The organism is Paludisphaera sp. (assembly GCF_037189885.1).
Lineage (GTDB): Bacteria > Planctomycetota > Planctomycetia > Isosphaerales > Isosphaeraceae > Paludisphaera.
The window spans coordinates 57,672-172,062 of record NZ_JBBCIR010000054.1; the positions used below are offsets into that span (position 1 = coordinate 57,672).

Below are 114,391 nucleotides of genomic sequence, written 5' to 3' on the forward strand. Positions count from 1 at the left end.
GCGCCGCCTGCCTCGGGTTGAGCCCCAGCCCGATCAGGATGTGGTGGACGTGCCGGCGGTCGGCCGCGCTCATCGGCAGGTTCCGCACCCAGCGCCGGAAGATCGCCATCGCCGTGTCGGAGATCGGCAGGCCCATCGCCAGGACCGGGAACAGGATCGAGATCGCCGATGGCCCCTTCAGCGACCCTTGCACGCCGATCACCCCGATCAGCAGCCCGATCAGCAGCGCCCCGCTGTCCCCCAGGAAGATGCAGGCGGGGTGCCAGTTGTAGAGCAGGAAGCCGGCCAGCGAGCCGGCCAGGGCGATCGACAGGATGGCCACCTCGACGTTCTGGTTGTGCAGGGCCACCAGCGTCAGCGTGCCGCTGACCAGCAGGCCCACGCCCGAGGCCAGCCCGTCCATGCCGTCGATCAGGTTCCAGACGTTCATGCAGCCCAGGAACCAGAACAGCGTCACCGCCAGGCTCCCCGGCGCGACGTCGAACGGCCGGCCCATGACGGCGAACTCGATCGCCCCCCGGCCCAGGCCCAGGTCCAGCCCCAGGACGTCGATCCGCTCGATGCGGATCCCCCCCAGGTACAGGGCCATCACCGCGGCGGCCTGCCCCAGCAGCTTCACCCGCGGGCCCAGCGACCGCGTGTCGTCGATGAACCCGACCGCCAGGATGATGAGCGCCGCGATCCCGATGGGCCACTCGCGGGTCAGGTCGGGGAGGTTGACGCTGAAGTTGGGCGACCACGCCGAGGCGTGCGGCAGCAGCACCCCCACCGCGACCCCCACGGCCAGGCCGAGCCCCCCCAGGCGGGGGATGCTCGCGGTGTGGATCCGCCGGTAGCCGTCGGGCTTGTCGATCGCGCCGACCCAGCCGGCGAACAGCGTCACCAGCGGCGTCGCCAGCACGCAGCCCATCATCGCGAACGCGAAGATCATCAGATAGCCGTTGCTGATCACCATCGCTCCGGGCCCTCCCCGCGTCCCGCGGCCCACTCGCCGTCCCTGGCCGATCGGCCCGGGACGATCATCGAAATCGAGGCCCGGCTCGCGACGGCGACGGGCGCGAGCAGGGTCGCCGGCCTTCGGAGGCCGGTCGCGAGGGCGAGCATTCGGGCGATCGCGTCGCCGGCGGCGAGCGCCGCGAGGGCGTCGAGGGCCGCCGCGAGGGGTCGTCGAGATCGACCCGGCGGGCCCGCGGCGCGACGGAAGGTCGGGGTGTAGCCAAGCACGGTGGGTCTCGTCTTCCTTGACTCGTGCGGGTGCATCTCCACCCCCAGGATTCCATCCCAGGTTTGGACACTCTCGGAGACCGAGGAGTATCACCGAAGCCCGCCACCCCGTCAAGCGCGAGCGCGAACGAATCGCGACCTCGCCGGCTCCGGATTCACGCGCGCTCGCGCCCCCCCGCCCCCCCTCCCGGGAGCGCGACGGCGATCGTCGCCGAGCCCAGGAGGATCGCCCCGGCGATCAGGAAAGGCCTGTCCGTCGGCCCCCCCACGCCGCCGATCAGCAGCGCGGGGATCGCCAGGAGGATGCACGCGAAGACGAGGAAGGCTCTCATGAAGGTCACCCCATGGCCGCCCGCGTCGCGGCGGGATGTCGACGCGTCCGCCCCATCTCATGGCCGGGCCCGCCCCGGGGCGTCTCCCGGCCGCGAGCCATCAACGGTCGGGGAGCGGCCCGCGTTCGCCGAACGCCGCGTCCAGCTCGGCGGACAAGGCCTCGCGGCCCCGCTCGTCCCAATGGAGCGCGGCGGGCGTGGCCTGGAAGAGTTCGATCCGCCATCGTCCGCCATCCGCCCTGGCCACCATGGACTGGCGGGCGTTGGCCGCCGGGTTGATCCGCGTGGCCCCGGGAGGGACCATGCCGACGTCGGCGAGCAGGATGCCGACCCCCTCGCCCATGCGTATCGCCCGAATGATCGCGACGAACGCGGCGGTCGGATGGTCGGCGAAGATGGGCGAGAGATGATCCCGGATCGCCTCCCGACCCTCGGCGACCGATCCGTCGAAGCCGATCATGATCCCGTCGCTCGCGAAGCACTCGGCCATGCCCCCCGCGTCGCGACCGTTCCAGGCCCGGAGGAGTTGCAGATAGAGCGAGCGGACCTCGTCCGTGTCGGGCAATTTGGAATCTCCGGTGTCGCGGCAAGTCGCGGCGCGGCACGCGCCCGCGACGCGGGCACGACGCAAGGTCCGCTCCCCATCCGAAGCCGAAAATAAACCGGGACGCCCCGCTTTTCCATGGATCCTCGCGCGAGGGCCGCGGAGTAAACGCAATCCCCCGTTTCATCGCCCTCGCGCCGGTCGTCGCCTCGCCCGGCCCTTTGCCGTCTTTCCTGGCGGAGAGCGGCCCGATCGCCCCGCCGACGAGCCGTCGCCGCGGCGCGCCCTCCCTGCTACACTGCCGACCTTTCGGTCTCCAACCATCGCGAGGAGGGATGAGCATGTCGGCCGAATCCGCGCGTCGACGCCTACGCTTCCACGACCTGGACGAAGCCGTCCGCGACGCCGAGGCGCTGCTCGCCGGCGGCTACCGCCGCCTCGGGCGCTGGGATCTCTCCCAGGCGTGCGGCCACCTGGCCGACTGGCTGACCTACCCGGTCGAGGGCTTCCCCCCCGCGCCCCTGGCGCTCCGGCCGGTGATGTTCCTCCTGCGGCATACCGTCGGCCCGCGCATGCTGCGGAAGACCCTGGCGGGGGGCGAGATGCCCGCGAACGCCCCGACGCTTCCCGCCTCCGTCCCCGCCCCCGGCGGCGACGACGCCGCGGCCGTCGACCGCCTCCGCCGCGCCGTCGCTCGATTCAAGGCGCACCAGGGGCCGTACCGCCCCTCCCCGATGTTCGGCGCGGTCTCGCGCGACGAATCGGCCCGGATGCAGCTCCTCCATTGCGCCCACCACCTGGGCTTCCTCGTCCCCGAATCCCCGGGGAAATAATGAGGGGCGGGGCCGCCGCGCCCGCCCGTCGATCGGTTCAATCCTCGTCGTCATCCTCGATCAGGCGGACCTCCACCGTGGTGTCCGGCAGGAAATCCCCCTCTCCGAAGCGATGACCCTCGGCGTCCTCGTCGCTGATGAACCCGGGGGTGACCACCGCGCACAGCGACATGAGCGACAGCGACTTGCGGTTGCACTCCGGGCACAGCTCGCAGGCCTTGGCGTCCTTCTTCTTCCAGATCCGCGTGATGAACGAGAACGGCTCCCCGTCCGGCCCGACGAACGTGTCGACGCGCGTCTGCCTCGGCCGTGGTTGGCTCGACATGACTGGACCTCCCCTGCCCGTGGCGTGTGGACTAATATTCAGTTTAGCGCCACGACGCCCCGAGGCAAGGGAGGCACGGGCGGTGCCCCCCGGCGCGAATCGGGGAACTATCCCGAAAACATGAAATCCCGCCGACCTCGCCGCGGATCATCCCCAAAGACCGTCGATCCTTGGCAATTCGGCAGCAGGACAGGTGAACCGCGACACGCTCGCCGAGCGTGCAAACGCGCGCCCCCTCTCCCGCCGGGAGAGGGTGGCCCGAAGGGCCGGGTGAGGGTCGTCGGACTGGTAGAGATAGCGGCGGCTTACGATCGCGCGATCAACGACGCCTCCCCGCGTGCCGCCCGCTCCCGAGGGTCATCGCTCGCGGACGTGCCTCCCCTTCTCCCCCTCGTGGGAGAAGGACGCTTGGCGGTGGCTCGCTCGAGTCGAAAAAGCGCAATCAATTTCGACGAACGAAGCCAACTTGGATTCGTTGCAAAAAACTCCTGTGTATTGGCTTGCGTCAAACATGGGCCGCGCCGCGATGACGAACGAAGCCAACCTTGGCCGTCGCGTCAGCGCGGGAGGATCTGGCCCGGGAGGAGTTCGGGGTAGCTCGGGATCGGCTCGGGGTCGGCCATCTGGCGGCGGACGTCGGCCAGGGCGGGCGAGACGCCGAAGTCGTCCAGGTTGAAGTTGTATCGCTGGACCAGGCCCGCGCCGCCGTAGCGGAAAAAGGTCACGTTCAGGATCACGTCGCGCTGGTCGCGCTGGGGCAGCAGCGGCGTCAGGGTGAACTGGAGCACCCCCGCCGCGGCCAGCATCACCATCGCCACGACGGCCCGACGCTCGCCCAGGAGCCGTCGGAAGCCGATCGCCGCGCCCAGGTAGAGCAGCGGCAGGAACGGGAAGATCAGCCCCGCGTTCCCGGCGAAGATCAGCAGCGAGAACGCCCACGACGGCCCGACCCATAGGGCCGCCAGCGCCAGCTCGCGCCAGTGCGACGGCCGCGCCGACCGGGCCAGCCCCACCAGGAACGGCGGCAGCGCCAGCGCCGCCCCCCACGCCAGGAACAGGCCGTACTTCACCCCGTTGCGGGCCAGCCCCTCGAACAGGCCCCGCGCCGCCACCGAGAAGCCCGCCTTGTCCCCCTCGTGCTTGGCGCGCACGCGGTCGAGGTAGGCGTCGACCCCCCCCAGGACCCAGGAGGTGCCGAAGAACCAGCAGCAGCAGGCCGCCGCCAGGATCGCCCCGCCGATCAGCCAGTGGCGGATCGGCGCCCGTCCCAGCAAGAGCGAGCCCCCCCACAGCGGCGTGCCGAAGGCGAGCAGATCGGGCCGGAGGACCATCCCCACCCCCAGCGCCAGGCTGGCGCCGACCATGTCGGCCGTCCGCCCGGATCGCTGGTAGCGCAGGCCGTAATAGCCGATCGCCGGCAACACCGCGAGCCAGACGGGGTAGCTGGCGATGACCCCGCCGTGCCACCAGACCATCGGGTTGCACGTCATCGCCAGGGCCGCCGCCGCCGCCATCGGCCGCGAGACGACCAGCGCGCCGAACAGGTACGCGAACGCCGCCCCCGCCATCGTCAGCCCGATGTTCACCATCAGGAACGCCGTCACCGGGTCGGCCCAGAAGGCATTCGCCAGCTTCCCCAGCAGCACGTAGCCGATGTTCCCCGGCATGGGGACGTCGAAGGTCGAATCGAGCCTCAGCGCGTTGACGTAGAGGGGCCCGTCCTTCCCCATGAAGTCGAACGTGTCCAGGTACGGCGCCCGGCTGGCGAGCACCCATAGCGAGAGGCCGACGATCGCGAGGGCGTCGGCGCGTCGTCCGGCCGCCGGCGCGGCGGGGGCGTGTCCGTCCGGTTCGGCCGTGGTGGTCGAGGGCATGCGGCGGATCCTTCCGGGTGTCTATCGCGTGGCGGGCGTGGGACCGTCGGGGAGCCGTCGGCGGGGCGGGGCTCGGCGGCCCGCGCGTGGCCGGTGTCTCATCCATGAAGTTGAATCCGTTCGGGCCGTCAGGGGCGATCCTATCGAATCGGCCGCGGTTCCGCAATCGATGTAGCCCGTGGTAGAATGCGCGTCGCGACCGAGGCCCCCGACACGACCGAGGCCCGCCCCATGCCCCCGACCTCCCGGCTCCCCCGGCCCCTCCAGGCCCTGGCCCTGGCCGTCGTCACGATCGTCCTCGCGTTCCTGGCGGTGGTCCTGGCGGCCTTCGCGGCCGCGGCCCTCCTGGTCGGCCTCGTCCTCCACAGGCTGGGCTGGGACCGGCGGCTGGTCGCCTACCTCATGCGCAAGCAGGGCGTCCACGTCTCGACCTTCCGCCACGCGAGGGAGCCCGAGGCCGGCGGCGCGGACGCGCCGATCGAGGCCCAGTGGACGCTGGTCGAGGAACGCCGGCCGGACTGACCGCCTCCACGATCATCCGCCGGCCGCCCCCTCCTCCTCCATCGCGGCCGCCTCGCGGACCAGCCGGGCCAGGTGCTTCCGCAAGTCCTTCGGCCATGCGGCGATGAGCTTCTCGAACCGCGCCAGGTCGGAGCCGAACAGGGCCCGCGACGCCTCCTCGAAGTTGGGCAGGTCGCCGGCCATGGCCCACATCACCTTGCTGGCGGCCTCGCGGGCCACGCGGGCCCGCTCGCGGCCCGGCTCGCGCCTGCGAGCCTCGTCGACCAGCCGCCGGAGCGCCGCCGACGCCCCGCTCGGCTGACGCTCCAGCCATTCCCAGTGCCGGGGGAGCAGCGTGATCTCGCGGGCCACCACCCCCAACTTCGGCCGCCCCGGCCCGGTCCTCGGCCCCCCCGGATCGGCCCGGTCCAGCACCTCCTGGGGCGTCCCCCGGAAGTCGAAGTCCACCTGCCGGCCGGTCTGGTCCTCGAAGATCAGGACCCGATCCTCCCCGCCGTCGTCCAGGTAGGCCTTCACCTTCCCCAGCATCGCCCGCAGCCCCCCCGTGCCCACCAGGTGCTCCCCCGCGAAGGCCGTATACGTCCGCTTGTCTTCCATCGCCCCCTCCCGTCGCGATAAGCCCCGGATGAATCGACGCCGCAATAATACCCGGGCGATTCTCGGTGTCAATAAGCCCGGGTGAAATTGTCGCTCCTTGCGTGTGGTAGGATTGGGAGGGACGGCGCGCGGCGACGGGGGGGCGGGCGATGGGCGGGGCGTTCTGCGAGTTCTTCGCGGGGATCGGCCTGGTGCGCGAGGCGCTCGGGGCCTCGGGCTGGTCGTGCGCCTACGCGAACGACCTGGACCCGAAGAAACGCGAACTGTACGTCGGCCGGTTCGGCGACGAGGGCCACTTCCACCTGGGGGACGTGTGGGGGACGGCCGACGTGGTCTCCCGCATCCCGGGCCGCCCGGCCCTCGCTACGGCATCGTTCCCGTGCGTGGACCTCTCTCTGGCCGGCCGGGGGCGGGGGTTCGAGGGCTCGCATTCGTCGAGCTTCTTCGGGTTCGTCCGGGCGCTGGAGGCGCTTGGGGGGCGTCGGCCGCCGCTCGTCTTGCTGGAGAACGTGGCGGGCTTCCTGACCTCGGCCGGGGGTCGCGACTTCGAGGCCGCCGCGCGGGCGCTGGCGGGGCTGGGGTATCGGCTGGACGCCTTCACGCTGGACGCGGCGATGTTCGTGCCGCAGAGCCGGCCGCGGGTGTTCGTCGTCGGCGTGGACGACCGGGGCGACCCCCCGAATGCCCCGCCCCGGTCGTCGGGCGGCTGGCTGGTCGACGCCTGGACGGAGCGGATGGATTCGGCCGACCGTCGGATCCGCCCGAGGCGGCTGGTCGAGCTGATGCGGTCGATCGACCTGCCGACGGGCTGGCTGGCCTTCGACGTCCCCGCGCCGACGGGCAATCCGCCGGGGGTGGACACGGCGATCGACCGCGACGACGGCCAGGACTGGTGGGACGAGGCGGCCGTGGCGAAGCATCGCGCGATGATGCACGACCGCCACCGCGAGCGAATCGACGCGATGGTCGCGGCCGGCGAGACGTTCGTCGGCACGATCTACCGCCGCAAGCGCGACGGCAAGACCCGCGCCGAGGTCCGCTTCGACGGCGTCGCCGGCTGCCTGCGGACCCCCCGCGGCGGCAGCGCCCGGCAGATCGTGATCGTCGTGGAGGGGGGCCGGCTCCGCATGCGCTGGATGTCCCCCCGGGAGTACGCCCGGTTGCAGGGGGCGCCCGACTTCCCGCTGACCGGGCGCGCCGGCCAGGACCTGTTCGGGTTCGGCGACGCCGTGTGCGTGCCGGTCGTACAATGGATCGACCGCCACGTCCTGTCCCCGGCCTCGGCGTCGATCGAGCGGCCGGCGCGGGCCGCCGGCGCGAGGAGCCTTCCACTCGGCCGACAACCTGACGCCCGAGCAGCGACGCCGGACGATGCGGGCGGTGAAAGGGACGAACACGTCGCTTGAGCGCAAGCTCTCCTCGGCCTTCCACCGCCGGGGCTGGCGATATCGCCGCAACTACAAGCCCTTGCCCGGCAAGCCCGACTTCGTGTTCACGAAGGCGCGCGTCGTTGTGTTCGTCGACGGCGACTTCTGGCACGGCTGGCGCTACCCCCTGTGGAAGCACAAGCTGTCGGACTACTGGCGGGCGAAGATCGAGCGCAACCGGGCCCGCGACCGCCGCAACTTCGCCACGCTCCGACGCCGGGGCTGGCTCGTCATCCGCATCTGGGGGCACGAGGTCGACCGCGACCTGGACGCCTGCGTCGCGCGGGTGGCCGCGCTGCTGGAGCGGGCGCGATAGGCCGGGAAATCGGAGGGGCCGCCGGATTCGTGAAACCGGCGGGGCCCCCCCCACGAGCGTATTCCTCGGATGCCGCGCGATGGTCGCGCCGCTCCGGAGGGGACGCCCGTGCCCAGCTACGCCGTCGTCGTCGGGATCAACGAGTATCGCGAGTCGGGCCGGTTCGGGCCGCTGACCCGGCCGGTCGGCGACGCGATCCGGATGATGGAATGGCTCCTCGACCCCGGCAACGCCCACGGGGTCGCCGAGGACGACCTGATCCTCCTGCTGGCCCCGAACGACGACGACGCGCTCGGGCCGATCCTCGACGCCATGGCGCTCCCCGCCGACCGTCGCGAGGCGATCGCCCGGCGGCTGGACCGGCTCTCGGCGCTCTCGAACCGGCGGGAGGCGGAGTTCGATCAGATCAACCGGGCCGTGCGCGAGGTCCACGAACGCGCGGGGGGCCGGGGCGAACGGCTGTACTTCTATTACTCCGGCCACGGCCTCTCCGCCGCGACCGACGCGCTCGGGAACGACGTCGAGGACGCCCTCGTCCCGGCCGATTACGACCCGGCGACCCCGAAGCCGGCCATCAGCATCCCGTCGATCACGCGGACGTTCCTGGCGACGAGCTGCCGCGAGCAGTTCTTCTTCCTCGACTGCTGCCGGAACCGGGTCGATCGCGAGGAGATCGCCCGCGTCGGCCGGCTGTCTCCCCATCGGGGACGAATCCCGACCGATCAATACATCTACAATGCCACCGCCCTCGGCCTGACCGCCCTGGAGGGCGAGGGCCTCTTCTCCGACCTCCTGCTGAAGGGCCTGGAAGGGGCGGGTTCGGCCAAGGTCTACTCGCCCCGGAGCGGGGCCTACGAGGTGAGGGCCGAGCGGCTTTTCCGCTACCTTCGCGAGGGCTTCGAGGGCCTGGCGCGCGAGGCGATCGTCGGCGGCGGGGACGGCGGCGCGCAAGCCCAGCGCCCGCGGCTGGGGGGCGACCACGGCGGCGACCCGGTGCTGAAGATGCTGGCCGTCGCCCCGGCGGTGAACTTTCGCGTCGAGCCGGAGACGCCCCCCGGCGTCGCGCCCGGGGCGAAGGTGGCCGATGTCCGCGTCTTCGGCGAGGGCCTGCCGCCGGAGCCCCCCCGCGACGTGCTGGCCGGGTCGCCGGTCGCCTTCTCGCTCGCGCCGCGGTTCTACCTGGTCCACGTCGTCCCCGGCCCCGGCCTCGAAGGGCCGCCGCCGGCGGTCCGCGAGGTCTACGACGACCCGACCGACCACCCGGTGAAGCTCGCCCCCGCGCCCGCCGCCACCGCGAGGTCCGCCCGCGCGGCCGCGGCGGTCGCCGCCCCGGACGCCCCGGGCCGGCTGGTGATCTCGGCCAATGACCCGCTGGCGGCGATCGAACTGCTGGACTCGGCGGGCTCCCCGATCCCCGACGCCGTCGGCCTGGGCCGGCTGGAGCTGGGGGGCCTCGCGCCGGGCGTCTACCGCGCCCGGACGCGGCCCGCCGAGGGCCCGGCCGTCGAACGGCTCATCGCCCTCGCGCCGGGGGACGACGTCTCGGAGCGGCTCGGCGAGGACTCCGCCGTCCCTCCCCTGCTCTACGCCTCCGGGCCCCCGTTCCAGGGGCTCCGGCTCGCGATCTCCGGCGAGGTGGTCGCGCCCGGCCTGGGCGGATCGATCGACGAGGTCCTCGCGCGACGGCTGGCCACGCCGGAGGGAGTGGCCGCGTATCTCGACGCGCTGGAGATCCGCGTCCGGCCGATGGACGGCCGGGACGACGGGCCGATCCGCCTGACCAGGGCCGGCGCGAGGTCCAGGCTCGAACGGCGGCTCGCGCCGGGGCCGTACTTCGTGACCGTCGCCGAGCCGGCCCGCCGGGCGACCACCTTCGCGACCGTCGTCCTCGAAGGCCGCGCGACGGAGCTGGCGATCCACCAGGGGGCCGACGCCCGCGTCGATGTCTTGCTCGCCATGCCCCCCGCGCGGGGGGAGGCGCCGGAGGCGACCCGGCTGGTCGGCATGCTCCAGCGGCTGGTCCGCCAGGGGGAGTCGCGGCTCGCCCTCGCGACGGGGGAACGATTGTTGAAGTCGTCGCCGTTCGATCCGACGGCCGGGATGATCGTCGGCCTGCTCCGGCTGCGGGAGGGGCGTCTCGACCGGCTCGCCGACGTCGCCGACCGGCTGGTCGAGCGCTTCCCCGCCCTGCCAGACGCCCACGCCCTGCTCGGCCTGCTCCGCCTGCGCGGGGGGGATCCGGCCGGCGCCCGCGAGGCGTTCCGCGACTCGCTGGCGCGCGGGCTCCCCGCGCTCGCCCCGCTCCTCTCGGCCTCGGCCGAGGCCGTCGCCGCGCTCGGCGTCGCCGCCGAGTCGCCCCGCGCCGGGATGCTCGACGAGGTCGCCGACGCCCTCGTCCCCGGCCTCCTCTGGTCCGCCCACGGGCCGCCGTCCGCCCGCTCCTCGTCCTGATCCCGATCCATCCCCGCCCCGTCGAAATCCAGGAGTCTCCGCATGGCCCACATGGATCCGCTCCCCGTCGACGCCTCCCCGTTCCTCGTCGATGGGGCCGACGCGACCGCGCCGAGCCCCGAAGCGCCCTCCGCGATGGGCCTCTGCGCGAACCAGATGGCCGGCGGGCCTATCGACCCGCGCAGGCCGGAGACGGAGGTCCGGCCCAGCCGCGCCGCGATCGATCTCTCGAAGCGCTGGCCGACCGGCTCGAAGCTCCACGTCGTCTTCCTCAACGGGACCGACGCCTGGGGCGCGCGGATCCGCCGGGCCGTCCGCGAGATCGCGCCGACCTGGAGCGAATACGCCGACGTGACGTTCGATTTCGACCAGCCGACCGCCCACATCACGGTGAATTTGCTGCCGCAGCCGCGCCTGGGGATCGGCTACGGGACGTACAGCGCGTACCTGGGGATGGACTGCATGAGCGTCGTGCGGCAGGGGGGCCAGCCGGCGATGAACCTGGTCTTCCACCCGTCGCTGGCGAACAACCCGGCGTGGCTCGCCCAGGAGTTCAGCCGGGTGATCCTCCACGAGTTCGGCCACGCCCTCGGGTTCGTCCACGAACATATGAGGCCGGACCGCCCCATCGTCTGGGACGAGGCGGCGGCGAACCGCGTCTTCGGCGCCCCCCCCAACAACTGGAGCCCGTCGACGGTCCGCGAGCAGATCATCAACGTCTACAAGGGGGGCCCGATCGAGTCCGGCGCGTTCGACCCCTCGTCCATCATGATGTACCAGTTCCCCGCCGGCCTGGCCCGCTACGCCGACGGCACCCCGTTCGAGTCGCCCAACAACACCGTGCTCTCGCCGATGGACAAGGTGCTGGCCAACCTCGCCTACCCCAAGGCGGGCGTCGACCAGCCCGCCGAGGCCGCGCTGGTGGCCGGGGACCCGCCGAGGGCCGGCGCGATCGCGACGCCCGGCCAGGTCGCGCGCTACCGCATGCGTCCCGCGAAGCCCGGCGTCTTCACGTTCCGCGCCGAGGGGTCCACCCCCCTGCTCCTCTCCGTCCAGCGCGACCGCGACTCCGCCGCCGGCCTCCTCTACGCCGAGGAGGGCGCGAACCCGTCCCTCACTATCCGCCTGACCCAGTCGCGCGACTATTTCGTCTCCGTCCGACACGCCAGGCCCACGTCCGGCACCGGCGCCTTCAAGGTCTCGGCGCGGGCGTCGGCGTGACGCTCTCCATGGCCTCCACCCCCGGGCCGCCGGCCTTCCGGCGCCGCCCGGGGCGGAGGCCCAGCAGGGCGGACGTCGCGAAGGCCGCGATCCCCGACGCGAACAGGGCGACGGCCCGCGCCCGCTCCGAGACGCTCGCCCGAAGGTCCGACATCAGGGTGACGTCCGCCCGCTCCTCCCGGCCGCTCGGCGAGGCGATCGCCTCGTCCCGCCTGGGGAAGTCGTCGAGGAAATGCTCGTCCTCGATCGACCCGCCGGCCGCGATCCTCGCCGCCTCGTAGTCCTGAAAGTCCTCCTGGTAGCCCTGCCCATGGGCCAACTCGGCGTCGAAAGCGGATCGCAGCCGATCGCCGATCGGCGAGTTGGGGTCGAGGCGCCGCTCGATCTCGGCCTGACGCTCGTAACAATGCGCGCGCAGGAATGCCTGGATCTCCGGAATTGTCGAGTAGCGTCCGGCGAGGCGCGACGCCCGCTCGAAGGCCGACCAGGCGATGGACCGCTGGCCGACGCGGAGCATGGTCTCCCCCAGGGCGAGCGCGAAGTGGGGATTCGCGCCTCCCCCCTGCCGCCACATGCCGATGATCCCCAGCGCCGGCTCGTCGAACGGCACCCGCGCGCGGTGGGAAGGGACGTCGACGCCCTCCCACCCCTCCTCGGCGCCGACCTTGGTGATCCACGCGCGTCCGAGGCCCTCCTCCGTCCGGTCGCGCTGGAACGTCGTATCTTCCGCGAACATCATGTCGTAGGGGCGGCCGTAGCCGGTGCTCCGGCGATCGCCCATGATCTCGTTGAGCGGGAGATCGAGGCGATTGCCGACGCAGTCGTATTTCTCCAGGAGCGTCGGGTCGTCCATGGCGGCGAGGAGGAATTCCGCGATCGCGGCCTGCCAGCGCTCGCGGCCGAAGTGGGCCGCCGGGTTGACCTCCACGGACTTCCGGATGAAGCCGACCCCCTCGCGGAGCCGCTCGCGGGCCGCGGGGTCGCCGGCCGCGGCCTGGGCGAAGCTCCCATGGATCAGGAACGTCCCGAGGTTGGCGTAGGACGTGTAAAGGTCACGGCCCCCGAGCCCCTTCGCCGTCTGGCGGGCCAGCTTGTCTCGGATGATCGAGGCCGCCTCGTCCGATCGGCCCAGCCGTTCCACGCCCACCGCCAGGTCGTCCAGGAGGGGGAAGGTTGCGGGGTCGTCGGGGGCGAGCGCGGCCAGCTTCTCGCGGACGACGCGGTCGCGCTCGCGGTAGTAGGCGAGGCCATGCTTGGCGAACCGCTCGTGGATCACGTCATGGGCCATGGCGAACCGGAACGGCACGCCCCCGGCGTGCTCCGGAACGTGGTGCGGCGGCCGGAACTGCCGGGCTAGCTCCGGATGCCGCCCCGGCTGATCGAAGAGATGGGCGACTTGCACCCCGACGTAGGCGACGCACCAGGCCGCCAACGCCGCGGCGGCCGTCCACGCGACGCGACCCCTGGCCGACATGGCTCAGGCCCCCGCCCGATCGCGCCGCGACGCGAGGGCGAACGCCCCCACCAGCAGCGCCGCGCCGCCGCCCAGCAGCACGTCATCCCGGGCGAACAGGGACCGGGGCCTCGGGGTTTCCGGGGCCTCCGAGGATTCCGCGAGTTGCGAGTATTGAGAGCGGAACTCCCGCTCATGCCCCTCCAACTCGATGTCGTTCAGGCACGCGTCCGACCGGCCGGCGAGACCGGCCAGCGCCAGGACCAGGAGCGAACTTCGAAGCCTCTCCATCGCACGACCCCCCGTCGAGTCGACCCGAGCGCGACCTCCGAGGCCATTATTACTACGGATGTCCGAGGGGTCAAGCGGGGACCGGCGGCGCGTCGAGCCTCCCAGGCCTGGCCGGCCGCCCCGGGTGGGGCGGCCGGCGCGGGGGTCACTTGGCCTTGTCGGGCGGGATGATGCTGGGGAGTTCCAGGCGGGGGCCGCCGGCCTTGCTGTTGAGGAGCTGGTGCTTGGCCTGGGTGGTCTGGCCGAGGCCGTGGATCTTGATGAAGCCCAGGGCGGCGGCGGCGTCGTACTGGTCGCCCTCCTCGTAGGTCGCCAGCTCGTGGCGGTAGAGGCTGTTGGGGCTCTTGCGGCCGACGACGATCATCCCCCCCTTGTACAGCCGCATGCGCGCCGTGCCGGTGACGTACTGCTGGTTGGAGACCGTGAACGCCATCAGGTCCTGGTGGAGCTGGCTGAACCAGAGGCCGTTGTAGATGAGGTCGGCGTAGGTCTGGCCGACGATGGCCTTGAAGCGGTCCGACTCCTTGGAGAGCGTGAGCGTCTCCAGCTCCTTGTGGGCCTGGTGGAGCAGGATGGCGCCGGGGGCCTCGTAGATCTCGCGCGACTTGATGCCGACGAGGCGGTTCTCGATGTGGTCGATCCGGCCGACGCCGTGCCGGCCGGCAATCCGATTGGCCGTCTCGATCAGCTCGACGCCGTCCATCTCCTTGCCGTCGATGGCGACCGGGCGGCCCTGCTCGAAGGTGATCTCCACCTCCTGGGCCTGGTCCGGGGCCTCCTCGGGGGCGACGGTCCACTGGAACGTCTCGGGCGGCGGGGCGACCCAGGGGTCTTCCAGGATGCCGGCCTCGATGGAGCGGCCCCAGATGTTCTGGTCGGTGCTGAAGATCGACTTCTTGGTCGCCTCGACCTCGATGCCGTGCTTGGCGGCGAACTCCAGCTCCTGGGTGCGGGTCCACTTCCACTCGCGCACCGGGGCGACGATCTTGAGGTCCGGCGCCAGCGTCTGGAACGTGACGTCGAACCGGACCTGGTCATTCCCCTTGCCGGTGCAGCCGTGGGCGACGGCCGTCGCGCCGTGCTCGCGGGCGACGCGCACCATGAGCTGCGCGATCAGGGGCCGCCCCAGCGCCGTGGCCAGCGGGTACTTCCCCTCGTACAGCGCGCCGGCCATCAGCGACGGCCAGACGAAGTAGTCGATGAACAGGTTGCGGGCGTCCTCGGCGATGGCCTCGATCGCCCCGGTCCGCAGCGCCTTGTCGCGGATCGCGTGGATGTCCTGCCCCTGCCCCAGGTCGCAGGTGTAGGCGATGACGTCCATGTTGTACGTTTCGTTGATCCACTTGACGGCCACCGACGTATCGAGGCCGCCGCTGTAGGCGAGGACGATCTTCTCACGCGCCACGGCTGTTCGTTCTTTCTTTGGAGGTTGCGGGGGGGATTGAAAGACGCGGCCTCGCCAGGGCGGGACGAGGCAGTCGAGGACGATTGCGGCGGGATGCCTGGCCGCGCGGCAAGGCCGGCCGCGGGGCGCGTCGCCACCGATCGCGATTGTCCTTCGATGGCTCCACGAAGCGCGCCGGGACGACGGCCCCGGCGCCGCTCCCATTATTCCTGGAACGCCCAGGTTCCGACAAGCGATTCCCGACCGCGCGACGCTCAGCCCTCGATCGCCGGGCCGAGGGCCGAGCGGAGGCGGTCGATCAGGTCGCGGGCGTCCAGGGCGCGGAGGCGCGGGTACGCCGCCCGGGCGTGGCGGAGGGCGGCGTCGGGCTCGCCGGCCGCGGCCAGGGCCACGGCCCACTCGGCCTCGAGCAGGTCGAGCGCCATGCCCACCAGCGGCGAGGCGTGCCGGAACGCCGACAGCCGGCGGTGGGCGTCCTCCAGCATCTCGACGGCCTCGCGCGGCCGGCCCTCCTCGCGGACGATCATCCCCTCGATGCCCCGCGCGAACACCGCGAGGAGGTCGCTGAGCGCGTGGGCCCGGGCCTCCTCCAGCAGCTCCCGCGCGCGGCCGGCGTCGCCACGGCGGCGGACCTCGAACATGGCGGCGTCGAGGAGCACCGTCGGGTTCTCCGGCGCCAGCTCGACGGCCCGCTCCATCGCGTCGCGGGCGTCGTCGAAGCGCCTGGCGCCGGAGTACACGTCGGAGAGCCGGGTCAGATAGATCCACTCCGGCATCGCCTGGCCGTCGCCGAAGGGCTCGACGACCGCCAGCCCCTCCTCCAGCCGGCCGAGCCGGGCGAGCGCCTGCGCCCGCTGGAACGCCAGCTCCTCGGGCGGGACGCTCGACCCCTCGAGCGCGTCGCAACGCTCCACGACCTCTTCCCAGCGCCCCCACGCGGCGGCCTCGACGAGCTGGTTGTAGCGGCCGGCCTGGCCCTGGAAGAGCTGGGCGACGGCCGCGAAGAAGGCCGGCTGCAGGAGGAAGGCGACCGCGAGCCAGTCCAGGAAGCTCCAGGGCAGCCCCATCCAGCGCCTCGCGACGATCAGCGCGAGGAGCAGCAGCGTCATCCGCCAGAAGCGGAGATAGACCCCCTTCGACACGATCAGGAAGCCCGCGATCGGCGCGGGAAGGTCGCGGAACCTGAGGAAGTCGCGCGGGGAGATCAGCTCCGCCACGTCCTTCTGCCGCTGGTAGAGGGCCCCCACGTCGTCGGTGTGGAGGACCACGTCGGACAGGCCCAACGCGTCGCGGGCGATCCGGACGGCGTCGTCGGCCGACCCCGCTTCCACCCGCTCGGTCATCGACTTCCCCGCCGCGTCGCGGCCGGTCAACAGGTACTCGGGCATGGCTCGACCGCGCCTCCTCGGGACGTCTTCGTCACGGCGACAATCATGCGGGCATTGTAACCCTCCGGTCGCTGGCTTCCTCGTCAATTCTCAACCGTCTCCCCGGATTCCGAACATAGGGGAGACGGCCCATCGGATTCCTCGCGTCCTTGAGGGAAAACGAACCACGCGAGCCGTGGCCGACGCTACCTTAAAAGGATGGGGCGACGCGCCCCGGCCGGGGTCCAGTCATCGGGGGGATCGAGATGCGACACGCGCAGGGGCTGGCCGTGGCGTTGGTGGGGGCCTGGGCCGCGACGGCCTCGGCGGGGACGCACGTGGTGACGTTCGGCGGCGGGCCGCCCTCGCACAACCAGATCTCCCTGGAGCGGAACGTCGAGTACTTCCGCCGGGTGCTGGACGGCGTCGGCCTGGGGGCGGCGCGGCACGACGTCTACTTCGGCGACGCCGGCGCGCGGAACTCGGTGCAGTACCGGCTGCCGGAGAGCGACGACCAGCGGCTGGCCCGCGCCCTGGGCATGATCCTCATGAACAACTCCGAGGCCGACGTCCGCTACGAGAAGGTCGGCCTGCCGGGCCTGGCCGGGCCTTCGAGCGTCGCCAACGTCGAGGCCTGGTTCGAGGTCGTCGGCCGGTCGCTGCCGCCGGGGGATCGCCTGGTGTTCTACTTCACCGGCCACGGCGGGCCCGACGCCGCGAACCGGGAAGCCCCCCGGAACACCACGCTCATCATGCCCGGCCACCCCGGCGCGCTGACGGTCCAGCAGTTCGCCGCCCAGCTCGACAAGCTCTCCCCCGGGGTCGACGCGACGCTGGTGATGGTCCAGTGCTACTCCGGCGGGTTCGCCAACGTCATCTACAACGAAGGGGATCCCGCGAAGGGGTTCGCCCCGCACCCCCGCGCCGGGTTCTTCTCGACGGTCGCCTCGCGGACGGCCGCCGGCTGCACGCCGGACGTCTCCGAGGAGGACTACCACGAGTTCTCCACGTCGTTCTTCGAGGCGATCCTGGGCGCGACTCGCACGGGCCGCCCCGTGGCGAGGCCCGATCACGACGGCGACGGCCGGACCTCCTTCGACGAGGCGTTCGCCCACGTCCTGCTCACCTCCGACACCATCGACATCCCGACGACCACCTCCGACCGCCTGCTCCGCGACAAGAGCCGGTTCGCCAGGGACGACGCCGACGGGGCGCGGGGGCTGCTCCCCCAGGACGCCCCGTGGTCGACGGTCCTGGACGCCGCCTCGCCCTCCCAGCGCGCGGCGCTCGAGGGGCTGTCCCAGGCGCTCGGCCTCGACGGCGAGGACCGCCTGGCGACGGCCCGCGCCAGGGCCGCGGAGATCGACCCGGGCCGCAACCGCGGGCGCGGCCGGGGGCCGGGCCAGCGTCGCGGGAACCAGGACCAGGGCCCGACCGCGCAGGCCCCTCCCCCCGGCGGCCGCGGCCCCGGCCAGGGCTTCAACGTCGGCCGCCTCCGCGCCGCGCTGGCCGACCGCTGGCCCGAGCTGACCGTCCCCTTCCACCCCGACGCCCCCCGGATCATCGCCGAGGAGCGCGACGAGATCCGTCGGGTGCTGGAGGCCCAGCCGGACTTCGCGGCGCTCTCGCGCCGAGTCGCCCGCCACGCGCCCGACCCGGAGGCCCTCGCCCGCACCCCCGAGCGGCGATGGGTGAAGCACCGTCGGCTGCTGGAGCGGGCCGACAGCGTGATCCTCGGCGCGAACCTCCCCAGGCTCGACGACCCCGAGGCGCTGGGGGTCTACCGACGCCTGCTGGAGCTGGAGCACCGCGTCCTCGCCCCCGACGCGCCGGCCCCCGTCGCCGAGGGCCGACCCGCCGGGGGGTCGTGAGCCGGCGCCCGATCCGGGCGCGTCGCGAAAGAATCGAGATTCCTGAAATCCCGCCGATGCCGGTGCTGACCATTCAGGTGTTCGATAACGGTGTTCCTTGACATCCCGACAGCAGTATACGATCGAGCGGACCGGGCGGTCGCCCGGCCGAATATGTCCCCTCTCCCGCCGGGAGAGGGCGGCCGCGCCAGCGGCGGGTGAGGGTCGCCGCGCTTCGAGAGTAGCGCCGGCCCCGCCATCCTGAACCATCGCCATCTCCGAAATCCGACATCCCTCACCCGGCCCTCCGGGCCACCCTCTCCCGGCGGGAGAGGGGACGCGTGTTCCGCGCTCACTGGCCCTGGCGTCGAGCAAAAAACCACTTCGAAAACGACGAACGAACCCAAGTTGATTCCGCTATAAGTCGATGCCGAGGAAAGCGATAATGTGATCCATGAGGTGGCGCCGGCGCGCGAACGAAGCCATCGCGCGAGGCCGTCATGAACGTGCCGCACGGCCGAGGACGATCAAGGCGGACCGGTCCCGTCCTCCCCCGCGCGGGGTTCCCAAGCCGCTCCGGATCGATCAGGATGGGGCGGTTGGTGGTCGCATCGGGAGCGGGGTCGTTCGTCCATGGCTCGTAGTCGCCCAGAACGTCGCCGGGATCGGCCGACGCCGAAGACGTCGGCCCGGCCGGCGGAGCCGCCTCGGCCTCGGGGCTCGCGTCGGGCCGTCGTCGCGGGGGCGGCGGCCGCGGCGCTGGCGTTGGCCCTGCTGGTCGCCTTCCTGGCGACCCGGCCGGAGGCGCCCGCGACGACGAGGCGTCGGGCCGAGGCCGCGGCGGCGCGGAAGGACTGGCGGGAGGCCCTGGAGCTGTGGCGGCGGGTGAACGCCTCGCCGGCCGCGACCGCCGCGACCCACCTGGAGGAAGGCCGCGCCTGCCTGGCCCTGGGGCGAGCCGCCCGGGGGGAGGACGCCCTTCGGCGCGCGACCGCCGTCGACCCGACCCTCGCCCGCGCGTGGCTCCTCCGCCTGGAGATCCTCCGGGTGGAGGACCGCTGGCTGGACGCCGCCGCCGTCGGACGGGAGGCGGTCGAGAAGGTCGCCCCCGCGGATCGCCCCGCGGTGCTCCGCGAGCTGACCCTCGCGGCGCTGGCCGAGGTCCCCGACGACCTCGCCCGCGACACGCTCAGGAAGTGGATCGCCGCCGACCCCGACGACGTGGAGGCCGAGGCCGCCCTGCTGCGCCGGATCGGCGCGGATCCCCGCCCCGACGACCCCGGCGGCGAGGAGCGGATCGCCCGGCTGGAGGCGCTGGTCGCCGCCCATCCCGACCTCCCGAACCCGCGCGAGGCGCTGGTCGCGGCGCTGGCCGACGACGGCGACGTGGAGCGCGGCCGCGCCGCCCTCGACGCCTGGCCGGAGCCGGCGCGCGACGCCCGCTACGACCGCTCGCGCGGCCGATGGGACCTGGAATACGACGGCCGCCCCGAGCGCGCCGTCGAGGCCTTCCGCCGAGCCCTGGAGGCCGCCCCCCACGACTGGCGCTGTCGCTATCGCCTGGCGCGGGCGCTGGCCGCGCTGGGGAGGCGCGACGAGGCCGAGCGCGAGGCGAGGGCCGTCGCCCGCGCCCGCGAGGCCCTCGACCCCGTGACGACGGGCCGGGCGCTGGACGACGCTTTCTCGAAGGTGGACCGCCCCGGCGCCCGCGCCACGATCGCCGACGCCTGCGCCCGCGTCGGCCTGGCCGACCTGGCGCGGGCGTGGCGCGAGCCGCCGCCGCCGGCGGCTCAGCCGGCGGCCGGGGCCTCGGGGACGAGCCGGCCGATCCCGTGGTAGGTGAAGCCCATCTCGACCATCCGCTCCGGGTCGAAGACGTTGCGGCCGTCGAAGACCACCGGGCGCTTCAGGAGCCGCTTGAGGACCTCGAAGTCCGGGTTGCGGAACTCGTTCCACTCGGTGGCGACCACCAGCGCGTCCGACCCGTCGGCCGCGCCGTAGGGGCGGTCGCAGAAGGTGACGCGGTCGCCGTAGATCGCCCGGACGTTGGGGATGGCCTCCGGGTCGTGGGCGCGGACGTGGGCGCCCTGGGCCAGCAGCGCGTCGATCAGCACCAGCGCCGGGGCCTCGCGGATGTCGTCGGTCCGGGGCTTGAAGGCCAGGCCCCAGACGCCGATCGTCTTGCCGGCCAGGTCGCCCCGGAAGTGCTCCGTCACCTTGCGGACGAGCACCTGCTTCTGGGCCTCGTTGACCTCGTCGACCGCCAGCATCATCCGGGAGGGGAGCCCGCGAGACTGGGCCATGTGGATGACGGCGCGGATGTCCTTGGGGAAGCAGCTCCCGCCGTAGCCGACGCCGGGGTGGAGGAAGTGGAAGCCGATGCGCTGGTCGTGGCCGATGCCGCGGCGGACGTCGTTGACGTCGGCCTGGTACTCCTCGCAGAGGTTGGCCATCTCGTTGATGAAGCTGATCTTGGTCGCCAGCAGGCAGTTGGCGACGTACTTGGTCATCTCGGCGCTCTCGGGCGACATGACCAGGAACGGGCGGTCGGTGCGGAGGAACGGGGCGTACAGCTCGTGGAGCTTCTCCGCGACCTCCGGTCGGCGGACGCCGACGACGACGCGGTCTGGCTTGTTGAAGTCCTCCAGCGCCGCCCCTTCCTTGAGGAACTCGGGGTTGTTGGCGACGTCGAAGGGGGCCTTGGCGACCTCGGCCATGCGGCGGGTCAGCTCGGCGTTGGTGCCGACCGGGACGGTGCTCTTGATGACGACGACCTTGGGCCCGTTGAGGGCCTCGGCGATCTGCCTGCCGACGCCGAAGACGCCCGAGAGGTCGGCCCCGCCGTCGTCCCCCTGGGGCGTGCCGACCGCGATGAAGACGATCTCGGCGTCGGCGATGCCGCCCGGGAGGTCGGTGCTGAACTTCAGCCGGCCGTCGCGGAAGTTGCGGTGGACCAGCTCGGCGAGGCCCGGCTCGTAGATCGGGATCTTGCCCCGCTTCAGCCCCTCGATCTTCTCCTCGATCTTGTCGATGCAGACGACGTCGTTGCCGCTCTCGGCCAGGCAGGTGCCCTGCACCAGCCCGACGTATCCCGTCCCGATCACCGCGATCTTCACGTCCTAGATCCTCGCGACAGCCCCCGGCTCGCGGCGCCCGCGCCGGCGACGTCCGGGCGGCCCGCGCGAGCCTGGGTGAATCGAATCCTCACGAATGCATGGGAGGGGCTTCCGAGCCGTCGGTCCCTCGTCGTCCCAGGGGCGTCGGCGGAGGATTTCCGCCGGGGGCGTATTATCAATACAGGCCGGGAGATCATCAAGCCCACCGCGCGGGGCGTCGGGCTCACGAGGCCGCCGCGCCGGCCTCCTGGAGGTCGGGCATGGGCATCGCGAAGTCGGGCTTGTCCGGCCTCTGGCCGAGCACCCATCGGTAGACTTCCAGGACCTGGCGGGCCTTGGCGTCCCAGGTGAAGAGGGACCGGGCGCGGCGGATCGCGGCGTCGCGCAGGCCGTCGATCGTGGAGGGCTCCCGGGCGATCCGCTCCAGGAGCTCGCGATAGCGCGCGACCAGCGCCGGCCGGTCGCCCAGCTCGACGAGGAAGCCGGTCCCTGGGGAGGCCAGCTCGCCCGGCCCGCCGTAGTCGACCACCATGGGCACGACGCCCATCGCCATCGCCTCCAGCACCACGGCCCCGCCGAACTCGTGGATGCTGGGGAAGGCCAGCACGTCGGAACGCTCCAGCACCCCGGCCAGCTGGGAATGGTCCAGCATCCCGTGGAAGGTGACGGCGCCCGCGATCCCCTCGCTCTCCGCCAGTTGCTCCAGCTCCTGGCGCTGGGGGCCGTCGCCCAGGATGTCGAAGGTCATGGCGCCCGACCGCAGGAAGGGGGCCGCTGCCTCCAGGACCACGTCGACGCACTTCAGCGGGACCAGCCGGCCCATGAACACCAGGCGGACCGGGGTCGACGCGCGGCGGGGCGTCGGCGTCGGGAACCGCTTCGGGTCGATGGCGTTCTCGGGGAGGTAGACCGCCTTGTCGCGATACTTCGCCGGCAGGTCGTCCCACGCCGCGCGCGAGCCGACGAGGATCGCCGCGGAGTTGCGCCGGGTCGAGCGGTAGGCGGGGAGCAGGCGGTGGGCGTCTCGGGCGCGCGACAGCCATTCCCGCTCCGCGGACCTGACCTGCCCCCACCCCTTCGGCCAGGGGAGCCCGCCGTTGAGGGGGCCCAGCACGAAGGGGGTGCCGGCGCGGCGGCAGAGCCCCGCCAGCTTGCTCTGCGAGGCCGGGCTGAGGGGCGTCAGCCGGTGGACCACGTCGAACTCGCCGGCCTTGATCCGCCTGCCGAATTGCTTCCAGACGAGATGTTCGAAGTAGTAGTAGGAGACCGAGCTGAGCGCCTGGACGATGGTCCAGCTCTTGCCCTTGCCCTTGCTCCCCCGCAGCATCTCGCCGACCCGCCAGGCCGTCCGCGCGACCGCCTCGGAGTCGATCGACGTGAAGTCCCGCCCCTCCTCCAGGCCCGCGGCGAGGATCGCCCGCCGGTTCCGCACCTGGGTCACCAGGTGGGCGTCGACGACCTTCGCCAGGGCCTCGGCGTGGGACCAGCCCACCAGCGGCACGCTCGACCACTCCGGGTTGGCCGCCTCGGCGATCAGGAGCACTCGGGGTCTCTCGCGCTGCGGCTGCATGGGGTTGATGCCCTCTCCTGGGTTGACCGGGCGACGTGGACGCCCTCGACGCGCCGCGCCGCGGGGGCCAAGCCCCCCAGTTTCCCGAGGGCCGCGTCGGCTGTCCACCGACGAATCGCCGCCCCGGGGATTTTCTAGGTCGCGGCGGCGCCGCCGGGCGACTCCTCGCGGAATCCGGCCGGCGTCGCTAGAATGGTCCCCGGGCTCGGGCCGCCGGCGGGCGTCCCCCCCTCTCCAGCGGCGAAGCGAGTGGCGAGACGAGACGGGAGTCGACCGTGGGATTGCTCGTGCAGAAGTTCGGCGGCACCAGCGTCGCCGATTCGAACAAGATCCTGGCCGCCGCGCGGCGGGCCATCCAGGCGCATCAGAGGGGGGACCAGGTCCTCGTCGTCGTCTCGGCCCGCGGCCACACCACCGACGAGCTGATCGAGCTGGCGCGCGAGATCAACGAGCGCCCCCCGGCGCGCGAGATGGACATGCTGCTCTCCACCGGCGAGCAGATCACCGTCGCGCTGATGGCCATGGCCGTCGAGGCGCTGGGCGTCCCGGCCATCAGCTTCACCGGCGCCCAGATCGGCCTGGTCACGGACAGCTTCCACACCAAGGCCCGGATCCGCAACATCTCCACCGACCGCGTGAAGGCGGCGCTGGGCCAGGGGCGGATCGTCATCGTCGCCGGGTTCCAGGGGGTCGACGAGGACTACAACATCACGACCCTGGGGCGCGGGGGCTCGGACACCACGGCCGTCGCCCTGGCCGCCGTGCTGGGCGCCTCGGCCTGCGAGATCTACACCGACGTCGACGGCGTCTACACCACCGACCCGCGCATCGTCCCCGAGGCCCGCAAGATCGACCGGATCAGCTACGACGAGATGCTGGAGCTGGCCAGCCTCGGCGCCGGCGTGATGCACTCCCGCTCGATCGAGTTCGCCAAGAAGTACGGCGTCCCGATCCACGTCCGCAGCAGCCTCTCCGACGCGCCGGGCACCTGGATCGTGGCCGAGGCCGACGCCCGACGCCTGGGCGTCCCCGTCAACGGCGCGGCGCTGGCGAGGGAGGAGGCCCGCATCACCATCCTGGGCGTGCCCGACCGCCCCGGGGCCGTCCACCGGATCTTCCACACCATCTCCAAGGCGGCGATCGTCGTGGACATGATCGTCCAGAACGTCGCCGTCGACGGGAAGGCCGAGGTCAGCTTCACCGTCGCCAAGGATGACCTCCCGGAGACCCTCTCCGCCGCCGAGGAGGCCGCCGGCGCCGTCGACGCCGACGGCGTCCGCCACGACGCCAACGTCTCCAAGGTGTCGGTCGTCGGCCTGGGGATGCGCACCCACACCGGCGTCGCCACCACCATGTTCGAGGCGCTCGCCGCGGAGGGGATCAACATCCAGATGATCACCACCAGCGAGATCAAGATCAGCGTCCTGATCGAGCGGACCCACGCCGCCGCGGCCCTCCGCGCCGTCCACAAGGCGTTCCTGCTGGACGAGATCCACGCCGAGGCCCCCCAGCCGTTCCGCCCCAGCCCGGCCGGCGAGCGCCCGCTGAAGCTGGTCCCGCTGGTCGCCTCCGACGCCGACGCCGACCTCCCCCGCGGCATGGAAGACCTGGTCATCGCCGGCGTCGACCTGGACGAGACCCAGGCCAACGTCGCCCTGTTCGGCGTCCCCGACGAGCCGGGCCACGCCGCCAGGGTCTTCCGCGCCATCGGCGACGCGGGCGTCATGGTCGACATGATCGTCCAGAACGTGAGCCTGGACGGCCTGACCGACCTGTCGTTCACCGTCCCCCGCGAGTCCGCCGAGCGCGCCGCCGAGGCCGTCCGCCCCTTCGGCGGCACCGTGGCCGTGGAGCCCGAGCTGGCCAAGCTGGCCGTCGCGGGCGTCGGCATGCGGACCCACACCGGCGTCGCCACCGCCATGTTCCGCGCCCTGGCCGACGCCTCCATCAACATCAAGCTCATCAACACCAGCGAGGTCCGCGTCAACGTCGGCGCAGACCGCGCCAACGGCCAGCTCGCCCTCGCCTGCCTCCGCAAGGCCTTCCGCCTGGACGAGGCGTGAGCAGGCGGCCCGTCGCTCGCCGATTCAAGCCCTCAAGATCGATCGACCCGCCGGGCCGTCCCCGCGTCTCGGCGACATCGGGGCGGCCTCGGAGCCATTCCGAGGCCCCCCGGACGACGCAACTCCGGGTTGCCGACACTTTCCCGGGCGCTACCTGCCCACGCGACGGCGGGATGATGGATTGAGACGACCCCCACGACGCCGTCGCAACATGCCTTCGGTGCCCTGGAGCACCCCCATCGGCGGTGAAGCTGGTCCGGGGATCACGCGTCCCCGCCCGCGTGGCCCGGTGTTCATGAAACCCCGGTCTTTGACAAGTCAAGTGAAATCGCTAAGATGTTGGGTTCCAGCCTCTGGGGGGCGGGCGTCGCGGCCCGTGCGCGCGGGGATGACTTGGGTTCGGCAGGCGGACGGCGAACGGAGAAGAATCGGCGATGACTGAGATAATGACCACGGACGTCCGCGCGATCATGGATCGCACGCCCTTCGACGCCTCGGCCGTGGCCGACCTGCGCGAAGTGCTCAACCGCGACCCCTCCCGATATCGGACCCTCCGCGACGCCGTCTCGACGATCCGCGACCGCGAGAAGAAGGAGCCCTCGGGCACCCCGGAGGCCCACCTCCGGCTGGGCGTCGGCGAGGTCCTGCTGGGCCGCTACCCCTCCGGGCTCGAGAATCTCAAGCGCGCCGGCGAGCTGGGCATGGCCCTCTACTTCCAGGGCCTGGCCAACGAGAACCTCCAGAAGTTCGCCGAGGCCGCCGAGGCGTTCGCCAAGTCGGCCAAGCTCGGCTACGACGCCAGGAACTCCGAACTCCGTCGCGCCGGCGCCCTGCGTCGCCTGGGCCGGATGGAGGAGGCCGACGGCAAGGTCGAGGCCGGCCGCGCCAAGGTCGAGGAGGCCAAGAAGATCCTCGACGGCCTGGAGTCGTCCGTCGGCTCGTCCGCCGAGTACCACTTCCAGCGCGGGGCCATCCTCGCCGCCGAGGGCGAGCTGGAACAGGCCGCCGTGGAGCTGGAAAAGGCCGTCGAGCTCGACCGCGACCACAACGGCGCCCTCTTCGAGCTGGCCTACATCAACGACCTCCACGGCAACGACGAGGCCGCCGTCGACTTCTACAAGCGCTGCACCGAGCGCCCCCCCGTCCCGCTGGCCGCCTGGATCAACCTGGGCGTCCTGTACGAGGACGAGATGAAGTTCCGCGAGGCCGAGCAGTGCTACCGGCAGGTCCTGGAGCACGACCCGAACCACCCCCGCGCCCGGCTCTTCCTGCGCGACTGCCAGGCCAGCAAGGGGATGTACTACGACGAGGAGGCCGAGAAGGGCTACACCGTCCTCAAACAGCTCCTCGAGATCCCCGTCACCGACTTCGAGCTCTCCGTGCGCAGCCGCAACTGCCTGCGGAAGATGAACATCCGGACGCTCGGCGACCTCACCCGCACCACCGAGGCGGCGCTGCTGGCCTCCAAGAACTTCGGCGAGACCTCGCTCGCGGAGATCAAGGAGATGATGCGCTCCAAGGGCGTCCGCCTGGGCATGGCCCTGGAAGGCGCCGAGCGCGGCGGCCCCGGCGTCGACCACCGCGCCGAGCCCGTCCAGGAGGTCTCCCCGGAGGTGCAGGCGCTGCTCAACAAGCCCATCAGCGAGCTGAGCCTCTCCGTCCGGGCCCGCAAGTGCATGAGCAAGCTCAACTTGCAGACCGTCGGCGACCTCGCCAGGCGATCCGGCGACGACCTGCTGGAATGCAAGAACTTCGGCGTCACCTCGCTCAACGAGGTCCGCGACAAGCTCGCGGCGCTGGGCCTGAAGCTCAAGAACGACTGACTTGAGCGCCACCCCCCGAGAGGCCACTCGCGCGACGGCCCCCGTCGGCGTCCGCCCCGTCCGCTTCGCCGCGACGGCGCGCGACGTCGGCTCGTCCGCCCGCGCGGGCGTCCTGGAGACGCCCCACGGATCGGTGGAGACCCCGATCTTCATGCCCGTCGGCACCCAGGCGACCGTCAAGGGGCTGACCCCGGGGCTCCTGCGCGAAGCCTGCGACGGCATGATCCTGGCCAACACCTACCACCTGGCGCTGCGGCCCGGCGAGGAGGTCGTCGCGGCCCTGGGGGGCCTGCACCGCTTCATGGCCTGGGACGGCCCCATCCTCACCGACTCCGGCGGCTTCCAGGTCTTCAGCATGGCCGACAAGGCCAAGGTCACCGACCGCGGCGTCGCGTTCCGATCCCACCTCGACGGCCGGCTGCTGGAGCTGACCCCCGAGCGCGCCGTGGCCATCCAGGAGGCGCTCGGCGCGGACGTCGCCATGTGCCTGGACCAGTGCCCCCCCCTCCCGGCCGAGAAGCGCCTGATCGAGCGGGCCGTCGACCGCACGATCGCCTGGGCGGCGCGGTGCAAGGCCGCCAGGTCCCGGCCCGACCAGGCGCTCTTCGGCATCGTCCAGGGGGGCGCGCACGAGGACCTGCGCGGCCGTTGCGCCGCCGAGCTGGTCGCGATGGACTTCGACGGCTACGCCGTCGGCGGGGTGAGCGTCGGGGAGAGCCGCGAGGAGGTCCGCAAGGCGCTGGACGTCTCCGTCCACCTCCTGCCGGAGGACCGCCCGCGCTACCTGATGGGCGTCGGCCGCCCGCAGGACCTGCTCGACGCGGTCGCGGCCGGGATCGACATGTTCGATTGCGTGATGCCGACCCGCAACGGCCGGAACGCCACCTGCTTCACCGACGCCGGCCTCATCAAGCTGCGGAACGCGGCGCACGCCCGCGACCCCCGGCCGCTGGAGGAGGGGTGCGACTGCCTGGCGTGCGTGAAATTCTCGCGCGCCTACCTCCGTCATCTGTTCATCGCCAAGGAGATGCTGGGGCCGATCCTAGCGTCGATCCACAACCTGGCGTACCTGCGCCGCCTCGTCCGCCGGATGCGCGAGGCGATCCGCGAGGGTCGATTCGTCCAGTTGCGGTTGGACGTCCTTGATGCCCTGGGGCCCTAGTCGTTAGAGTGCAAGGATTAGGCCCGCCGCCGGCCCCGACGGCGCGCGGCCCCGCGAGACGCAACGAGACCGAACGGATTTTCATGATGCCCGGATTGTTCGACGCGATCGCCCCCCTGCTCGCCCAGGACGCGGCGGCGCCCAGCAACTTCACCACGCTCCTGTTCCTGCTGCCGATCCCCCTGCTCTTCTACTTCATGATCTACCTGCCGCAGAAGGATCAGGAGAAGAAGCGCCGGGCGATGCTGGCCGCCCTGAAGAAGAACGACCGGGTGGTCACCGCCGGCGGGGCCTTCGGCGTCGTGGTGTCGATCGACGAGGGCGCCGACGCGGTCGTCCTGCGGATCGACGACGAGAAGGGCGTCCGGATGAAGTTCGCCCGGTCCAGCATCACGCGGGTCGTGGGGACGTCCGACTGACGAGGGGCGACGGAGGGAGCCGAGTACGATCCGGCGCCGGGCGGCTTTCTCGAGCCGGGTCGTCGCGCCGGGAGCATTCGAGGGCCCGCCAGCGTCCCCGACGCGGCGCCGGCCGCTGGCGCTCTCCCGAGCCCGCCGAGGCCTCGCCGGCCTCGACCCGACCGACCCGAACCGACTTGACGCGAATTGATCCGACCGAGACTCCCAACCGGGCCGACCACGGACCGAGGTCGGCCGCCGCCCGCGGGGCCTGAGGAACGCCGATGAAACGATTCTTGAACTGGAAAAGCGTCCTGATCGTGGGATCGACCCTGCTGGGGCTGATCGCCATGTATCCGCCGGAGAAGAAGCTGAAGCTCGGCATCGACCTCTCCGGGGGGACGATCCTCGTCTACGAGGTCACCAAGGAGAGCGCGTCGGCCCCGAACTTCGACATGCAGGAGCTGATCGCGGCCCTGAAGCAGCGGGCCGACCCCCAGGGGGTGAAGGAGACGCCGATCCGGAACATCGGCGGCAACCGGATCGAGATCATCCTGCCGAAGGCCAGCCCGGAGGAGGTCGAGGACGTCAAGGCGATGCTGACGGACGTCGGCTCGCTGGAGTTCCGGATCCTCGCCAACCGCAAGCACGACTCCGAGGCCATCGCCCGCGCGATGGGCCCCGGCGGCCTGGGCAAGCCCCCGGCGCGTTACAAGTGGGCGCGGCTGGGCGAGGTCTCCCGCGGGACCGACCCCCAGTTCACGGCCGACACGATCACCGACACGAGCCAGAACTGGAGGCGCGACCTCTACGCAGGCACCGAGGTGATCGTCGCGGGCAAGGACGCCGGCGGGGCCGAGAAGCGGCTGGCCATCCCGGTCCTCCGCAACACGACCGACACGCTGACCCTGGCCGAGCCCCACGGCCTGGCGACGGTCGAGTCGTACGAGATCGCGTACAACCCCAGCGGCATCCGCGGCGGCAACCCGGCCGACCCCCAGCCCTCCGACCCGATCATCCGCGAGGAGCCGGTCTCCGAGGGGCGGACCGAGACCTACATCCTGGTGGTCGAGGACCGCCAGAACGTCACCGGCGCCTACCTGTCGCGCGCCTACCAGCAGACCGACGAGAAGCTCCAGCCGGCGGTCGGCTTCCAGTTCAACCGCCAGGGGGCGCGGAAGTTCGGCCAGCTCACCCGCGAGCACCTGCCCGAGGAGGGGGGGCGGTTCCACTACCAGCTCGCCATCCTGCTGGACAACCTGGTGATGTCGGCCCCGGCGATCAACTCGGAGATCCGCGACTCGGGGATCATCGAGGGGGGGGGCCAGGGCTTCAAGGTGAAGGAGGTCCAGCACCTCGTCAACATCCTCCAGGCCGGCAGCCTGCCGGCGAGCCTGAACAAGACGCCGCTGCAGGAGGAGAACGTCGGCCCGACGCTGGGCGAGGACTCGATCACCAAGGGCTGGCGGGCCATCTGGGTGTCCATGCTGGCCGTGCCGATCTTCATGATCTGGTACTACCGCTTCGCCGGCGTGGTGGCGGTGATCGCCCTGATCGCGAACATGATCCTGCTGCTGGGCTCGATGGCCTTCATCCACGCCACGTTCTCGCTGCCGGGCCTCGCCGGGCTGGCGCTGACGATCGGCATGGCGGTCGACGCCAACGTGCTGGTCTTCGAGCGCATGCGCGAGGAGAAGGAGCGCGGGGCGACGCTGTCGCAGCAGATCCGCAACGGCTTCAACCGGGCGTGGGTGACGATCTTCGACTCGCACGTCACCAACCTGCTGGCCGCCGGCGTGCTGTACGCGGTGGGGACGGAGGAGGTCAAGGGCTTCGCGCTGACGATGATCCTGGGCATGCTCTGGAACCTGTTCACCGCCGTCTTCATGTCGCGGTACATCTTCGAGACGGCCTACGCCGAGGGCTGGCTGAAGGAGATGCACTTCCGCAAGATGTTCGACAGGACGAACATCGACTTCGTCGGCAAGCGCTACTACTGCATGGCGTTGTCGCTGGTGATCATCCTGCTGGGCCTGGGGGCGTTCTTCGCCCGGGGCCGGACGATGTACAACATCGACTTCACCGGCGGCACGCTGGTGACGATCCGGCTGAACGAGGAGGACGCCTCGGTCCAGAGCCTGTCGGACAGCCAGCGGACCGAGTTCGTCCGCGAGCAGGCCGGCGTGCTGCCCGACGTGACGATCGAGAGCCTCCGCGTCACCGGCCAGACGGGCCGGGCCGGCCGGTTCAACATCCGGACCACCGAGCAGGACGTCGACCAGGTCAAGGGCCAGATCATCGAGTCGTTCGGCCCGGCGCTGGCGAAGATCGACATGACGGTCGTCGGCGAGAAGCCGATCCCCGGCGCCCCGGCGCCGGCCGCGGGGGCCGAGCCCAAGGCGCCGACGGCCTCGGCGCGGTTCGCGGGCGGGCGGGAGTATGAGCTGGCGTTCAACACGACGGCGTTCAACAGCACCCAGCCCCCGGCCCAGGTCGTCTCGTCGGAGTTCGCCCGCGTCCTCTCGGCCGCCGGGATCGCCAACCCGACCTCGCGGTTCGAGGTCCTGGCGGAGGGGCCCAAGGCCGACAAGGCGGCCGTCGGCGGGACGAAGCTGACGCTCAGGACCGACCTGGAGCCCGAGATCGCCTCGGCCCAGCTCGCCGCCCTGAAGGATTCGCTGGCGAATAACCGCGACATGCTCTTCGAGCGGGTCGCGAACTTCGGCAGCACCGTCGCCGCCGAGACCAGCATGCTGGCCGTCATCGCCATCGTGGCGAGCTGGGTCATCATCATCGGCTTCCTGTGGTGGCGGTTCCACTCGTTCACCTACGGCCTGGCCGCGGTCATCGCGCTGGTCCACGACGTCCTGGTGACGCTGGGCGCCGTCGCCGCCAGCTACTGGCTGGCCCAGGTGCCGGGGCTGAACACGGCGCTGATGATCGACCAGTTCAAGATCGACCTGCCGATCGTCGCGGCGTTCCTGACGCTGGTCGGCTTCTCGGTCAACGACACGATCGTCATCTTCGACCGGATCCGGGAGATCAAGGGGCGGACCCACCACCTCACCGCCGACCTGGTCAACTCGGCCATCAACCAGACGCTCAGCCGGACGATCCTGACGACGCTGACGGCCTGGCTCGTCGTCGTGGTCCTGTACGTCATGGGGGGCGAGGGGCTGCACGGCTTCGCCTTCGCGCTGACGATCGGGTTCCTCGCCGGCACCTACAGCACCATCTACATCGCCACCCCGATCCTGATCGACTTCATCGGCCACGAGGAGGCCGTCCGCGACGCCGCCAAGCCCGGCGACAAGGCGTCGAGGGCCGTCGCCTCGCGCTGAGGCCTGGGGCCTCCGGATCGTCGTCGTACCTCCAGGCCCTCACCCGGCACCGCCCGGGCGAGGGCCTTTTTCGTCCGGGGCGCGCGAGCGACGCCCCGGGCCCGGGCCGTGGCCCGCACTCGGATTCGAGCGGCGTCCGCGTCGCGAGAGCTACAACAATCGCAACTGACCCGAGGACGCGACCCGATGGCTGAAATGTACCTGATCACGCCCGTGATCCTCCTCATGGTGGTCCTCGTGGCCGCCTTGCTGGACCGCTGGAGCGTCCCGGTTATCCTGATCGCGCTCGGGGCGGGCATCCTGTTCGGCAGCGACGTCCTGGGGTGGTGGGACTTCGGCGACGTGGACCTCGCCAACGAGGTCGCCAACCTCGCGCTGGTCTTCATCCTCTTCCAGGGCGGGTTCAGCACCCGTCGCGAGAACCTCCGCAGGGTGGCCCTGCCGGCGATCGGCCTGGCGACGTGGGGCGTGGTCCTGACGGCGGCCGTCACCTTCCTGGTGCTCTGGGGGGCGTTCGGGTGGCCGATGGAGCTGGCCCTGCTGCCGGCGGTGATCGTGTCGTCGACGGACGCCGCGGCCACCTTCTCGATCCTCCAGGGCCAGTCGCTGCCCGAGGAACTCTCCTCGACGGTCGAGATCGAGAGCGCGGCCAACGACCCGATGGCCATCCTGCTCACCCTGGCCGTCGTCCAGGCCTTGACCATCGGCGACGCCCGCTGGACCGTCGTCCTGGCGTCGTTCCTCTGGAAGTTCGCCGCCGGCATCGGCATCGGCTGGCTGCTCGGCCACGGGGTGGCCCGGATGTTCGACCGCCTGCGGCCCCGCGACCGCGGCCATTACTACATCCTGTCGTTCGCCGTCGTCCTGATGATCTACGGCCTGGCCGAGTCGGCCGGCGCCAGCGCCATGCTGGCCGTCTTCGTCGCCGGGTACGTGATGGGCAACGAGCCGTTCGTCCACAAGCAGGGCGTGACGAACTTCCTCTCGGCCCTCTCCACCCTGGCCGAGACCTCCATGTTCATCATGATGGGCCTGCTGGTCTACCCGCACCAGTGGGGGGGCCTGTTCCTGAAGGGGATCCTGGTGTTCCTGGTCCTGACCTTCGTGGCCCGGCCGGTGGCCGTCTGGCTCGGCACGCTGGGCATGGGGCTGACCAACCGGACCAAGGTGTTCGTCGCCTGGGCCGGCCTCCGCGGCGCGGTGCCGATCATCCTGGCGACCTACCCGCTGGCGGCCGGGATGGAGGTCGGCCAGGACGTCTTCAACATGGTCTTCTTCGTGGTGCTCCTGTCCATCGGCATCCAGGGGTCGACGCTGGTCAAGGTGGCCGACTGGCTGGGCTTCTCCACGCCCTCGCGGCCCAGGCCGCTCTACAACCTCGAACTCGTCACGATGGCCAAGAGCGACATGGACCTGATCGTCGTGGACATCCCGGGCGACCAGGGCGAGCCGGGACCCGTCATCTCCGAGCTGGACCTGCCGCCGGGATCGGTCATCACGCTGGTCACGCGCGGCGAGGACGTGGTGGTCCCCAAGGGGGGCACCCGCCTGCTGGGCTGGGACCAGGTCACGGTGCTGGCCCACGCCCGCGACGAGGACCGCATCCGGGAGGCGCTCTCGGGCCAGGGCGTGCCGGCGTGACGACCATCGCGCGATCCGCGAGGGGCGTCCGGCGCGGCGTCCCCGGCCTTGGCCTCGTCCTCGGCCTCGCTTCCGCCCTCGCGGCCGCCCCGGGCCTCGCCCTCGCCGAGGAGCCCCCCGGGCGGCCCCGCCTGCGCGACCTGGGCGCGGCGCCGGGGGTGTTCGAGCCGGGGCCGCTCGACGCGATCACGGACGTCGCCGGGGTGAGGGTCGGCCACGTCACGCTGATCGAGGGGGACTCGATCCGCACGGGCGTCACGGCGATCCTCCCGCACGGCGGCGACCTGTTCCGCGAGAAGGTCCCCGGCGCGGTGTTCGTGGGCAACGCCTTCGGCAAGCTCGCCGGCTCGACCCAGGTCCGCGAGCTGGGGACCATCGAGACGCCCGTCGTCCTGACCAACACGCTCTCCGTCGGCGAGGCCGTCGCGGCCGTCGTCGGCGAGGCGATCGACCGCCCCGGCAACGCCGACGTCCGCTCCGTCAACGCGCTGGTGGGTGAGACCAACGACGGCGGCCTGAACGACATCCGGGGCATGCATGTCCGCCGCGAGCACGTCCGGCGCGCGATCCGCGAGGCGTCCGCCGGCCCGGTCGCCGAGGGGAACGTCGGCGCGGGAACCGGCTGCGAGAGCTTCGGCTGGAAGGGGGGGATCGGCACGTCGTCGCGCCGGCTCCCCGACCGCCACGGCGGCTGGACCGTCGGCGTGCTGGTCCAGGCGAACTTCGGCGGCGTCCTGACGATCGCCGGCGCCCCCGTCGGCCGGGCGCTGGGGCGGCACGCCTTCCGGACCGCCATGGGCGACGACGATCGCGAGGGCCCCGAGGCGCGCGGCGACGGCTCGTGCATGATCGTCGTCGCGACCGACGCCCCGCTCGACGCCCGGGCGCTGGAGCGTCTGGCCGCGCGGGCGGTGTTCGGCCTGGCCCGGACCGGCTCGTCGTTCAGCAACGGCAGCGGCGACTACGCGATCGCCTTCTCCACCGCGCCGGGGCTCCGCGTCCCCCACGGCGACGAGTCCCCCCGGCCTCGCGCCGTCCTGCCGACCGACGCCCTCTCCCCCCTCTTCCAGGCCGCGCTCGAGGGGGTCGAGGAGGCCGTCGCCAACGCGCTGTTGAAGGCCGAGGACATGACCGGCCGCGACGGCCGCAAGGTGGAGGCGATCCCCGTCGACCGCGTCCGCGAGATCCTGCGAGAGCATCGCATGATCCCGTGAGGGCGCATCGAATCGAACTTACGCCGGGCCGGGATTTGAGGGGCCCGGCCGGCGGGGGGATCACGTCCGGGCGATGGCCCGGGGAGAGCCCTCGTTGATACGGCGCCAGCCGGCTGTGGGGCTCCATCGCCAGACCCCGTTGCCGCCGAAGTCGAGGATGACGTCGTCGCCAGACCCCGTGGCGATCGCCAGGGCGGAGGCGTCGTTCAGCTTGACCGCGCCCGTCGGCCAGTCCCAGAACCAGAGGCCGGCCGCGCCGTAGTCGACGTAGGCCGCGTGGGTGCCCGAATCGTTCGGGCCGATCGCGAACCGGGCGGCGGGCGTCGCGTCAAGGCGCTGGAACCCGTCGACGCGGTCCCATCGCCAGAGGCCGTCCGGGCCGAAGTCGACGTAGAGGGCGCCGCGATCCGGCTCGACCGCGATCGAGGTCGGGTCGGCGGGGCTGAGCCGCTCCCACTCCCATTGGCCGCTGGGATACGCGGGGTGGAAGCGCCAGAGCCCGTTGGCGCCGTAGTCGAAGTAGAAGTCGTTGACGAGGAACGTCATCCCTTCCGGGCTGTCGGGGCCGATCCGCAGATAGCCCCGCGCGTCGTCCCAGCTCCAGACGCCGTTGGGGCCGAAATCCACGAGGATCGCGGAGTCGTCGCCGACGACCTTCCTCGGGTCGGCCGGGCTGAGCTGGGCCCACCCGTCGAATTCGCCCAGCGACCAGAGGCCCTGGGAGCCGTAGTCGAGCACCAGCCGGCCGGTCCCGTGGGCCATCGCCTCGGGGGCGGCGTCGTTGAGCTTGCGCCAGTCCCGGACGGCGTCCCACGACCAGAGGCCGGCGCCCCCGTAGTCCGCGTAGAGCGTGCCTCCCGGGGTCGCGAGCATGGAACGGGGGGCAACGTCGTTGAGCTTGGTCCAGCCGGCGACCTCGTTGAACGACCAGAGGCCCGCCGCGCCATAGTCGAAGAACGACAGCGGCCGGAGCGCCTCCGGCTCGTCGTCGAGGACCGTCACGTCGAATAAGAGCACCCCGATCGCGGCGGCTTCCGTCGGATCCCAGGCCTCGACCGTGAACGTCTTGTCGCCGTCGGCCGCGTCGTCGTCCAGGATGTCCACCGAGATGGTCGCCTCCGAGCGGCCGGCCTCGAACGTGACCGTGCCGTCGGCGCGGACGAAATCGTATCCGGGCAACGCGTCGGTGGAGGACGTCTTGTATCGGAGCGTCAGGGGCCGCGAGAGGTCCCCGTTGCGGGCCAGCCGGATCGTCGTCCGGCCGTCGGCCTCGCCGACCGTCGCCGGCCCGTCCGGCGACGTCACGATCGGGGTGGCGTCGAAGAACCGTTGCGCGTTCAGGCCCCCCTCGGGGCCGTTCCACAGCAGCCAGACGTCGCCGCCGCCGGTCGGCAGGATCTGGACGGCGTCGAACGTCCCGGGCGCCAGCTCGGGCGTGGGGATCGGTTCCCCCGGACGCCAGTACCGATAGCCTCCGGCGGGGGACGGGATCGGGAGGAATTGGGGCGTCCAGACGCGGAAGTAGCTCTCCACGCCGCCGGGCGAGCCGGGCCGGACGTAGTGGACGTAGGCCAGGAAGTCGGCGTCGATGGCCGTCGGGACCCCGTCGGCTTGCTCCGCCGGCACATCCTCGTCGTACCGCGCGATATAAACGGGCTCCGACCCGAAGGCGTAGCTGGAGGTTTCGAACCAGCGCGTCGTGGGATTCTCCATCCAGGGGGCGTCGTCGGGGAGGTCCCCCCGCCAGGCGATCCGCGACGAGGACTCCAGGAGCCGCGGGTCCAGGTCCTCGGCGAAGCCGTGGAGCCTGGTGGTGTATAGCTTCACGACGTATTTGGAGATCAGGCTCCCGTCCGGGCCGAAATAGCCCATCATCACGCGCGAGTCGAGGAACGGGGGCCTCGCGCCGAACCGGACCTCCGACCACGTCAGGAGGGTCGTCCCGTCCTGGTAAGCCGCCCGGTCCCGGGCGTCCGACTCCACGGCCTCCCAGTGGGGCTCGGCCGGCGCGAGCGTCATCGAGGCCGTCTCGGACCCGTCGAGGCCGTACCGGCGCGCCCGGAAGCCGTCGTCGAGGATCGAGAGGCCGTCGGCCGTCGCGCCGAACAGCTCGAAGTCGCGCGACAGCCCGGCCGACCCGGCCAGCGCGACCGGCCCGCCGACGGCCGCGCCGTCAGGCTCGTAGCGACGGGTTTCGAGGCCCTCCTCGCTCCACCAGGCGAAGACGATTTCGCCGTCGGGGCTCAGCTCCACCCGCGGCGAGGCCTGGTCCCCGGCGGCGTCGACGTTGAGCCGGAAGGCGTCGCCGATCGGCGCTCCGCCGACGCCGTACCACCGCGCGTAGACGTCCAGCCCCGTCCCGCCGCCGACGTCCTCCTCCCAGGCGACGACCAGCCGATCGTCGCCGACGAGCACGGCACCGAACGACCCTTCTCCGGGAGACGCCCCCTCGGAGATCGTCATGACGTCGCCCGGCACGTGGGATGCCAGCAGCCGGCGATCCTCCAGGGCTTCCACGATCGGCGCGCGCCGTCGACGTCGCGTCCTGGCGAGGGGATTGCTCATGGCGGTCGCTCCCGGGCTGAAACCCGCCGTGGGGCCCGCGACGCGGCGGGGTTGGCGGAGGATGAGCGAGAGATTTCGGATCGGAACCGCCGTGATTTTACCGGCGCGCCCCCCCGCCCTGTTGGAAGATCCGGGAAGGGCATCGGCATGGGGTGGTCGGATGCTCGCGGGCGACGGCGCGACGCTGGCCGCCTCAGGAGATCTCCTTGAGCCCCGGCTTGGGGGCGGGGGGCGGGCCGTCGGCGAGGCCGAAGAGGTGGCGGACGGCGGTGAGGACGGGGTGGGGGGCGTCGGGGGGGATCGGCTCGGAGGCGGCGGAGCGGACGGCGGCGCGGGGGTGGTGGAGGAACTGGTTCTGGAGCCGCGCGGCCATGTGGGCGATCGCCGCGCGGTCGGACTCGGAGAGGTGGGGGAGGTTCTGGAAGAGGAACTCCAGCTCCCGCTCGCGGATCTGGTCGGCGCGGTCGCCGAGCTGCCGCAGGAGGGCGCCGGCGTCCTGCTGGCGGCGGAGCGCGGCGTAGCAGGCCGCCGTCTCGCGCTCGATGATCTGGAGCGCCGGCTCCACCCCCTGGCGGCGTCGCGAGAGGTTCTGGTCGGCCTGGGCGCGCAGGTCGTCCACGTGATAGAGAGTCACCTGGTCCAGGTCGCCGATGCGCGGGTCGAAGTCGCGCGGGATGGCGATGTCCAGGATCAACGCCAGGCGGTTGCGGCGGGCTCGCTGCACCCGGACGTACTGGTCGTACTCGACGACCGGCTCGGCGGCGGCGGTGGTGCTGATGACCAGGTCGGCCTCGATGAGCGCCTGGTTGAGGCGGTCGAACGGGACGGCCCGGCCGTCCCAGCGGGCGGCGGCGGCCTCGGCGCGCTCGGGGTTGCGGTTGGCGACGAGGATCCGGCCGGGCCTCAGCGACTTGAGGTGCTGGAGAGTCAGGTCCCCCATCTTGCCGGCGCCGATGACCAGCACGGTCTTGTCGGCGAAGGTGTCGAAGACCTCGCGGGCGAGGTCGACGGCCACGCTGGCGACCGAGAGCTTCCCCTGGTCCATCCCGGTCTTCTCGCGGACGAGCTTGCCGACGCGCAGGGCGTGCTGGAAGGCCGCGTGGAAGACCGGCCCGGCGGCCTTGCTGGCCACGGCCGCGCGGTACGCCTCGCGCACCTGGCCGAGGATCTGCCCCTCCCCCAGCACCAGGCTCTCCAGGCTGGCGGCCACGCGGAACAGGTGGCCGACCACCGCCTCGTCGTGATAGCCGACCAGGTGCCCGGCGAACGACTCGTGCCGCAGGCCGTGGAAGCCGGCGAGGAAGTCGCCGATCGCGTCGACGCCGGGCGCGACGTCGTCGGGGCCGGCGGCGTAGACCTCCACGCGGTTGCACGTCGAGAGGACGACGAACTCGTTGCCCGGGAACGCCTCGCGCAGGGCGCCGAGCGCCGGGCCCAGGCGGTCGTCGCCGAAGGCCAGGGCCTCGCGGATCGTCGCGGGGGCCGACCGGTGGTCGACCCCGAGCGCCAGCAGCCTCACGGCCCACCCCCCGCCCGCGCCGTCCGGGCCGGCCCGTGGGCCGTCGGCAGCCGCAGGGCCTCCACGCCGACCCAGGTGAAGACCAGGAAGGCGAACGCCGCGATCGTCAGCATCATCACCGACCGGCCTCGCATCGACGGCCGGAACCGGGCGTGCAGCAGCACCGCGAAGACCAGCCACATCCCCAGGGCGCTGAGGACCTTCGGGTCGTTCCAGGGGACGGCCAGCGACGCCCCCTTCCTCATCTCCGCCACGCTGAGCGCCGCGCCGATCAGCAGGCCCACCGTCAGGAGCGGGAAGGCCGCCACCACGGCGCCGCGGTTCACGCGCTCGGACTGCTCCAGGCTCGGCAGCGAGAAGCCGTGCCTCTTGATCGACTTCGACTTGAGCATCCGCATCTGGGCCATGTACATCAGCCCCGCCGCGAAGGCCAGCGACGCGCAGACCGCGCCGGCCAGCAGGAAGACGCCGTGGACGGTCCCCCAGAAGGCCGTCGCCCCGTCCCACTCCCGCCCCGCCTCGGCCCGCGGGACGAACCACGCCGCGCCGGCGATCAGCCCCAGCACCAGCGGCAGCGTGAAGAACCCGACGGCCACCTGGCGGGGCCACCGCGCCATCAGGTACAGCGCGATCAGCGCCACGACCCACGAGAGGACCATGACCGACTCGAACGGCGTCGTCACCGGCAGCGCGGTCCCCGACGTCCAGGCCCGGTTCACGAGGTAGGCCGTCTGCACCAGCCACGCCAGGGCCGTCAGCCCGACCCCCGCGTACCACCGGAGCGGGTTGCGCACCGCGACCCGGGCCAGCTCGACCGCGAGGGCCAATCCATACGTCCCGGCGAAGCAGAGGATCTCAAGCCGATCCATTCCCGGTGGGTTTCCTCGTCCATCTCAAGGAGGGTCGCGATGGCGGGGCGCGTGGCCCCTATTGTAGAGCGAACCGCCGCGGATTCCCAGGGGCGCCACGCCGGGGCAATATTCGGCGACCCTCGGCGAATACCACCCATGAAGGGCCGACGTCGGCCCCCGGAGGGATGTGATGAAGGACGAACGTCGGGCCGAACTCCCCTGCCCCGCCTGCGGCGGCCGGTCGTACTCCCGGGGAGAGATCCGCGCCCAGGGGCTCCGCTTCATCCCGAACGGCCTCCCATTCTGGAAGCGGTTCTTCTGGAAGGGCATGAAGCTCCCCGCCCGCCGCTGCGACGACTGCGGCCATCTCCAGGTCTTCTCGCGGCCCCACTGGGATCGGGTGAGCGGGCGGGGGCGGGACCATCGGCGGGACGCGGATTTCGAGTAGGGGCGGCGCGGTGGCGACGGCCCTATAATAGTTAAAGAGGAGCGGCCCGCCATCCTCGGCGGGCCCGTCGCCCCGATGCTTTGGGAGGAACGCCGACGATGATCGACCTCATCAAGCGGACCATGTTGGCCGGCGTGGGCCTGGCCGTGATGACCAAGGACAAGGTGGAGGAGCTGGGCCGCGACCTGGCCGCGCAGGCGAAGCTCGGGGAGGTCGAGGGCCGCGAGTTCGTCGACAACCTGATGAAGCAGTCCGAGGACGCCCGCAAGGACTTCGAGGACCGGGTCGGCTCCCTGGTCAAGAAGGCGATGGACGGCGTCAACGTCGTCCACAAGGAGGACCTGGACAAGCTCCAGGCCCGCGTCGACGCCCTGGAGGCCGAGCTGAGGAAGCACCAGGACGCCCCGGTCCACCACTCGCACTGACGCCGGCGCGCCCGCTCGCCGCCCGAGATCGACCCGCCGGCCGGCATGGCCTTTGCCCTCCACGGGCCGGAGAGATCAACGGCGACGAGAGGGGACGGCCGATGAGCACGCACCGGGGCACCGTCATCATCACCGGGGGGAGCGGCCTGATCGGCTCGGCCCTCGCGCTCGCCTTGCGCGACCGCTACCACGTCGTCGCCTTCGACAACGCCGGCCTGCCCCACCCTCCCCCGGGCGTCGACACGATGGACGTCGACCTCACCTCCGAGTCGAGCGTCGCCGGCGCGCTCGACCGGGTCGAGCGGGAACAGGGGAGTCGGATCGAGTCGGTCGTCCACCTGGCCGCCTATTACGACTTCTCGGGCAGGCCCAGCCCCAAGTACGGCGAGCTGACCGTGGGCGGCACCGAGCGCATGCTCCGCCTGCTCCGGGACCGCGACGTGGGCCAGTTCGTCTTCGCCAGCACGTCCCTCGTCTACGGCCCGACCGAACCCGGCCGCCCACAGGCCGAGGACGCCCCCCTCGCGCCGATGTGGGCGTATCCCGAGTCGAAGGCGGCCGCCGAGCTAGTCGTCCAGGAGACGCGCGGGTCGATCCCCACGGTGATCGTTCGAATTGCGGCCGTGTACGACGAGGAGGGCCACTCGCCGCCGCTGGCGAACCATCTCCAGCGCGTCGCCGAGCGCTGGTTCATCGGCCGCTTCTACCCGGGCGACCCCGCCCACGGCCAGTCGTTCGTCCACCGGGAGGATCTGATCGACGCCCTCGCCCGCGTCGTCGACCGCCGGGCGCAACTGCCGCCCGACCTCGTCCTGAACCTCTCCGCGGAGACGGTCGCCTACGGGGACATCCAGCACGCGCTGGGGCTGCTGCTGCACGCCGAGGACTGGAAGACCAGGCCCGTCCCCAAGGTGATCGCCAGGGCGGGCGCGCGGTTCCTGAACGCCCTGCCCGGCTCCGGGCATTTCATCCAGCCCTGGATGATCAACATCGCCGACGACCACATCGAGCTGGACGCCTCGCGCGCCCGCGAGCTGCTGGACTGGGACCCCCGGCGCACCGTGCGCGAGACCCTGCCCGCCATGGTCGCGAACTTCCGCGCCGACCCGGAGACGTTCTACCGCGTGAACAAGCTGACGCCCCCCTCCCGGCTCCCGAAGCCGGCCGGCTCCCCGACGCCCGCCTGACCGCATAGCGCGCACGCCGGGGCGGATTGACCCGCCGAAGCGGCACATAGGCGCCAACCAGCCCGTTCGCCGGGCCGCGCGCCTCGCGGATTCTTGAATTGGACGCGGGGGGATGCCTATACTTGGGCCTGGAGTGCTGAATCCGCGCGCAGCGACGGGGCGCGCACCACTCGGCGAGCGAAGGGGGTCGGGACGTGGCGAGCAAGCCCTGGGGCGGGCGGTTCGAGGCCGGGACGGATCGGCGGGTGGAAGAGTTCACGGAGTCGATCTCCTTCGACCGCCGCCTCTACCGCCACGACGTCCGGGGCTCCCAGGCGCACGCCCGGATGCTGGCCCACGTCGGCCTGCTGACCGAGGCCGAACGCGACGCCATCGTCGCCGGGCTGTCGGAGATTGAGGCGAGGATCGAGGCCGGCGACTTCCCGTTCGTGCTCGAGCGCGAAGACGTGCACATGCACATCGAGGCCGCCCTCACCGAGAAGCTGGGCGACCTCGGCCGCAAGCTCCACACCGGCCGCAGCCGCAACGACCAGGTCTCCACCGACGTCAAGCTCTGGGCCCGCGACGCCATCGACCGCGTCGACGCCGGCCTGCTCGAACTCCAACGCGCCTTCGTCCGCTCCGCCGACCGCCACCGGGGGATCATCCTCCCCGGCTACACCCACTTGCAGCGCGCCCAGCCCGTCCTGGCCCCGCACTACTTCCTGGCGTTCGTCGAGAAGCTCGAACGCGACCGCGGCCGGCTGGCCGACGCCCGCAAGCGGCTGAACGTCCTGCCGCTGGGCGCCGCGGCGCTCGCCGGGACGAGCATCCCCATCGACCGCGACTTCGCCGCCCGCGAGCTCGGCTTCGACGGCGTCGCCGCGAACAGCCTGGACGTCTCCAGCGACCGCGACTTCGCCATCGAGTCGGTCTTCGCCCTGACGCTGATCGCCGAGCACCTCTCGGGCTGGGCCGAGGAGTGGATCCTCTGGAGCACGCAGGAGTTCGGCTTCCTGGCCCTGCCGGACGCCATCTGCACCGGCTCCAGCATCATGCCCCAGAAGAAGAACCCGGACGTGCTGGAGCTGATCCGGGGCCGGTCGGCCCGCGTGGTCGGCTCGCTGACGACGCTCCTGGTCCTCATCAAGGGCCTGCCGCTGGCGTACAACCGCGACCTGCAAGAGGACAAGCTCCCCCTGTTCGACGCTTTCGACACCGTCGAGGCGTGCGTCGAGCTGGCCGCCGTGGTCGTCGAGGGGGCGAACCTCCGGCCCGACCGGATCAACGAGCGGCTGGACGAGGGCTATCTCGACGCCACGACGCTGATGGAGCACCTGATCCTGCAAGGCGTCCCCCAGCGCACCGCGCACGAGGTCATCGGCCGGCTGGTCGGCCTCTGCGAGCGTCGGGGCCTCAAGCGCCTGGCCGACCTCTCCGACGCCGACCTCGCCGAAGCCTCCCCCAAGCTGGGCCCCGAGGCCCGCGACATCCTGGGGGTCGAGAAGGCGGTCCAGGCGTTCAAGTCGTACGGCTCCACCGCCCCCGCCGAGGTGGATCGGCAGTTGGGGCGCTGGAAGTCGAAGCTGGAACTGGACTGACCGCGAGCCGAGGCCAGACGAGGGATGCACTCTCGGCGTCCCGTCGCGGAGGATCGCTCGGTCGCCTCACCCCCTTCTCCCCTCGTGGGAGAAGGTGCCCCAACGGGGCGGATGAGGGGGGCGCGACCGAAGGCCATCGTGATGACCCTCTCATCCGGCACTCGGCCACCTTCTCCCACGAGGGGAGAAGGGATGCTTGATTCGACCTCTCAAATGATTGATTGATCCCGGGAACGATCCTCCCGAAACACTCTTTCCCCGAGCGACCCCGTCCATGGAAGCGTTTCAGTACCGCGACAATCAGCTCTACTGCGAGGACGTCCCCGTCGCCCGGCTGGCGGAGGAGTACGGGACGCCGCTGTACGTCTACAGCGGGTCGGCGATCGTGGACACGCTGAAGACCTTGCAGGAGGTCTACGCCGAGGTGGACCCGCTGGTCTGCTACTCGGTGAAGGCGAACTCCAACCTGTCGATCCTGCGGCTGCTGAAGGCCCACGGCAGCGGGTTCGACGTCGTCTCCGGCGGCGAGCTGTTCCGCGTGCTGAGGGCCGGCGGCGACCCGGCGCGGACCGTCTTCGCCGGGGTCGGCAAGAGCGACCCGGAGATCGCCCAGGCGATCGAGGCCGGCGTCCTGATGTTCAACGTGGAGAGCGAGGCCGAGCTGGAGGCCATCGCCCGCGTCGCCTCGTCGATGGGCCGCGTCGCGCCGATCGCGCTGCGGGTCAACCCGGACGTCGACCCCAAGACGCACCGCTACACGTCGACCGGGCAGAAGCAGTCCAAGTTCGGCGTGGACATCGAGCGGGCCCTGCGGATCGCCGAGGGCGTCAAGGGCATGCCGAGCCTGACGATGATCGGCATGCACATGCACATCGGCTCGCAGATCACCACCGTCGAGCCCTACGCCAAGGCCGTCGAGAAGGGCGTGGAGCTGATCGGCAAGCTGCGCGCGATGGGCCACCCGGTCGCCTGGTACAACATGGGCGGGGGCTACGGCATCGGCTACAGGGGCCCGGAGGCCAGGCCGATCAAGGAATTCGCCGACGCCATCCTGCCGGGGATCAAGGCGGCCGGCTGCCGGCTGGCGATCGAGCCGGGGCGGGTGATCGCCGGGAACGCCGGCGTGCTCGTCAGCCGTGTGTTATATACCAAGCAGTCGGGCGACAAGCGGTTCCTCATCCAGGACGCCGCCATGAACGACCTGATCCGGCCGGCGCTCTACGAGTCGTTCCACCGGATCTGGCCCGTGGCGGTCCCGGAGGGGTTCCCCGCTCCGCCGGCCGACTACGAGGCCGAGATCCCCGGCACCGAGCCCCGCGACGTGGTCGGCCCGATCTGCGAGAGCGGCGACTTCCTCGCCAAGGACCGCGCGCTGCCGCCGCTGGACCGGGGCGACCTCCTGGCGACGTTCTCCGCCGGCGCGTACGGCATGGTCATGGCCTCCAACTACAACACCCGCCCCCGCGCCGCCGAGGTGCTCGTCGAGGGGGGCACCGCCCGGCTGGCCCGCCGTCGCGAGACCCTCGACGACCTGGTGGCCGCGGAGGAGGGGCTGTAAGCCGCGGCGGGGGAACGGCCCCCGGACCCATTCGACCCCATCGCTCGCATCGGACCAACCTCATGCCTCACCACAGAGTTCGCTCGATCGACCGATGCGGGGATTCCTCGGGCGCCCGGCGGCGGGCCGTCGCCGTCGGGGTGCTCGCCGCCCTGGGGCTGGCCTGGCCGGCCGCCGCGCCGCCGGCCCTCGCCCAGGCGCCCGGCCCCGACCTGTTCGCCGTCGAGCCCAGGTCGCCCGAGCAGCTCTGGGAGGCCGTCGACTACCTCTCGCGCACCGGCCAGGGGCGCCAGGCCGTCCCCTACATCGAGGCGTTCAACAAGCTGGAGGTCGACGACGCCGAGCTGCTGAAGCTCCGCGACCGCTTCGGCCCCGGCTCGTTCCTGCGCCTGGCCGACGACCCGGCCACCCGGCCCTACGCCGCCCCCCTGGCCGACCGCCTCGTCGCCGCCGCCCGCCGCCTCCAGGCCGACCCCGAGCGCATCAAGTCATACATCCCCGGCCTGCTCGCCTCCCGCGAGGAGCGCGATTACGCCGTCGACCGCCTCCGCGAGTCCGGCTCCTTCGCCGTGCCGGCGATCGTGGCCGAGATGGGCAAGTACAACGCGACCGACCCGCGGCGCGAGCGCCTGGTCGACGCCGCCGGCCGGCTCGACACCTCGTCGACCCCCGCCTGGATCGCCGCGCTCGACAGCCCCGACCCGATGATCGCCGCCGACGCCGCCCGGATCCTCGGCGACCTGGGCGACCCCCGCGCGATCCCGTTCCTGACCTACCCGGCCGCCTCGCCCGACTCCCCGCCGCCGGTCAAGGCGGCCGCGACGCTGGCGATCGAGCGGCTGACCGGCAGGCCGTTCGCCCAGCAGCCGAAGTCCCCCGTCCAGACCCTGAGCGACGCCGCCGACGCCTTCGTCCGCCGGCAGTACGAGATGCCCAGCGAGCAGGTCCTCCTCTGGCGATGGGACCCGGCGCGGAACGCCCCCGCCCCCACCCTGGCGAAGCGCGTGGACGTCGAGGGGATCTTCGGCGGCGCGTTCGCGGAGCAGGCCCTCCGGCTGGCGCCCGGCGACCGCCGCGCCCAGGTCGTCAGCCTCGGCTTCAAGCTGTCTCGGGCCGTCGACAAGGTCGGCTACGAGAACTTCCCGGGCGACGACCTGGAGACCTACGGCGAGGCGCTCGCCGCCGGGCCCGGCGTGCTCGGCGACCTCGTCCGCGAGGCGATCGCCACCGGCCGCCCCACGCTCGCCGCCGCCGCCGCCCGGGCGCTCGGGCGGGTGGCCGACCCCGCGCTGGCCGCCGAGGGGGGCCGCCAGCACCCGCTGGTCGAGGCCCTCTCGGCCCCCGGCCGCCGGCTCCAGCTCGCCGCGGCGAAGGCCATCGTCGACCTCGCGCCGCCGCGGCCGTTCCCCGGGTCGAGCCGCGTCGTCCCCACCCTCGCCCGGTTCCTGCTCAGCGGCGAGAGCCCCCGCGCCGTGATCGTCGACGGCAACCCCGGCCGGGCCTCCCAGATGGCCGGCTCGCTCCGCGCCATGGGCTACCAGGTCCAGGCCGAGCCCACCGGCGAGGCCGCCTTCGCCGCCGCGGTCGAGTCGGCCGACGTCGAGCTGATCCTCGCCGCGCACGACCAGGCGGGCGGCTCGTGGGACGTCCAGGACGTCCTCTCGATGTTCCGGGGCGACGCCCGCGTCGCGTCCCTCCCCCTGTTCATCTACGGGCCGCGCGACCTGGAATACCGCCGGCCCAACCTGCCCGCGAACTACCCCGGCGTGAAGTTCATCGTCCATACCGACGATCCCGAGGCGCTGGAGCGGCAGATCGGCCGCCCCTCCCTCCTGAGCGGCGAGGAGCGCGCCTCCCAGGCCAGGCGGGCGGCCGAGGCCCTGGCCAGGATCGCCGACAGCCCCCGGAGCCTGTTCGTCCCCGATCTGGCCGGCGTCGACGAGCTGCTCGTCGGCGCGATCGGCCTGCGCGACGTCCAGGGCCCCGTGGCCGCGACCCTGGCCGAGATCCCCAGCCCCCGGGCGCAGCGCGCCCTGGCCGACGCGATCCTCGACGCCTCCCGCGACCCCGAGCTGCGACGCGACGGTGCCAGGCTCCTGGCCCGTAGCCTCCAGCGCTTCGGCCCGATGCTGGCCCCGGACCAGGAGGCCAAGCTCGCCGACGCCTACGCCTCCGAGGGCGACGTCGAGCTGCGAGCCGGCCTGGGCGCGGCCCTCGGCGCCCTCCGCCGCGCCTCGCGCGACGCCGACCGGCCGGCCCCGCGCTGAATCATGGCCCCTCGCGTGAACGGTCTTCCCCCCTGGAGGGGGAAGACAGACTCCGAAGGAGTCAGATGAGGGGGGGCTGCCCAGGTAGCTTCGGATTTCGGAACCTTGGGCCGGGCCGGCGGCCGGGGAAGGCCCCTCCGAACTCCGACGGCCGCCTCGCTCTTCCCCCCCGCATCCGGCCCTCCGGGCCACCTTCCCCCTCCAGGGGGGAAGGACGTTAGGATGCCCGACCCGACCCGACCCGACCTTGCGACGGCCGCGACAACCGCACAGAGACCCATGCCGCTAAGGCCGGCCGGCCCGACCCGGCCGCATCAAGGACGCAGCGACACCAGGAACGGCCCGATCCATGCCCATCGAGACCCGGCCGAGTTACGGTCGACCGCTCAGGCCCTCGTTCCGGGGGCACGACCCGGCCCCCGCCCTCGACCCGAACGCCCCCCTCCCGGGGGTGATCGGCGCGGCGGCCGCGATGCGCGAGGTCTTCACGGCCGTCCGCCGCGTCGCGCCCTCGCGCGCCTGCGTCCTGATCGTGGGGGAGACCGGCACCGGCAAGGAACTCATCGCGCGGGCCGTCCACGACCTCAGCCCGCGCTCCACCGGCCCCTACGTCCGCGTCAACTGCGGCGCCCTGACGGAGAGCCTGCTGGAGTCCGAGCTGTTCGGCCACGTCAAGGGCGCGGTCACCGGCGCCGTCGACAACCGCACCGGCCGGTTCGAGGCCGCCCACGCCGGCACCATCTTCCTCGACGAGGTCAACAGCACCTCCCCCAAGCTCCAGGTGAAGCTCCTGCGCGTCCTGCAGGAGGGGGAGTTCGAGCGCGTCGGCGACAACAACACCAAGAAGGTCGACACCCGGATCGTCGCCGCCACCAACCGCGACCTCCTCGACGAGATCGACGCCGGCCGCTTCCGGGAGGACCTCTACTACCGACTCAACGTCGTCCCCATCCACCTGCCGCCGCTCCGCGAGCGCCGGGACGACGTCGAGTCGCTGGTCGAGGCCTTCCTCAGGCGCTACGCCGAGCAGAACCGCAAGGACGTGCGACGGGTCCACCCCGACGCCATGCGCCGGCTCCGCGAGCACGACTGGCCGGGGAACGTCCGCGAGCTGCAGAACTACGTCGAGCGCGCCGTGATCCTCGGCGACGGCCCCGAGCTGCTGGTGGAGCACCTGCCCCCCCAGCTCCGCGGCGAGGCCCCCCCCCGCCCCGCCCGCCCTCGCGCCGCGGGGGGCGCCGGCGCGATCGCGGGCTCCGACCTCGCCGCCCTCACGACCGAGCTGGTCCGCCAGGGGATCCGCGACGCCGGCCCCGCCGCCAACGACCTGCACGACCGCGTCGTCGGCCGGGTCGAGCGCGAGCTGATCCAGCAGGTCCTGCGGGCGAGCGACCGCGTCCAGATCAAGGCCGCGGCGCGGCTGGGGATCAACCGCAACACCCTGCACAAGAAGCTGACGGAGTATCGCATCGACGACAGCGCCTCGGCCCCCCCGGCCGAAGGCGAAGGCGAGGAGGCCCAGGACGGCGGACGGATCGGCGATGCCCACCCCCCCAACGACGAGTGAGCCCGAATATGCGCAAAGCCGACCTCATCCCCCCCGCCTCCGACGGGGCGCCGGCCCCGGGCGCGCCGAATTCCAGCCGATCGGCCGGGACTCCGCTCGAACTCGATCGTTTGCACGCGGGGGACTGCCTGCGACTGTTGCCCCGGATCGAGGACGCCTCGGTCGACCTGATTTTCGCCGACCCCCCCTTCAACATCGGCTATGATTACGATGTCTACGACGACGCCCGCGACCCCGACGCCTACCTCGATTGGACCAGGCGGTGGGGACGCGAGGTCGTTCGCGCGCTCAAGCCCGACGGGACGTTCTGGATCGCGATCGGCGACGAATACGCCGCCGAGATGAAGTGGATCTTCCACCGCGAGCTGGGGCTGACCCTGCGGTCCTGGGTGGTTTGGTACTATACGTTTGGGGTCCACTGTCGGCGAAAATTCGCCCGCAGCCACGCCCACCTGCTCTACTTCTTGAAGGACCCCAAACGTTTCACCTTCAACGCCGACGACCCCCAGATCCGGGTCCCGTCGGCGCGGCAGCTCGTCTACGACGACATCCGGGCCAACCCCAACGGCCGGCTGCCGGACGACACCTGGATCCTCCGCCCCCAGGACATGGCCCAGGGCTTCCAGCCGGACGAGGACACCTGGTACTTCCCGCGCGTCTGCGGCACTTTCAAGGAACGCGCCGGCTTCCACGGCTGCCAGATGCCCGAGCAGGTGCTCGGCCGGATCATCCGCGCCAGCTCCAACCCCGGCGAGGTCGTCCTCGACCCCTTCGCCGGCAGCGGCACGACGCTGACCGTCGCCAAGAAGCTCGACCGCCGCTACATCGGCTTCGAACTCTCCGACGACTACGCCGCCGCCGCCCGCAAGCGCCTGGACGCCGCCTCCCCCGGCCAGCCCCTCGAAGGGGGCCCCGACCCCCTCGCCGGCGGCCGCAAGACCCCCGACCAGCCCACCCCCCGCCGTCGCCGCGCCGCCAAGCAAGCCGGGGCGTGAACGGGGCCGGAGGACGAGACGGCTTGCGTGATTTCAACGGTCTTCCCCCCTGGTGGGGGAAGACAGACCGCGCAGCGGTCAGATGAGGGGGAGCCCGCCCGCGGAGTCTCGGAGTTCGGAACCTCGGCTTGCGGGCCGACGGCCTGGGGAAGGCCCCTCGAACTCCGGAGGTCGTTTCGCTCGTCCCCCCCTCATCCGGCCCTCCGGGCCACCTTCCCCCACCGGGGGGGAAGGGCGCTCTGAGCGTCTTCCCGAAGTCCCGAAATCACCCGGCGCAGGGGTCGGGGGAGGCCGCGAACATGGCGTCCATGCGCTTCTTCAGCTCCTCGGGCGAGACGTCCTCGACCTTCGTGGCGACGGACCAGTGGTGGCCGAACGGGTCGATCAGCTTGCCGTAGCGGTCGCCCCAGAACGCGTTCTCGGCCGGCATGGTGATCGTCGCCCCGGCCTCGGCCGCCTGCGCCATCGTCGCGTCGACGTCGGGCGACTGGAGGTGGATCACCACGCTCGCCCCCTGGCCCGAAGGCGCGACCGAGCCGTGCTCCGGGAACTCGTCGGCCAGCATCACGACCGCGTCGCCGATCATCAGCTCCGCGTGGCCGACCCGCTCCACCCCGTCCGGGCTCGGCCACGGCATCCGGAACCGCTCCCGCGCCCCGAACGCCTTCTTGTAGAACTCGATCGCCTCCGCCCCCCCCTTCACAACCAGGTGCGGCGTGATCGTCGGGAACCCCTTCGTCTGCGTGTCGGCCATCGTCCACCTCCCGTCGAAGTTAGGGCTCGTCGCCAATGTTCGCATGAACATTAAGTGCGACGGCCCCGGATTCAACCCTGTTATCGTCCGATTGTCAACGGGTGTGCAGTACGGATCGGGCTTTCACCGGTTTTCCGCATGCATGATCGTGGGTGGGCGGGTCGGACTCGCAATTTCCTCTTCGAAACCTGAAATCCCGAGGCGACATCACGGGAGCATATTCGGTGGATGATCGTTCCTTGGCAATTCGACGGGCATCAGGGGAGCGGAATCAGGGGGCCGTGCGCGCCGACCTTTCCAGGGCGAGGCTCGGCGACCAATGCTCCATGTTCCATGAGCGTGCAACCCGCGTCCCCTCTCCCGCCGGGAGAGGGTGGGGCCCGAAGGGCCGGGTGAGGGTCGTCGGACGGTACGAAACGCGGCGGTTCACGATTCGCGCGGCCGGCGCTAGCTGTTCGAGGCGCGTCGGCTTTCGTCCCATTGTGGCGCGGGCGTCTCGCCTGCATGGCGTCGGCTCGCGCGTATAGGTGGGACGCCCGCGCCACAAAAGGCGATTCGCGCGGCCGGAGCGATCCCCGAAGCGCGACGGCCCTCACCCGCCGGTGGCGCGGCCGCCCTCTCCCGGCGGGAGAGGGGACGGAATACGGCCGCCCGCGAATGGGTTTCACACATCGATTTCGACGAACGAAGCCAACTTGAAATCGTGATAAACTGATGATGGACATCGGGTTGTCGCGACTGGGACTGCCGGCCCGTGGCGCGAACGAAGCCAACTTCTCGCGGGCTCGCCGGGTCATCGGCGGGCCGGCCCTCGGCCGTCGTCGGCGATGAGGGCGGGGGGCGGATCCTCGCCGAGGGAGGCCCAGGCGGTGACGGGTCGGCCGTCGGGGGCGAGGGCGAGGAGCTTCACCACCAGGGGGCCGGCGAGGGGCGCGGGGCCCAGCCGGATCGGGCGGGAGTCGAGCGAGCCGCCGGCCGGGATCGCCCCCGGGCCGAAGGCGGCGCGGAACTCGTCGGGGCCGAGTCGACCGGGCTGGATCGGCGAGCGGTGGGCGTCGGGGGGGGGCGTGACGGGCTCCCACGCCAGGCCCACCAAACGTGCCGGAGCGACCCCCCGCTCCCGGGCCGAGAGCCGGAGCATCACGCCGCCGTCGGCCGAGGCGTAGGCGCGGGCCGACAGGTCGACCCTGGGCGCGGCCGGGAGGATCGCGGCAGTCACCTGGAGGTCCGACTCCGCGAGGGACTCGACGCGGACCCGGACGGCCTTCCCCCGGACGCGATCGACCAGGACGTGGCGCGGGCTGGCCCCGGCCGCCTCCCACAGGTCGTCGCGCCCCTCGGCGACCCGCGACGGCCTCGGCCCGGCCGCCGGCCACGTCCCGGCGCGGTCGCGGTCGCGATAGCCGGCGAACGCCGGGCCCTCGGGCCGGGCGTGGAGGTCGAAGGCCCAGGCGCGGAACAGGTCCTCGAACCGTCGCCCGGTCGCCGCCTCCAGGTTCGCGACCCCGTGCAACTCCGAGGCGACCAGCGTGGGGAGGAGGTCGGGGCCGAAGCGGTCGGCGCACCAGCGGAGGAACAGGTACGTGCTGCCGCGGTTGCCGTGGCTGCGGAACAGGTCGGCCGAGTAATAGTCGTCCACCACCAGCCGGTAGCGCTCCGGCCGCGACAGGAACGCGCTGACGCGGTAGTCGAGGTTCGATCGGCCGAAGCCGTGGAGATCCTCGTTGAGGTGGGCCATGGCCTCGTCCAGCCACCCTTCCTCCTCCAGGGGCGTCCCGGCGCCGATCGGCCGATGCAGGGATTTTCGCGTGTAGACCACCGCGTGCGTGTATTCGTGGGCCATGACCGCGCGGAGGTGCGGCCCGGCGCGGAGGGCGGTGCTCAGGTGCATCACGTCGCCGCGGTCGCCGAACGGCGGGGGGAACGCGGGGTCCAGGTCGGTCACGCGGACGTAGCCGTCGACGGCGTGCCGGCCCCCCGCCAGGCGCGTCAGCCGGCTGGAGAAGAAGACCGTGAAGCGGCCGTCGCCGTCGGCGTCCTCGGCCAGGCCGATCGTCCGGGCGGCGACCGGGTGGACGTGGTCGTCGAAGGTCTCCACCACGTCGGCCAGCGTCTCGGCGTCGACCCGCCCCCGGTCGTCGTCGGCGACGTACACCTGCACGCGGCGGCCGACCGCGCTCAGCGTCCCGGCCACCTTCTCATAGTTGGAGGCGATCCCCACGTCCCCCTCGCGGGTCATGATGTGGAAGTCGCGGCGGGGCTCGGGGGGGAGGAGCGGCGGCTCCGGCTCGGCCGCGACGGCCGGGGCGACCAGCCGCGGCGGCCGCGCGGGGGCCTCCGGCGCGATCTCCACGGGCGTCGCCCGCTCGACGGCCCGGTTGGACAGCCTCATGGGGAACGGCCCGGCCTCGCGCGACAGCGACGAGACGACGACGAGCAGGTCGCCCGCCGGCGCGTCGGCGGGGACGTCGAACGCGGCGACGCCGTCGCGGACGGCGATCGCGACCGGCTCCCCCAGCCGCCAGGGGGAGCCGCCGTCGGCGAGGACGGGCCTCGGGCCGGTCGCGGCCGGCCCCAGCGCCAGGAGCGCCGCGGCGAACGCCGGCAAGGCCCGACCTCGGGTGCGCTTCGTCATCCCGACCCCTTCCCCACCGGACCCCGACGCGCCTCCCCCGGCGACCCGACGGCCGCCAGGCCGGGGCGCGACAGGCATTTCGATCGGTCCCGCTCGACGCGCGGCTTGAGCCGATTGCAGGGGTCGTCCGGCCTCGCGGGGAGGGGCGGCGACTTGAGTTTTTCATGGAGGGGGCCGGCCTCGCGGGCGTCGGGGTCAAGCGGGGGGGGCGGCCGTGCCGATAATAGGAGGAGGGAAGATCGCCGGGATCGCGTCAGCACAGGAAAGGCCCACGTTTCATGGACCTTCGACCGCAACACATCCGCCGCCTCGCCGCGGTCGTCGGTCTGGCCGGGGCCTGCGCCCTGACCGGGTGCGCGCGCGACCGCTATTTCGCGTCCACGCCCAGCCCCGGAGGACGGACCGCGTTCCGGCCCTCCCTGGACCGGCCGGACGTCAAGCCGATGTTCGTCGGGGGCTACGCCGGCCACGACTACAACCGCATGACTCGCCCCAAGCCCATGCGCGTCGAGCCGATGCGCTACGAATGATCCGGGATTCCGCCGACGGACGGTGTTGACCGTTCGCGCGGGATCGGGGAAACATGGTGAAGCCGGGCGAGAAGTTCCGTCGGCGGGGCGGCCGTCCCGCCCGGCCGGGTGCCTTACCAGGGAGGGGCGGTCAAGGACGATCGCCGTCGTAACCGCATGTCCGAGCAGACCATGGTGTCCGAAGCGGTCGAAGCCACGGAATACGTCGACGGCCCCATCGAGGGCGTCGAGATCCGCCACCTCAAGAAGTTCAGCGATAATCGCGGGTGGCTGATCGAGATCTTCCGCCACGACGGGCTGGAGGAGGATCGCTGGCCGGTCATGACCTACATCTCGTCGACGCTCCCCGGCGTCGCGCGGGGGCCGCATGAGCACGTCGACCAGACCGACGGCTTCGGCTTCGTCGGCCCGTCGGACTTCAAGCTCTACCTGTGGGACGCCCGCAAGGACAGCCCCACCTACGGCCACCGCCACGTCGAGATCATGGGCGAGTCCAACCCGGCCGCGGTCTGGATCCCCCCCGGCGTCGTCCACGCCTATCGGAACGTCGGCGAGGTCCCCGGCCTGGTCCTCAACGCCCCCAACCGCCTCTACGCCGGCTGGGGCAAGAAGGAGCCGGTCGACGAGATCCGCCACGAGGAAGCCGACCCCCCGCGGTTCCTGCTCGACTGAGCGGGGCGGCCTCGGCAGTTCCTTCGAAACGACGCGGCGGGCGAGGCGGATCGATCCGATCGCGCCCCGCCCGCCGTCGGCATTCATCGGCCTCGGTCGCGTCAGGGCTTGGCGACGCCGATCGTCCCCACGGCCAGTCGGCCGCCCGCGTCGCCGGAGGGCTGGCTGACCAGGTCGTCGGCCTTCTCATGCACCACGACGCCGCGGCCCAGGATCGAGGTGGGGCCGTGGAACTTGAGGAGCGAGTCCTTCAGTTCCAGGGTGGCCTTGCCGTCCTCGTCGGCCACGATGTTCCCCAGGTCGCCCACGTGGCGCTCGGGGGAGTGGACGTCGGCGTGGGGGTGGCTGGTCGGGTTGAAGTGGCCGCCGGTCGCCATGCCGTCTTCCGACCACACGCCGAACTCGTGGATGTGGAAGCCGTGGGGGCCGGGCGTCAGGCCGGTGAGGATGGCCTGGACGTGCATCTTGTCGCCTTCCTGGGTGAAGGTGATGCGCCCCTCGACCCTGCTCCCCTTGGTCGGGATCATGATCGCCTCGGCCTTGGTGACGGCCGGGGCGTCGTGGGCGTCGGCGTGCTGGGCGAAGGCCGGGGTGGCCAGGCCGATCAGGCCGCACAACGCCACGGCCGCGGCGCTTCGGTAGATCGTCATCGTCTTCATTCTCCTGGGGTTGTGGCTGACGTCCGCGCCGCCGGCGGTGCGGCCGGCGGCGCTGCCGAGACGATCGAGGGTAGCCGCCCGAGGGTCCCGCCTCAAGGGGCCGGGCTCGATCGATCCCGTACATTGCATGCAAAGGCCGGGCCGCCGGATTATCCGCGACGGCCCCCCCGACGGCGACCGCTTGCCCCGCGCCGCGCCGGCCGCGATCATGGTGACACGGTCCGCCTCGCGATCTCACCGGGATCCTCGATCATGTCGACGCCGGAATCGCCGCTGTCCCCCGCCGAGTCCCTCGCCCTGCTCCGCGTCCTGCTCGCCGGGACCAAGGGGGCCAAGGCGGCGGACGTCCGCAAGGATCTGGACCCGATCCTCGGCCGACGTTGGCCGGGCGGCGAGCTGGCGGCGGTGGTCGAGCGGGCCCTCATCAAGCTGGCCGCGTCGGGGCTGGTCGTCCGGTCCGAGGGGAGGACCGCGCGGGCGCCGTCGACCTTCGCGGCCACCGACGAGGGCCGCCGCGCCGCGCTGGCGGCGCTGGGCGTGAAGGAGCTTCCCGCGAAGCCCAAGCCGACCTGGGCGAGCCTGAAGAAGTCGCTCCTGACGGCGACGGCCCTGGGGCTGGCGGGGTCGGCGACGCTCGCCAAGGACGACGTCCTCCGCGCCGTGCTGCTGGACCGCCTGGCCGGCCTGGGCCTGGGGGGGACGCCGACGCTCAAGCAGGCCAGGGACGCCTGGACGCGCAAGCACCTGGGCATGGGACCCAGGGAGAAGGTGACGCTGGAGACCGTCCAGGCCGCCCTGCTCCGCCGGGCGCTCGCCAACGCCCCGCTCACCCCCCTCCCCTCCAAGGCGTCGCTCGACCGCCTGATCGCCGAGCGGCTGGGCGCGGCCGGCAAACCGCTGAAGGACCTGCGCGACGAGGTCATCCGCCGCTGGGCCGTCGAGGAGGCGGCGGACGCCGGGCCCGAATCCCCCGCGACGGCCGAGGCCCCCGCCGCCCCGCCGCTGGAGCTGGCCGAGTTCGCCCGGCTCGTCCGCGAGGCGGCGCGGGGCTGCGAGTCGGGCCGGCACGGCGACGACAAGGTCTTCGTCGTCCACGTCTGGCGGGCCCTCGGCGACGAGCCGGCCTTCCGCGACGGCGACTACGCCCTCTTCAAGAGGCGCCTGGCCGAGGCCAACAACGCCCGGCTCCTCAGCCTCTCGCGGGCCGACCTCGTCCAGGCGATGGACCCCGAAGACGTCCTGCTCTCGGAGGTTCCCTATATGAACACCTGCTTCCACTTCGTCCGCGACGACCTGGGCCGGGAGTCCCCCTCATGAACGCCGCCCCCGACGCCCGAGCCGCCGCGTTCTGCTCGCCCGCGGCCGCCGACCCGTTCCACGCGGTCGCGACGGCCTCGGACGTCTGGCGTCCCGACCCGTTCGACGTCCGGACGATCCACGCCCGCGTCCGGTCGTGGTTCGACCGGGCCGTCGAGCGCGCGGCCGCCGCCGACGGGCCGGCGACGGGCCGCCTGCTGCTCCTGCTGGGCGAGTCGGGCAGCGGCAAGACCCACCTCATGCGGGCGTTCCGCGCCCGGCTCCACGGCGAGGGCCGGGGCTACTGCGCCTACATGCAGATGACCTCGTATACCGGCGACTACGCCCGGTACGCCCTGAACAACGTGGTGGACTCGCTGGACCGGCCGTACTTCGAGGGGCGCGACCCCGAGTCCGGCCTCCGGCGGATCTCCGACCGCCTCGTCGCCATGCTCCCCGACGCCGGCCGCGAGGCCGTCGACCGGCTCCGCGAGGGGGGCATGAGCCAGGCCGCGGCCGACTCCCTCGTCTCCGACCTGGCCGACGCGCTGATCCGCGACCCCCGGCTGGGGGGCGTCGACGTCTACCTGATCCAGGCGATGCTCTACCTCCAGGCCGACGACCCGGCGATCCATGCTCGCCTGCTCAAGTACCTGCGCTGCGAGTCCATGACCGACCGCGACCGCCGCTACCTCGGCGGGCTGGACCCGAGCACCTACGCCGACGCCTGCTCCCGCATGATCGAGCGGCTCGGCAAGCTCATCCACGCGGCCGACCGGGCACCGCTGGCGATCTGCGTGGACCAGCTCGAGGACGTCTTCGACCTGGACGAGGCCGGTCCCAAGTTCCGCCGCGCGATGGCCACGCTCTGCGACCTGCTCAGCCGCGTCCCCTCGGCCATCGTCGTCGTCTCGTGCCTGGAGAACTTCTACGACGAGCTGAAGCCGATGCTCACGCGGCCGGTCCGCGACCGCGTCGAGCACGACCCCCGCCCCGCCGTGCTGGAGACCCCGTGCGGCCCCGACGAGGTCCGCGACCTGATCGCGCGGCGGCTCGAATTCCTGTTCCGCTCGCGGGGCGTCGAGCCCGACCCCGAAGACCCCACGGCGCCCATCCCCGCGTCGCTAATCTCCGCCCTCGTCGGCCTCCGCGCCCGCGACGTCCTCCAGGAGTGCCAGGCGTACCGCGAGCGCTGCGTCGAGGAAGGGAAGATGGCCGCGTACCCTCCCTCTGAGGGGGCCGCGCCGCCCCGGCCGCCGGCGGCCGTCGACGAGGGCCGTCGCGCCTTCATCGGGATCGAGCAGGCGTGGAACGACTTCCGCTCCGCCCAGGCCGACCCGGTCCCGACCGAGGATCCCGAGCTGGCCGAACTCCTGGCCCGCGCGCTCCGCGAAGCCGCCGACGAGCTCGGCGACGACCCTCCGGCCGCGCGCGTCCAGGCCGACGACCGCTTCATCCTCTACGAGGGGCCGAGGACGAAGTTCGTGGCCGCCATCTGCAACCGCGGCCAGCAAGGGGGCGGGCTGGGGAAGCAGATCGACGAGCTGGAGAGCTGGGCCGCGGCGCACAATCGGCGCTCCGTGGCCGTGCGTTCCGTCCCATTCCCGACCGGCGGCCGGAAGACGCGGATCGCCGCGATCCTGTCCGAGTTCGAGGCCGACGGCGGCGCGTGCGTCGTCGTCGAGGATTCCGACTGGCGGGCGATGGCCGCCTTCGTCGCCTTCCGCGCCCGCAAGGCCGACGACCCCGCCTTCGAGCCCTGGCGCCGGGACGCCCGCCCCCTGACCAGCCTGCGGCCGTTGCGCACCATCCTGAACCTAGACGCCACAGCGTCCGAGGGGACCAGCATATGAGCGAACATCGAAACTCGATCCGACGCCGCGACGCCCTGGCCGCCTTCGCCGCGGTCGCGCTGGGGGGCTCGCGCGGGCGAGCCCGGGGAGAGACCGACCGCCCGTGGGAGCTGTCGACCTTCTCCGCCGACGTCACGCCGCCGGTCGGGCACCCCTGCATGGGGGGCGGGATCGAGCCGGTCAAGAGCGTGGCGGATCCCCTGGAGGCGATCGGCGTCGTGCTCAGGGGGGGGACGCTGGAGAAGCCGGTGGCGATCGTGTCCGTCGACTGGTGCGAGATCCGCAACGACGCCTACGACCGCTGGCGCGAGGCCGTCGCGAAGGCCGTGGGGACCGACCCCTCCCGCGTCATGCTGTCGGCCGTCCATCAGCACGACGCCCCGATCGCCGACCTGGAGGCGGAACGGATCCTGGAGCGCGAGGGCTGCGTCGGCCGTGTCTGCAACCTCGATTTCCATGAGCTGGCCGTCGGCCGCGTGGCCCGCGCCGCGGGGAAGGCGATGAGGAAGCCGCCGCGACGCGTCACCCGCGTCGGCGTCGGCCGCGCGAGGGGCGAGCGGCTGGGGGCGAGCCGGCGGTTCGTCCGCCCCGACGGCTCGATCACCCACGCCCGCACCAGCGCCTCGAAGGATCCCGACGCCCACGCGGCCGACGAGGGGCCGATCGACCCGTTCGTCACGGCCGTCGGCTTCTGGGACGGCGACGAGCCGGTCGCCTGCCTGAACCACTACGCCATCCACCCCATGAGCTACTACGGCAAGGGGGAGGTCTCCGCGGACTTCGTCGGCATGGCCCGCCGCGCCCGCGCCAAGGCCATGCCCGGCGTGGCGCAGGTCTATCTCTCCGGCTGCGGCGGCGACGTCACGGCCGGCAAGTACAACGACGGCTCCCCGGAGAACCGCCCCGCGCTGGCCGCTCGCCTGGAAGCCGCGATGGCCCGCGCCTGGGAGGCTGTCCAACCGTCGCCCCTGGAGGCGGCCTCGTACCGCGTCGAGCCCCTGACCTTCACCGCGAGGGAGGACGAGGGCTTCACCGAGGCCGACCTCCTGGCGCGCCTGAAGGACGACTCGAAGCCCTTCGGCCAGTGCCTCGCCGCGATGGGCCTGAGCTGGCGCGCCCGCCTCGCCGCCGGCCGGCCGATCGACCTCCCCGCGCTCGACCTGGGCCCCGTCGCCCTGGTCCTCTGCCCCGGCGAGACCTACGTCGCGTTCCAGCTCCTGGCCCAGCGCCTCCGCCCCGACAAGCCCGTCGTCGCGATCGCCTACGGAGACGCCGCCACCGGCTACATCCCCACCGCCGACCGCGTCGCCGAACGCGACGCCAACCTCCACGACTGGTGCTGGGTCGCCCCCGACGCCGAGGCGGTGCTGACGGAGGGGCTGGAGAAGGTGCTCAAGCCGGCGACCTGATCGATCCGCGAGGAGAGCGGGAGGACGGACCGTGGCCGATCTGGACCCCAGACCCGACTGGACGCTCCTACCCGCCGAGTTCCATTATCTCGTCCCGGCGGTCGAGCGCTATGGCGCCCTCATGGCCCTGAGCCGTCCGTTGCCGCGGCGCCTCAAGCGGCGAGAGATCGCGGAGCTTCGCGATCTCGCCCTCCGGGTCGGCTGGAACAACCACGACCTCCTCCTCCAATCATGGGAGATTGAACATTCCATCGCCGGTCATTACCGCGAGGTGGAACTCGTCGAAGGGCTCTTCATCCTCCTGGATTACCTGGGCTTCGACGTGTCCGACTACGGCCCGAAGCAGGAGCCCGAGTGGACCTTGGGCCTGTGGGAGACCCTCCACTATCGCGTCTTGCAGGGGCATGTCGACGCGTTGATGGAGTTAGTCCCCGAGGACGAGGCTTTCGATGTCGCCGTCAAGGCCCTGGAGAGAGCGCCGGAGAAGGGCCTGGCGGACGTTGCGTTCTTCATGCTGAAATCCTTCCAGACGGGACGACCCCTCGATTGGATCGAACGCCACGCGCACGCCGTCGAACTCGGAGGGCCCGAGGGGACTGGGTGGCCTCCGTGGGATTTTTGGTATGAGCTCGCCACCGTCTCCGAAATCTCCTGGGCGCGTGCCGAGGCGTGGCTTGAGCGCGGCCGGCCATTGAGCCTGGTCGCGCTCGGGGCCCTCGCCGAGATGGCCGGGGACAGCGAGTCTCCGGTCATCCAGGAGGTCGACCCGAAGCTCCTCGATCCCGTCCCTTTCGATCGGGCGGCGCGGCGTCTCCGCGACTATGCGGCGTCGGACCCGACGCCCTGGGTGACACGGAAGGTGGAGCATGTCCTCGAGCGGTGGTCAGATATCGTCGGCGCTCGGTAGCCTCAGAGGCGGCTCGCGCTCCGTTCGTCGCGCTGGACCCGTCCCGCCTACTTCGCGAACTCCGCGTGGGGATGCGTCGTGTAGAAGTGCAGCCCGCGGCGGGGGTCGTTGAAGCGGTAGAGGGGGACGGCGCCGTCGATCGGCTCCGCGAGGACGTGGAAGGCGACGCCCTCGCGGACGAAGAGGCGGGGGCGGATGTTTTCGGCGGCGGGGTCGGTGGTGTAGAGGTGGTCGACGCGGCCCCGGAACAGCTCGACGGGGACCGCGCCCGGCGTGTCGGCCAGGGGGACGTGGCCGGCGATCCCTTCGAGCGCGTAGGCGCCGGGGACGTCGATCGTCGGCGAGAGCGTGTAGCGGTGGCCGCCGGTCCGCGCGTTGAGCCAGCGGTGGAGCGGCGCGAAGCCCTCGCGCGGGCCGACGAGGACGTAGCCCAGGATCCCCTGGCGGTCGAGTCGCGTGAGGTCGAACTTCAGCGCGACGAATTCGCGGTCGTAGTCGATGCCGCACAGGACGCCGAAGTCCTTGTACATCGCGGCGCGCTTCATGATCTCGGCGTTGAGCTTCTGGTTGACCGAATCGGCCTGGCCGTCGACGACCTGGGTGGCGATGGCGTCGAACTGCCGGCCCAGCAGCTTCGCCAGCAGCCCGGCGACCCCCTCAAGCTCCGTCCGCTTGACCTCGTCCACCTCGACCCGGAACCGGGGCGAGCCGTCGACGCCGGCCTCGACGTGGACGCTCGCCTTGATCTCGAAGCGGAACTTCCGCCAGCCGTCCCTCGATTGCGACGTCGCCTCGGAGATCGGGCCGGAGGCCGGGGCCTTGTACTCCCCCTCCGCCGTGAACGCCGCCATCAGCCTGCGCTGGTGGGGATCGATCCCCGCCAGCCGGAAGGAATGCACCGACCCGCGATACTTCTCCTCCTGCCGGAACGGCACCTCCGGCAGCTTCTCCACCACCCCCGCGATGTAGCCCTTCTCCAACTTCACTTCCGTCGCGGCGCGCGCGGGGACGGCCGGGATGAGGATCAGTCCCAGCAGGACGGGGAGCGGGAAGGCGAGGCGACGCATGATCGTCGGGTCCTCGATGGAGTGGGGAGGGGGACGCGGCGGCCCGCGTTCTACCACCCCGTCGGGGATCCGGCCAGGCGAGATCGTCCCCGGGCGCGCCCTTCGGCCTCGGCGGCCGGTCGCCGCGATCGGAGAAAATCTCGGGATTCCTGAAATCTGGCCGGGCTTGCCCAAGACCATACGGGTTGTTCGATAACCGTGCTCTTTGACATCCCGGAAGCAATCGAGCGACGCAACCGAGCCCGGAGCCGCGCTCGCCAAGCCCATCTCCTCCTGGCGGCACCCGGTGGAAACCCTCGCCGGAGCGATGCGCCTCCCCCCTTCTCCCCTCGTGGGAGCAGGTGGCCTAAGGCCGGATGAGGGGGCGACCGCCGTCGCGTCCCCCGGCCCGCGAGGGACTCCGCGCCGACGCCTCTCGGTCGCGCCCCCCTCATCCGCCCCTCCGGGGCACCTTCTCCCACAGGGGGGAGAAGGGATGCTCATCCGAACCACGAATGGACCGGCGGAGTTCACCGCGTCGGCGGTCCCTCCCGATCGCCGGGGGAGGCGGCGAGCGAGAAACCACTTCGAAAACGACGAACGAAGCCAACGCGGTTTGTCTATAAAGCGTTCTCGGGGATTGGCTTGCGTGTCTGGTGGCGGCGGCCGTGGCGCGCGAACGAAGCCATTTGGTGGAGCTTCCGGCGTCCCGGAGATCGTCGCGAATTCAGGCCGGCGGGCCGCCTCGCCTACAGCGTCATCTCGGCCCGCACGACGCCCTCTTCGAGGTCGCGGGTGGTCTTGAAGCCGAGCCGCTCGCAGACGCGGAGCATCTCGATGTTCTCGGGGAGGATCTCGCCGACGACGCGGGCGACGCGCTCGTCGCGGCCGACTTGCAGCACGCGGCGCAGGAGTTCGGAGCCCAGGCCGCGGCCCTGGAATTCGTCGCTGACGATCAGGGCGAACTCGGCGTCGTCGGTCCCCCGGATCTTGCTCAGGCGGCCGACGCCCAGGATTCGGCGCTCGGCGGTCTGGGGATCCCTGGCGACGGCGACGAGGGCCATCTCGCGGTCGTAGTCGATGAAGCAGATGCGGGTCAGCCGCTCGTGGGCGACGCGCGTGCTGTACTTCATCGCGTGGAAGTAGCGGAGCGACACGCTGCGGTCGGAGAGCGTGGCGTGGAACTTCACCAGCAGCGGCTCGTCCTCCGGCCGGATCGGGCGGATCGTGATCGGCTCCCCCTTCTTCGACGTCCAGGAGAACGTGTACTGCGAGGGATACGGCCGGATCGCGGCGCGCGGGAGGTCCTCGGCGTGGATCAGCGGGCCGTGGACGATGATCCGGGCGTCCAGGACGATCAGGCGGTCGGGCGAGGCGAACAGCGGGTTGACGTCGATCTCCTTGATCCACGGCTGCTCGACCACCAGGTCGCTGAAGCGGACCAGCAGGCGCTCCAGCGCCGCCATGTCCACCGACGCCTGGCCCCGTATGCCCCTGAGCGCCGCGTGGACGCGCGTCTGCTCCATCATGCGGCGGGCGAGCGTCGTGTTCAGCGGCGGCAGGCCGAGGGCGCGGTCGCCGAGGACCTCGACGTGCCGGCCGCCGGCGCCGAACAGGAGGACCGGGCCGAACTGCGGGTCGAGGCCGCTCCCCAGCATCACCTCCACGCCGGCGTCGGGCTGGACCATCGGCTGGACGCCGACGCCCTGGAAGGCGTCGCGGCCGGCGGCGGCCGTCACGGAGCGCTCGATGGCGTGGAACGCGCCCCGGACGGCGTCGACGTCGTAGAGGTTGAGGCGCACGCCGCCGACGTCGCTCTTGTGGGTGATGGTCGTCGAGTTCAGCTTGACGGCGACCGGCCAGCCGAAGCCCTCGGCCGCGGCGACCGCCTCGTCGGCCGTGGTCGCGACGACGGTCGGCACGGCGGGGACGTCGTAGAGCGTCAGCACGCGCTTCGACTCGGCCTCGGACAGGATTTCGCGCCCCTCGCGGCGGACGGCGGCCAGGATCGCGGCGGCCTGGTCGCGCGGCGAGCCGGAGGCGGCGTCGTCGGCGGGCATGGTCGGGGTCTGGTAGATGCCCTGGAGGTTGTAGGTCGACTGCCACATCAGGGCGAAGACCCGGGCCGCGGCGTCGGGGTGGGGGTAGGTGGGGATGCCCGCCTCGTTCAGCGCGGCGGTCCCGCGCTCGACCGATTCGCCCCCCATCCAGCAGGCGAGGACCGGCTTGCCCAGCACCTTGGCGTGCTGGCGCAGCCGCCCGGCGACGGCGGTGGGGTCGGTGGCGGACTGGGGGGTGAGGATCGTCAGCAGGCCGTCGACGCCGTCGTCGCGCGCCAGCGCCTCCACCGCCTTGCCGAAGCGCTCCGGGTCGGCGTCGCTCAGGACGTCCACGGGGTTGCCGCGGCTCCAGCCGGCGGGGAGGAAGGCGTCGAGATCCCGCAGGGCGTCGGCCGACAGCTCGGCCGGCTCGGCCCCGTGCTCCACCAGCGCGTCGACGGCCATCACGCCGGGGCCCCCGGCGTTGGTGACGATCGCCAGCCGCGGCCCGCGCGGCCGCGGCTGCTTGGAGAGGACGTCGGCCATGTCGAAGACGTCGGCGATCGAGTCCACCCGCAGGACGCCCACCCGGCGGAAGGCCGCCTCCAGCACCTCGTCGCCGCCGACCATCGCCCCGGTGTGCGTCGCCGCCGCCCGCGCCGCGGCGTCGGTCCGGCCCGCCTTCAGGACGATGATCGGCTTGGTCAGCGCCACCTCGCGCGAGGCCGACAGGAACGCCCTCGCGTCGCCGATCGACTCCATGTACACGACGATGCTCTTGGTGTGCGGGTCGTCGCCGAGGTAGTCGATCAGGTCGCCCCAGCCGACGTCCAGCATCGAGCCCACCGACACGAACGCGCTGAAGCCGACGTTCTCCTTGCGGCTCCAGTCCAGCACCGCCGCGTCCAGCGCCCCGCTCTGGCTGATGTAGCCGACGCTCCCCGGCCGCGGCGAGCCGTGGGCGAAGGTGGCGTTCATGCCGATGGGGGGCCGCATCACCCCCATGCAGTTCGGCCCGACCACCCTCAGGCCCCCCGTGCGGGCCCGCTCCAGGACCTCGGCCTCCAGGCGGACCCCCGCCGGCCCGGACTCGCGGAACCCGGCCGAGATCACCACGGCCCCCTTCACCCCGGCCGCGGCGCACTCCGAGATCACCCCCGGCACGGTCGCCGCCGGGGTCGCCACCACCGCCAGGTCGACCGGGTCGGGCACCGACGCCACGTCGCGGTAAGCCTTGATCCCCAGCACGTTCCGCCGCCCGGGGTTGACGGGGAAGACCGTCGCGCCGAAGGGGTTGCTGATCAGGTTCCAGAGCACGGCGCGCCCCGGGCTGCCGGCCTTCTCCGTCGCCCCGATCACCGCCACGGTCCTCGGCGCGAAGATCGCGTCCAGCGGCCTTTCCCCCGCCGCCTCCCCCGTGATCCTCCCCTTGAACAGCCGATTCATGGCGACGACCCCCCGACGACCAGCCGATCCCCACCCCATCGTAACCCGACGGTCGCTCGGCTCGAAGGAGGCCGTCTCGTCAGCCCTCGCGGCCGAGCCAGAGCGCCGCCAGGGCCGCGACGGCGACGTAGTGGACGACGGCCAGCGCCCAGACCCTCGCGCGGAAGCCGCGCTTCTCCACCGACGTCTTGTGATGGAAGACCCGCTGGGCCAGGATCGAGCCCGGCGCGCCCCCGACCAGCGCGAAGCCCTGCAGGACGCGCTCCGGCACCCGGTGGCCGACGTCGGAGCGGCTCCAGCCGCGCTCGACGGCGACGTACTTGTCGGCCCCGTAGACGATGAAGGCCACGACGTTCGCGCCCCAGCTCCACGCCAGGTACAACGCCAGCGGCGCGAGGCCCGCGGCGGCCGGGTCGCTCCAGGCCCACGTCGCCGCCGCGGCGATCGCCAGCGCCGGCATCGCCATCAGCCAGCTCCCGGCGGCGAGATCCGGGGCCGCCCCGCGGCGGATGGAGCACTCGTGGGCCAGCGCCCGGGACGCCCGGACGATCAGCCCCCCGATCCCCATGGCCATCCCGAGGCCCAGCACGACCGCCGAGATCGCCCACGCCCCCTCGTGGCTGAACAGCCACTCCGAGTCGCGGAGCCGCGGCTCCACCAACAGGATCACCAGCACCGCCGTCGCCCCCGCCGAGGCCGCCAGCGTCCCGTGGAACACCCCCCACGTCCACGCCGACGTCTGGGCCTCGCGACGCACCAAGTTGCGGATCATCCCCATCTCGCCCGCCCCCGACCCGGAACCGATCGCCCGCCCCCAGACTACGGCCGCGACCGAGGCCAGTCCACGCGCGACGCGCTAGATCCTATCACGCTCCGCCCCCATCGCGGCGACCGTCCGGGGAATCGCCAAACAATACATATGGTCCGGTGTTGATAATTGGTTGCGTGGGCGTGTGCGATGAGGGTGTCGCGGTTCTGCGACGAACCACGCCTGGAGGAGGTGAATCCTGATTTGGAAGACGCCGTGGTTCCTCGTCGCCTCATGGGTCACCGCATGAGTTCCTGCTAGTCGTGTTCACCGCCGGAAACGCGACCATTCCACGCCGAGCTTGCGCATGCGGGAGCGGAGGGTGTGGGGGTTGACGTCGAGGAGCGCGGCGGCGCCGTGGGGGCCCTCGACGCGGCCGTCGGCGCGGGCGAGTGCCTGCTCGATGTGGGCGGCGGCGGCCTGGTCGAGCGTGGGGAACGGGGCGTCGTCGCCGCGAGGGCCGGCGGGCGGCGGGATCGACGGGGTCGGCCGGGGGGCCGAGGGGACGCCCAGGGCGCGGGCCACGTCCAGGCCCGCGCCGTTGCCGAGGATCGCGGCGCGCTCGATCACCGCGGCCAGCTCGCGGACGTTCCCCGGCCAGGGGTATCGGACCAGGAGGCCCACGTCCTCGGCCGTCGGCGTCAGGTGGGGCACCCCCAGCCGCTTCGCGGCGCGGGCGGCGAAGTGCGCCGCCAGCGCGGGGACGTCGGCCAGGCGCTCGCGCAGCGGGGGGAGGTGGATCGGGAAGACCGCCATCCGATACCAAAGGTCCTGGCGGAATCGGCCGTCGTGGACCATCGCGTGCAGGTCGCGGTGCGTCGCGGCCACGATCCGCACGTCCACCCGCCGCGGCTTCTCGCCGCCGACCCGCTCGTAGCGGCCGTCCTGGAGGATCCGCAGCAGCCGCACCTGCGCCGCCGGGGGAAGCTCGCCGCACTCGTCCAGGAACAGCGTGCCGCCGTCGGCCCGCTCGAACCACCCCTTGCGCTCGCCGACGGCCCCGGTGAAGCTCCCCTTCTCGTGGCCGAACAGCTCGGAATCGACCAGCTCCGACGGGATGGCGCCGCAGTTGACGCGCTGGAACGGCCCGGCCGCGCGCCGGGAACGCTCGTGGATCGCGCGGGCGACGACCTCCTTGCCCGACCCCGTCTCGCCCAGGATCAGGACCGGGGCGTCGGCCGTGGAGACCAGCTCGATCTGCTCCATCACCTCGCGCAGCCCGGTCTCGGCCCCGACGATCGACCCGGCCACGCCGTCGCGGTCGAGCCGGGAGCGCAAGCTGCGATTCTCGGCCTCGGCCGCCTCGCGGAGCTGCACCAGCTCGCGCAGGCGGCGGTCGTTCTCCACGGCCACCGTCAGGGGCTCCACCAGCGCCGTCGCCAGGTCGCGGCCCCCCGGCCCGAACCCGCCCGGCGCCGAGGTCGCCATCAGCAGGACGCATGGCCCCCCCTGCTCCGGGTCGAGGGCGGCGGCCAGGATCGACCCCTCCACCCCCCCGGGCACCAGGCCCGGCAGCCGCGCCCCCAGCGTCCGACGGTCGCCGGCCAGCACCTCGCCGCGCCCGCTCCACTCCAGGAGCCGCGCCAGGTCCGCCGACGCCAAGGGCGTCCTCGCGCCCTCCGACGCCCCCCCCGCCGACCGCTCCATCGCCGCCGTCTCCACGCTCCCGCCCACCCGGTCCACCGAACGGATCACCAGGGCCTCCAGCGGCAAGCGGCCCGCCAGGAGGGGGAACGCCCCCTCCAGCGTCTCCGACAGCGTGAGATGCCGCGATACCACCCGCCAGATGTCCAGAAGCCAGAGGCCGAGATCGCTCATGGCCCTATTGTCCCAGGAAATATCAAGGTGTCCAGGAAATATCATGGCCCGTGCCGTGGCATGTCACGGGTTGGTGGTGCCGGGAACAGGGTAAATTCTCCATTTTGATATTCCCGACCGATGTGGTCGGGGTTTCGCGGCCGGATTCGATCTTGGCATCACGGTTGCTCTAGGGACGTGTGTTCTTGACAATCCCTACCGAAGAAGTGGAGCATGAGCCTCGACGGCCGGCGGACCCTGAAATCGAGACGCGCCAGGACGGGCGCGATGGGTCGCCGGAGAGGGCCGAGGAGCGACGTCGGGGGGCTTTCGATGTCATTCAGGGCGACGCGAACGATGGACGCGACGAGCGCGAGCACGACGGGACGCGGGCGATGGCGGGGGATGCGGGCGGCGCTGGCGATGGTCGCGGCGGCGGGGGCGCTGGGGTGTAGCGAGGCGGGGGCGGACCTGAAGGTCCCGGTCTTCCCGGTGACGGGGAAGGTGACCTTCGAGGGGGAGCCGGCCGCCGGCGCGTTCGTGGTCTTCCATCCCCGGACCCCCCCCCGGGAGGGCGACACCCCCTCCAGCCCGAGGGCGACCGTGCAACCCGACGGGTCCTTCGCCCTGACGACCTCCACCGAGGGGGACGGGGCCCCGGCCGGCGACTACGCGGTCACGGTCCAGTGGATGAAGCCCGTCAAGCAGGGGAAAGACCTGGTCCCGGGGCCGAACGTCGTCCCGAAGGCCTACGCCGAGGCGTCCAGCACGCCGCTGACCGCCTCGATCCGCGAGTCCGACAACGCCCTGGAGCCGTTCGCGATCACGAGGAAGTGACCGCCGACAGGCCCCAGTCCACCGAACACCGACGCCGACGCGCAACCGAACACCAACACAGGCCCGAATCGAAACGAGGAATCGAACGATGGATCGTCCCAGTCTCCGCCGCCCCCGCCGGGGCTTCACGCTGATCGAGCTTTTGGTGGTGATCGCGATCATCGCCGTGTTGATCGCCCTCCTGCTGCCGGCCGTCCAGGCCGCCCGCGAGGCCGCCCGCCGCGCCCAGTGCGTCAACAACCTGAAGCAGGTCGGCATCGGGTTCCACAACTTCCACGACGTCAACAGCCACGTCCCCAGCAGCATCCGGCCGTCGGGCCTGACCAACGCCCCCCGCGTCGCGGCGATCCTGGGCATGCTCAACTACCTGGAGCAGACCCAGATCTACAACGCGGTGAACATCGACATCACCTGGGGCGACCCGGTCAACTGGACGGCGGTCAAGACGCGGATCAACACCCTGGCCTGCCCCTCGTCCTCGGCCGACCCCGCCCGGCTCGACGGCATCCCGGAGCCCCAGCCGTACTCGGCGAGCTGGACGCCGACGATCGCCGCGATCACCGACTACTCGCCGATCGTCGGCATCGACGCCCGCCTGAGCGCCTACGGGCTGTTCCCGGCCGGCTCGACCCCGCCCGAGTCGCTGATCGTCAAGAACAAGAAGACCCGCCTGGCCGACGCCACCGACGGCCTCTCCAACACCATCGTCTTCGTGGAATCGGCCGGTCGCCCGCTCGTGTATCGTCGCGGCGGCCGGACGATCGGCACGGTCCCGACGAACCGCGTCAACGCCGGCGGCTGGGCCCGCCCCGCCAGCGACGTGACGCTCAACGGCTCGACGGCCGACGGCTCGGTCTTCCCCGGCCGGGCGGTCATCAACGCCGCCAACGGCGAGGACGTCGCCGGCCAGCCGTTCCCGCATCCCTACTACGTCACCGAGGGGACCGGCGCCCTCTTCTCCTTCCACACCGGCGGGATCAACGTCCTGCTGGGCGACGGGTCGGTCCGATTCATCAAGGATTCGGTCTCGCTCCCCACCTTCGCCGCCCTGGTGACCCGCGCCGGGGGCGAGGTGATCTCGTCCGACCAGTATTGATCTGGACGGCGGACGCCCGAATTGTCGACTATTCCTATAGGGCCGGCCCGCGCGAATCCCGCGCGGGCCGGCTTCGAGCCTTTCCCGCCCGATCTCGAGGACGTTCATGGAGATTCGCCCTTCCCGCCCGTTCGCCCGGCTCGGCCTGACGGCCCTGGCCGCGGTCGTGTCCGCCCTCGTCGTCGGCTGCGGCGGCGAGCCCGCCCGCAACGGCGACTCGCTGAAGCTCGGCGCCTACTCGGTCGTCCGCGAGGTCTTCCACGACGGCATCATCCCCGCCTTCTCGAAGCACTGGGAGGAGAAGACCGGCCGCAAGCCGACCTTCCAGGAGTCGTACAACGCCTCCGGCGCCCAGGCCCGCTCGATCGCCTCCGGGTTCGACGCCGACGTCGCCGTGCTCTCGCACTCCGGCGACATGGAACTGCTCGTCAAGGCCGGCAAGGTCGACTCCAACTGGAAGGACGGCCCGAACAACGGCATCCTGACGCACAGCCTGGTCGTCATCGGCCACCGCGAGGGGAACCCCAAGGGGATCCAGGACTGGTCCGACCTGGCCAGGCCGGGCGTCGGCGTCCTCTACCCCGACCCCAAGACGTCCGGCGGCGCCCGCTGGAACATCAACGCCATCTACGGCTCGGCGTTCCTGGAGGCCAAGGCCAAGGACGCGGCGAACCCCGACCTGGCCGCGGCGCGGGAATTGCTAGGGAAGGTCCAGGCGAACGTGGTGAACATGGACCAGTCGGGCCGTCAGAGCCTGGCCAACTTCGCCCGCTCGCGCGACGTTGACGCCGTCGTCACGTATGAGAACGAGGTGCTGCTGCGGGCCAAGGAGAAGGACCCGATCCCCTACGTCATCCCCCCGGCGACCCTGCTGATCGAGAGCCCCGCCGCCATCGTCGGGCCGTCGGTCGAGAAGCATGGCAACCGGGAGCTGGTCGAGGCGTTCGCGGAGTTCCTCCGCTCGGACGAGGCGCAGGCGATCTTCGTCGAGTACGGCTTCCGGCCCGTCAAGCCGGGGGCGACGCCCCTGCCCGACCGTCCGGAGCCGGAGAAGGTCTTCACGATCGACGACCTCGGCGGATGGGCGACGCTCGAGGACGAGCTGTACTCCACCAACGGCCTGTGGACGACGATCGCCGCGGAAGCCGTGAAGAACCGGGGGAAGTGAGGCATGGAAGCCGGCGCATCCGCCGCCCGACGCCGGGCGCGACCCGAGCTGGCCCTGCGCGGGGCCGGGCTGACCTACCTGGGGATCATGGTCGTCCTGCCCATCGTCGCGATGGCGTGGCAGGCGGCCCGCCCCGGCCCGGCCGCCTTCTGGGCCGCCATAACCGAGCCCTACGCCTGGCACGCGCTGAAGCTCACGCTCACCACGGCGTTCGTCATGGTCTTCGTCGGGGCCGTCACCGGCACGGCCACCGCCTGGGTGCTCGTCCGCTACGAGTTCCCCGGGCGCGGCCTGGTGAACGCCCTGATCGACCTGCCGTTCGCCGTGCCGACCGTCGTCACCGGGCTGATGCTCGTCGCCCTCTACGGGCCGGACAGCGTCCTGGGCGCGATCATGGCCCGCGGCGGCTGGAAGGTGATCTACGACCAGCCGGGCATCATCCTGGCCCTGCTGTTCGTCACCTATCCGTTCGTGATCCGCAGCGTGCAGCCGGTCCTGCTGGCGATGGACCGGGCCGAGGAGGAGGCCGCCGCCACGCTGGGCGCCGGCCCCTTCACCACCTTCCTCCGCGTCACCCTGCCGACCCTCTGGCCGTCGATCCTCACCGGGTCGGCCCTGGCGTTCAGCCGGGCGTTGGGGGAATACGGCAGCGTCGTGATGGTGGCGGGGAATCAGCCGCTGCTGACCCGGACGGCCCCCATCCACATCTTCGGCGAGATCGAGAGCGGCAACCGCGACGGCGCCCTGGCGGTCTCGGCCGTCCTGCTGGCCGCGTCGCTGCTGGTCCTGGTGATCCTCCACGCCCTGCAACGCCGGGGGGAGGAACGCGATGCTTCCTGAATCCGCCCCGGCCGCGCCGCCGGAAAAAATGGAGATCGTCCCCCTGTCCCGCGCGGGCGAGCTGCCGGCGAAGGGGCGCGAGACGGCGTCGACCTGGGGGCGTCGGCTGCTGATCGCGGCCGTGCTCGTCTGGTTCGCGGCCCTGATCCTGGTCCCCGGGGCGGCGCTGGTGCGGCAGGCGTTCGCGAACGGGTGGGAGCCCCTGGCCGCGGCGCTGGCCGAGCCGGAGGTCAAGCGGGCGTTCGTCATGTCGGTGGGGCTGGCGCTGATCGCGACGGTCGTCAACACGGTCTTCGGGATCGTGATGGCGCTGGTGCTGGTGCGGCAGCGGTTCTTCGGCCGGACGCTGATCGACGGCATCGTCGACCTGCCGTTCGCCGTCTCGCCGATCGTCGCCGGGCTGATGCTGATCGTCCTGTACGGGCCCGAGAGCCCGATCGGCGGTTGGCTGGAGGCTCGGGGGTTCCAGGTGATCTACGCCCTGCCGGGGATGGTCCTGGCCACGATGTTCGTGACCGTGCCGTTCGTGGTCCGCGAGCTGTCGCCGATCCTCCGCGAGCTGGGCGAGGAGTACGAGCAGGCGGCGTACACCCTGGGGGCCGGCCGCTGGCGGACGTTCCGCAGCGTGACGCTCCCCTCGATCCGCTGGGGCGTCGCCTACGGCGTGACCCTGACGGTCGCCCGCTGCCTGGGCGAGTTCGGCGCGGTGCTGGTGGTCTCCGGCAACGTCGTCGGCCGCACCCAGACGGCCACGCTCTACATCGCCGACGGGATCGACAGCTTCCACCCCGAGGGGGCCTACGCCGCCAGCCTGGTCCTGGCCGCGGCGTCGTTCCTCCTCCTGGTGGGGATGGATCTGCTCCGGCATCGGCTGGAGGGGGCCAGGGAGGTGGAGCCATGAGCGCCGGGCCTTACGTCGACGTCGACGAGCAGTCCGGGACGGGTCGCGCGAGCCTGGCGACGAGGCCGTCCCTTTCGTACCATCGAGGGGCGTGGCCGGCGCCCTGGGGCGAGGCCGGGAGGCCGGGGAACGGGGAAAAGACAGTGGCGATCGAGGTCCGTGGGCTCTCCAAGAAGTACGGCTCGTTCCAGGCCGTGGACGACGTCTCGTTCAGCGTGCAGTCCGGGCAGCTCGTGGCGCTCCTGGGCCCCTCGGGGTCGGGCAAGAGCACGATCCTGCGGACGATCGCCGGGCTGGAGACGGCCGATTCCGGCAGCGTCATGCTCACCGGCGAGGACGCCACCGACCTCCCCGTCCAGCGCCGGGGGGTCGGCTTCGTCTTCCAGCACTACGCCCTGTTCCGCCACATGACCGTGCGCGAGAACATCGGCTTCGGCCTGAAGATCCGCGGCGTCCCCCGCGCCGAGGTCCGCCGCCGCGCCGACGAGCTGCTCGACCTGATCCAGCTCGGCGGCTACGCCAACCGCTACCCCTCGCAGCTCTCCGGCGGCCAGCGCCAGCGGATCGCCCTGGCCCGCGCCCTGGCGCCGCGGCCCAAGGTGCTGCTCCTGGACGAGCCCTTCGGCGCGCTCGACGCCAAGGTCCGCGACGAGCTGCGCACCTGGCTGCGGCGGCTGCACGACGAGGTCCACGTCACCAGCCTGTTCGTCACCCACGACCAGCGCGAGGCGTTCGAGGTCTCCGACCAGATCGTCGTCCTGGCCGACGGCAAGGTCCAGCAGATCGGCCCGCCGCAGACGCTCTACGAGCAGCCGGCCAACCCGTTCGTCGCCGGGTTCCTGGGGGCGATCAACGTCCTGCCGCTGGGCTCGCTGAAGGCCGGCTCGGTCGGCGGCGGCCCGTCCGACTGGCTGGACAGACCCCCCGCCGAGCACGCCGAGGCCTACGTCCGCCCCCACGACCTGGACGTCCACGCCACGCGCGACGGCAAGCCCTACTGGCCGGCGATCGTCGAGCGCATCACTCCGCTGGGGGGCGTCGTCCGGCTCGACCTGCGCATCGCCCCGGACCGCCCGCTGCACATCGAGGCGCCCCGCAACCGGGCCCTGCGCCTGGGCTTCGAGGTCGGCGACGAGGTCTACGTCACCCCCCGCCACCTCAACGTCTACGACCGCGTCCGCGGCTCCTTCGACCCCGTCGACGTCCACCGCGCCATCGGCCTGACCCTGGAGAACGGCGCGGGGATCTGACCGCGCCGCCGTCGAGGTCGTCGGCTCACGCGGCCTCGCCCGGCGAGCGGGGGCGCCGCGGGCCCGCGGTCAGGGCGAGCGCCGCGCCGACGGCCGCCAGCGCGGCGGGCAGGACATGGCCCGTGAGCCGCGCGAGCGGGGTCGCGGCCAGCGGCTCGGTCGTGGCGGCCAGCGGAAACGCCGCGGCGCCGATCACCTGGTGCAGCGCCAGCCCCGCCGCGCCGCCGACCAGGCCGCCGATCGCGCCGCGGGCCTTGCCCCGGCCCGATCCCAGCGCCAGCGCGGTCCCGGCCGCCGCGCCGATCAGCGCGCCGATGACCCCCTGCGCCAGGATCGCCGCGAGGAGGTCGTCCATCATCGGAGGCAGGAGCTTCGGGGCCCGCTCGAAGCCGATCCGGGCCGACACCGCGCCCGCCGCGGCGCCCAGGACCCCGCCCACCACCCCCGCGACGATCCCCCCCCGCGTCCGATCGCGGGCGAAGCCCCCGGCCGCGCCGAGCGCGAGGCCGAGCAATCCCCCCAGCAGCCCGAAGGCGAGGGACCCCCGCCACGCCAGGTCGGCGGCCAGCCTGGTCCCCGCGACCTCCATCTCCGCCGTGGTGGGGATCCCCTTGAACGTCCCCGCTCGCGGTTCGAGGCGATCGTGGACCGCCTCGACCGCCCCCCACGACGCCAGGCTCGCCAGCAGCGCGGCGATCAGCGCGAACGCGGCGAGCCGCCCGGCCGAGGGCTCGTCTCGGGTCGTTCCGTCGAGGCTCACGTTCGGGGCGGCGTCGCTGGTCGACATGGCGGCTCACATTCGCGGATCTGATGGGAGAGGGACGGCGCCCCCGCCGGGCGCGACGGGCCCCGCCAGGATGCGTCTCCCGGGGTCCGATCGCAAGCGAATTCCGCGACCGTCGCGGGGAGGCTGGAAAAACGTTCGGTAGGCGTCCACGGCCCGAAGTGCTCGCTCACGGCCGCATGGAACGGCCGCCCTCGATCCCCCAACATATCTGGGGCAGCTTCTCGGACGAGGGCCGCGCCATCGTCGGGGCCGTCATTGACGGCTTGGAGATGAGCGAGCGACAGGTCGCGTGGATCGGGCTCCCGTTCGAGCTTGGAGCGGCCGCCACGCGCGGCGGCGTCCCGTCGCTCCCGCGTCGCATGATCACGCGCGGGCGTCGGGCCGCTTCCCAAGTCCTTGGCGGCGACGATTTCGTGTAATGAATCGGGGCCTCGAATGACCAACTCTTCGGACGGGGGAGAGGGAGGCGCGAAGTGCCCGACGACAACGCCGACAAGCTGTTCAGAGAGTGGCTCGTCGGGCACCGCGGGACCGTCCTGAAGGTGGCCCGCGCCTACACGCTCACGACCGAGGACGGCCAGGACCTGGCCCAGGACATCCTGCTCCAGGTCTGGCGGTCCCTGCCGGGGTTCCGGGGCGAGGCGAACGCCACCACCTGGTGCTATCGGGTGGCCCTGAACACCGCCCTCGGCTGGCACCGCAAGGAACGCCGCCGGCGGACCCGGCAACGACCCCTCCCGGATAACCTGCCGGCCCCCGAGGAGCATCCCACGGACCTCGTCGATCGCCTCTACGCCGCCATCCAACGGCTGCCCGGGGCCGACGCCGCGCTCGTCCTGCTCCACCTGGACGGCCTGAGTTACCGCCAGATGGCCGACGTGCTGGGCGTCTCCGAGGGCAACGTCGGCGTGAAGCTGACCCGGGCGAGGAAGGCCCTGGGCGAGCTGATGAAGGAGAAGGCCGATGTCGAGTGACCCCCTGCAAGCGGCCTGGCAGTCGCAGCCCGACCCGCAGTTCGACGCCGATCGGCTCGTTCAAGAGTTCCGCCGGGGCGAGCGCCAGTTCGCGAGGATGATCTTCTTGCGGGACGTCCGCGAGGTGGGCGTCAGCCTGGTGATGCTGCCGTTGTGGGTCGCCATGGGGGTCGGGATGGGCTTGCCCTGGTCCTGGTACCTGGTGATCCCGGGGCTCCTCTGGATCGCCGCGTTCATGACGATCGACCGGATGCGCCAGAAGAAGCGGCGCGCGGGACCGGGCGACTCGCTGGTCCGAGGCGTGGAGGGCGCGATGGCCGATGTCGAGCACCAGATCTGGCTGCTGCGGAACGTGTTCTGGTGGTACCAACTGCCCGTGGGCGTCCCGATCCTGGTGTTCTTCGGCCAGACATTCTGGCAACTGTCGAGGGGGGGCGTGGCGGCGATGATCATGGCCTTCTTCGCCACGTCCCTCGTGATTGGCTTCGTCGGGGCGGTCAACGTCTGGATCTACCGGATCAACCAGGAGGCCGTCCGCTCGATCCTTGACCCGAGGCGTGAGGAACTCGCCGCGATGCTCCGGAGCCTATCGGACGAGCCACCCCCTTCTCCAAGTTCCTGACCCCGAGTAGCGACGACGCCCGCGAACAGGATTGTTCCGGGCGGGCAGTGGACGGATGTGGTTTCGAAATCATGAAATCTCGGCGCGTCGGCCGCGGAGCCTGGTCAATGACGCGATGTTCCCCGCTCCTTGACAATCTGGATGTATCGAGACCGAAGGCCCTGGCGCGCTTCGGACTGGCCATCATCGCCGCCTTCCTCGCCTGGCGGGAAAAGACGGCCAAGGGCCGGATGAGAAGGACGCGGCCGGAACCCCACCGCGCCGACAATCTCGCGGCGCCACGCCGGATCGTCGCGCGCGAAGGGCATGATGAACTCCCGCGCGACGCATTCGAAAATGACGAACGAAGCCAGGGTTTTCTGGGCTCAAGATCCGATACGGTAATGACTTAATGTCGGACCGCCGGAAGTCGCGCGGCGACGAACGAAGCCAACTTCCCGCCGGGTCTTCCCGCGGGGCGACGCGACGATTCCTCCAGGCGGGGCGGCCTGGTATGGTGAGGACGGCGGGCGGTCGCGGCTCGTCGGCATGTCGGGGGGAGTGGGAGGGACGCGGTGCGAATCCTGGTCGTCGGCGCCGGCGGGATCGGCGGGTATTACGGGGGGCGGCTGCTGGAGGCGGGTCGGGACGTCACGTTCCTGGTCCGGCCGGCCCGCGCCAGGAAGATGCGGTCGTCCGGCCTGATGATCGCCAGCGCGTCGGGCTCCGTCGAACTCCCGTCGACCCCCGTCGTCACGGCGGCCGAGTTGAAGTCCGGCGGGACGTTCGACCTCGTCGTCGCGACCTGCAAGGCCTACGACCTCCCGGGCGCGATGGACGACTTCGCCCCGGCCGTCGGCCCGGGATCGCTCGTCCTGCCTCTGCTCAACGGCATGCGGCACCTGGAGGCGCTCGACGCCCGGTTCGGGGCCAACGCGGTCCTGGGCGGCCTCTGCCTGATCTCGACGAGGCTGGAGGACGGCGGCCGGATCGCCCACCTCAGCGACGTGCACCGCCTGACCTTCGGCGCCCGCTCCCCGGCGCAGGGCGACGCCGTCCGGCGCGTCGCCGCCGCGTTCGAGGGGGCGCGGTTCGAGCCGGTCGTCGCGCCGGACGTCACGCTCGCCATGTGGGAGAAGTGGGTGTTCCTCGCCGCCCTCGCCGGGATCACCTGCCTGATGCGGGCGTCGATCGGCGACATCGCGCGGGCCGGCGGGACGGGTCACGTCCTCGCGATGCTCGACGAATGCCGGGCGATCGCCGAGGCCCACGGCCGCGCGCCGTCGGAGTCGTTCCTGGCGATGTCCCGCGGCCGGCTGACCGACCCGGATTCGGCCCTCGTCGCGTCCATGCTCGCCGACCTGGAGCGCGGCGGCCCGACCGAGGCCGACCACATCCTCGGCGACCTCCTGCTCCGCGGCCGCGCCGTCGGCCTCTCCGCCCCCCTGCTGGAAGCGGCCCTGGTCGCCATCAACGCCCAGGCCAACCGCGCGGCCCGGGCGGCCGATTGATTGAAACGAAAGAGGGTGGAGCGATGACGATCCTGGGCGTGCTGGCGATCGCGGCGGGTCTGGCCATGGCGACGGGCGACGACGCCCGGCCGGATATCGTGATCGTCTACGCGGACGACATGGGGTACACCGACCTGGCCTGCCAGGGCGGCGACCTGGCTCGGACCCCGAACATCGACCGCATGGCCCGCGAGGGCGTCCGGCTGACGCGGTACTATTCGGCCTCGCCGATCTGCTCCCCGTCGCGGGCCGGGCTGCTGACCGGCCAGTTCCCGGCTCGGTGGCGGATCACCAGCTATCTCCAGACCCGCGCCGGCAACCGCGCCTGCGGCCAGGACGACTTCCTCGACCCCGCCGCCCCCACGCTCCCCCGGGCGCTCAAGGCGGCCGGCTACGCCACGGCGCACGTCGGCAAGTGGCACCTCGGCGGCGGTCGCGACGTCCATGACGCGCCGAAGTTCTCCGCCTACGGCTACGACGCCGGGTTCGGCACCTATGAGAGCCCCGAACCCCACCCCGACATCACCGCCACCGACTGGATCTGGTCGGACAGGGACCCCGTCAAGCGCTGGGACCGCACGCGCTGGATGGTCGACAGGACGCTGGAATTCCTCGGCCGGAACCCGGACAGGCCCTGCTTCGTGAACCTCTGGCTGGACGACGTCCACACCCCCTGGATCCCCACGCCCGAGGACCAGGAGATCGGCGAGGACGGCAAGGCCCGCGCGAAGGGGGCGACCCCGGCGCGGCTCCGCGGCGTGCTGGTCGAGACGGACCGGCAGGTCGGCCGGCTGCTGGACGCGATCCGCGAGGGGGACCGGGCGCGGCCGACGCTGGTCCTGTTCATGTCCGACAACGGCCCGCTCCCCACCTTCGACCGCCGTCGGACCGGCGGCCTGCGCGGGAGCAAGCTGAGCCTGTACGAGGGGGGCGTCCGCTCGCCGTTCATCGCCTGGGGCCCGGGGATCGTCCCGGCCGGCGTGACGAACACGGCGACCGTGCTGTCGGCCGTCGACCTCTTCCCGACCCTCTGCTCGCTCGCCGCCGCCCCCCTCCCCCCCGGTTATCAACCCGACGGCGAGGACATGCTCGCGGCCCTCCGCGGCGAGAAGCCTCGGCGCTCGAAGCCCCTCCTCTGGGAGTACGGCCGCAACCCCACATCCTTCGGCTACCCCCAGGGGGACGACCGCTCCCCCAACGTCGCGATCCTCGAAGGCGACTGGAAGCTCCTGGTCCGCGACGACGGCTCGGGCGCCGAACTGTACGACCTCGCCACCGACCCCGAGGAGTCCCACGACCGCGCCGAGGCCCGCCCCGACCTGGTCCGCCGGCTCTCCCGGATGGCCCTGGACTGGCGACGGGCGATGCCGTGAGGCGCGATCCGGGACCCCGACGGATTCGGCGTCAATCCGCCCCCGGGTGCTCGCCTTCCGCGATCAAGGCCTCCCGCAACTCGACCCGGAGCGGGTCGTTGATCCTCAGGACGGCGATGGTGGCGCGACCGATGGGGGTCATGCCCTCCAGGACGGCCCCGCGCCAGCGGAAATGCCGATCCCACTTGTGGCGCCGGGGGTTGAAAAGCGGGGTCAACTTGCGAGTTCCGGGCTCCAGGCCCGCGAGATCCGAACCCTTGAAGGAATTGCACCGGAAGCAGCTCAGGGCGAGGTTGGCCGCGATGGTCGGGCCCTGATGCTTGCGGGCGATGATATGGTCGATTTCGAAGGGGCGATCGTCGAACGCCGGGGTGATCCGGCAATACTCGCAACGGCCGCCGGCCCGGTCTCGGACGAGCCGGGCGAGTTCGGCGTCGATCGCGCTCAAGGAGCTTCGGGCCGCGCGGGGGCGGCCTTCAGGGCGAGTCGGGCCCTGGATTTCAGGACGGCCAGGATGTCGCCCGCCTTGACGAAGGCGAGCAACTCCTCCTTCTCGGCGGGCGAGAGGGCGTCCGACTGGTTTCGCTCGGCCAGATCGTGCATCCGGGCCTTGTCGCGATCGCTGAAGCCAAGCTCCAGGATGTGGCGGGCCAGCTCGGGCGAGAACCCCCCCCCGCCCTGCCCCAGCACCCGGGCGAGGATCGTCGCCTCGGTCTCCTCGCGGCGACTCGTCGCGGTGGCCATGTTCGTCCTCCGGACACGAACCTTGTTCGGCGATCGACTCGATCGTATCCGACCGGGCGGGTAGAGTGGAAGCGGGGCCGCCACGCCGCGCGCGCCCCTCCACGCCACGCCGGCCGACATTCCCCACCAGGACCGCACCCCCCACATGGACCCCGCGACACCACCCGAACCCGACTGGTCGGCGGCCTCGGCCCGGCTGCTGGTCGCGTGCGAGGCCGCCGTCGACCGATTCTCGAAGGAGCACCCGGCGGAGTGCTGCTCGTTCCTGGCCCTCGCCGTCGGCGAGTGCTTCGGGGAGGTCGTCCTCGCGTTCGACACGCTCGCCAACGGCATGGCCCGCGCCCGTCGGCACGAGGCGATGGCCGTCCGGACCCGCACCCGGACGCTCTCCACCGAGTACGGCTGGCGCAACGCCGGCTTCCACATGCACCGCACGCCGATCGCCGCCCACTCCCCCACCACGGCGGAATTCGCCTTCGCCGACTTCGCCCGCGTCCACTTCGCCGACTGGGAGCCCTACTTCCTCGAACACCGCAAGCCCGGCGAGCCCGACCCCACCGGCAAGGTCGCCGTCCTCCTCCAGGGGGTGGCCAATTCCCTCGTCGAGCGCGGCCGCCTCTCCCGGCTCAAGCTGTCGTCCCCCTGCTACGTCGGCGGCGAGTTCGCCCGCGACGACCTCGGCCTCGTCGTCCTCCGCGCCGTCAACTGGCCATCCTGAACGCCGGTCGCGGGGGAAGTTCACGAGGATCGCGACGTCGGGACGATATAGGAGATCGAGGAAACGCCGAGGACGGAGCCGAGGCGTCGAGCACGATCACGGATGATCCCATGTCGAGACGATCGCGAGGCGCGTGGAGGCGTTCGACGGCCGCCCGTCCCCTGGGCGAGTTCCTGGAGGATCGCCGGTTGATGTCGGCCGACTCCTGGCCCGGCTACCTCTCGCCGGCCGAGTTGAGGTCCCTGCTGCGCGACCCCCTGGGTTATCCGGCCGTCCGCCCGAACACGCCGGTCCTGCCCTACGGGGCGCCCGCCGCCACCGCCACGTACATCGACCCGTCGGCGTGCATCCTCAACGGCTACGCGGTGATCCTCGGCGCCGGGAGCTTCGTCGGCCCGTACGCGATCCTGGACGCGGCCGGCGGCGTCGTCAAGGTCGGCGGCGGGACGGTCATCCTGGACAACGCCGCGATCGTCGCGAACCCCACGCAAGCCAGGGGGGCGGGCGTCCCCGAGGTCTTCATCGGCGATCAGGTCGAGGTCGGCTACGGCGCGACGGTGAACGGGCCGGCGGTCGTCGGCGAGTTCGGCGCGGGGGCCCTGCCAACGTCCATCGGCCCCGGCGCCGTGATCGACGGCGGGACCGTCCAAGCCGGGGCGTTCGTCTCGGCCCTCGCCCGCGTCGGCCCCGGCGTGGCCATCCCTTCGGGCATGAGGGTCCTGCCCGGCGCGAACGTCACGACCCAGGCCGAGGCGTCCGACCCGGCGCTCGGGAAGGTGACGCCCGCGACGGACGCCGACCGGGCCGCGTTGCAGGGGTCGCTCGCGGCGAACCTTTCGCTGAAGGCCGGCTACGTCACGCTGTACCAGGGTCAGTCCGTCACGGGCCCCAGCCCCGGGGTCGCCAACAGCAGGCTGGGGGTCTTCAACGGCAACCTGGCCGCGATCACGGGCTCCAACAACCAGCCCGGCTCGCCGACGGCCTCCACCCGCTACCTCCCCCCGGGCCCCACCCCGCGGTTCCCCTCGCCCAGTCGCGGGCTGGTCGGGGCCTCGCTCCCGAACTTCACGGCGAGGGCCACCGGCGACGCCTCCATCTCCCAGCGCGCCCGCCTGGCGCAGGCGAGCCTGGGCCGGCGGAACTCGATCCGCGCCGACCAGGGCCGGCCGATCGCCATCGGCTCGATCGCCGGGACGGGCCGGGGCGTCACGATCAACGCCCCCGGCGGCGGGGCGCTCGCCATCGGCCAGCGGTTCTCCGCCGGGGCCGGGTCGGTGATCCTCGGCGGGGCCGCGGGGACGAACGCGATCATCGGCGACGACGTCTCGATCGGCGCGGGGGCCGTGGTCCGGGGGACCTCGCTCGGCGCCGGGACCGTCGTCGGGCCGATGGCCTACCTGCTCAACTCGGACTTCCCGGCGGGGACGACCATCCCCGCCGGCGCGATCTACGTCGACGGCGTCCTCGTCGGCCACGTCTCGCGCTGAGCGCGCCCGACGACCCGCGCGGGGGCGTCACTCGATGGCCAGCCCCTTCACCATCGCCCAGCCGTGTCGGGTGACGTCGATCCGGGCCCAGAGCTTGCGCTCGCGGGCGGCGTCCTCGTACGCCCGCCCTTCCCCCTCCTGGACGTGGAACCGCTCGATGCCGAACGTGATCTCGGCCGGCGTCTCCAGCGTCCCCTGGAGGTGGGGGACCCCCTCGGCGGGGGGCGTCAGGCTCGGCGGGCCTCCGGTGAAGTGGTCGGGCCGGGCGGGGTCCGGGATCAGTTCCACGTACACCGGGCGGCCTTGCCAGTCCTGGAGGTTTTCATACGTGTACGGGCCGGGGAGCCCCGCGATCCCCCCGGGCGGGACGCGGCTGAAGGCGTACGAGAGGGTGACGTATTCTCCCGTGAACAGGTCGCGAGGATCCACCGGGACGACCTGGACATATCCCGACGTCGTCACCCGGAACATCAGCATCGTGCCGACGATCATCCAGGCCAGGATGGCGAACTGGAACGCCGCCGCGGCGATCAGCAGGGTTGACGTCCGGCTCGCGCGAGGGGGCGGCGGGTTGAAATCCGGATCCACGGCGGCCGGAGTGACCTCAGGCGTGGACATGGTGGGCCTCCTTCAACCGTCGCCAGAACCAGGCCGCCCCGACCAGGGCGGCGCCGCAGGCCAGGAACATCAGCGCCGCGCCCGGCATGCCGCCGAAGCCGCTGAACAGGTCGACGTACCGGCAGACGGCCCACAGCAGGAAGTACGCCACGCCCGCCGCGAACGGCCGGACGCGGTCCTCGTGGGCGCCGACGATCGTCAGCCAGATCGCCAGCGAGGCCATCGCGGCGTTCGCCAGGACCGTCATGACCACGGGCGAGATCTCCAGGGCGTTGCCGAACCCCAGGACCGCGAACAGCGCGAGCATCGCCAGGGGGAACCAGCGCCCGGGCGCGTCCAGCAGGCGCGCCGCCAGCGACCCTGGCCGCCCGGTACGCCGACGGTCCAACTCGGCGGCGGCGATCAGCAGGACCGCGGCCAGGACCACCGCCCCGGCCGTCTCGATCGCCAGCGCCGTCGACATCGCCTTCCCGTCCGCGTATTCGTTGAACGCATAGGTGCTCAGCGGTATGAGCGCCCCGCCGACCAGCAGCGCCCCGAAGAACCGATACGGGATCGCCAGGCCCGACCCGCTCGGGTGGCACTCGGCGATCAGCAGCAGGAGCGAGCCGACGAGCCCCCCCCAGAAAAGGGGCGTGGCGTCCCACGTCCATTTGGTCGGCTGCACGACGACCCAGAACGTCGCCAGCGCGACGTACAGCGCCAGCACGCTCCGCGATCGGTTCGCGTAGGCCCAGGCGAAGCCCGGGATCGCCAGCAGCGGGACGCTCCAGGTCGGCTCGGCGATCGGCCGCATCCAGCCGAACAGCGGGAGATCGCCCCGCATGACGGAGTCGGCCGCGTACCACGCGAGCGTCGTGGCGACGAGCGCGTGCAGGGGCCACGTCCCCAGCGCGAGCGCGAACGGCAGGACCCCCACGCCCCACCACCAGAAGCCCGAGGCGTCCTTCGGCGTGAAGTTGAACGTCTGCGCGACCAGCCAGATCGCCGCGCCGTACATCAGGCAGCCGATGAACGCCACGACGTTCGACCCCGCGACCGAGCCGCGCAGGCGCAGCTTCCACGCCCCCCAGTAGGTCGCCCCCAGGACCGCGAAGATGAGGCCGAACCGGGACGCCGGGGCGAGGTCTTGCCAGTTGAACGCGACGGCCGTCAGCACGGCCATGCCGATCAGCAGCCCCCCCAGCGCCATGATCGCGGCGCTGGCGCGATCGGTCCGCCGGGCCGCCTCCCCCTCGGGCGTCCCCCCCTCGTAGAGGCCGAGGATGCGCTTCGGCTGGTCGCCCGAGACCAGCCCGAGCGCGGTCCACGCCTCCAGCTCGCCGACCAGCCACGCGCGGCGGTCGGCCGTGATCTCTCGTCCGCTCATGGTTCGCCCCGTCCTCCCCGGCCCATCCCGTAGCGCCGCGATGCGCGACACGGGTATTCCTCTACCACGTCCATGGCGAGCCGGCGAGGATTTGTGACGGAATCATGGGGCGGGATACGGCGGGATGTTATCGCGGCGATCGGGTGATCGCGCGTGGGATGTGGACGTCCATGTACAGCGCGAGGCTCACGGCGTTGGCCGCCCACCCGACCGCGCGAGCAATGCGGCGCGACGGCCGCCGGCCCGCGAGTTCATCGATCGCGGGCCCGGCCGCATGCATCTCCCGGATCATCGCGTCCCGGTGATCGTAGAAGTAGGTCAACGCGGCGTAGACCTGTTCGGGGCGCAGGTCCGGGTGCTGTTCCAGGAGTTCCTCGGCCGACCAGCCGTAATGATAATGCTCGCCAGCCAGGTGGATGATTTTGTATCGGGTCCCGGCGACGATGGCGCGGCCGCGCGCGTCCATGGCCAGATGGGGATACTGGGCCGCTGTCGTGCTCATCGTGGACACCTCGGCATCCGGGTAAGGCGGATCACCGGCCGGCGGGACCTCGTCATCCGACGTCCGCCGCCTCGGGGGCTTCCTCGCCGTTGGTCGCCTCGGCGCGTCGGGTCTCGGCCTCGGCTCGGGCGCGGCGCTGGGCTTCGATGGCCTGGACGAGCTGCTCCTGGGCCTCGGCGACGTAGCCGGCCCAGTCGGTGGAGAAGTCCTGGCGGAAGGCCTCGATGTAGCCGGGCTCGTGCTGGCGCGAGAGGTACTTGAGCTGGTGGAAGACCTTGTGGGCGAGGGCCTGGATCTCCTCGGAACCCTCGCCGTCGCGGTCGGGGCCGGCCTGGTGGAAGCGGAAGCGGCCGATCCAGACCTTCAGCCGGGCGTACTGTTCGAGCTTCACCAGGTGGGCGAAGGCGCTCATGCCCGCCTCGACCTCGTGGGCGAGCAGCTGGAGCTGGCCGCCGGGGAAGTGGCTCTCGGCGTCCCAGAGGAGGCGGTCCGCGTCGGCGAACTGCTCGACCAGCTCGGGCGTCAGCCGCTCCAGCTCGCGGCGGTGCTGGCGGTAGGCGTCCACGGCCGCGCGCAGCTCGCGGCGGGCCTCGGCCAGCTCCTTCTCGGCCGCCTCCAGCTCGGACCTGGCCTGGCCCCGGGTCCGGGCGATCTCGGCCTCCGAGGTGGCGATGAGCTGCTCGGCGTCGGTCCCGGAGGCCAGCGACGACTTGAACTGGGCGAGCTTCCGCACCAGATCCTTCAGCAGTTGCTCGTCGGCGTCGGCCTGCTCCACCGCCCGCGCGCACGAGGACCGCGCCGACCGCATCCGCTCCAGCGCCTGGCGCGATCGCTGCTCGGCGGCGCGGAAGTGCTCGGCGGCCTGGCGCGTCTCGGCCTCGATCTTGCGGGCGCGGGTCTTGGCCTCGGCCTGGCGTACGAGTTCGGCCAGTTGTGCCAGCGATGGGGTCATGTTCCGGTCTCTTCCGCGAAGGGGCGAGGCGACGCCCGGGGGCGTGGCCCTCGCCGGGGCGGGGTGCGGGTCGCGCTCGGGAGCCCGCGCGAAGGCTCCACGCCCTGGGCCGGCGCCATCGCGCGGCGTCCATGCCCCCCATGATACACCCGCGCCGCGCCCCGGAGAAAGGGCGGGCCTCGGGACCGCGACGAGTCGGTTCCGCCTCGCGGTTTGTTGCGGAGCGGGCCGAGCATCGCGTACCCTTGGCCCGCCGGCCGGTGTTGGGCCGGGGGCCGTTGGGAAGGGAGACGGATGGAAAGCCGGACGATCGAGGTGCCCTGGGGCGGCGGGACGCTCGGGCTGGAAATGCCGCCGGGATGGGGCGTCGGCCCGGATGACGTCGTGGAGCCCGACCTCGCCGGCGCGATGGCCGACTACCCCGGCGCGCTGGCCGCGGCGCTCGACGCGCCCGAGGGCTCGCCGCGGCTGGAGGAGATGGTCGGGCCGGGGTCGCGGGTCGCGATCGTGGTCGACGACCCGTCGCGCTGGACGCCGGTGAGCGAGGCGTTGCCGGTCGTCCTGTCCCGGCTCCACGGCGCGGGGGTCGCGGTCGACGACGTGACGATCAGCGCGGGGGTCGGGCGACATCAGCCGGTCGACGACGAGGCGATGCGGCGCCGGCTCGGCGACGGCCCCGCCGCGACCTACCGCTGCTTCAGCCCCCCCGTCGACGACCTCTCGTCCTACGCCGACCTGGGGACCACACCGCGCGGGATCCCCGTCCGCGTCTTCCGGCCGGTGGCCGAGGCCGACATCCGCGTGCTGATCGGCTCGGTCCTGCCCCACCTCCAGGCGGGGTTCGGCGGCGGGTACAAGCTCATCTTTCCCGGCACGAGCCATCGCGAGACCCTGGGCGCCCTGCACCGCCAGGGCATCGGCCGCGACTCCGACGCCGGCCGGCTGCTGGGCGGGACCGCGGCCGACAACCCGATGCGCCTTGCCATCGTCGAGGCCGCCGCGATGCTCGGCCCCTGCTTCTCGGTCAGCCACCTGATCGGCGCGCCGGGGATGGTCTTCCGCGCGCGGGCCGGCCTGCCGGGGGCGGTCCAGGAGGCGCTGGCCGCCGAGGCCCGATCGCGCTTCCAGGCCCCCCCCGCCCCGCCGGCCGACGTGATCGTGGTCGGGAACGACCCCTGGCCCGGCGACCCGATGCAGAGCTTCAAGGCGCTGCTGAACCACCGCGCCGCCAGCGTCCCGGGGGGCGTGACGGTCGGGCTGTTCTGGACCGACCCGGAGGAGATCGACCGCTCGTTGCCGCGATCGGCGATGCGGCTGATCGCCGGCTCGGGCGCGCCCGGCGGCTGGGCGATCCGACGCCTGCTGCCGATGGTCGAGCGGTTCCTCATGGCGCGCGAGTCCTCCGCCGCGTTCATGCTGCGCTGGGCCCGCGAGCTGGTCGTCGATCGCGCGGTGATGGTCTACGCGCCGCCGCTTCACGAGCGGATCGGCGGCCGGCTCGGGCCCGTCCGGATCTTCGCCGACCAGGAGGAAATGTGGGCGGCCGTCCGACGCGCCCTGCCGCGCGACCGTCGCGACGCCCCCCGCGTCCGCGTCTTCCCGCGCGGCGGCCTGACCTATGTCCCGAAGGCTTGACACCCGGCGCGGCCGTCGGCGCGGGAGTTGCGAAATATGCGGGCGTCGAGGGGCCCGCGGGACGGGCCCCCGGGTCCGACTCGAAGCCAGGAGATTCCCCATGCGCCTCGCCGCCGCGCCGCTGCTGTTCGCGCTCGCCGTCCTCGTCGCCCCCGCGAGCGCCCAGGTCGACCCTTCGAAGGAGACGCCCAGGCTGGAGCCGGCCGACCTGGAGGGCGTCTACGAGATCGTCTCGGGGGAGAAGTTCGGCGAAGCCGAGCCGACCGAGCGGATCAAGGGCTCGACCGTCCGGTTCACCAGGGACCGCGTGGTCGTGATGGACAAGGAGAGCAAGGAGGTCTACGGGGCGACCTACGCCCTGATCCCCGACGAGGGGGCGGCCGGCGAGGCGGCCTCCGGGGCGAAGGGGTCGAAGATCCGGATGGTGAGCAAGCTCGTCGAGCCCCAGGATCAGGAGTCGACGTCCGAGGGGATGATCGAGCGCGACGGCGACAAGGTGCGCCTCATCTACGCCCTGCCGGACGCCGAGGCCCCCAGGGAGTTCAAGACCAAGGCCGGGCAGCTCATGTTCGTCCTCCAGCGCAAGGCCGCGGACTGACCCCCGCGTCAACCATCATCGGCACGACCACGACGCCCCGCCCTTCGCGGGGCGTCGATCGTTTCGAAGCCAACGGCTCCGGCGCCCGGTTTGCTTTTGTAACCCGCGCCGAGACATCACCCCGACCCATCCGGATATCAACGCCATGAAGATGCGCACGCTCAACGACCTTATGGTGGACGTCGCCCGCGACATGCTCGACGCGGAGAAGCAGCTGGTGAAGGCCCTGCCGAAGATGGCCAAGGGGGCGTCGTCCCCCGAGCTGAAGGAGGCGTTCGAGACCCACCTCGAGCAGACCAAGGCGCAGGTCGAGCGCATGGGCCGGGTGCTGGAGGCCCTCGGGCAGCCGATCCGCGCCAAGAAGTGCCAGGCGATGGAAGGGCTGATCGCGGAGGGGAAGGAGGTCCTGGAGATGGACGCCGACCCCGAGACTCGCGACGCCGCCCTCATCGCCGCCGCGCAGAAGGTCGAGCATTACGAGATCGCCGGCTACGGGACCATGTGCACCTGGGCGGCCAGGCTCGGGCTCGACGAGGTCAAGGAGATCCTGGGCGAGACCCTGGCCGAGGAGAAGACGACCGACGGCCTGCTCACCGAGATCGCCGAGGCCGCCGTCAACGAACAGGCCGCGAGCTGACGTCGAACCCGATCCCTAGCGGTTGACGACCCGGCCGGAGGCCGTGGCGTAGGCGTCCAGCATCCCGGTCCGGCCGGGGTGGATCGCCTCCAGGCCGAGTCGCGACTGCATGCTGTAGGACAGCCGCCCGCCGACCCCGTAGAGGACCACCAGCCGCTGCTCGTCCGGGAGGGTCAGCAGCTCGTCGACGCTGGCGAGGTCGATCTGCGGCAGGTCCGGCAGCGCCGAGCGGAGGATGAAGCGGAGCCGGCTGCCGGGATACGGGGCGTCGAGCGAGCCGGGCTCGTCGCCGGGCTCCGACCACGACCGCGGCGGGCTGACGACCGCGACGTGGCTGAACGGCCGCTCGCGGTTGCGCCTCAGGATCATCGTCCGGAGCATCAGCAGGTCGCTGGTCTCGCCGTGGCGGAAGACCATCTCGCGCGCCCCCAGCCCGGCGGTGGCCGCCAGCACGGCCAGGAGGAAGGTCGCGAGCACCCGCCGCTGGCGGTCGTCTCGGCGGCCGGCCCAGCGCTCCAGGGCGCGGGCCAGGAACACCGAGACGATCATCAGGTCGAGCGCGACGTGCAGGCTGAGCGTGGTGGCCGTCCCCGCGTTGCCGGAGAGCACGTCGTCGAGCGCCCCGCGCAGGTCCTTGCTCGCCCACCACGCCAGGCAGAACGCCGTGGCCGGGGCCAGGCCGATCAGCGCCCGGACCGAGATCCGGCGGTTGACCAGGTCGGCGACCGTCGAGGCCGCCAGCAGGTTCAGCGGCACGAGGAGCAGGATCTCCAGCGCCTGGCGGGGGCCGTTCGTCCAGAGCGACAGCGCCAGCGCCGCCACGGCGGCCCACGCGACCCACAGCGAGCCGCCGAGAGTCTCGCGATCGTCCCCCTCGCTGGCCAGGGCGCGGCGGACGGCGCGGACGGCGCCGTACAGCGCCAGCGGCGTCGCGATCGGGGCCAGCTCCAGGAGCCTCGTCGCCAGGTTGTACGACTCGGTCCAACCGGAAGCGGGGAGGATTAGTGGGGTGAACAGGCCCCAGCCGTGCGTCATGAACATCGCCACGTGCCAGGGCGCGGCGACCAGCGCCGCCACCCCGAGCGCCGTCGCGCCGTCCACGGCGCCCCCCTCGCGGAGCCAGCCGCGCAGGCCGCCGGGCGACGGGGGGCGATAGGTCGGGTCGGCCGCCGCCCCCGCCTTCAGGTAGACCTGGTGCAGCGCCGCCACGACGACCGCGATCAGCCCGAACGCCGCCACCGACAGGAGCGACGCCCCCAGCGACAGGCCGCCGACCACCGACCAGAGGAGCGACCGCCTGCGCGGGTCGGCGGATTCCGCCGCCAGTCGCGTCCGCGCGGCGTAGGCGTGGAGCGCGGCGACGGCGCCGGCCGCCGCCAGGAGATAGGGGGTCATCTCCTGCTCGCGCAGCAGGAGGCTCGGGCTGAACGCCATGAACATGGCCGCGGCCAGCCCCATCCCGCCGCCGCGCCAGAGCCTCCCCTGGAAGTAGGCGAGGATGACGATCGCCGCGCCGGCGATGTAGCTGGGGAGCACGCAGGCGAGCGGGTCGCAGTCGCCGCTGAGCTTCAGGCCGACCGCGGCGAGCCAGGGGTACAGCGGCGGCTGCAGGGCCACGCTGCGGTACCCGGACGACTCCCGCCCGGGCTTGATCGCGTCCCCCGCCCCCGTCTGGTCGACGACCATGCCGTCGACGGCCACGGCCATCGCCCGCAGGCCCCACAGCGGCCCGGGGCTGGTGAGGTCCCACGAGCGGATCGCGGCCAGGCCGGGCAGGACGGCCAGCAGGACCACCAGCGGGAAGAACATCGCCGATCGCGGCGCGGGGCGGATCAGCGGCCGGGGCGGGCGCGGGACGGCCGTCTCCGGCCGGGCCCTCGGCGCCGCCGACCTCCGCGTCGGTCGAAGCACGCGCGTTCCCATCGTCTCGTCCGCCCGAGTCGTGATGGTGATGGTGGATGATCCCGCCTCGCCGTCCGGCTGGACGTGGGGCGTGGATCCCGTCGAGGTCGATATGGGGGTCGACGGACCATACCAGATCCGAGGCAATCGGGGGATAGGCGTTCGGCCGGTTCCCGGAGGCACTTCAAATCCCTCGCACGCCCCGTCGTTCGGTCGGGCCGATCGGGGCGCGTGGGCACCCCCGGCCGCGCCGCCTGATTCGACGCCAGCGGTCGTTATCGGCCGGGCGACGGGGCCGCGCTCACCGAAACCCCCCGGGCCCCCGCGCCGACCCAGCTTCGGGTTTCGGCATCACGTTTGCCTAGGTGACAACCCGACGGCGCGAATGCCGAACGTCCCACCGAACAAGGGTTTCACGCGAAAGGGTCACCACCATGCTGCGCTGGGCTATCGTCTTCTTCGTGCTCGCGTTGATCGCGGGCGTCATGGGCTTCGGCGGGCTTGAGGGCCAGTTGGCCTCGGTCGCCCGGATCCTCGTCTTCCTCTTCCTGGTGCTGTTCGTCGTCTCGCTGATCTTCGGCCGCTCCGCCGGGCCGCCGGCGGTCTGAGCGGGCCGGCGTCAGGCCGGCTCCGCGCGACGGAACAGCTCCGTCGAGAAGTAGCGCTCCATGCGATCCGGGAACACGGTGACGACGCGGGCGTCGGGGCCCATCCGCCCCGCCGCCATCATCGCCGCCCGGAAGTTCAGGCCCGAGCTGAGCCCGACGGGGAATCCCTCGCGGAGCAGGCGTCGGGCGACGTCCACGGCCTCGTCGTCCGGGACGTCCAGCTCTTCCAGGCTGTCGGCCCGCTCGGCCCGGAACCGCGTGTAGATGGTCGAGAGGCCGTCGACCACGCCGGGGATGCGGCCGCTGAACGAGCAGCATTCCGCCCCCGCCCCGCCGACCGCCTCGCCGGTGACGGGGCGGGCGGCGAAGGCCCGGGGCGAGCAGCCCTGGTCCCGCAGGCCCTCGAACAGGCCGACGAGCGTCCCCCCCGTCCCCACCCCGCTAACGACCGCGTCCACCCAGCCGCCGGGGATCTGGGCGAGGATCTCGCGGGCCGTGTGCGCCCGGTGCGCGGCCGCGTTGTCCGGGTTCTCGAACTGGAGCGGCGCGAACGCGCCACGCTCCTCGGCCATCGCCGCCGCGCCCGCCAGCGCGCCGAGGATGCCGGCCTCGCGCGGCGAGAAGTGGACCTCGCCGCCGTAGGCCTCGATGATGAGCCGGCGCTCTCGGCTGACCCCCTCCGGCATCACGGCCGCGAACCGCAGGCCGAGCTGCGCGCAGGCCAGCGCCATGGCGATGCTCGTCGACCCGCTCGACGCCTCCACCACCAGGCCCCCCGGCGCGACCGCGCCGGTCCGCACGGCCTTGTGCAGGATGTGGCAGGCGATGCGATCCTTGGTGGAGCCGCTGGGGTTGAGGAACTCCAGCTTGCACCAGATCGTCGGCCCGTCCGCGTCCAGCCGGACCGGGACCAGCGGCGTCGGGGCCACGCGGTCGAGGTAATGGTTGAGGTCGGGGAGTCGTCGCGTCGGGTTCATGCGCTTCCTCGCGCCGGGGGCCTTGGTCGTCAGTCCGGCCAGCGTATCACGCCCCCCGGCCGCCGGGCGACGGGTCCGCGGGGGGCGTCGGCCGCGACCTGGCCAGGGCGACGGCCTTCCGGCCGACGGCCCACGCGATCAGCAGCCCGATCGCCCAGAACGGCAGCCATACCGCCTGCCCCACGACGAACAGCACCAGCGCCTTGCCCGCGTCGACGAGCCGGCCCACCGACTCCTGCCACGTCCGGGCGACCTGCGTGGGGAAGTCCGCCACCACGGGCGCGGCGGGCTGGAACCGCTCGTGCTCGCGGAGGGTGAGCGTCAGCGTGGCCAGCGACGAGAGGTTCTGGAGCACGCGGATCCGCCCCTGCATCTGCTCGATCTCGCCCCGCACCCGCGACAGCTCGGTCTCGACCTTCAGCACCTCCTCAAGTTGGCCGGATCGCTCCTCCAGCATCTTCTGGAGGGTCTGCTCCTGGACCTGCTTGTTCTTGATGCGGGCCTCGACGTCGTAGAACTCGGCCGTCACGTCCTGCGAGGTTCGGTTGAAGTTGACCAGTTCCCCCAGGGCCATGACCGACGTCACGAAGCCGTCGAAGCCGTCGATGGGGATCCTCAGCCGCCAGAACCGCGTGCGCGTCGAGCCCGGCGAGCCGGTCATCGTCTCCTCGGCGATGTAGCCGCCGGACGACGCGAGCATCTCGCCGACCTTCGCCGAGGCGGAGTCCAGGTCCTCCACCGCCAGGTCGAGCGTGGCGTTGTAGATCACCTTGCGCGACACCTTGGCGTCGGGGGCCTCGGTCGCGGGGGCCTCGGCCGTCTCCCCCCTCATCCCCGCGGCCTGGTCGCGAAACGCGGGGGCCTCGTCCGGCACTGGCGCCATGGCCGACTTCGGCTCCGCCGCGATGCGCTGGGCGGCGTATTCGTAATGGGGCTCATCGCAGCCGATTGTCGCGAGCGACGCCGTGATCAGGAGGCAAGCCAGGTGTCCGCGCATGATCGGCCCTCGCGTCGAGTGGTGGACGGGCGTCCTGGGTCATCGGGGCCACGCCCCCGCAACTATGTATAAGACGCGGCGCGGGGTCGAAATGTTAGGAGGCGTCGCGGGAATATTATCAGGCCGTGTCCAGATATTCGCGCATCCACAGCTCCAGCATGAGCAGCGCCCAGAGGCGGTGGCCGTGCTCGCGTCGGCCGGAGGCGTGTTCGGCGACCAGCTCGCGGACCCGATCGGGGCGGAAGAGGCCGCGGGCGAGGGTCGCGGGGTCGAGGAGGATGGCGGAGAGTTCGTCCTTCAACTCGCCGCGGAACCAACGGCCGACGGGGACGCCGAAGCCCATCTTGCGGCGGGCGCGGATCGGCGGGGGGATCAGGTCGGCGAAGGCCCGCTTGAGGACGACCTTGGACCGGCCCGGCCGCAGCCTCAGCTTGCGGCCGACGGGCATCGCCGCGGCCAGCTCGACGACGCGGTGGTCGAGGAACGGCGCCCGGCACTCCAGGCCATGCGCCATGCTCGCCATGTCCACCTTGAACAGCAGGTCGCCGGGGAGGTACGTCAGGAGATCGGCGACCATCGCCCGCGTCACCACGTCGCGACCGGACGCCGCGGCGAGCGCCCGCCCCAGCACCGACGCCCCGGACTCGGGATCGGCCAGGCGGTCGATCTGGTCGTCGGCGTACAGGGCCGTCCGTTCGTCCTCGTCGAACGTGGTCATCCAGCCGAGGTATCGGGCGTCGGCCGGTTGGTCGATCCGCTCGGCGATCCGCTCCAGCGCGCGGAGCCGCGACTTCGCCTTCCCCGAGCGCGGCAGGATGCGCGACATCGCCCCGGCCAGCATCCGGCGGGGCCCGGCCGGGACGCGCTGGAATAGCTCGGTGATCGCCAGGGCCCGGTAGCGGTCGTAGCCGCCGAACAGCTCGTCGCCGGCGTCGCCGGTGAGGGCCACCGTGACCTCGCGGCGCGTCTCCCGGGCGACGTGCCAGGTGGGGAGGGCCGAGCTGTCCGCGAAGGGCTCGTCGAACTGCCGCGCCAGGGCGGGGATGGTCTCCCACGCCTTCGGCTCGACGATGAACGTGTGATGCTCCGTGCCGATCGCCCTGGCGGCGGCCTCGGCGTAGGCGGTTTCGTCATACGCGGCGTCCGGGAAGCCGATGGCGAACGTCTTCACCGGCCGGGACGACGCCCGTTGCATCAGGCCGACGATGATCGTCGAATCGACCCCGCCGGAGAGGAACGCCCCCAGGGGGACGTCGGCGACCATCTGCTCGCGGACGGCCGCGTCGAGCGTCGCCCGCAGCTCCTCGGCGTCCTGTTCGAACGGGCGCCGGCGTTCCAGGTCCCAGTCGGGCGACCAGTAGCGTTCGACCTGGAGCCGGCCGTCGCGCCAGAGGGCGTAGTGGGCGGGGGGCAGCTTCTTCACGCCCTCGAGGATCGTCCTCGGGTGGGGGACGTATCCGAACGTGAGGAAATGATCGAGGGCCGTCGGGTCGATCTCGCGGGGGACGTCGGCCTCGGGGAGCGCCAGCAGGGCTTTCAGCTCGCTGGCGAAGACGAGGCGGCCGGCGTGCTCGCGATAGAGCAAGGGCTTCTGGCCCAGGCGGTCGCGCCCGAGAAGCAGCGTGCGCCGGGGGGCGTCCCAGACGGCCAGGGCGAACATGCCCCGGAGGTGGTCGAACATCCGGGGGCCCTCGTCCTCGTAGAGATGGACGAGGGTTTCCGTGTCGCCGCGCGACCGGAGGGTATGCCCGCGCGCCTCCAGGCGGCGGCGAAGTTCGGGGAAGTTGTAGATCTCGCCGTTGAAGACGACCCAGATCGTGCCGTCCTCGTTGGAGAGAGGTTGCCGGGCCCCTTCCAGGTCGACGATGGCCAGGCGACGGAAGCCGAGGGCGGCGTGGTCGTCGCGGTGGACGCCCGCGTCGTCCGGCCCGCGATGGGCGATGCGATCCATCATCGCCTCCAGGCGGCCCTCCCCCAGCGCCCCGCCCGGGTCGCCCCAGACCGCCCCGCAGATGCCGCACATGCCCGCCCGCCTTTCGCCGATTCCCGCCCCCGCCGCCCCGGTCGCGCGACCGGGATCCAGGATAGCAGCGGCCCGCGGGATCGGCGACGGACCCCCACCGCGGCCCGCCGCCGAGTTGGCTTCGTTCGCGCGCCGGCGTGCGACGGTGGTTGGTTGTAAGCCGTTGATGGTGATGATGTTGATCCGAAATCGAGTTGGCTTCGTTCGTCGTCTTCGAAGTGGTTTTTCCTGGCCGTCACGGATTTTGGGGGCCATCATGACGGCCTTCCCCTTCCGCGGGGGAAGGTGGCCCGAAGGGCCGGATGAGGGGGGCGGCGAGCGAGTAGGCCGGCGGGATCCCGAGCGGCTCGGATGGGCTGTCGGTGACTCCCACGGCCTCGCGCTCGTCGTCCCCCTCTCCTGACCGCTTCGCGGTCTGTCCTCCCCCGCGAGGGGGGATGACCGCCGCGATCCCGGCGCGCATCGTCCCCGTCTTGCTCGGCCTGGCGTGGTCGCCGGGCTGTTCTCCGCGTCCGAATTGCCAAGGAACGGTGGAAACTCTCATCTCCATATGCTCCGCGCCCGGGGCGTCGAGATTCCATGAATCGCGGAAAAATCCCCAGAAATCGCCGCCCGAGGCCCGCGCGTCATGCCTCGGGGCGTTTGACGACGGCGCCGCGACGACCTAGGGGTTGTGCTGGGTGACCTGGCTCGGATTCGGAACGAGCCATGTCGTGATGGATATAGTTCCCGCGGCTCGGCGCTTGTCGGACCCTCTCCGCCTCGGGGCGAGCGGCCGGCGATCCGAGTGGAGTTTGCCATGTCCAGCCAGCTTACCGACAGGCGTTCCCCGAAGCGTTCCGGCCTCTCCGGGCCCCGGCCCCGCGGCGGCCGCCGCGCCCGCGCGACGCGAGGGCTCTCGGTCGAAGGGTTGGAGGCGCGGGCGCTCCTCTCGACCATGTTCGTCGACGACGACTGGGCGGGGACCGTCGCCGGGACCGACCTCGGCGGCGGCAAGGTCTTCGGCGCCAACGCCTTCGCGACCATCCAGTCGGCCATCGGCAAGGCCGTGGCCGAGGACGAGATCCACGTCGCCGAGGGGACCTATACCGGCGCCGTCACGATCTCGAAGCAACTGACGATCATCGGGGCGGGCTCGTCGACGACGACCCTGAACGTGGCCGGGCTGGTGGCGTCCAACGCGGTGACGATCTCGACGTCGGGCGTCTCGCTGAGCGGCCTGACCGTCACCGGGGCGGGCAACGACGTCAGGCCGCAGTACGGCGTCGGCGTCTCCGGGCGCTCCGGGCTGGCGCTGTCGGACGTGACCGTGGTCGGGATGGTCAAGTCGGGCGTCAACCTGAACGGCGTCACCGACTTCACGATCACCGGCGTCGCCGCGCGCGACAACGGCGGCGCGGGCTTCTTCCTGACGGACGCCAAGCGCGGCACGCTGACCGACGTGACCACGTCCGGGAACGTCTGGACCGGCCTGGCGTTCTCCACCGCGGGCCGCCACTACGCGATCGGCGTCGAGGAGATCGTGATCGCCGGGGCGTCTACGTTCGGCGAGGCGGGCTCGGCCAACGGCGGGGTGATGTTCGAGGAGTCGAGCTGGAACTTCGGGACGAACTCCTATGACCCGGCGAACCCCTTCCCGATTACCTTCAGCACGGACGCGGCCGACGGCGCGGACGTGACGTTCAAGCAGGACCAGCCGCTGGGCTACGCCCTCTCGGGCCCGCAGGACGACGCGTGGTCGGTGAGGCGGCGGTTCTACGCGACGGCCGAGCAGGGATTGGCCGCGGCGGCCGGCTCTCCCGACCATTACCTGGCACATGGCCGCGCGCTGGCGACGGTGGGGGCGTTCGGCGAGGCGCGGACGTTCCTGGTCGCGCCGATCGAGGCGATGGGAATCCAGGCGGCCATCGACGCGGCGGCGGCCGGCGACACGATCCAGATCGCCGCGGGGACCTACGCCGGCGCCATCACGATCGGCAAGTCGCTGACCATCGCGGGGGATGGCTCGTCGACGACTATTCTCGACGTCGCCGGCTCCGCGGCCTCGTACGCGGCGCGGATCACGGCGGCGGACGTCTCGCTGAGCGGCCTGACCATCACCGGCGCGGGGAGCGACGTCAAGCCGCAATACGGCGTCTTCTCGGCCGGGCGTTCGGGGCTGTCGCTGACGGACGTGACCGTGGTCGGGATGGTGAAGTCGGGCGTCAACCTGAACGGCTCCACGAATTTCTCGCTCACCGGGGTCGTCTCGCTCGACAACGGCGGGGCGGGGATCTTCCTCCAGGATGTCAAGCACGGGACGCTGACCGACGTGGCGACGTCCGGGAACGTCTGGACCGGGCTGGGCTTCTCGACCTCGGGCCGATACTACGCGATCGGCGTCGAGGGCGTGGTGATCGCCGGCGCCTCGACGTTCGGCGAGGCGGGCTCGGCCAACGGCGGCGTGATGTTCGAGGAGTCGAGCTGGGACAACGTGCTCAAGGTACACGACCCGAGCAACCCCCACCCGATCACCTTCAGCACGAGCGAGGCGGACGGCGCGAACGTGACGTTCAAGCAGGAGCAGCCGCTCGGCTACGTCCTCTCGGGCCCGCAGGACGACGAGTGGTCGGCGCGGCGGTTGTTCTTCGCGACGGCCGAGCAGGGCCTGGCCGCGGCGGCCGGCAGCCCGACCCATTACCTGGCCCATGGCCGCGCGCTGGCGACGGTGGGGGCGTTCGGCGAGGCGCGGACGTTCCTGGTCGCGCCGGTGGAGGCCATGAGCGTCCAGGCGGCCCTCGACGCGGCGGCGGGCGGCGACACCGTCCGGATCGCCCCGGGGGTGTACGCGGAGAACGTCTCCGCCTGGCGGCCGGTCTTCCTCGAAGGGCAAGAGGGGGCGACCCTCCGGCCCGCGTCCGGCGTGGCGCTGTCGATCTTCGGATCCGGGCTGACGACGCTCGTGAGCGGGCTGCGGATCGACGGCGGCGACGTGGGGATCGCGATCCGGGACGGCGCGGGGGGAGTGATCCTGGACGGCGTGGCCGTCGTGGGGTTGGACGTCGGCGTCCGGGTGGGCGCGGCCGACGGCGTGACGATCGCGTCGAGCATCATCGAGGGCAACGGCGACGGCGTCGAGGTCCTCGACGCCGGGGCGACGAACGTCGGGCTCCGCTGGAATCGGATCGTCGGCAACTCGCGGTCGTCGGTGAGGAACCTGGCCGCCTCGGCCGTCGACGCCGTCCACAACTGGTGGGGCTCGAACGCCGGGCCGGGCGCCTCGGCCGTGGGGAACGTCGATTCGTCCCCGCACATCGTCCTCACGCTCTCGAACCCCGGGCCGCTCCTCGTCGGCGGCTCGGCCGGGCTGGTCGCCGACCTGAAGCATGACTCCACCGGGGCCGACATCTCGGCGCTGGGGTCGATCCCGGGCTTCTCGGCGGCCGCGTTCGCCGCGTCCCTCGGCTCCGTGGGCCCCGCGTCCGCTCCGGTGATCGACGGCGAGGCGTCCTCCACGTTCTCGGCCGGCGCGACGCCCGGGCAGGCCCTGGTGACGGCGAAGGTGGACGACGCGCTGGCCTCGATCATGGTGGAGGTGGCGGCGCCGCCGCTGGCCATCGACGGGCCGGCGAGCGTGAACCAGGGCCTCCCCTACACGCTCTCGCTGACGGCCGGCGCCGAGGCGGGCGTCGTCTCGCGATGGCGGATCGATTGGGGCGACGGCACGCCGCTCCAGGTCGTCGAGGGCTCCCCCTCCGCGGTGACTCACGCGTTCCTCGCCCCCGGCGCCCGCGCGATCCGCGCCTGGGCCCAGACGGAGCACGGCGAGTACGAGGCGGGGAATTCCGTGGCGGTCGTCGTCGCCAACGTCGCCCCGACGGTGGCGATCGTGGCGGGGCCGACGACGGTGGTCCAGGGCTCCGCGGCGTCGTTCCGCGCCGAGGGGTCGGACCCGGGCGGCGTGGCCGAGTACACCTGGTCGGCCACGCTGGGCGGCGTGGTGGTGGCGACGGGCGTCGGCGAGACGTTCTCGTTCGCGCCGACGTCGCCGGGCGTGTACGCGATCTCCGTGACCGTCGCCGACGCCCAGGGCGCCACGGCCGTCGCCGAGCGCTCGCTCACCGTGGCGAACGCGGCCCCGACGGTCGCGATCGTGGCGGGGCCGGCGACGGTGGTCCAGGGCTCCGCGGCGTCGTTCCGCGCCGAGGGGGCGGACCCGGGCGGCGTGGCCGAGTACACCTGGTCGGCCGCGCTGGGCGGCGTGGTGGTGGCGACGGGCGTCGGCGAGACGTTCTCGTTCGCGCCGACGACTCCCGGCGAGTACACGGTCGGCGTGACGGTCATCGACGCCCAGGGCGCGACCGCCTACTCCGAGCGCGGGCTGACCGTCGAGAACCTGGCGCCCTCGCTCGAACTGGCGGCGATCCCGGCGCTGGTCGATGTCGGCGCGGCGGTGACGTTCGGCGCCTCGTCGGTCGACGCGAACCCCGGCGCGACGCTGGCCTTCAACTGGCTGGTCCTCCGCAACGGCGAGACGGTGGCGACGGGCGAAGGGCCCACCATGACCTTCACGCCCCAGCTCCTCGGCGCCTACGAGGTCATCGTCCAGGTGTCCGACGGCGAGGGGGGCGTGGTCGCCCGGTCGGTCTCCTTCATGGCCGCGCCGCTGCCCGTCGGCCCCCTGCCCCCCGCGGCCGAGCAGGCCGTGCAGGGCGTGGTGGCTCGGGCGATCGTCCAGGTCGAGCGCCAGGAGCAGCGGCTCGCCGAGCTGGCCGCGCGCTTCGAGTCGCGGCCCGCGCCGATGATCCAGCGGATGATCCAGCGGACCATCCAGGTCCGGGAGCGGATCCAGGCCATGACGGTCCGGCGCGTCGCCATGATCCAGCGGACCTTCGGCATCCTGAGGGGCCCTCGCCGCTGACGCGGGGCGTTCGGATGGGGGGCCGGCGTCGCGGGCTTCGGGCCTCGCGGCGCCGGCCATTCGTCATGCGAAGCGTTCGAGGTCCTCGTCCTTGGAGACGACGGTGACGCCGTCCTCGGTGACGGTGAAGCCGCGCGCGAGGTCGGCCTCGCGGTCCCAGCCGATGGAGAAGCCGGGGGGGATCTGGACGTGCTTGTCGACGATGGCGCGGCGGACGCGGGCGTGGCGGCCGACCACGACGCCGTCGAAGAGGATCGAGTCCTCCACGAGCGAGTAGCTGTGGATGCGGACGCCCGGCGAGAGGATGCTGCCGTAGACCTGGCCGCCGGAGACGATGACCCCCTGGCAGACCACCGAGTTGTACGCGGAGCCGCGGCGGTCGGCCTCGGTGTGGATGAACTTCGGCGGCGGGAACTCCGGCTGGTGGGTGTGGATCGGCCAGTCGCGGTCGTAGAGGTTGAGGATCGGGTCGACGGAGACCAGGTCCATGCTGGTGTGGAAGTAGGCGTCGATGGTGCCGACGTCGCGCCAGTAGGCGGAGGTCTTGCGGTTCTCGTCGCGGAAGGGGTAGGCGAGGACGCGCATGCCCTCCTCCACCATGCGGGGGATGACGTCCTTGCCGAAGTCGTGGCGGCTGGACTCGCCGAGCGCGGCGTCCTGGAACAGGAGGTCGTACATGACCTCGGTGTTGAAGACGTAGATGCCCATGCTGGCCAGGGCGAGATCCGGGTGGCCGGGCATGGAGGGGGGATCCTGGGGCTTCTCCAGGAAGCTGGTGATGCGGCCCTCATCGTCGACGCCCATAACGCCGAAGTCGCGCGCGGCGGCCAGGGGGGCGGGTTGGCAGGCGACGGTGACGTCGGCGTCCTGGTCGCGGTGGAACTCGATCATGCGGGCGTAGTTCATCTTGTAGATGTGGTCGCCGGCCAGGATGATCGTGTCGCGCGGGGCGGCCTTCTCGATGGTGTAGATGTTCTGATAGATGGCGTCGGCCGTCCCCTTGTACCACGTCTCGGCGATGCGCTGCTGGGGGGGGATGACCTCGATGTATTCGTCCAGCTCGCGGCAGAGGAAGTTCCAGCCCTGGACGATGTGGCGGTTGAGGCTGGTGGCCTTGTATTGCGTGAGGACGAGGATGCGTCGTATGTCCGAGTTGATGCAGTTGGAGAGGGTGAAGTCGATGATGCGGTAGACGCCGCCGAAGGGGACCCCGGGCTTGGCCCGATCCCTCGTCAGCGGGTCGAGCCGCGTCCCCTTGCCCCCGGCCAGCACGATCGCCAAGACGTCCCGATACACGGCCTCGCCTCCTACCCGGGCCGCCGCGAACCGGTCGCGCCCTCGCTCCATTGTCGCGGGCCGGCCGCGCGGATCAACCGCCCACCACGCCCGTGAGGCGCTGCGACGGCCGCGGCGCATCCGTTAGACTGGCGAGCCGGGCGCGACGCCGCGCCCTCGCGACCGCCCCCGACCCGTTCAACCGAAAGGCTCGACCCACGATGATTCGACACGCTCCGCGCCCCGCCCGGGCGGCCGTCGCCGTGCTGGCGGCGTCCCTGCCGGCCTGGGGGATCTCCGGCACGGCCCGCGCCGAGGACCGGCTGAAGGAACTCCAGACGGAATACTCGACCCGCGCCGAGGAGAAGGTGGACCGCGTCTACCACTTCGGCTCGCAGGGGCCGGGCGACGTCTTCTCGAACCATCGCAGCCACTCCAACCGCCAGATCCCGGTCTACACCTGGGGGACCAAGGCCGACCTGGGCCTGATCATGGGCCCGGCCAGCAGCTACCGCGACCCGGAGAAGCTGCGCGCGATCTACGGGTTCCTGCCGGAGAACACCGTCAACCCCGAGGCCGAGTACGCCGACCAGAGCGACATCCGCAAGGTGCTGGAGTCGGCCGCCGAGAAGGGGGCCAAGCATATCTTCATCGTCTGGTTCGACGGCATGGACTGGCCGGCCACCCAGGCCGCGGCCATCGTCAAGTCGCGCAAGGTCTACACGGAGGGGAAGGGCTCCGGCCTGATCTTCCAGGACTACGCCGCGCCGGGGTCCAACCCCCAGTACGGCTGGGTGGTCACCAGCCCGACTTACGACCGGAACCAGGTGAACGTCGACGAGCAGACGGTGACGATCCCCGCGAACAGCATGAAGGGGGGCTACGACGTCACGATCGCCGGGCCGAACCCCTGGACGCCGGGGCCCCACGGGGCGAAGGCGCCGGGCTACCTGAAGGGCCAGGGCGCCAGCGACAAGGACCGCGAGGGGGTGGCGTCGGTCGGCCGGAGCCTGCACGCCTACACGGACTCGTCGCAGAGCGCCGCGGAGATCGTCAGCGGCGTCAAGGCGTACAACAACAGCGTCAACGTGGCCGACGACGGCCGGCCGGTGCCGACCCTCTTCCACGCCCTCCAGGAGCGGGGCTGGAAGGCCGGCACGGTGACGAGCGTCCCCTTCCCGCACGCCTCGCCGGCCGGGATGTACGCGCAGAACGTCTCGCGCGAGGACTACCAGGATCTCGGCCGCGTGATGCTCGGCCTCCCGAGCATCATCCACGAGAAGCGCGGCGCCCCCGTGTGGCCGGGCCTCGACGTGGTGATGGGGACCGGCTTCAACACCCGCATGGAGCCGCAGCACTTCAAGCGGCAGGGCGAGAACGCGGCCGAGGGGAGCATCTTCCTCTCCGACGCCGACCGCCGGACGATCGACGTGGAGAACGGCGGCAAGTACACGGTGGTCGAGACCAGGCTCGGCGCCAACGGCGGCGAGCTGCTGAAGGCCGCCGCCGCCGAGGCCGCCGAGAAGGGGACGCGGCTCTTCGGCTTCTTCGGCGAGAAGGGGATCGACCACCTGCCCTACCGCACGGCCGACAACCGCTACGACCCCGCGCCCGACCCGGTGAGGGCCGGCGTGGAGCCCAAGGCCGCGACCTACACCCAGGAGCAGCTCGATTCCCAGCCGACGCTCGCCCAGATGACCGACGCCGCCCTGCGCGTCCTGGCGAAGCCCGACCAGAAGTTCATCCTGTTCGTCGAGTCGGGCGACGTGGATTTCGGCCTGCACGCCAACAACCTGGACGTGGCGGTGGGCGCCGTGCACAGCGGCGAGGACGCCATCAAGCGGATCATCCACTGGGTGGAGACCAACAGCAACTGGGACGATTCCGTCATGCTGGTCTCGTCCGACCACGGCCATTACCTGGTGATCGACGACCCCGCGGGGCTGCTGCCGCCCCCGAAGTGAGTCGCCCCGGGGCACGCCGAGAGGGGGGCCGCCGCGCGATCGCCGGCGGCCTCCCTCGCGCGCGTCGCGTCGGCGTCAGGAGAGCAGGTCGGCGAGCTTCTTGACGTTCTCGGCGCCCACCTTGGCGACCAGTGGCTTGAGGGCCTGGAGGGCCTCGATGAGGTCGCCGTCGGTCGCCTGCCGGCCGGGAGGCGCGAGGTAGCCCTCCACGTCCCCCCGCGTCCGGCCGCCGCGCCGGGGGGCCTCGCCCGCCTTGCGCCGGGCCTGGGACTTGTAGGCGGAGATCTGCTGGCGCGGGATCTCCTTGCCGTAGCGATCGCGCACGAAGGCGTCGATGTCATCGAGCGCCTCCAGGCCCTCGGCCATGGCGTCGCGCACGGCCTGCGCGTTGGAGACGGCGGTATTTGCCTCGGCCGACTCGGCGTCGGCGGCGGAATTCTGACTCTTGCGACCCATGGTCGACTCCGGGCGATGGAGCGCGTGGGGCGCGCGGAGACGATCCCGTATCGCGCCTTGGCAACTCCTCATAATCATACAGGTTATCGACCCGAGAAATCGACTTCAATCCAACCTTGCGCCGCCCCCCTCCGCGCGATGGGGGCCCGCACGGATCCAAGGGTGATAGGGATTAATTCATTCATCAGGAATTCTGGATCGGATTATTTTTTTTAATTTGGCGTTCTCCCGCCCGGCGGTTATAGTCCGCGCGGTTGTGCCGGCTCGCCCACCCGCCGCGCCCGACCGGGGCGGCCGGGCCGCCCCCCGAACCCGTCGTCCGCGCGGGGGCACGCCCCCGCGCGGTCCCCGTCCCTGCCGCGCCGCGCGGCGAGGAGGTCCGCCATGTCGAGGTCTCGTGCCCCCGGATTCACGCTGATCGAGCTGCTGGTGGTGATCGCCATCATCGCGGTGCTGATCGCGCTCCTGCTCCCCGCGGTGCAGGCGGCGCGCGAGGCCGCCCGCCGCGCCCAGTGCGTCAACAACTTCAAGCAGATGGGCCTGGCGATGCACAACTACCATGACGTGATCGGGACGTTCCCGATCGGCCGCATGGGCTCGGGCTACAATTATTCCCCCCACAACGACAATCGCAGGACGTGGGCGTTCAGCATCCTCCCCTACCTGGAGCAGGGGAACCTCATGAACGCGCTGAACTTCAGCCTGCCGTTCTATGCCGCCGACAACACCACCGTCATCCGCGCCGTGATCACGTCGTTCCAGTGCCCCAGCGACACGCCGTCCATCCAGGAGCCAGACACCCCCTATCCGCGCGCCAAGGGGAGCATCGTGGCGAACTGGGGCAACACCCATTTCTTCCAGGACGAGAAGTCCAGCGCGATCAACGGGACTCGCAACGCCGGCCCGGTGACCTATCCCGGCGACATCAGCGGCGACCCGTTCACCGGCCCGCTCGGGACGACCGCGTTCGCCGGCGCCCCGTTCAAGGGGAACGTCGCGATGGGCATCCGCGACTTCCTCGACGGCGCGAGCAACTCGGTGCTCTGCGGCGAGGTGATCATGGGGCCGAACACCGGCAACCCCAACTACGACCATCGGGGCGACATCTTCAACGACGACTACAACTGCGCGATGTTCATGACCTACACCCCGCCCAACTCCAAGATCCCCGACGCCCTGGCCGGCGACGAGAGGGGGGAACCGTGGTGCTCCTGGCGGATCAAGTCCGCCCCCCCCTGCACCGGGGGGACGCCCGTCTTCAACGCCGCGCGGAGCCGGCACCCCGGCGGCGTGAACGTCCTGATGGGCGACGGCTCGTGCAAGTTCGTCAAGGACACGATCAACCCGAGGACCTGGCAGGCCGTCGGCAGCATCGCCGGCGGCGAGGTCGTCGGCGCCGACTCCTACTGAGCCCCGCGGCCGCGTCGGCGTCGCGTCGGCGCGGCCGCCCAACCCGCGAGAGGATGACCGACATGACCACCGACCTTTCGAGGCGGCGCCTCCTGGCGCTCGCGGCCGCCGTGGCCGCGTCCGCGTCCGCCGCCGGTTGCGGCGAGGAACCCGAGGCCCCCGCTCCGCCGCCCCCCGAGCCGGGGGCACCCCAGGGGCCTCCCACGGCGTTTCAGAAGAGCACGCCGAAGAAGAAATGACTCCCCCGTCCGCCGAGGGCTCGAGGCGGACGGTCCATCGCGGGGAGTCGGGGCGAGGCGTGGGGCCTCGCCCCGTCGCGGGTCAGTAGGAATCGGAGCTGATGACCTCTCCCCCCTGGGTGGTGCTCAGGGCGCGCCAGATGGGGAGGCTGATGGAGTTCTTCATGAACCGGACGGAGCCGTCGGCCATCGCGGCGTTGACGCCGCCGGAGTGGAGGCTGCGGGCGGCCAGGTAGAGCGGGCCGGCGGTGGCGTTGGCGCAGGGCGTCGGCCGGGCGATGGTGGGGACGCAGGCCCGGTCGGAATACATCATGTCCGGGATCGGCGAGTTGGGCGCCAGATACGCGGTGAACGACGTGGAGTCGGCCCACCAGGTCATGCCGCGCAGCTCGTTCTCGCGCGGGATGATGATCAGCTCGGAGGCCAGCATCGTGTTGCTGGTGCCGTCGGTGATGGTGGCGATCGTCACCAGCCGGCCCTTGTTGGGCGACGCGACGTGGTTCGCGTTGCTGTAGGGGGCGATGAACCCGAAGGGCGCGCCGGCGAACCGGGAGTCTCCCAGCACGTCCTGCTGGTCGATGTCGGTGGCCCCGAAGTTCGCGACGTAGTTGTGGGCCGAGAGCTGGCCGGTGAACGCCCCGAGGGCCCCGCTGACCGGCTTGTGCTGGAGGCCGACGCTGGGGCAGAGCAGCGCGTTGATGAAGCTCCGGGTGACCGTCGTGTTGTCCGGGTGGACGTAGCGAGGGTTCATGAAGTTGTACGAGTTGGCCAGGGCGGTCTGCTCCAGGTACGGCAGGATGAACGCCTGCCAGGTGCCGTTGCAGCAGCCCGAGGTGCCCGGCGGCAGCGACCCCACGACGTCCCCGTAGTTGTGGACGGCCAGGCCGATCTGCTTCAGGTTGTTCACGCATTGCATGCGGCGGGCCGCCTCGCGCGCCGCCTGGACGGCCGGCAGCAAGAGGGCGATGAGCACGGCGATGATCGCGATCACCACCAGCAGCTCGATCAGCGTGAATCCGCGTCGCGTATTGCGACTCGTCATCGATGCGACTCCTGGGAGGGTGGACGAGGATCGGGAGGGCGCGCGGCCGATGCCCGCGCCCGCGTCATTTCGAGGTGAGGGGGAAGCTGAACTCGTTGGGCCCGCCGTCGGTGACGTCGGCCGTCAGCTCGCTCTGGGCGTTGTAGCGGGCGGGGAGCGATTCCTTCGTGGCGGTCGTGTCGAAGTCGTCGACGATCTCGCCGGTCGCGTTGTCGACCTGCTTCTTCCGCGCACCCTTGGCCCGGACCTCCTTCATCACGGAGACCGCGACGCGGTACTTGCCCGGGACCAGGCCCACGTCCCTCGCCACGGAGAACGAGCCGGCCGAGACCTCGGCGGCGGCCGAGGTCGAGTCGCCCCCCTGCCCGGCCGGCATGAAGGTGATGAGGCCCTTCTCCAGCGGCTGGCCGTCCAGCGTCACCGTGCCCGACACCGCGCGCCTCGGCAGCCCGTCGCCGCTCCCGCATCCCGACGAGGCGAACGCGAGGGCGACGATGAGAGGGATATGGAACGTCTTCTTGGCGAGATTCATGCTCGGCCTCGGCGCGAACGGGGAGCGAACGCCGCTCGGGCCCCGGCGGGGCTCGGGCGGTCGACGGTGGAATTCAAGGGGCGGTGACCGGGGATTCGCCGACTAGCCCGCGGGGGCGGGGAATGGAGTCGAGTCCATCGCGGGGCGAAGAACCGCCCCGCGTCGAACCCTTAAATATGACAGCATTGATCCTATTACGGCGTCAAGCCCAGCCGCGCGGCGAATCTCCCCTCGTAGTCGAGATTCCCGCGCGATCGGCGACGCCTCGCGGTCATCGGCCGGCGTGGCTCCCGCCCGGCTCGGCGCGAGGGCCGGCGGCGACGTCCCGGCCCCGGCCCGGGTCGTCCTTCGTCGGGCCTCGCCGGCGACGGCCGCGATGACCGCCGGGAAATCTAGACGGCCCTCGCCCCGGCCCGCAGCCACAGGCTGTAACCGAGCGTCGCCGCCAGCCCCGTCAGGATCGCGCCGCTCCCGACCGCGACGGCCACGGGGATCGGGGCGAAGGCGAACAGCCCCGCGTAGACGAGCCCGCTCAGCACCATGGCCCAGCCCCCCACCCGATTGACCCGGCGGGCGGAGGCGCTCGGCGCCAGGGCCTTGGGCATCCGATTGCCGTAATAGGCGATCAGGAGCCCATTGACGCCGACGGCCAGCCGTATGACCGTGTCGCCGTCGATATAGCCGAGCTGGCGCGCGAAGGTCGCGCCGAGCGCCAGGGCGACGATGCCGCCGCCCCAGGCGAAATCAACACGCGCAATCCTGCTCATCGCGCCCTCCCCTTCTTCTTGGCCTCCGGCGGCTCCTCGCCCGGGCCGAACGAATGGACGAAGCCCAGCAGCACCTCCTCGAGCACCGAGAGCTTCAGGTGGTAGATGACGGACTTGCCGACCTTCTCCGCGTGGACCAGGTCGGCCTCCTTCAGCACCGCGAAGTGCGCCGACATCGTCGGCCTGGAGAATTCGAACTGGTCGCAGAGATCGCCCGCGCTCATCGGCCCCTCGCGCAGGAGCAGGAGGACGCGGCGGCGCGTCGGATCGGAAAGGGCCTTGAACACCTGGCTCATAATTCGATAATTAGCGAATCGACGAAATGAGTCAAGGGGGGACTCGATATCGGCGACGCCGGCGGGGCCGTCCCCGGCCCGCCCGATCGGCGAGCCCGATCGTGGCGATCGGCCGGGCGGCGGGGACCATCGCGGGGGGTCGGACCTGGCGTCGGCCCGGCGCGGGGGTTTAAGATGCCGGCCAATCACCCGTCGTCGTGCGAGCGGACTGAAGGGGGCGTGCGGTGGAGAATTGGATCAAGCGCGGGGCCGACGCCGCGGAGACGGCGGCGGGCGACGCGAACGTCCGGCGGACGGTCGAGACCATCCTGGACGACGTGGCCCGTCGGGGCGACGACGCGGTGCGGGAGCTGTCCGTCAAGTTCGACGGCTGGGACCGCGAGGACTACCGGCTGACCGACGCCGAGATCGAGGCGTGCGTCGCCCGGCTCCGCCCGCGCGACCTGGAGGACGTCCGGTTCGCCCAGGCGCGGGTGCGCAACTTCGCCGAGCACCAGCGCGCCGCGCTCCGCGACGTGGAGGTGGAGACGCTCCCGGGCGTGGTCCTGGGCCACAAGAACATCCCGGTGCAATCGGCCGGCTGTTACGTGCCGGGGGGCAAGTATCCGCTGCTGGCCTCGGCCCACATGTCGGTGGTGACGGCGAAGGTGGCGGGGGTGCCGCGCGTCGTCACCTGCGCCCCGCCCTACAACGGCGCGCCCGCCCCGGCGATCGTCGCGGCGCAGCGCCTGGCGGGGGCCGACGAGATCTATTGCCTGGGGGGCGTGCAGGCCGTGGCGGCGATGGCCCTGGGGACGGCCTCGATCGCGCCGGTGGACATGCTGGTGGGGCCGGGGAACGCCTTCGTGGCCGAGGCCAAGCGGCAACTCTTCGGGAGGGTCGGGATCGACCTGCTGGCCGGGCCGACCGAGACCCTGGTGATCGCCGACGAGACCGTCGACGCCGAGCTATGCGCCACCGACCTGCTGGGCCAGGCCGAGCACGGCCCGGACTCGCCGGCGATCCTCCTGACGACCTCGGAGAAGCTGGCCCGCGAGACGATCGCCGAGGTCGAGCGGCTGCTGAAGGTCCTCCCCACCGCCGCCGTGGCGGGCCGGGCGTGGGCGACCCACGGCGGCGTCTGCGTCGCGGCCGACGACGCGGAGATGGTCCGGATCGCCGATCGGATCGCGTCGGAACACGTCCAGGTCATGACCCGCGACCCGGACTATTTCCTGGCGAACATGCGCAACTACGGGGCGCTGTTCCTCGGCCCGCGGACCAACGTGGCCTTCGGCGACAAGGTCATCGGGACGAACCACACCCTGCCCACGCGCGGGGCCGCCCGCTACACCGGCGGGCTCTGGGTGGGCAAGTTCCTGAAGACGTGCACCTATCAGAGAGTCCTGACCGACGAGGCCGCGGCGCTGGTGGGGGGCTACTGCTCGCGCCTGTGCGCCCTGGAGGGCTTCGTCGGCCACGCCGAGCAGGCCAACATCCGCGTCCGGCGCCACGGCGGCGTCGACGTGCCGTATGGCGGCGTCGTCGGCGACGACGCCTGAACCCAGGGAGCCGACCCCATGGCCGACAGCCCGAGTCTGGAAACGTTCTCCTTCGAGCCCAACGGCCGCGTCCCGAACAGCCGGTTCCCCGTGCTGCTCCACCGCGGCGTCATCAAGCCCGCGCCCGGCCGGGACATGGCCGACGCCATCGAGGAGACGTTCCGCCGCAACGACTGGCTCAACAACTGGCGCGAGCTGGGCGTGTACGACTACTACCATTACCACTCGACCAGCCACGAGGTCCTCGGCATGGCCCGCGGGAGCATCACCCTGCGCCTCGGGGGCGATGGGGGGACGGTCGTGACCATGGCCCCCGGCGACGTCCTCGTCCTCCCCGCCGGCACCTCGCACACGAGGCTCGAGAACTCGCCCGACTCGCATATGGTCGGCGGCTACCCCGAGGGCCGCGATTGGGACCTGATCCGCGACGAGGAGGTCTCCGAGGCCGACTTCCGCGCCGCCATCAAGCTCATCGGCAGCCTCCCCATCCCCGCCCGCGACCCCGCCACCGGCGAGGTCATGACCCTCTGGCGCGACGCCCCCCGGACCTACGGGATCCAGTTCTGACGAACGGGGTCCGAGGACGCGCCCGGAGGTCGCCCCGGCCTGGGGGCCTCGCGAAGCCCGGATGCGGCGGAACGTATCGCTGGAGGTCTCGCCGATGGCCATCTCCGACGACGAACTCGCGTCCGCCCTCCGGGCGCTCCTGCGCCTGGACACCGGCTATTACGTCGGTTTCTCCGCCAACCTCCTCAGGATCGGCCAGCTCGAGAACCTCAATTACTGGGTCGAGTCCAGGGACAGTAACGGCCGCATGCTGTGGGAGAAGGACGATATCCCGCTGGAGGAAGCCATCGGGCACTTCCTCCGAATCCGCGAGGAGCGGGAACTCGGCTACGACATCGAGGGCGACCCGGCCCCCGGGGATCGCGACGACGAGCCTCGGTGACGGCGCCGCCCGGGATTCGCCGGGCTGATCGCGCCGACCTCGTCAGGGCTTCAACTCCACGTTCGACACCCCCTCGGTGCCCGGGTGCAGGATGTTGTTGGAGAAGTGCAGGCCGACGGGCGCGGTGGGGCCCCCCTCGACGCGGACGGCCAGGCGGTAGCGCGGGCCGACGACCTCGGGCTGGCCGTCGCGGAGGATCTTGTCCCGGCCGGTGTCGTACACGATGTTGCCGGCGACGATCACGTCGGACAGCGGCGGGTTGTCGTCGAGCTGGCCGCGGTCGAAGCGGATCGGGAAGCCGAGGTTCTCCTCGCCCCAGATCCAGTTCGTCATGCCCATGCCGAAGTCGGTGATGACGTTGTTCGCCATGATCGAGCCGCCGTCCACGTTCGCCGGCAGCGCGGGGCGGTCTCCCTCGGCGGGCCTGGCGGCGCGCGAGGCCGCGCCGGGCATGAAGCCCATCGCCCAGAGCGTGGTCTTCCTGAACTGATTGCCCGCGACGATGACGTGCTTCGAGCCGTGCATCGCCTTCATGCCGATCAGCGCGTCGTCGACGATGTTGTTCGCCAGGATGACGTGGTCGGCGTGGATGTCGAACCCCTGCCCCGCCCGCTCGACGAGGTTGTCGACGACGCGCGTCGATTCGGTGGACTCGGGCCCGGAGACGTGGACGGCGTTCCCCTGCATCCAGTTGTCGGTCTCGTCGCGGTCCCAGTCCCGCTGGCTCGCGAGCTGGCCGCGCTCGGGGAGCTTCTTGACGAAGCGGCCGAGCTGGTGCTCGCGCTTGACCTCGGGCGTGGCGATCAGGCGGTCCTCGCGGACCGTGTTCCCCCGGATGAGCGCCCCCCGGCAGCCGTCGACCAGGATGCCCGTGCCGGCGATGCAACGGAAGGCGTAGCCGTATAGCGCGTTGCCCGTCCGGTCGTCCACCCCGACGCGCTGATAGTTATGTATCAGGCAATCGAGGATGCGGGCGCCGTCGCTATTGCGGAACGCCACCGCGACGCCCCGCGTCTGGTTGTCGATCACGCGGAGGTCGGCGAGCGTCACGTCGCGGGAGTCGGTGACGAGCACGGCCTCCTGGTCGGTCTCGCGACGGCCCTCGGGCCTGGTCAGCGTCAGCCCGCGGAGCACGGCGCCGTCGGCGTGGTCGATCCGCGCGATGGCCTTCGTCGGGTCGACCTGGACGATCGTCGCCGTCCCGGAGAGCCCGCCGCCGGGCGTGGCAATGCGCAAGGTCTCGCGGATCTCGTGGACGCCCGGCGGCACCTCGACCACCGTGCCGGGGCGGGCGTCCAGCAATGCCTGGAGCGTCGGCCGCTCGCCCGGCGGGGCGTCGTCCGCGGCTCGACCTCGCTCGGTTGTCGCGGCGAACGCCAGGGCGATCAGGAGGGGCGAGAGGGTCCGTCGGAGGGGAGTCCGCATGTTTCATCTCAACGGGAATCGGAGGCGGCGACGGCCGAGGGGACGAGATCAGAGGTCTTCGAACGCCGCGTTCTGGATGGGGTAGCGTTTCCAGTCCTTGTAGTCGAAGTGCCACCATTCGTTGGGGATATGCAGGAAGCCCTCGGCCTCCAGGGCCTCGCGGAGCGCGGCACGGTTGGCGGCCTGGGCGCGGGTGACGCCGGGGTAGTCGGAGAAGGCGCAGCGCGAGAAGTCGTCGTAGCCGGTGGGCATGTCGACGGGCTTGCCGGTCTCGAGGTCGTACAGCGACAGGTCGACGGCGCAGCCCCGGTTGTGGCGCGAGCCCCTGGCGGGGTCGGCGACGAAGCCGTGGTACTTCGGCGGGGTCGCCTCTCGGAAGACCTTCGTGACGTACCAGGGCCGATAGCCGTCGTGGATCAGCAGGCCGAACCCCCGCTCGCCCAGCTTCGCCTGCGCCCGCTTCAGCGCCTCGGCCGCCGGGCGCTGGAGGAACGCGCGGGCCGACGTGTAGACCGGGACGCCCAGGAAGTTGTCGTCGCCGGCGTATCGGATGTCGAGCTTGACGCGGGGGTCGAGCGTCTCCAGGTCGACGAGGTCGGATTCGAGGAACTCGCCCTCTTCCGCCGGCGGCCGCGCCTGGATGGCCTCGGCGCGGATCTCGTCGATGGGGCGCGTGGGCGTGACGCGGAACGGGCCGGCCGGGGCGGGCCCGGGCCTCGCCGTCGCCTGGGCCTCGGCCCAGTTCGCCTTCACGGCGGCCGGAAGGCGGTCGAAGAAGGCGTCGGGGAGCCGCCGCGTGGGGCGGCCTCCGGCGTCGATGATCTCGATGGCGCGGTAGAGCCCGTCGGCCTCGCGACGCCAGCCGAAGACGTCGGCGCCGCCGCTCGCCCAGACCTCCCCCGAGGGCGACCCCAGGACGAGCCATCGCGACCCCGGGGCCCTCAGGTCGAATCCCAGCGACTCGCGGCCGTCGGCCTCCACGACGCGCAGGTCGACGAGATCCCCAGCGGCGGCGACGGTGAGCGTCGCGTCCCCGAGCGCGTGCGAGCCGGGGCGGTCGACGAGCACGTCCGACGCCCGCGCGAGGGGAGCGATCGCGAGCAGCCCGGCAACGGCGGTGGTCATCAGGATCGCGGCGACGCGGCGCGGTCTCATGCGAGCGGTCTCCGAGCGGGGCGTGGGCGGCCGGGCGACGCGCCATGGTATCATCGCGGGATCGGCCGCTGAAACGCGCGCCCGGCGGACAGGGATGGTTTCTCGGGTCGTCTGGACCTCGAACTCGGAGCGACTCGTGAAGACCTGGATCAAGTGGGCGGGGCTGACGGCGGCGATGACCCTCGCCGTGGCGATGGGCATGGCGGGGCGGGCGCCCGGGCCGCCGGACTCGATCGTGTACGAGGAGGACGTGCCGTACAAGGAGGTCGACGGCGAGACGCTGCGCATGGACTACGCCCGGCCGAAGGACGGGGACGGGCCGTTCCCGGTCGTCGTCTTCATCCACGGCGGCGGCTGGCGCGGCGGCGACAGGTCGATGTTCCGCGACGCCCTGTTCAGCGTGGCGCAACAGGGCTGCGCGGCGGTCACGGTGCAATATCGCTTCGCGCCCAGGCATGCCTTCCCCGCTCAGCTCGACGACGCGAGGGACGCGGTGCGATACGTCCGCGAGCGCGCGAGGGAATGGAAGATCGACCCCGATCGGGTCGCGGCGTTCGGGGGATCGGCCGGCGGCCACCTGGTCCTCCTGCTGGCGACGACCGCCGACGAGGGCGAAGCCGGCAAGCCCTCCGCGGCCATCAAGGCGGCCGTCTCGATCGCCGGGCCGGTCGACCTCACGAAGCGGTTCCCGGACGGCTCGCGCCACATGGTCGAGGACCTCCTGGGGCGGGACCGCAAGGCAGACCGCCAGGCCCAGGAGGCGGCCAGCCCGCTGTTCCACCTGGACGCGGGCGACGCCCCCGCCTTGCTGGTCCACGGCACGAAGGACGACTTGGTCCCCTACGAGCAGGCGACGGCCTTCAAGGAGGCGTGCGAGAAGGCGGGCGTCGAGGTCGAGCTGTTCACCATCCCGGGCGGGAACCACGGCGGCGGAGGGGACGACCCCGGGGATTGGGACCGGGCCGTCGTGAAGTCGATCGCGTTCTTGCGCGAGCGCCTGGCCCTGCCGCCGCTCCCCGGCGTGGAGTGACCGGCCGAGCTTCGGCTATGATGGACGGCTAGCCCACGACCCATCCGACCCGAGACCGAGGGACGATCGCCATGTCCACCCGCCTCCGCTGGCTCGGCCACTCCGCGCTGCTGTTCGAAAACGACGGCAAGCACGTTTTGATCGACCCGTTCCTGACCGGCAACCCGAAGGCCGCGATCAAGCCGGAGGACGCGCCCGCCGACCTGATCCTGATCTCCCACGGCCACGGCGACCACGTCGGCGATTCCGTGGCCATCGCCAAGCGCGCCGGCGCGACGGTGGCCAGCAACTACGAGATCAGCGGCTGGCTCCAGCAGCCGTCGCAGGGGCTTTCGAAGGTGGAGGGGCTCCAGCACGGCGGCTCGTTCACGTTCGCCGACTGGGTCCGCGTCAAGCTGACGCTCGCCTTCCACGGCTCCGCCCTGCCCGACGGCTCCAACGGCGGCAACCCCTGCGGCTTCGTCCTGACGTTCCCCGACGGGACGAAGGTCTACGACGCCGCCGACACCGCCCTCTTCGGCGACATGGCCCTGATCGGCGAGGAGGGGCTCGACCTCGCCCTGCTCCCCATCGGCGACTATTACACGATGGGCGTCGACGACTCCATCCGCGCCATCAACCTGCTGAAGCCGAGGCACGTCATCCCCATCCACTACGACACCTTCCCCGCCATCGCCCAGGACGCCAGGGCCTGGGCCGCCCGCGTGGAGAAGGAGACCGACTCCAGGCCCGTCGTCCTGGAGCCGGGGGATTGGTTCGACATCCCGAAGTGAGCCCGCGCCGGCCGCGCCGACGGGTCACTCCGCGGGCGCGCCGGCGAAGCGGAACGGGGGCTTGCCGGTGAGGTCGGCGCTGAGGAAGCTGGGGCACCAGTGGCGTTCGACGTGGCCGACCATCAGGGCGTTGCCGTCGAAGTGGGTGCCGCCTGGGGGGCGTTCGGGGTTGTACATCGTGTCGGTCATGTCGCGGATCAGGGCGACCTGCTTGCCCAGCGTCTTCATCTGACGGATGGCGAACGGCCGGCCGAGCACGCACATGTTCAGGTGAACGCCGCAGAGGATGACGCGGTCGATCCCGCGCTCGGCGAGCAGGTTCCACGTCTCCTGGCCGTCGTCGGTGATCGCGTCGGCCT

General features: G+C 71.9%; 95 protein-coding genes (2 of these 95 only partly in view). 53 read left to right on the plus strand and 42 right to left on the minus strand.

All coding sequences use genetic code 11. The annotated features are described in order from the left end of the window. From WG209_RS15815 to WG209_RS15825, 3 genes are all read right to left on the minus strand, one after another. A protein-coding gene (locus tag WG209_RS15815; RefSeq protein ID WP_337176033.1) for an MraY family glycosyltransferase crosses the window boundary here: on the minus strand, nt 1-955 show its 5' portion. Its footprint begins 710 nt before the window's first position; only the first 955 of its 1,665 coding nucleotides appear in the window; its start codon is at nt 953-955; its stop codon lies off the left edge, out of view. A 424-nt stretch (nt 956-1,379) separates the two neighbouring features. Then, entirely contained in the window at nt 1,380-1,556 is a 177-nt protein-coding gene (locus WG209_RS15820; RefSeq protein ID WP_337176034.1) for a hypothetical protein, read from the minus strand. 100 nt (nt 1,557-1,656) lie between these two features. Then, nucleotides 1,657-2,121 carry an SgcJ/EcaC family oxidoreductase gene (locus tag WG209_RS15825; RefSeq protein WP_337176035.1) on the minus strand — a complete coding sequence of 155 codons (465 nt, stop codon included), beginning with the start codon at nt 2,119-2,121 and terminating at the stop codon, nt 1,657-1,659. 320 nt (nt 2,122-2,441) lie between these two features. On the opposite strand from WG209_RS15825, the gene WG209_RS15830 reads away from it, so the two are divergent. Continuing rightward, nucleotides 2,442-2,933: a DUF1569 domain-containing protein gene (locus WG209_RS15830; RefSeq protein ID WP_337176036.1), complete on the plus strand. Its 492-nt coding sequence runs from the start codon at nt 2,442-2,444 to the stop codon at nt 2,931-2,933. A gap of 37 nt (nt 2,934-2,970) precedes the next feature. On the opposite strand, the gene WG209_RS15835 is transcribed toward WG209_RS15830, so the two are convergent. Together WG209_RS15835 and WG209_RS15840 are read right to left on the minus strand one after the other, a co-directional pair. Next, nucleotides 2,971-3,258 carry a hypothetical protein gene (locus WG209_RS15835; RefSeq protein WP_337176037.1) on the minus strand — a complete coding sequence of 96 codons (288 nt, stop codon included), beginning with the start codon at nt 3,256-3,258 and terminating at the stop codon, nt 2,971-2,973. 557 nt (nt 3,259-3,815) lie between these two features. Beyond that, on the minus strand, nt 3,816-5,132 hold the full coding sequence (locus tag WG209_RS15840) for a hypothetical protein (RefSeq protein WP_337176038.1): 1,317 nt from the start codon (nt 5,130-5,132) through the stop codon (nt 3,816-3,818). A 231-nt stretch (nt 5,133-5,363) separates the two neighbouring features. Between WG209_RS15840 and WG209_RS15845 the strand changes: the two genes are divergently transcribed. Further along, nucleotides 5,364-5,654: a hypothetical protein gene (locus WG209_RS15845; RefSeq protein WP_337176039.1), complete on the plus strand. Its 291-nt coding sequence runs from the start codon at nt 5,364-5,366 to the stop codon at nt 5,652-5,654. A gap of 12 nt (nt 5,655-5,666) precedes the next feature. On the opposite strand, the gene WG209_RS15850 is transcribed toward WG209_RS15845, so the two are convergent. Beyond that, nucleotides 5,667-6,251 carry a DUF2239 family protein gene (locus WG209_RS15850; protein ID WP_337176040.1) on the minus strand — a complete coding sequence of 195 codons (585 nt, stop codon included), beginning with the start codon at nt 6,249-6,251 and terminating at the stop codon, nt 5,667-5,669. 149 nt (nt 6,252-6,400) lie between these two features. Between WG209_RS15850 and dcm the strand changes: the two genes are divergently transcribed. The 4 genes from dcm (at nt 6,401) to WG209_RS15870 (ending at nt 11,666) form a co-directional block, all read left to right on the plus strand. Beyond that, on the plus strand, nt 6,401-7,657 hold the full coding sequence (gene dcm, locus WG209_RS15855; RefSeq protein ID WP_337176041.1) for a DNA (cytosine-5-)-methyltransferase: 1,257 nt from the start codon (nt 6,401-6,403) through the stop codon (nt 7,655-7,657). Further along, nucleotides 7,632-7,994, plus strand: a complete 363-nt coding sequence (locus tag WG209_RS15860; protein WP_337176042.1) for a very short patch repair endonuclease — start codon at nt 7,632-7,634, stop codon at nt 7,992-7,994. Before dcm ends, WG209_RS15860 begins: the two co-directional genes overlap by 26 nt. 108 nt (nt 7,995-8,102) lie before the next feature. Next, the gene (locus tag WG209_RS15865; RefSeq protein ID WP_337176043.1) at nt 8,103-10,445 is read left to right on the plus strand and encodes a caspase family protein; all 2,343 of its coding nucleotides are present in this window, start codon (nt 8,103-8,105) and stop codon (nt 10,443-10,445) included. 42 nt (nt 10,446-10,487) lie between these two features. Next, entirely contained in the window at nt 10,488-11,666 is a 1,179-nt protein-coding gene (locus tag WG209_RS15870) for a M12 family metallopeptidase (protein ID WP_337176044.1), read from the plus strand. Here WG209_RS15870 and WG209_RS15875 read toward each other — a convergent pair. From WG209_RS15875 to WG209_RS15890, 4 genes are all read right to left on the minus strand, one after another. Continuing rightward, entirely contained in the window at nt 11,638-13,140 is a 1,503-nt protein-coding gene (locus WG209_RS15875; protein WP_337176045.1) for a hypothetical protein, read from the minus strand. The two genes, WG209_RS15870 and WG209_RS15875, sit on opposite strands and share 29 nt — an antisense overlap. 3 nt (nt 13,141-13,143) lie before the next feature. Next, nucleotides 13,144-13,410: a hypothetical protein gene (locus WG209_RS15880; RefSeq protein WP_337176046.1), complete on the minus strand. Its 267-nt coding sequence runs from the start codon at nt 13,408-13,410 to the stop codon at nt 13,144-13,146. Between the two features lie 145 nt (nt 13,411-13,555). Continuing rightward, nucleotides 13,556-14,815: an argininosuccinate synthase gene (locus WG209_RS15885; protein ID WP_337176047.1), complete on the minus strand. Its 1,260-nt coding sequence runs from the start codon at nt 14,813-14,815 to the stop codon at nt 13,556-13,558. A gap of 254 nt (nt 14,816-15,069) precedes the next feature. Next, a complete protein-coding gene (locus WG209_RS15890; RefSeq protein ID WP_337176048.1) occupies nt 15,070-16,203 on the minus strand; it encodes a hypothetical protein in 1,134 nt (377 codons plus the stop codon). Between the two features lie 245 nt (nt 16,204-16,448). Here WG209_RS15890 and WG209_RS15895 point away from each other — a divergent pair, with 245 nt between their 5' ends. Both WG209_RS15895 and WG209_RS15900 read left to right on the plus strand, forming a co-directional pair. Next, nucleotides 16,449-18,053 (plus strand): hypothetical protein, encoded by a 1,605-nt coding sequence (locus tag WG209_RS15895; RefSeq protein ID WP_337176049.1) that lies wholly within the window; start codon nt 16,449-16,451, stop codon nt 18,051-18,053. 612 nt (nt 18,054-18,665) lie between these two features. Continuing rightward, on the plus strand, nt 18,666-19,871 hold the full coding sequence (locus WG209_RS15900) for a tetratricopeptide repeat protein (RefSeq protein WP_337176050.1): 1,206 nt from the start codon (nt 18,666-18,668) through the stop codon (nt 19,869-19,871). On the opposite strand, the gene WG209_RS15905 is transcribed toward WG209_RS15900, so the two are convergent. Both WG209_RS15905 and WG209_RS15910 read right to left on the minus strand, forming a co-directional pair. Continuing rightward, nucleotides 19,823-21,148, minus strand: coding sequence for a UDP-glucose/GDP-mannose dehydrogenase family protein (locus WG209_RS15905; protein ID WP_337176051.1), 1,326 nt, complete (start codon nt 21,146-21,148; stop codon nt 19,823-19,825). The genes WG209_RS15900 and WG209_RS15905 overlap by 49 nt on opposite strands. 223 nt (nt 21,149-21,371) lie before the next feature. Next, the gene (locus tag WG209_RS15910) at nt 21,372-22,718 is read right to left on the minus strand and encodes a glycosyltransferase (RefSeq protein WP_337176052.1); all 1,347 of its coding nucleotides are present in this window, start codon (nt 22,716-22,718) and stop codon (nt 21,372-21,374) included. Nucleotides 22,719-22,993: 275 nt separating this feature from the next. Between WG209_RS15910 and WG209_RS15915 the strand changes: the two genes are divergently transcribed. The 7 genes from WG209_RS15915 (at nt 22,994) to WG209_RS15945 (ending at nt 34,360) form a co-directional block, all read left to right on the plus strand. Beyond that, nucleotides 22,994-24,781, plus strand: a complete 1,788-nt coding sequence (locus WG209_RS15915) for an aspartate kinase (RefSeq protein WP_337176053.1) — start codon at nt 22,994-22,996, stop codon at nt 24,779-24,781. A 446-nt stretch (nt 24,782-25,227) separates the two neighbouring features. Then, complete coding sequence (locus WG209_RS15920) at nt 25,228-26,604, plus strand: DNA-directed RNA polymerase subunit alpha C-terminal domain-containing protein (protein WP_337176054.1); 1,377 nt, start codon at nt 25,228-25,230, stop codon at nt 26,602-26,604. 1 nt (nt 26,605) lies between these two features. Then, nucleotides 26,606-27,766 carry a tRNA guanosine(34) transglycosylase Tgt gene (gene tgt / locus WG209_RS15925; protein WP_337176055.1) on the plus strand — a complete coding sequence of 387 codons (1,161 nt, stop codon included), beginning with the start codon at nt 26,606-26,608 and terminating at the stop codon, nt 27,764-27,766. 83 nt (nt 27,767-27,849) lie between these two features. Beyond that, entirely contained in the window at nt 27,850-28,185 is a 336-nt protein-coding gene (yajC, locus tag WG209_RS15930; RefSeq protein WP_337176056.1) for a preprotein translocase subunit YajC, read from the plus strand. Between the two features lie 263 nt (nt 28,186-28,448). Continuing rightward, entirely contained in the window at nt 28,449-31,505 is a 3,057-nt protein-coding gene (gene secD, locus WG209_RS15935) for a protein translocase subunit SecD (protein ID WP_337176057.1), read from the plus strand. A gap of 186 nt (nt 31,506-31,691) precedes the next feature. Next, the gene (locus tag WG209_RS15940) at nt 31,692-33,146 is read left to right on the plus strand and encodes a potassium/proton antiporter (RefSeq protein ID WP_337176058.1); all 1,455 of its coding nucleotides are present in this window, start codon (nt 31,692-31,694) and stop codon (nt 33,144-33,146) included. Then, the gene (locus WG209_RS15945) at nt 33,143-34,360 is read left to right on the plus strand and encodes a P1 family peptidase (protein ID WP_337176059.1); all 1,218 of its coding nucleotides are present in this window, start codon (nt 33,143-33,145) and stop codon (nt 34,358-34,360) included. The genes WG209_RS15940 and WG209_RS15945 overlap by 4 nt, the downstream gene beginning before the upstream one ends. Nucleotides 34,361-34,420: 60 nt before the next feature. Here WG209_RS15945 and WG209_RS15950 read toward each other — a convergent pair whose 3' ends face one another. From WG209_RS15950 to ccsA, 3 genes are all read right to left on the minus strand, one after another. Next, nucleotides 34,421-36,925: a Calx-beta domain-containing protein gene (locus WG209_RS15950; protein ID WP_337176060.1), complete on the minus strand. Its 2,505-nt coding sequence runs from the start codon at nt 36,923-36,925 to the stop codon at nt 34,421-34,423. A gap of 193 nt (nt 36,926-37,118) precedes the next feature. After that, nucleotides 37,119-38,444, minus strand: coding sequence for a glutamyl-tRNA reductase (gene hemA / locus WG209_RS15955; RefSeq protein ID WP_337176061.1), 1,326 nt, complete (start codon nt 38,442-38,444; stop codon nt 37,119-37,121). Next, nucleotides 38,441-39,313, minus strand: coding sequence for a cytochrome c biogenesis protein CcsA (ccsA, locus tag WG209_RS15960; protein ID WP_337176062.1), 873 nt, complete (start codon nt 39,311-39,313; stop codon nt 38,441-38,443). The genes hemA and ccsA overlap by 4 nt, the downstream gene beginning before the upstream one ends. Nucleotides 39,314-39,485: 172 nt before the next feature. Between ccsA and WG209_RS15965 the strand changes: the two genes are divergently transcribed. The 8 genes from WG209_RS15965 to WG209_RS16000 all read left to right on the plus strand — a co-directional run bounded on the left by WG209_RS15965 (nt 39,486) and on the right by WG209_RS16000 (nt 49,322). Next, a complete protein-coding gene (locus tag WG209_RS15965; RefSeq protein WP_337176063.1) occupies nt 39,486-39,743 on the plus strand; it encodes a hypothetical protein in 258 nt (85 codons plus the stop codon). 98 nt (nt 39,744-39,841) lie between these two features. Further along, nucleotides 39,842-40,168 carry a hypothetical protein gene (locus tag WG209_RS15970; RefSeq protein WP_337176064.1) on the plus strand — a complete coding sequence of 109 codons (327 nt, stop codon included), beginning with the start codon at nt 39,842-39,844 and terminating at the stop codon, nt 40,166-40,168. Nucleotides 40,169-40,269: 101 nt separating this feature from the next. Continuing rightward, nucleotides 40,270-41,355 carry an NAD(P)-dependent oxidoreductase gene (locus WG209_RS15975; RefSeq protein ID WP_337176065.1) on the plus strand — a complete coding sequence of 362 codons (1,086 nt, stop codon included), beginning with the start codon at nt 40,270-40,272 and terminating at the stop codon, nt 41,353-41,355. Nucleotides 41,356-41,549: 194 nt separating this feature from the next. After that, entirely contained in the window at nt 41,550-42,935 is a 1,386-nt protein-coding gene (gene argH, locus WG209_RS15980; protein WP_337176066.1) for an argininosuccinate lyase, read from the plus strand. Nucleotides 42,936-43,209: 274 nt separating this feature from the next. After that, complete coding sequence (gene lysA, locus WG209_RS15985) at nt 43,210-44,493, plus strand: diaminopimelate decarboxylase (protein WP_337176067.1); 1,284 nt, start codon at nt 43,210-43,212, stop codon at nt 44,491-44,493. 62 nt (nt 44,494-44,555) lie between these two features. After that, nucleotides 44,556-46,760, plus strand: coding sequence for a HEAT repeat domain-containing protein (locus WG209_RS15990; RefSeq protein ID WP_337176068.1), 2,205 nt, complete (start codon nt 44,556-44,558; stop codon nt 46,758-46,760). Between the two features lie 349 nt (nt 46,761-47,109). Then, a complete protein-coding gene (locus WG209_RS15995; protein ID WP_337176069.1) occupies nt 47,110-48,327 on the plus strand; it encodes a sigma-54 dependent transcriptional regulator in 1,218 nt (405 codons plus the stop codon). A gap of 8 nt (nt 48,328-48,335) precedes the next feature. After that, nucleotides 48,336-49,322 carry a site-specific DNA-methyltransferase gene (locus WG209_RS16000; RefSeq protein ID WP_337176070.1) on the plus strand — a complete coding sequence of 329 codons (987 nt, stop codon included), beginning with the start codon at nt 48,336-48,338 and terminating at the stop codon, nt 49,320-49,322. 265 nt (nt 49,323-49,587) lie between these two features. Here WG209_RS16000 and WG209_RS16005 read toward each other — a convergent pair whose 3' ends face one another. Beyond that, nucleotides 49,588-50,076 (minus strand): VOC family protein, encoded by a 489-nt coding sequence (locus tag WG209_RS16005; protein ID WP_337176071.1) that lies wholly within the window; start codon nt 50,074-50,076, stop codon nt 49,588-49,590. 793 nt (nt 50,077-50,869) lie between these two features. Beyond that, a complete protein-coding gene (locus tag WG209_RS16010; RefSeq protein ID WP_337176072.1) occupies nt 50,870-52,711 on the minus strand; it encodes a hypothetical protein in 1,842 nt (613 codons plus the stop codon). 278 nt (nt 52,712-52,989) lie between these two features. Here WG209_RS16010 and WG209_RS16015 point away from each other — a divergent pair, with 278 nt between their 5' ends. Next, the gene (locus tag WG209_RS16015) at nt 52,990-53,241 is read left to right on the plus strand and encodes a hypothetical protein (RefSeq protein ID WP_337176073.1); all 252 of its coding nucleotides are present in this window, start codon (nt 52,990-52,992) and stop codon (nt 53,239-53,241) included. Nucleotides 53,242-53,412: 171 nt separating this feature from the next. Then, on the plus strand, nt 53,413-53,913 hold the full coding sequence (locus WG209_RS16020) for a dTDP-4-dehydrorhamnose 3,5-epimerase family protein (protein WP_337176074.1): 501 nt from the start codon (nt 53,413-53,415) through the stop codon (nt 53,911-53,913). Between the two features lie 101 nt (nt 53,914-54,014). On the opposite strand, the gene WG209_RS16025 is transcribed toward WG209_RS16020, so the two are convergent. After that, nucleotides 54,015-54,563 (minus strand): superoxide dismutase family protein, encoded by a 549-nt coding sequence (locus WG209_RS16025; RefSeq protein WP_337176075.1) that lies wholly within the window; start codon nt 54,561-54,563, stop codon nt 54,015-54,017. 261 nt (nt 54,564-54,824) lie between these two features. On the opposite strand from WG209_RS16025, the gene WG209_RS16030 reads away from it, so the two are divergent. Genes WG209_RS16030 through WG209_RS16045 form a run of 4 tightly spaced genes read left to right on the plus strand, consistent with a single transcriptional unit; the run spans nt 54,825 to nt 60,037 of the window. Continuing rightward, nucleotides 54,825-55,889, plus strand: coding sequence for a hypothetical protein (locus WG209_RS16030; RefSeq protein ID WP_337176076.1), 1,065 nt, complete (start codon nt 54,825-54,827; stop codon nt 55,887-55,889). Continuing rightward, entirely contained in the window at nt 55,886-57,721 is a 1,836-nt protein-coding gene (locus tag WG209_RS16035; protein ID WP_337176077.1) for an AAA family ATPase, read from the plus strand. The genes WG209_RS16030 and WG209_RS16035 overlap by 4 nt, the downstream gene beginning before the upstream one ends. After that, the gene (locus WG209_RS16040; RefSeq protein WP_337176078.1) at nt 57,718-59,130 is read left to right on the plus strand and encodes a hypothetical protein; all 1,413 of its coding nucleotides are present in this window, start codon (nt 57,718-57,720) and stop codon (nt 59,128-59,130) included. The genes WG209_RS16035 and WG209_RS16040 overlap by 4 nt, the downstream gene beginning before the upstream one ends. Before the next feature lie 31 nt (nt 59,131-59,161). After that, a complete protein-coding gene (locus WG209_RS16045) occupies nt 59,162-60,037 on the plus strand; it encodes a hypothetical protein (protein ID WP_337176079.1) in 876 nt (291 codons plus the stop codon). A 47-nt stretch (nt 60,038-60,084) separates the two neighbouring features. Here the strand turns inward: WG209_RS16045 and WG209_RS16050 are convergent, their stop codons facing one another. The 4 genes from WG209_RS16050 to WG209_RS16065 all read right to left on the minus strand — a co-directional run bounded on the left by WG209_RS16050 (nt 60,085) and on the right by WG209_RS16065 (nt 67,194). Continuing rightward, entirely contained in the window at nt 60,085-61,104 is a 1,020-nt protein-coding gene (locus tag WG209_RS16050; RefSeq protein WP_337176080.1) for a hypothetical protein, read from the minus strand. A 728-nt stretch (nt 61,105-61,832) separates the two neighbouring features. Beyond that, nucleotides 61,833-64,568 carry a bifunctional acetate--CoA ligase family protein/GNAT family N-acetyltransferase gene (locus WG209_RS16055; protein ID WP_337176081.1) on the minus strand — a complete coding sequence of 912 codons (2,736 nt, stop codon included), beginning with the start codon at nt 64,566-64,568 and terminating at the stop codon, nt 61,833-61,835. A 79-nt stretch (nt 64,569-64,647) separates the two neighbouring features. Continuing rightward, complete coding sequence (locus WG209_RS16060; protein ID WP_337176082.1) at nt 64,648-65,340, minus strand: DUF1294 domain-containing protein; 693 nt, start codon at nt 65,338-65,340, stop codon at nt 64,648-64,650. A 303-nt stretch (nt 65,341-65,643) separates the two neighbouring features. Next, complete coding sequence (locus WG209_RS16065) at nt 65,644-67,194, minus strand: sigma 54-interacting transcriptional regulator (RefSeq protein ID WP_337176083.1); 1,551 nt, start codon at nt 67,192-67,194, stop codon at nt 65,644-65,646. A 336-nt stretch (nt 67,195-67,530) separates the two neighbouring features. Here WG209_RS16065 and WG209_RS16070 point away from each other — a divergent pair, with 336 nt between their 5' ends. From WG209_RS16070 to WG209_RS16095, 6 genes are all read left to right on the plus strand, one after another. Continuing rightward, on the plus strand, nt 67,531-68,010 hold the full coding sequence (locus tag WG209_RS16070) for a hypothetical protein (RefSeq protein ID WP_337176084.1): 480 nt from the start codon (nt 67,531-67,533) through the stop codon (nt 68,008-68,010). Nucleotides 68,011-68,098: 88 nt separating this feature from the next. Beyond that, nucleotides 68,099-69,106 carry a DUF1559 domain-containing protein gene (locus WG209_RS16075; RefSeq protein WP_337176085.1) on the plus strand — a complete coding sequence of 336 codons (1,008 nt, stop codon included), beginning with the start codon at nt 68,099-68,101 and terminating at the stop codon, nt 69,104-69,106. Between the two features lie 106 nt (nt 69,107-69,212). Then, nucleotides 69,213-70,274 (plus strand): sulfate ABC transporter substrate-binding protein, encoded by a 1,062-nt coding sequence (locus WG209_RS16080; RefSeq protein WP_337176086.1) that lies wholly within the window; start codon nt 69,213-69,215, stop codon nt 70,272-70,274. 3 nt (nt 70,275-70,277) lie between these two features. After that, complete coding sequence (cysT, locus tag WG209_RS16085; RefSeq protein WP_337176087.1) at nt 70,278-71,114, plus strand: sulfate ABC transporter permease subunit CysT; 837 nt, start codon at nt 70,278-70,280, stop codon at nt 71,112-71,114. Beyond that, the gene (locus WG209_RS16090) at nt 71,104-72,015 is read left to right on the plus strand and encodes a sulfate ABC transporter permease subunit (protein ID WP_337176088.1); all 912 of its coding nucleotides are present in this window, start codon (nt 71,104-71,106) and stop codon (nt 72,013-72,015) included. Before cysT ends, WG209_RS16090 begins: the two co-directional genes overlap by 11 nt. After that, nucleotides 72,012-73,265 (plus strand): sulfate/molybdate ABC transporter ATP-binding protein, encoded by a 1,254-nt coding sequence (locus WG209_RS16095; protein ID WP_337176089.1) that lies wholly within the window; start codon nt 72,012-72,014, stop codon nt 73,263-73,265. Before WG209_RS16090 ends, WG209_RS16095 begins: the two co-directional genes overlap by 4 nt. Nucleotides 73,266-73,290: 25 nt before the next feature. On the opposite strand, the gene WG209_RS16100 is transcribed toward WG209_RS16095, so the two are convergent. Beyond that, nucleotides 73,291-74,052 (minus strand): hypothetical protein, encoded by a 762-nt coding sequence (locus tag WG209_RS16100; RefSeq protein ID WP_337176090.1) that lies wholly within the window; start codon nt 74,050-74,052, stop codon nt 73,291-73,293. A gap of 473 nt (nt 74,053-74,525) precedes the next feature. On the opposite strand from WG209_RS16100, the gene WG209_RS16105 reads away from it, so the two are divergent. The 4 genes from WG209_RS16105 to WG209_RS16120 all read left to right on the plus strand — a co-directional run bounded on the left by WG209_RS16105 (nt 74,526) and on the right by WG209_RS16120 (nt 78,511). After that, nucleotides 74,526-75,026 carry an RNA polymerase sigma factor gene (locus WG209_RS16105; protein ID WP_337176091.1) on the plus strand — a complete coding sequence of 167 codons (501 nt, stop codon included), beginning with the start codon at nt 74,526-74,528 and terminating at the stop codon, nt 75,024-75,026. After that, the gene (locus WG209_RS16110; protein ID WP_337176092.1) at nt 75,016-75,648 is read left to right on the plus strand and encodes a hypothetical protein; all 633 of its coding nucleotides are present in this window, start codon (nt 75,016-75,018) and stop codon (nt 75,646-75,648) included. The genes WG209_RS16105 and WG209_RS16110 overlap by 11 nt, the downstream gene beginning before the upstream one ends. A 554-nt stretch (nt 75,649-76,202) precedes the next feature. After that, nucleotides 76,203-77,138 (plus strand): ketopantoate reductase family protein, encoded by a 936-nt coding sequence (locus WG209_RS16115; RefSeq protein ID WP_337176093.1) that lies wholly within the window; start codon nt 76,203-76,205, stop codon nt 77,136-77,138. 23 nt (nt 77,139-77,161) lie between these two features. Further along, nucleotides 77,162-78,511, plus strand: a complete 1,350-nt coding sequence (locus WG209_RS16120) for a sulfatase-like hydrolase/transferase (protein WP_337176094.1) — start codon at nt 77,162-77,164, stop codon at nt 78,509-78,511. 31 nt (nt 78,512-78,542) lie between these two features. Here WG209_RS16120 and WG209_RS16125 read toward each other — a convergent pair whose 3' ends face one another. Both WG209_RS16125 and WG209_RS16130 read right to left on the minus strand, forming a co-directional pair. Further along, a complete protein-coding gene (locus WG209_RS16125; protein ID WP_337176095.1) occupies nt 78,543-78,959 on the minus strand; it encodes an HNH endonuclease signature motif containing protein in 417 nt (138 codons plus the stop codon). After that, the gene (locus tag WG209_RS16130) at nt 78,956-79,255 is read right to left on the minus strand and encodes a hypothetical protein (RefSeq protein ID WP_337176096.1); all 300 of its coding nucleotides are present in this window, start codon (nt 79,253-79,255) and stop codon (nt 78,956-78,958) included. The genes WG209_RS16125 and WG209_RS16130 overlap by 4 nt, the downstream gene beginning before the upstream one ends. A gap of 145 nt (nt 79,256-79,400) precedes the next feature. Between WG209_RS16130 and WG209_RS16135 the strand changes: the two genes are divergently transcribed. Both WG209_RS16135 and WG209_RS16140 read left to right on the plus strand, forming a co-directional pair. Then, a complete protein-coding gene (locus WG209_RS16135) occupies nt 79,401-79,973 on the plus strand; it encodes a hypothetical protein (protein WP_337176097.1) in 573 nt (190 codons plus the stop codon). Between the two features lie 110 nt (nt 79,974-80,083). Continuing rightward, entirely contained in the window at nt 80,084-81,460 is a 1,377-nt protein-coding gene (locus WG209_RS16140) for a carbonic anhydrase/acetyltransferase (RefSeq protein WP_337176098.1), read from the plus strand. Between the two features lie 27 nt (nt 81,461-81,487). Here the strand turns inward: WG209_RS16140 and WG209_RS16145 are convergent, their stop codons facing one another. From WG209_RS16145 to WG209_RS16160, 4 genes are all read right to left on the minus strand, one after another. Continuing rightward, entirely contained in the window at nt 81,488-82,078 is a 591-nt protein-coding gene (locus WG209_RS16145) for a GDYXXLXY domain-containing protein (RefSeq protein WP_337176099.1), read from the minus strand. Beyond that, a complete protein-coding gene (locus tag WG209_RS16150; protein WP_337176100.1) occupies nt 82,065-83,447 on the minus strand; it encodes a DUF2157 domain-containing protein in 1,383 nt (460 codons plus the stop codon). The genes WG209_RS16145 and WG209_RS16150 overlap by 14 nt, the downstream gene beginning before the upstream one ends. A gap of 127 nt (nt 83,448-83,574) precedes the next feature. Next, complete coding sequence (locus tag WG209_RS16155) at nt 83,575-83,949, minus strand: DUF433 domain-containing protein (RefSeq protein WP_337176101.1); 375 nt, start codon at nt 83,947-83,949, stop codon at nt 83,575-83,577. A 52-nt stretch (nt 83,950-84,001) separates the two neighbouring features. After that, nucleotides 84,002-84,901: a hypothetical protein gene (locus WG209_RS16160; RefSeq protein WP_337176102.1), complete on the minus strand. Its 900-nt coding sequence runs from the start codon at nt 84,899-84,901 to the stop codon at nt 84,002-84,004. A 294-nt stretch (nt 84,902-85,195) separates the two neighbouring features. Here WG209_RS16160 and WG209_RS16165 point away from each other — a divergent pair, with 294 nt between their 5' ends. The 3 genes from WG209_RS16165 (at nt 85,196) to WG209_RS16175 (ending at nt 87,771) form a co-directional block, all read left to right on the plus strand. After that, nucleotides 85,196-86,536, plus strand: coding sequence for a lactate racemase domain-containing protein (locus WG209_RS16165; protein ID WP_337176103.1), 1,341 nt, complete (start codon nt 85,196-85,198; stop codon nt 86,534-86,536). A gap of 100 nt (nt 86,537-86,636) precedes the next feature. Then, nucleotides 86,637-87,134 carry a hypothetical protein gene (locus WG209_RS16170; protein ID WP_337176104.1) on the plus strand — a complete coding sequence of 166 codons (498 nt, stop codon included), beginning with the start codon at nt 86,637-86,639 and terminating at the stop codon, nt 87,132-87,134. A 145-nt stretch (nt 87,135-87,279) separates the two neighbouring features. Beyond that, a complete protein-coding gene (locus WG209_RS16175) occupies nt 87,280-87,771 on the plus strand; it encodes a ferritin-like domain-containing protein (RefSeq protein ID WP_337176105.1) in 492 nt (163 codons plus the stop codon). Nucleotides 87,772-87,786: 15 nt separating this feature from the next. Here the strand turns inward: WG209_RS16175 and WG209_RS16180 are convergent, their stop codons facing one another. Next, nucleotides 87,787-89,682, minus strand: coding sequence for a glycosyltransferase family 39 protein (locus tag WG209_RS16180; protein ID WP_337176106.1), 1,896 nt, complete (start codon nt 89,680-89,682; stop codon nt 87,787-87,789). A 425-nt stretch (nt 89,683-90,107) separates the two neighbouring features. Between WG209_RS16180 and WG209_RS16185 the strand changes: the two genes are divergently transcribed. After that, complete coding sequence (locus WG209_RS16185) at nt 90,108-90,281, plus strand: DUF1328 family protein (protein ID WP_337176107.1); 174 nt, start codon at nt 90,108-90,110, stop codon at nt 90,279-90,281. A gap of 11 nt (nt 90,282-90,292) precedes the next feature. Here the strand turns inward: WG209_RS16185 and WG209_RS16190 are convergent, their stop codons facing one another. The 3 genes from WG209_RS16190 to asnB all read right to left on the minus strand — a co-directional run bounded on the left by WG209_RS16190 (nt 90,293) and on the right by asnB (nt 94,278). Then, entirely contained in the window at nt 90,293-91,258 is a 966-nt protein-coding gene (locus WG209_RS16190) for a pyridoxal-phosphate dependent enzyme (protein WP_337176108.1), read from the minus strand. 46 nt (nt 91,259-91,304) lie between these two features. Beyond that, nucleotides 91,305-92,255: a DUF4349 domain-containing protein gene (locus WG209_RS16195; RefSeq protein WP_337176109.1), complete on the minus strand. Its 951-nt coding sequence runs from the start codon at nt 92,253-92,255 to the stop codon at nt 91,305-91,307. A gap of 118 nt (nt 92,256-92,373) precedes the next feature. Beyond that, entirely contained in the window at nt 92,374-94,278 is a 1,905-nt protein-coding gene (gene asnB, locus WG209_RS16200; protein ID WP_337176110.1) for an asparagine synthase (glutamine-hydrolyzing), read from the minus strand. Nucleotides 94,279-95,077: 799 nt separating this feature from the next. Here asnB and WG209_RS16205 point away from each other — a divergent pair. Next, on the plus strand, nt 95,078-99,178 hold the full coding sequence (locus WG209_RS16205) for a PKD domain-containing protein (RefSeq protein WP_337176111.1): 4,101 nt from the start codon (nt 95,078-95,080) through the stop codon (nt 99,176-99,178). 63 nt (nt 99,179-99,241) lie between these two features. Here the strand turns inward: WG209_RS16205 and glgC are convergent, their stop codons facing one another. Next, a complete protein-coding gene (gene glgC, locus WG209_RS16210; RefSeq protein ID WP_337176112.1) occupies nt 99,242-100,474 on the minus strand; it encodes a glucose-1-phosphate adenylyltransferase in 1,233 nt (410 codons plus the stop codon). Nucleotides 100,475-100,674: 200 nt separating this feature from the next. Between glgC and WG209_RS16215 the strand changes: the two genes are divergently transcribed. Then, on the plus strand, nt 100,675-102,417 hold the full coding sequence (locus tag WG209_RS16215; protein WP_337176113.1) for an alkaline phosphatase: 1,743 nt from the start codon (nt 100,675-100,677) through the stop codon (nt 102,415-102,417). Nucleotides 102,418-102,492: 75 nt separating this feature from the next. Here the strand turns inward: WG209_RS16215 and WG209_RS16220 are convergent, their stop codons facing one another. Next, entirely contained in the window at nt 102,493-102,873 is a 381-nt protein-coding gene (locus WG209_RS16220) for a hypothetical protein (RefSeq protein ID WP_337176114.1), read from the minus strand. 384 nt (nt 102,874-103,257) lie between these two features. Here WG209_RS16220 and WG209_RS16225 point away from each other — a divergent pair, with 384 nt between their 5' ends. Next, a complete protein-coding gene (locus WG209_RS16225) occupies nt 103,258-104,283 on the plus strand; it encodes a DUF1559 domain-containing protein (protein ID WP_337176115.1) in 1,026 nt (341 codons plus the stop codon). A 321-nt stretch (nt 104,284-104,604) separates the two neighbouring features. Here WG209_RS16225 and WG209_RS16230 read toward each other — a convergent pair whose 3' ends face one another. From WG209_RS16230 to WG209_RS16245, 4 genes are all read right to left on the minus strand, one after another. Continuing rightward, nucleotides 104,605-105,564 carry a DUF1559 domain-containing protein gene (locus WG209_RS16230; protein WP_337176116.1) on the minus strand — a complete coding sequence of 320 codons (960 nt, stop codon included), beginning with the start codon at nt 105,562-105,564 and terminating at the stop codon, nt 104,605-104,607. A gap of 64 nt (nt 105,565-105,628) precedes the next feature. Beyond that, nucleotides 105,629-106,096, minus strand: coding sequence for a hypothetical protein (locus WG209_RS16235; protein WP_337176117.1), 468 nt, complete (start codon nt 106,094-106,096; stop codon nt 105,629-105,631). A 392-nt stretch (nt 106,097-106,488) separates the two neighbouring features. After that, on the minus strand, nt 106,489-106,863 hold the full coding sequence (locus WG209_RS16240) for an ammonium transporter (RefSeq protein ID WP_337176118.1): 375 nt from the start codon (nt 106,861-106,863) through the stop codon (nt 106,489-106,491). Beyond that, the gene (locus WG209_RS16245; protein ID WP_337176119.1) at nt 106,860-107,159 is read right to left on the minus strand and encodes an autorepressor SdpR family transcription factor; all 300 of its coding nucleotides are present in this window, start codon (nt 107,157-107,159) and stop codon (nt 106,860-106,862) included. Before WG209_RS16245 ends, WG209_RS16240 begins: the two co-directional genes overlap by 4 nt. A 224-nt stretch (nt 107,160-107,383) precedes the next feature. Between WG209_RS16245 and hisD the strand changes: the two genes are divergently transcribed. The 3 genes from hisD to WG209_RS16260 all read left to right on the plus strand — a co-directional run bounded on the left by hisD (nt 107,384) and on the right by WG209_RS16260 (nt 109,649). After that, on the plus strand, nt 107,384-108,700 hold the full coding sequence (gene hisD, locus WG209_RS16250; RefSeq protein ID WP_337176120.1) for a histidinol dehydrogenase: 1,317 nt from the start codon (nt 107,384-107,386) through the stop codon (nt 108,698-108,700). 18 nt (nt 108,701-108,718) lie between these two features. After that, nucleotides 108,719-109,267: a hypothetical protein gene (locus tag WG209_RS16255; protein ID WP_337176121.1), complete on the plus strand. Its 549-nt coding sequence runs from the start codon at nt 108,719-108,721 to the stop codon at nt 109,265-109,267. A gap of 94 nt (nt 109,268-109,361) precedes the next feature. Beyond that, nucleotides 109,362-109,649 (plus strand): hypothetical protein, encoded by a 288-nt coding sequence (locus WG209_RS16260; protein WP_337176122.1) that lies wholly within the window; start codon nt 109,362-109,364, stop codon nt 109,647-109,649. A 42-nt stretch (nt 109,650-109,691) separates the two neighbouring features. Here the strand turns inward: WG209_RS16260 and WG209_RS16265 are convergent, their stop codons facing one another. Together WG209_RS16265 and WG209_RS16270 are read right to left on the minus strand one after the other, a co-directional pair. Continuing rightward, on the minus strand, nt 109,692-111,074 hold the full coding sequence (locus WG209_RS16265) for a hypothetical protein (protein WP_337176123.1): 1,383 nt from the start codon (nt 111,072-111,074) through the stop codon (nt 109,692-109,694). A gap of 48 nt (nt 111,075-111,122) precedes the next feature. Further along, on the minus strand, nt 111,123-112,229 hold the full coding sequence (locus WG209_RS16270) for a M15 family metallopeptidase (protein WP_337176124.1): 1,107 nt from the start codon (nt 112,227-112,229) through the stop codon (nt 111,123-111,125). 136 nt (nt 112,230-112,365) lie between these two features. On the opposite strand from WG209_RS16270, the gene WG209_RS16275 reads away from it, so the two are divergent. Together WG209_RS16275 and WG209_RS16280 are read left to right on the plus strand one after the other, a co-directional pair. Next, complete coding sequence (locus tag WG209_RS16275) at nt 112,366-113,259, plus strand: alpha/beta hydrolase (RefSeq protein ID WP_337176125.1); 894 nt, start codon at nt 112,366-112,368, stop codon at nt 113,257-113,259. A gap of 71 nt (nt 113,260-113,330) precedes the next feature. Further along, complete coding sequence (locus WG209_RS16280) at nt 113,331-114,032, plus strand: metal-dependent hydrolase (RefSeq protein ID WP_337176126.1); 702 nt, start codon at nt 113,331-113,333, stop codon at nt 114,030-114,032. A 24-nt stretch (nt 114,033-114,056) separates the two neighbouring features. On the opposite strand, the gene WG209_RS16285 is transcribed toward WG209_RS16280, so the two are convergent. Then, nucleotides 114,057-114,391: the end of a hypothetical protein gene (locus WG209_RS16285; RefSeq protein WP_337176127.1), read on the minus strand. It continues 547 nt past the right edge of the window; only the last 335 of its 882 coding nucleotides appear in the window; its start codon lies off the right edge, out of view; the stop codon is at nt 114,057-114,059.

What these genes read in the sequence shown, in the direction of transcription:
- WG209_RS15820 (WP_337176034.1), bottom strand. Translation starts at nt 1,556, where the DNA reads ATGAGAGCCTTCCTCGTCTTCGCGTGCATCCTCCTGGCGATCCCCGCG.
- WG209_RS15830 (WP_337176036.1), top strand. Translation starts at nt 2,442, where the DNA reads ATGTCGGCCGAATCCGCGCGTCGACGCCTACGCTTCCACGACCTGGAC.
- WG209_RS15835 (WP_337176037.1), bottom strand. Translation starts at nt 3,258, where the DNA reads ATGTCGAGCCAACCACGGCCGAGGCAGACGCGCGTCGACACGTTCGTC.
- WG209_RS15840 (WP_337176038.1), bottom strand. Translation starts at nt 5,132, where the DNA reads ATGCCCTCGACCACCACGGCCGAACCGGACGGACACGCCCCCGCCGCG.
- WG209_RS15845 (WP_337176039.1), top strand. Translation starts at nt 5,364, where the DNA reads ATGCCCCCGACCTCCCGGCTCCCCCGGCCCCTCCAGGCCCTGGCCCTG.
- WG209_RS15850 (WP_337176040.1), bottom strand. Translation starts at nt 6,251, where the DNA reads ATGGAAGACAAGCGGACGTATACGGCCTTCGCGGGGGAGCACCTGGTG.
- dcm (WP_337176041.1), top strand. Translation starts at nt 6,401, where the DNA reads ATGGGCGGGGCGTTCTGCGAGTTCTTCGCGGGGATCGGCCTGGTGCGC.
- WG209_RS15870 (WP_337176044.1), top strand. Translation starts at nt 10,488, where the DNA reads ATGGCCCACATGGATCCGCTCCCCGTCGACGCCTCCCCGTTCCTCGTC.
- WG209_RS15875 (WP_337176045.1), bottom strand. Translation starts at nt 13,140, where the DNA reads ATGTCGGCCAGGGGTCGCGTCGCGTGGACGGCCGCCGCGGCGTTGGCG.
- WG209_RS15880 (WP_337176046.1), bottom strand. Translation starts at nt 13,410, where the DNA reads ATGGAGAGGCTTCGAAGTTCGCTCCTGGTCCTGGCGCTGGCCGGTCTC.
- WG209_RS15890 (WP_337176048.1), bottom strand. Translation starts at nt 16,203, where the DNA reads ATGCCCGAGTACCTGTTGACCGGCCGCGACGCGGCGGGGAAGTCGATG.
- WG209_RS15895 (WP_337176049.1), top strand. Translation starts at nt 16,449, where the DNA reads ATGCGACACGCGCAGGGGCTGGCCGTGGCGTTGGTGGGGGCCTGGGCC.
- WG209_RS15900 (WP_337176050.1), top strand. Translation starts at nt 18,666, where the DNA reads ATGGCTCGTAGTCGCCCAGAACGTCGCCGGGATCGGCCGACGCCGAAG.
- WG209_RS15910 (WP_337176052.1), bottom strand. Translation starts at nt 22,718, where the DNA reads ATGCAGCCGCAGCGCGAGAGACCCCGAGTGCTCCTGATCGCCGAGGCG.
- WG209_RS15920 (WP_337176054.1), top strand. Translation starts at nt 25,228, where the DNA reads ATGACCACGGACGTCCGCGCGATCATGGATCGCACGCCCTTCGACGCC.
- yajC (WP_337176056.1), top strand. Translation starts at nt 27,850, where the DNA reads ATGATGCCCGGATTGTTCGACGCGATCGCCCCCCTGCTCGCCCAGGAC.
- secD (WP_337176057.1), top strand. Translation starts at nt 28,449, where the DNA reads ATGAAACGATTCTTGAACTGGAAAAGCGTCCTGATCGTGGGATCGACC.
- WG209_RS15940 (WP_337176058.1), top strand. Translation starts at nt 31,692, where the DNA reads ATGGCTGAAATGTACCTGATCACGCCCGTGATCCTCCTCATGGTGGTC.
- WG209_RS15950 (WP_337176060.1), bottom strand. Translation starts at nt 36,925, where the DNA reads ATGAGCAATCCCCTCGCCAGGACGCGACGTCGACGGCGCGCGCCGATC.
- ccsA (WP_337176062.1), bottom strand. Translation starts at nt 39,313, where the DNA reads ATGGATCGGCTTGAGATCCTCTGCTTCGCCGGGACGTATGGATTGGCC.
- WG209_RS15965 (WP_337176063.1), top strand. Translation starts at nt 39,486, where the DNA reads ATGAAGGACGAACGTCGGGCCGAACTCCCCTGCCCCGCCTGCGGCGGC.
- WG209_RS15970 (WP_337176064.1), top strand. Translation starts at nt 39,842, where the DNA reads ATGATCGACCTCATCAAGCGGACCATGTTGGCCGGCGTGGGCCTGGCC.
- WG209_RS15975 (WP_337176065.1), top strand. Translation starts at nt 40,270, where the DNA reads ATGAGCACGCACCGGGGCACCGTCATCATCACCGGGGGGAGCGGCCTG.
- lysA (WP_337176067.1), top strand. Translation starts at nt 43,210, where the DNA reads ATGGAAGCGTTTCAGTACCGCGACAATCAGCTCTACTGCGAGGACGTC.
- WG209_RS15990 (WP_337176068.1), top strand. Translation starts at nt 44,556, where the DNA reads ATGCCTCACCACAGAGTTCGCTCGATCGACCGATGCGGGGATTCCTCG.
- WG209_RS15995 (WP_337176069.1), top strand. Translation starts at nt 47,110, where the DNA reads ATGCCCATCGAGACCCGGCCGAGTTACGGTCGACCGCTCAGGCCCTCG.
- WG209_RS16000 (WP_337176070.1), top strand. Translation starts at nt 48,336, where the DNA reads ATGCGCAAAGCCGACCTCATCCCCCCCGCCTCCGACGGGGCGCCGGCC.
- WG209_RS16005 (WP_337176071.1), bottom strand. Translation starts at nt 50,076, where the DNA reads ATGGCCGACACGCAGACGAAGGGGTTCCCGACGATCACGCCGCACCTG.
- WG209_RS16010 (WP_337176072.1), bottom strand. Translation starts at nt 52,711, where the DNA reads ATGACGAAGCGCACCCGAGGTCGGGCCTTGCCGGCGTTCGCCGCGGCG.
- WG209_RS16015 (WP_337176073.1), top strand. Translation starts at nt 52,990, where the DNA reads ATGGACCTTCGACCGCAACACATCCGCCGCCTCGCCGCGGTCGTCGGT.
- WG209_RS16020 (WP_337176074.1), top strand. Translation starts at nt 53,413, where the DNA reads ATGGTGTCCGAAGCGGTCGAAGCCACGGAATACGTCGACGGCCCCATC.
- WG209_RS16025 (WP_337176075.1), bottom strand. Translation starts at nt 54,563, where the DNA reads ATGACGATCTACCGAAGCGCCGCGGCCGTGGCGTTGTGCGGCCTGATC.
- WG209_RS16030 (WP_337176076.1), top strand. Translation starts at nt 54,825, where the DNA reads ATGTCGACGCCGGAATCGCCGCTGTCCCCCGCCGAGTCCCTCGCCCTG.
- WG209_RS16035 (WP_337176077.1), top strand. Translation starts at nt 55,886, where the DNA reads ATGAACGCCGCCCCCGACGCCCGAGCCGCCGCGTTCTGCTCGCCCGCG.
- WG209_RS16040 (WP_337176078.1), top strand. Translation starts at nt 57,718, where the DNA reads ATGAGCGAACATCGAAACTCGATCCGACGCCGCGACGCCCTGGCCGCC.
- WG209_RS16050 (WP_337176080.1), bottom strand. Translation starts at nt 61,104, where the DNA reads ATGCGTCGCCTCGCCTTCCCGCTCCCCGTCCTGCTGGGACTGATCCTC.
- WG209_RS16055 (WP_337176081.1), bottom strand. Translation starts at nt 64,568, where the DNA reads ATGAATCGGCTGTTCAAGGGGAGGATCACGGGGGAGGCGGCGGGGGAA.
- WG209_RS16060 (WP_337176082.1), bottom strand. Translation starts at nt 65,340, where the DNA reads ATGATCCGCAACTTGGTGCGTCGCGAGGCCCAGACGTCGGCGTGGACG.
- WG209_RS16065 (WP_337176083.1), bottom strand. Translation starts at nt 67,194, where the DNA reads ATGAGCGATCTCGGCCTCTGGCTTCTGGACATCTGGCGGGTGGTATCG.
- WG209_RS16070 (WP_337176084.1), top strand. Translation starts at nt 67,531, where the DNA reads ATGGACGCGACGAGCGCGAGCACGACGGGACGCGGGCGATGGCGGGGG.
- WG209_RS16075 (WP_337176085.1), top strand. Translation starts at nt 68,099, where the DNA reads ATGGATCGTCCCAGTCTCCGCCGCCCCCGCCGGGGCTTCACGCTGATC.
- WG209_RS16080 (WP_337176086.1), top strand. Translation starts at nt 69,213, where the DNA reads ATGGAGATTCGCCCTTCCCGCCCGTTCGCCCGGCTCGGCCTGACGGCC.
- cysT (WP_337176087.1), top strand. Translation starts at nt 70,278, where the DNA reads ATGGAAGCCGGCGCATCCGCCGCCCGACGCCGGGCGCGACCCGAGCTG.
- WG209_RS16090 (WP_337176088.1), top strand. Translation starts at nt 71,104, where the DNA reads ATGCTTCCTGAATCCGCCCCGGCCGCGCCGCCGGAAAAAATGGAGATC.
- WG209_RS16095 (WP_337176089.1), top strand. Translation starts at nt 72,012, where the DNA reads ATGAGCGCCGGGCCTTACGTCGACGTCGACGAGCAGTCCGGGACGGGT.
- WG209_RS16100 (WP_337176090.1), bottom strand. Translation starts at nt 74,052, where the DNA reads ATGTCGACCAGCGACGCCGCCCCGAACGTGAGCCTCGACGGAACGACC.
- WG209_RS16110 (WP_337176092.1), top strand. Translation starts at nt 75,016, where the DNA reads ATGTCGAGTGACCCCCTGCAAGCGGCCTGGCAGTCGCAGCCCGACCCG.
- WG209_RS16120 (WP_337176094.1), top strand. Translation starts at nt 77,162, where the DNA reads ATGACGATCCTGGGCGTGCTGGCGATCGCGGCGGGTCTGGCCATGGCG.
- WG209_RS16130 (WP_337176096.1), bottom strand. Translation starts at nt 79,255, where the DNA reads ATGGCCACCGCGACGAGTCGCCGCGAGGAGACCGAGGCGACGATCCTC.
- WG209_RS16135 (WP_337176097.1), top strand. Translation starts at nt 79,401, where the DNA reads ATGGACCCCGCGACACCACCCGAACCCGACTGGTCGGCGGCCTCGGCC.
- WG209_RS16140 (WP_337176098.1), top strand. Translation starts at nt 80,084, where the DNA reads ATGTCGAGACGATCGCGAGGCGCGTGGAGGCGTTCGACGGCCGCCCGT.
- WG209_RS16145 (WP_337176099.1), bottom strand. Translation starts at nt 82,078, where the DNA reads ATGTCCACGCCTGAGGTCACTCCGGCCGCCGTGGATCCGGATTTCAAC.
- WG209_RS16150 (WP_337176100.1), bottom strand. Translation starts at nt 83,447, where the DNA reads ATGAGCGGACGAGAGATCACGGCCGACCGCCGCGCGTGGCTGGTCGGC.
- WG209_RS16155 (WP_337176101.1), bottom strand. Translation starts at nt 83,949, where the DNA reads ATGAGCACGACAGCGGCCCAGTATCCCCATCTGGCCATGGACGCGCGC.
- WG209_RS16160 (WP_337176102.1), bottom strand. Translation starts at nt 84,901, where the DNA reads ATGACCCCATCGCTGGCACAACTGGCCGAACTCGTACGCCAGGCCGAG.
- WG209_RS16165 (WP_337176103.1), top strand. Translation starts at nt 85,196, where the DNA reads ATGGAAAGCCGGACGATCGAGGTGCCCTGGGGCGGCGGGACGCTCGGG.
- WG209_RS16170 (WP_337176104.1), top strand. Translation starts at nt 86,637, where the DNA reads ATGCGCCTCGCCGCCGCGCCGCTGCTGTTCGCGCTCGCCGTCCTCGTC.
- WG209_RS16175 (WP_337176105.1), top strand. Translation starts at nt 87,280, where the DNA reads ATGAAGATGCGCACGCTCAACGACCTTATGGTGGACGTCGCCCGCGAC.
- WG209_RS16185 (WP_337176107.1), top strand. Translation starts at nt 90,108, where the DNA reads ATGCTGCGCTGGGCTATCGTCTTCTTCGTGCTCGCGTTGATCGCGGGC.
- WG209_RS16190 (WP_337176108.1), bottom strand. Translation starts at nt 91,258, where the DNA reads ATGAACCCGACGCGACGACTCCCCGACCTCAACCATTACCTCGACCGC.
- WG209_RS16195 (WP_337176109.1), bottom strand. Translation starts at nt 92,255, where the DNA reads ATGCGCGGACACCTGGCTTGCCTCCTGATCACGGCGTCGCTCGCGACA.
- asnB (WP_337176110.1), bottom strand. Translation starts at nt 94,278, where the DNA reads ATGTGCGGCATCTGCGGGGCGGTCTGGGGCGACCCGGGCGGGGCGCTG.
- WG209_RS16205 (WP_337176111.1), top strand. Translation starts at nt 95,078, where the DNA reads ATGTCCAGCCAGCTTACCGACAGGCGTTCCCCGAAGCGTTCCGGCCTC.
- WG209_RS16215 (WP_337176113.1), top strand. Translation starts at nt 100,675, where the DNA reads ATGATTCGACACGCTCCGCGCCCCGCCCGGGCGGCCGTCGCCGTGCTG.
- WG209_RS16220 (WP_337176114.1), bottom strand. Translation starts at nt 102,873, where the DNA reads ATGGGTCGCAAGAGTCAGAATTCCGCCGCCGACGCCGAGTCGGCCGAG.
- WG209_RS16225 (WP_337176115.1), top strand. Translation starts at nt 103,258, where the DNA reads ATGTCGAGGTCTCGTGCCCCCGGATTCACGCTGATCGAGCTGCTGGTG.
- WG209_RS16230 (WP_337176116.1), bottom strand. Translation starts at nt 105,564, where the DNA reads ATGACGAGTCGCAATACGCGACGCGGATTCACGCTGATCGAGCTGCTG.
- WG209_RS16235 (WP_337176117.1), bottom strand. Translation starts at nt 106,096, where the DNA reads ATGAATCTCGCCAAGAAGACGTTCCATATCCCTCTCATCGTCGCCCTC.
- WG209_RS16240 (WP_337176118.1), bottom strand. Translation starts at nt 106,863, where the DNA reads ATGAGCAGGATTGCGCGTGTTGATTTCGCCTGGGGCGGCGGCATCGTC.
- WG209_RS16245 (WP_337176119.1), bottom strand. Translation starts at nt 107,159, where the DNA reads ATGAGCCAGGTGTTCAAGGCCCTTTCCGATCCGACGCGCCGCCGCGTC.
- WG209_RS16255 (WP_337176121.1), top strand. Translation starts at nt 108,719, where the DNA reads ATGGCCGACAGCCCGAGTCTGGAAACGTTCTCCTTCGAGCCCAACGGC.
- WG209_RS16260 (WP_337176122.1), top strand. Translation starts at nt 109,362, where the DNA reads ATGGCCATCTCCGACGACGAACTCGCGTCCGCCCTCCGGGCGCTCCTG.
- WG209_RS16265 (WP_337176123.1), bottom strand. Translation starts at nt 111,074, where the DNA reads ATGCGGACTCCCCTCCGACGGACCCTCTCGCCCCTCCTGATCGCCCTG.
- WG209_RS16270 (WP_337176124.1), bottom strand. Translation starts at nt 112,229, where the DNA reads ATGAGACCGCGCCGCGTCGCCGCGATCCTGATGACCACCGCCGTTGCC.
- WG209_RS16280 (WP_337176126.1), top strand. Translation starts at nt 113,331, where the DNA reads ATGTCCACCCGCCTCCGCTGGCTCGGCCACTCCGCGCTGCTGTTCGAA.